Below are 112046 nucleotides of genomic sequence, written 5' to 3'. Positions count from 1 at the left end.
ACGGGCGATGGCGAGCCGGGCGTGAAAACCATCTGGCTGGGCATGCAGCGCATCCTGGACTTCGCCGCTGGCCTCAGGTTCTCACGTGAGCTTCAGGCGGCACGGCGTTGTGTATAACGAAATGAGTTGAGCCTCCTCAAAACCCGGGGCCGTTCAAAATGACTATCTAGTGCATCTTTAGCCTTATTGGGGTATTCCCTATGGAAATATTCTTGTGCTTCGGGTTAACATCTGTATAGGTTCCTAACCACTAATGATGTTAGGTGGATGAGATGAAGATATGCAACTGCGAATGCGGTGATTGCCAAGCATCAGTTGTAGAGATGCTAATTGAAAGGAAATAAGTGAACATGACTAAGAGCAACGCCACAGCAGGTGATATACAGACCCTGGTACCAATTTGCGCGGCAGATTCGTTGGCGCCCGGCCAGATGAGGGCGTGTGACGTTGCCAATCTTCCGCCGCTGGCGATATATAACCTTGACGGCGAATACCTGGCGACCAGCAATATTTGCACGCACGAGGTCGCACTGCTGACCGATGGTTACTTCGAGGGTGAACTTGTTGAGTGCGCGATGCATGGTGGCAGCTTCAATGTGCGCACTGGCGAGGCGAAAAGCCTCCCATGCAAAGAGCGTCTGCAGGTTTTTTCTGTGGTCGTCAAAGATGGCCAGGTGTTTGTCAAAATATGATGCGCCCTCAAGCAAAGACGGCTATGAGTCCACAAAGCTTTCAAGTCAGAATTGGCGCCGGTGACACGCCCGTCTTTCAGTGTTCCACTGATGAAACGCTACTCGCTGCGGCGCTCAAGGCTGGGCTTGGATTTCCCTATGAATGTCAATCCGGATCGTGCAGCAGTTGCCGCTTTCAGTTGCTGGAGGGCGATGTCAAGGATTTGTGGTCGAATGCGCCGGGTTTGAATGCCGAAGCTCGTGAATGCGGCATGCACCTCGGCTGCCAGAGCACACCAGGTAGTGACTGTCGAATCAAGCTGCGCTTGAAGCCGGGCTATGTCCCGCAGGTGATTCCGACGCGTCAGCATGCGGCGTTGGTCGATGTCGTGCCACTGACGCAAGACATGTTCGAGTTCCAGTTTCGTACGGAGGCTCCAGCTGAGTTTTTGCCTGGCCAGTATGCGCTGCTTCGCTTGCCTGGCGTGGTCGGCACAAGGGCGTACTCGATGAGCAACCTGCCCAATGGCATTGGCGAATGGCATTTCATCGTCAAACGCAAACCGGGTGGTTGTGGAACCGCGGTGCTGTTCGATGTGCTGAAGCGAGGTGATGCTATTGAGTTGGAGGGTCCTTACGGGACGGCTTATCTGCGTACCGAAACCGGTAGAGATGTCGTCTGCATTGGTGGCGGCTCCGGACTTTCTCCGATGTTGTCAATCCTGCGCGGCGCAGTGTGCAATCCGGCAATGACCGAACGGCGCCTGCTGATGTTCTATGGTGGCCGAACGCCGCTGGATCATTGCGTTGCAGACGTGTTTGCGGGTGAGCCTGAGTTGAAGCGACGTGTCGAATTATTTAGCGCGATCTCCGATGTAAACGCTGAGAGTGCCAATTGGGATGGTGAGCGCGGATTGATCCATGAGGTGCTAGCGAAGCACATCGGCCCGAACCCAGGGCAATACGACTTTTATTTCTGCGGCCCGCCACCTATGACGGATGCGGTGCACAAGCTGTTGGTTCTAAATTACCGTGTGCCATCTGAACAACTACATTTCGATCGCTTTGTTTGAGTCGTATGTTTTTCGCCGAAATAAATCTAGTAGGTAATCCCCCGGTTTTGCCGGGGAGGCAAACCGCAATTTAATTTTTAACTAAAGGATAAGTGAACATGGCATGGCTTGAAGGACAAAGCGTTTTTTTGACGGGTGGTGTTGCAGGTCTCGGTCGAGCGCTCGTAAAAAGACTTGTAGAAGAAGGTGCCAACGTCACTGTGTTGGATCGAAATGCACGGGGGCTTGATGAGCTCGTTGAAAGTTTTAAGGGACGGGTCGCGGGCTCGCCCGGCGATGTGCGCAACTTGGCCGATAACCGCAAGGCCGTCGAACTGGCTGTGGAGCGTTTCGGCAAGCTGGATACTTTCATCGGCAACGCCGGCATCTGGGATTATTGTGTCCCCCTTGTCGACCTGCCGGACGATGCCATCAGCGAAGCCTTTGATGAGGTCATTGGAATCAATCTAATGGGCTACGTGATGGGCATCAAAGCCGCAGCGCCGGCGTTGGTGCGCTCCCGAGGGTCAGTTATCTTGACCCTGTCAAGCTCCGCTTTCTATGCAGGTGGCGGCGGCGTGCTCTACACCGTAGCCAAGCACGCGGCAGTGGGACTGATTAAGCAGGCGGCGCATGAGTTGGCCCCCTATGTGCGCGTCAACGGTGTGGCACCTGGCGGGATTGCTTCTGATCTGCGTGGACCGAAGTCGCTTGGGATGGGTGAGCAGTCGATAACCTCTGTACCCTTGGCCGACCTCGTCAAAGACATTGCCCCGATCGGCAGGCTGTCTGACACAGAGGAGTACACCGGTAGCTATGTCTACCTGGCTTCTGCCCGCAACTCAGCACCAGCAACCGGCGTGATCATCAACTGCGATGGTGGCATGGGTGTGCGAAGCGTCCTTGGCCCTGCCAGCGGTGGCAAGGGCTTACTAGAAAAATTCGGCGGCTGAGGGACAACTTCTCGGCATGCCAGTGTTAAGTGGTTGACTTATTACAGGAGAAGCAGATGAGTACCAATCGTACCCAGGTCGACGTGGAATCTCTCGTTGACGTTAAAAACGGCATACAAGCCAAGAGAATTTTTTGGGATCAACAGATCTACGATCTTGAAATTGAACAGATTTTTGGAAAGTGCTGGCAATTCCTCACCCATGACAGCTTGATTCCGAACCCTGGCGATTTCACCACTGGCTACATGGCCGAAGATGAAGTGATTGTCATGCGTCAAGACGATGGATCCGTAAAGGCCTTTCTGAATGTTTGCACTCACCGTGGCGCTCGGCTTGTCGCGGCGGAAGTCGGCAATGCGCGTGCGTTCAGTTGCACCTATCACGGCTGGTCTTTCGGCATGGATGGCGCCTTGAAGGTGGTGCCGATGGAAGAAGAGCTCTATCGTGGGTCTTTGGATAAATCGAAATTCGGCCTTCGGGAAATCCGCGTTGAAAGTTACAGAGGTCTTTATTACGGAAACTTCGACGCTGAAGCGCCCAGCTTGAATGACTATCTTGGTGACGTGAAGTTCTACCTGGATATTTGGATGGATATCAATGGCGGCATTGAGTTGGTCGGGCCGCCAAGTCGATCATTATTGAACTGCAACTGGAAGACGCCCGCCGAAAATTTCGTAGGCGATGCCTACCACGTGGGGTGGACTCACCTCGCATCCCTGATGGCTCTTGGCGGCGAACTTGCGGCAATTGGTGGAAATGAGGCCCCGCCCAACGAAGGTCTTGGTATGCAGGTGACATCGCGATTTGGGCATGGCTTTGGCGTCCTTTGGGATACTGCCCCAGCGGTACATGCTATTAATTCCAAGGCGGGCACTCTCTACCGGGAGTGGTTTGCCAGCAGGAAGCCCAAGATGGTGGAGAAGCTTGGAGCGAAAGTCGGTCGCATTTATGGCTCGCATCTCAATGGCACGATTTTCCCGAACAATTCCTACCTTTTAGGTACCAACACGTTCAAGTTGTGGGTGCCACGTGGTCCTCACCAAATTGAGGTCTTCTCGTGGGCGATAGTGGAAAAAGAGATGCCAGCCGAACTGAAAAATGCCGTGGTATCAGGCATGAATTCGACGTTCGGAATTGCTGGCATGCTTGAAGCCGACGACAGTGACAACATGGAAACCATGACGAAAAACAACCGGGGGCGAATGACCCGTGAAGGGAAGTTGAACTCACAACTGGGGCTCGGTTTCGACAAGTTGGATCCTGACTTTCCTGGGGTGATCGGGCAATCTGCCATTGGTGAAACCTCTTACAGAGGGTTTTACCGGGCCTATAAGGAAATTATGGGCGCCGACAACTGGAAGGCGATCTTGAAATTAGATCCGGATGCCTGGAAGCATGAACTCATAGGTCAATAACAGGTAAATCAGCAATCTAGGAGATGAATATGAACGAACTCATACCAGTGCGTGGATCTGAAAGCGAAGAAGTCGTCAGCACGCTGTATCGAGAAGCTCGGCTGCTCGACCATGAAGAATATCGAGAGTGGATGAAAATGGTTCATCCAGATATCCAATACCAAGCGTACTTTCAACAACTTCGGTACCGAAAGGACAAAAGATACAAGCTTCCTGACAAAGTTTATACGATTGATGAGCGCCATGATTTTTTGGATGCGCGCATCAGGCAATTTGAAACGGGCATGCAATGGTCCGTTGACCCACCGGAGCGGATTCGGAGGTCCTTGTCAAACATCGAGGTTTTCAAGGCCTCAAGTACTGGCAACTATCAGGTTTTCCTCAATGTCTTCGTTGTGCGTAACCGCCGTGTTCATGATGAAACCACCTATTCCTATGGTCGTGAGGAAGAATGGGTCAGAGGTGAAGCAGGATTGCAGTTACTCAAGAGAGTCGTGAGTCTCGATGAGCGGTTTCTTCATGGTAAGAATTTGAACTTCTTCTTGTGATCAATTGAAGACACTGAAAGCATGAACAGCTTTTTAACTTCGTAAGAAAAGCGGACGGTCTACCGTCAACCTCCGCTGGTTCCTGGCTGACCTTCATTTACTCAAAATGCATTATTGATCCGGCACGGTTTATTGCAGAGTCCCGATGCCGTTCAACTTGAGCCTGTCGAGGGGCTTCGACACCTCAGCCCGAGCAAGGTTTACGAATAAAGCCTGCCGGATCAATATGGCAGCTTGTGGCATGGCCGTTTTTCTTCCAGGAAATCCTTCTATGCTTTCCTTCTATTTTGACTTTGTGAGTCCGTTCTCCTATCTCGCCAGCATTCGGTTGCCTGAGATTGTGCAACGCTATGGCATTTCGGTTTCTTACAAGCCGATTGATATTGCATGTGCCAAGCGTGCGATTGGCAACGTGGGGCCGTCTAACCGGGATATGCCGGTCAAGCTCACCCACCTTTCCAGGGATCTGCAACGCTGGGCGCAACGATATGGCACACCGCTGAAGTTCCCTCCAAGCTTCGACTCCCGACGTTTGAATACAGGTTTCTTCTATGCTGCAGGGGAAGCTCGCGAGGCCGAGTATGTACGCCGCGCTTTTCACCTGACCTGGGGTATGGGGCAAGCGTTTAGCGGTGAACCGGTATTGCGATCGATTGCCTCAGAGATGGGTTGGAATGTCGATGACTTTATGCAGTTCACAGATTCCGTGGATGGCGCAAATGAATACAAGCAGTCGATCGACGAAGGGATTGCACGCAGCGTCTTCGGCGTCCCAATGGTGGTGATCGGAGACGAAATGTGGTGGGGAAATGACCGCCTCGATTTCGTCGACGAATACTTGCAATCGCGCGCCTCGAATTGAGATGCGTATGACACCCTCGATCCAACTGTGGCGAGAATCTGGCATTCTTTCTACAAGCGATAACGATGCACCAAAATCTATTTCAGGCGATGGCGAGATCATGCGGTGCAATGCGTCAGCGGCAAAGTCGGCTACGGCGAGGATTAATTTTTTTTGCTAACAAGTCAAATATGAAACACATTCAGTGATGAAATCCTCCTGTTTAACGCTTTCCATCCCGATGAAAATGCGCAAGTCTCTCACTCGCAAGGCCTTAGTGGGAGCTGCTATACGGATGATTTCTGATGGCCGCATGGATAGCGCGACGATCGACGACATCGTCGGCGAAGCGGATGTTGCCAAGGGAAGTTTTTACAAGCATTTTCCGAATCGCGATGCACTCAAGGCGCATGCTCATGAAGCCGTTCGGGCCGAATTGTTTGTGATCATCAATGCGATAAGCGCCGAGGTCGAGGATCCCGCAACATATCTCACGCTGGGTTTGCTGGCTGCGTTTCGTTTTGGGCTGGAAAACAAGATCACGGCACGGGTGCTGCTGCACATGCCTGCAGATGTTGTTAATCCGGCGCGGGCAGACAACGCGCCTATCTTGGCCATGTTTCACCGAGGGATTCAACAGGGCATTTTCAAGCTATCCAGCCTGGACGCCGGTCTGGTTTTGCTGATGGGTTTGACTGATCTTGGTCTTGCTCGTTTGCTGGAAGTGCAAAACGAATTCCTACATCTGCGCGAGGTGATGCAAGGCATCTGCATGGCATTGCTGCGTGGTTTGGGGGTGAACAATCGGCGTGCCGAACGAATCGTCAAGGACGCGATGAAAAAGGTGATCGACTCGCAAGCTATCGTCGCAACCATTCAAAATCAGCACCGTAGCGCGCTCTAGGGAAATCCTGCAAAACCTAAATGGCGACCTGATAGGAGCAGCACAGTCATGGCATCCTCCCAAGCTATGAAGCAAAGCAGCCTTGACCTGAACCTGAGCACCAAAAAGACCCGCAAGCAAGAACTGCTGACCCAGATGGATTTGGTGGTTCCCTGGGCTGCTCTGGTCGAACTCATTGCGCCCTATTACCCCGAAGGCAAGAACGGCCGCCCACCCTTTGCCCTGGAGACCATGCTGCGCATCCACTGCATGCAGCAGTGGTTCACCCTGTCAGATCTGGCGATGGAAGAGGCCTTCTTTGACACCCCGATCTACCGGGAGTTTGCAAGTCTTGATGCCCATGGGAGGGTGCCTGACGAGAGCACCATCCTGAGGTTTCGTCATCGGCTGGAGAAACACAAGCTGGCCGAGCAGATTCTGGCCACTGTCAACGAGCTTCTGGCAGCCCAGGGCTTGCTGCTCAAGGCAGGCACTGCGGTCGATGCCACACTGATCGCAGCGCCTAGCTCTACCAAGAACAAGGACAGAAAGCGCGATCCAGAGATGCATTCGAGCCAAAAGGGCAACGAATGGCACTTTGGCATGAAGGCCCATATCGGCGTGGATGCGGACTCGGGACTCGTGCATACCGTCATAGGCACCTCGGGTAACGTGGCCGACGTTGTAGAGGGCAACAGCTTGCTGCACGGGCAGGAGACAGACGGGTTTGGTGATGCGGGCTACCAAGGTATCGACAAGCGCCCGGATGCCAAGGAGGCAGTGCGGTGGCACATCGCGATGCGCCCAGGCAAACGCAGAGCGCTGGACAAAGAGAACAACCCCGTTGACGCGCTGATAGACCAAGTGGAGAAGATCAAGGCGAGCATCCGTGCCAAGGTGGAGCATCCCTTCAGGGTGATCAAACGACAGTTTGGATACACCAAGGTGCGCTACCGGGGATTGAAGAAGAACACGTTGCAGCTCAAGACGCTGTTTGCGCTGTCCAATCTTTGGATGGTGCGCCATCAATTGCTGGAGGCGCAGGGATGAGTGCCCCTGAAATCAGGCAAATGGCCGCAAAGGCGGTGCAGATGGCCCGCAAGGGCGTGGAAAGTGGTGCGAAGACCCAGGCTAAACGCCATCCATCGCACTATCTGAAACCGGTGACCTTGTAGCACTTACGCATTCGAGTTATTCAGGGCATCCCTAGAACCGATTGTCCCATGACCCAATTTTTCAAATCATCTGGTTTTAATAGCAGAGTTATAAATTCACATAGGAGACTCAAATGATTAAGAAACTCTACGGTGCCCCTGGCGCCTGCTCACTGGCCGCACACATCGCGTTGCATGAGGCTGGTTTGACTTTCAATTACGTCCCTGTCGACCTTCGAACCCGCCAGACCTCGGACGGCCGCAGCCTGGCTGACTTGAACAGCAAGGGATACGTGCCAGTGCTTGAGTTGGAGGACGGGCAGATTCTGACTGAAGTGCCGGTTGTTCTGCAGTACATTGCTGACCTCGCGCCGGAAAAGGGACTGGCGCCACCAGCGGGCGCGCTGCCGCGCTATCGACTGCAGGAGTGGCTCTCTTTCATTAACAGTGAACTTCACAAGGCATTCGTTCCGTTGTTCATGCCGGAGGCCAGCGAAGAAGCCAAGGCACAAAGTCGTACGAGAGTGCTACAGCGGCTGACTTGGGTCGATGCGCAACTTGCCGGGCGGACCTATCTTGTTGGCGAGCAGTTCACGGTTGCTGATGTCTATCTGTTCGTCGTTGCAGGCTGGACGAAGTTAACTGGCATTGATGTTCAGGAACTGACGCGACTGGGTTCTTACCTTGGTCGCATCGCACAACGGCCATCCGTTGAAGCAGCCATGCGTGCAGAAGGGCTGGTCAAGTAGCGCAAATTGCCTTGCACTTTGGATGCAACCCACGCATGAAGCATTTTATAACTCAACTAACTCAACTACAGAACCCGATGAAAATTACCCCCTCCGATATCCGCGGTGTCTTCGGCATCATGCCGACGCCCGCTACCGAGGATGCCAGTAATTGGCAAACGCAGCAATCCGTGAACCTGTCGGAAACTGAAAAGATGGTTCGGCTTTTGAACACGGCCAAGATTGACATCTTGGCGACAACCGGTACGTTCGGTGAGGGTGCCACGCTGACTTGGCCTGAAACGAAGCTCTTTGTAGACTGTGTGGTGCAAACCAACAAACGTTCGCGTCCCTTGTTTGCCGGTGTGACGACCCTGAATACGCGCGACACGATTGAGCGTGCTCGTGCGTTGGTGGACATCGGTGTCGATGGTCTGTTCGTTGGCCGCCCGATGTGGTTGGCTATGGATGACAAGTCTATCGTCCGCTATTACCAGGACATTGCTGCTGCGCTACCTGGCGTACCGATGGTGGCCTACGACAACCCGGTGGCGTTCAAAGGCAAGATTTCCACCGAGGCCTACTTGGAACTGGCAAAGATACCAGAGGTGGTTGCTTCCAAGCACACCGGTGGGCCTGCACTGGCCAAAGACATGCATGCTGTCGGTGAGAAGATGCGGATATTGCCCTTGGCTACTGCGTGGCTGGCTGCAGCCCAAGAATTGCCAGAACTTGCCCTCGCTGCTTGGTCTGGCAGCGTGGCATGCGCACCTACTGTGAACATGGCGCTGTCGCAAGCCATACTGGCAGGTGACTGGCAGCGCGCCAAGGAGCTTTCAGAAAAGTGCAACTGGGCGGAGTCGGCCATGTTTGTGGGCGGAGATTTGGCGGCCTTTATGGACTACAGCATCCAGATCGCTCATTTGCGTTTTGCAGCAGCCGGCCTTGTAAATCCGGGTCCTCCGCGACCGCCTTACCTTGAGTTGCCGGACAACTACCGCGACGGTGCCATCGAGTGCGGTCGCCGATGGAAGCAGCTTGAGAGCGAATTCTCGGCCTGATCTCAACCCCCTATCTCTTTCAATCCAACAGAAAGGTTTATGACCATGAGTGACCATTCGAAACCAGTGACAGAAGACGTCGTTCCGCCGGAACTCCGTCAGTCCTACAAAGACAACAGTATTGTTCCCCTTTGGGAGAGTGTTCCGGCGACAAGCTTTGGAAAGCAGATTGAGGAGGCGCAGATCTGGCGCTGGTCTACCATGTTACCGATCATCCAAGAGACCGCCAAGATGCGCGCCACACACGTACTGGATCGACGCGTGTTGCTGATGACGAATCCGAAGCGACTCCATGTTTGGGATGAGGCAGGCACAGGCCCGCTCATGTTCGACTTTCAGTGTGTGATGCCTGGTGAGCGGGCTGGTGCCCATCGTCATCCGATGAACGCCTTGCGCTTTGTCGTGCAATGCACCGGGGGCGTCAAGTCCATCGTGGATGGCAAGGACTGCGTAATGGAGCCCGGTGATCTCATTCTTACACCTGGTTGGTGCTGGCATGAACATGTCAACGAAGGAAAGGATCCCATCATCTGGCTTGATGTTTTGGATGTGATGCTGCATCACTTTCTGGGCACCACGGGCTTCCAGCCTGGCCCTGCACGCGATGTGCGACCCCAGTTGGCGGACTCGGCATTCACGGCAGCAGGCATCGTGCCTAAGCTCGATGGCAGCGACCATGCAAGCCGTAGCTATTCACCCATCTTCCGCTATCCGTGGGTAGATGCGGTGCGTGCGCTCGTTGCCTCACCTGCGGCACCAGATGGTTCCCGGGAGGTGCGCTACGGCAACCCGCTAACTGGCGGTCCCTCCATGGACCTGATCGACAGCACCTTGCTTCAGTTGGAATCCGGGAAATCGACGCGCAAGTACAAGAGCTCCGCAGCGGCAATGTGCTTCGTCGTCGAAGGCCATGGGGTCAGCCAAATCGGTGAAAAAACTATCGAGTGGTCGCCTCATGATGTCTTCACGATGCCGGCCAACCTGTGGGCCAGCCATCAGGCCAAGGGCGGCACAGCACGCATTTTCCAGGTTTCAACCCGCGAGATTTACCGTCGCCTGGGCCTTTTCACAGAAGCGTTTGGGGAGTGAACCGATGCACACTGAACACGCCTACGCGTTGCCGGAGTGCCGCAATCTGTTCTACGGCGGACGCTTTCATGTGCCGCAAGGAGGCTACGGTCGAACTCTGAACCCCGCGACCCAGGAGGATCTGGGGCCCGTCTCCAACGCCAACGCAGCAGATGTGGATGCCGCTGTACAGGCGGCTCATTTGGCATTTCAGTCATGGCGCCATACGAAGCCAGCGGTTCGTGCTGCGGCGCTGCGGGAGTTCGGTAACAGGCTGCGGACCCACGCTGAGGAGCTGGGTTTTCTGGATGCCATCAACTGCGGCAACCCCGTGCGCGAGATGGCAGCGGACGTGCATTTTGCCGCAACGCAGGTCGACTACTTCGCGGGCTTGGTTCATGAAGCCAAAGGCGACACCCTTCCAATGGGGGATGGCGTGCTCAATTACTCGGTGCGCGAGCCCTACGGTGTGGTCGCGCGTATCGTGGCTTACAACCATCCGCTCATGTTTCTCGCGGCCAAGTTGGCACCGGCCGTCGCGGCAGGTAACACCGTCATCCTGAAGGCTGCGACGCAAGCCCCCTTGTCCGCTTACCGCCTGGCTACATTGTTGCAGGATGTCTTTCCTCCCGGCGTAGTCAATGTGCTTAGTGGCGACACACCGTGCGGACAAGCGCTCGTCGACCATCCTTTGGTCAAGAAGGTGTCGTTGATTGGCTCCACCGCCACGGGCAAATCAATTTTGCGCTCAGCAGCCGAGAAGGTGATGCCCGTAAGCCTGGAGCTGGGTGGAAAAAATCCTCTGATCATCTGTCCAGAGGCGGACATGGACAAAGCCATTGAGGGTGCGGTCAAAGGGATGAACTTCACTTGGGCGGGGCAGAGTTGCGGCTCGACATCTCGCTGCTTCGTTCATCGATCAGTATACGACCGAGTCATTAAAGAGATGGTGCAGAAAATTTCACAACTTTATCGTTGTGGACTGCCAACGGATCCCGCGACCACGATGGGCTGCCTGGTGTCCAAGGCGCAGTACGAAAAGGTCATGTCCTTCATTGATTCCGCTCATAAAGAGGGCGCTCGTCTTGTGTGCGGTGGCGTTCGTCCGAGCGACAAAGCGTTAGACAACGGCTGGTTTGTAACGGCTACCGTGTTTGCTGATGTCACCCCTGCCATGCGTTTGTTCCGCGAAGAGGTGTTCGGCCCGGTCTTGGCTGTGATTCCATGGGACGAAGAGGAAGATCTGCTGCGCATGGTCAATGGGCTGGATTTCGGCTTGACCGCTTCAATATGGACAAAGGATCTGGCCCGCGCCCATCGCCTGGCATCTCGCGTTGAGTCCGGCTATGTATGGATCAATCACGTCAGTGCCCACTTTATCGGGGCAGACTTTGGTGGCTACAAGCAATCAGGTCTTGGGCGTGAGGAGGGTGTATCTGAATTGCTTGCATGGACCCAGACCAAGAATGTTCATGTGGTGTTGTGAAGCGACAACTAGCTTGACATTCACCGCGTGTCAGGCTTTGCGCTTTCTGATCGATGAGGCTATTTGTTGCGCTTCTATGCGAGGTCCTCTACCGTCGACGGCAGTCCGTTTGGTTTCCTTGGCCTGCCTTTCTTCCTCCCGAAGATGGAGCCTGATCGGAGATTCTTTGACTGCAGATTGCAACTCAAACTGCGCGATTGCATCGGCGGCGGCGCTGCGCACTGTGCCCAACATAGTCTTCAGCAATATCTCCTGCGCTTGCGTGAGTCCGCCCAGCAGGATCGAGTTGGCCTCGCCTGCGGCACGCAACAGAGGCGTTTTCAACTTGAGTGCTTTATCGGTGAGGTAGATGCGCAGCTTGCGTCGGTCAAGCGTATCCCTCTGGAAGTGGACAAGGCCCTCTTTCTCCATAGAACGCAGCATTTCAAGCGTCGAAGGCTGCGTTGTGCCAAGTCGGTTCGCCAGTTCTCTCTGTGTCACGCCGTCCGCCTCAAAGAGTGCACGCAGCACGTACCAGCTACCACCACGAATACCGAGTTGGGCAATGCCAGGGTAGAGCAGCCGCTTGACGTGGCGAGCCGTGTCAGAGATAAGAAAACCGAGGCTGCTGTCCAAGTTCTTTGGAAAAACTCGTTCTGCGGAGGGGGTGGCAACTTTGAGGGGGACGCGTTTATTTGTCACTTGAGGGGCGTGCTGGTGAAATAAGAAGCAGGATCATATGACGATTCTCTACTCTCTAATCTTTAGGGAAAATACCTATAGGAACCTAACTAATTTTGGGTTCTAATAACAAACATCATAAATGGGTATTCCGTCACGCACGTCCGGGCAATTTGCCGTAAATAATGGAGCTGTACGGTGCTGGGGTATAGCTTGAATCTTTGTAAAGGAGCTTTTAATGGCAAACGTAACTGAACTGGGTTACTTGGGGATTTCCGTGAGCGATGCTGCTGCATGGAAGAACTACGCGACCGAGGTGATGGGTATGCAACTGGTCGACGAAGGTGAGGCTGATCGTTTCTATCTGCGCATGGACCTCTGGCATCACCGCATTGTGGTGCATACCGGTGGTGATGATGACCTTGCCTATGTCGGCTGGCGAGTTGCGGGTGCGCAAGAGCTGGAGCAGATGGCTGCCAAATTGACGGCTGCAGGTATTGAGGTTCGTCGCGGCACCGAGGCAGAAGCTGCAGAGCGCCGTGTTCTGGGTCTGCTGAAGTTGCAGGATCCTGCTGGCAATGCGCACGAAATTTTTTACTCGCCACTGGTGGATGGGCACAAGCCATTCCACCCAGGACGTCCGATGTTTGGGGGCTTCAAGACAGGTGATCAGGGTGTTGGTCACATCATCTTGCGATCCGTTGATCCGGAGGCGACGATGCGCTTCTTTGCAGTGCTTGGGGTTACTGGAGGCTCTGACTACCTTTTGAAGTTGACAGATGGCACCCCGGTTCGGATTCCTTTCTTGAAATGCAATAACCGTGAGCATTCCGTGGCCTTGATGTTCGGTCCGGCGCCCAAGCGGGTGAATCACCTGATGGTTGAGTACCAGGATATACGGGACTTGGGGCAGACATTGGACAAGGTGCGTAAGCATGGTATCGACATTGCTGTGCAGTTGGGTGTGCATAGCAATGACGGAGCGCTGGGTTTCTATGCGGCCAATCCGTCAGGTTGGTTGTGGGAGCCCGGTTGGAATGGGACATGCGCACCGGCTCAGCAGGAGCACTTCCGCAGTGATGTTTTTGGGCACGACCTCGATAAAGCGCAATACATCGGTGGCATTAATTTTCGCAGCGAAGATTGACGCAAATTTACTCACTTCCAGCGGGAGTGAGTTTCAGGGAATAAGGTCATTAAGGATCGAAGTAAGGAGATTGCTATGGGTGAAGAAATGAAGACTGAATCGAAAAAACCGGATTCTGCTCGCAGTGAGCTTGCTATGAAGTACTTCCAGGCGGAGTATGGCCATTTCATCAATGGTGAATGGGTCGGTGGATCCAGCAGCGAAAAAATCGCGATGATTAACCCTGCCAATCTGGAGGTGCTGTCCTATATCCAGTCAGGCAACGCTGAGGATGTAAACCGTGCCGTGGAGGCCGCCACACAGGCTTTCCCGAAATGGTCTCGCAGCACACCCAGTGAGCGTCAGGCTGCGCTCTATGAAATGGCGCGTCGCCTGCGCGCACGGGCCAATGATTACGCCGCGATGTTGTCGCTCGACAATGGCAAGCCTATCATGGAGGCGCTGCATATCGATATCCCAGCCACGATTGGGCAGTTTGAGTTGTTTGCTGGTGCTGCATTTGGTTTGCATGGGCAGACCATAGACGCGACACAAGGTGTGGCGATTATTCACCGCGAGCCGCTTGGTGTCGTGGCACAGATCATTCCCTGGAACGTGCCCCTTGTCATGATGGCGACAAAGATTGCGCCTGCTCTCGCTGCGGGCAATACCATTGTGCTGAAGCCGGCCGAGTCGGTCTGTTTGGCGGTCATGGAGTTCATCCGTGAGATGGCTGACCTGCTGCCGCCAGGCGTGCTGAACGTCATTACCGGCTACGGGCCAAATGTCGGTGAAGCGCTTGTGACCCACCCGAATGTCCGCAAGGTAGCGTTCACCGGCTCACGCCCGACCGCGCAAAAACTGATGCAATATGCCTCCGTCAATGTGATTCCTCAAACGCTGGAGTTGGGTGGAAAATCGGCCAACATTATTTGCGCGGACGCTGACATGGATGCAGCGGCAGAGTCCGCAGCCATGAGCATCGTGGTGAACAAGGGCGAAATTTGCTTTGCCGCGACACGCCACTTCGTCCATGAGTCAGTGATGGATGCATTTGTGGAGAAGGTTCAAAACATTCTTCGCAAGATTCGTGTTGGCGACCCTATGATCCCTTCGACGCAAATGGGGCCTCAGGCCTCCAGGATGCAGTTCGACAAGGTTCTTGGTTACCTCGATATCGGGCGCAATGAGGGTGCGACAACGGCGATGGGGGGTAAGCGCGCAACGGTGAGCGGATTTGAGCAAGGCTACTTTATTGAGCCGACCTTGTTTACTGATGTGCGCAACAAAATGCGCATCGCTCAAGAGGAGATTTTTGGGCCGGTCGGTGTGGTCATTCCATGGAAAGACGAGGCTCAAGTCATACGCGAGGCTAACGACACTGAATTTGGTTTGGCGGCTGGTCTCTGGACCAAAAACATCACGCAAGCCCATCGCATGGCGCGCGAGATCGAAGCGGGAACCGTGTGGGTCAACCGCTACTTCAACATGATCCCCAATGTACCGTTCGGTGGCTACAAGCAAAGTGGTTTCGGTCGCGAATTTTCACTCGACGTTCTGAGCCACTACACCCAACTCAAGAGTGTGATCGTTTCCCTGCAAGAAGGACCCATTGGGCTCTTTGACCATTAAAACCTTGGTCATTTTCATTTAGTAGGAAAAAGAATCGCTGCGTTACCGCTGTTTACAAGCAATGTGGCGATCATTCATAACCAAAGAAAAAGAGACAGCAAGATGAAGTTCCTAAAATCACGGCGAAAGTACTTGATGCCGTCGGCCCACATTCGTGGCATTGCCGCATTGTGTGGTGGACTCTCCATCGGAGCGACACCTGCCTTGGCTGTTGTGCTTGACACAGGAAATCCTGACTTGAATGTCCGCTGGGACAATACCATCAAGTACAGCGCTGCGCGGCGTCTTGACGAGCCATCATCTGTTCTGATCTCGAATCCAAACAACGACGACGGCGACCGAAATTTTGGCAAAGGACTCATTTCCAGTCGCTTTGACTTGCTGTCGGAATTGGACTTCATCTATAAGAAGAACATGGGTTTTCGCATCAGTGCGGCTGCTTGGAACGATTCTGTTTATGGCCGTTCCAACGCCAACCCGGGTTTTCCCGGTGGCGCGTTCCCGAACCAGACCTCGGTTCCCTACAACCAATTCACTGCCGGCACGCGAGATGTTCATGGCAGTGGCAGTGAGGTACTGGATGCTTTCGTCTTTGGTAAATTTGACCTGTTCGAGCGGAGCGCCTCGGTTCGTGCCGGTCGGCACTCGCTGCTTTGGGGCGAAAGCCTGTTTTTTGGTGCCAATGCCATTGCCGGTGCCCAAATGCCGGTGGATGCGGTCAAGCTTGTTTCCGTACCCGGTACGCCTTTTAAGGAAGGGATTCGTCCCGTCCCTATGGTTTCGGGGCAAGTACAGATCACCCCAGATGTCTCGGTTGGGGCCTACATACAGGTAGCTTCATCCAGAAGTCGTCTGCCCGCTGCAGGTAGCTATTTCTCCAACACGGATTACGCTGTCGATGGCGCTGAAAACATCTTTTTTGGGCCTGGTGCACCCAGCCCACGATTTTCCGATATGAAGGCCAAGGATTCTGGACAGGGGGGGGTGCAGCTGAGGGTGAAAGGTGGTGATATCGACTATGGTTTCTATCTGATTCAGTTTCACAACAAAATGCCACAAGTCGTGCCGAAGCTTGGAATGACTCCGGTCGGGCCGGCTCCGGTGGGCCATTACATCGCGTATCAAGAAAAAATTAAGGCTTTTGGTGCCAGTGCCAGCAAGACCTTTGGCGATTACAACGTTGCAGCTGAGCTGTCTTTTCGCGATAACCAAGACTTGGCGAGTACGCAGGGTTTCGACACGAGCGCGCTCGCGCCGGTCGCAAACAATAACTCAAGCAATCCAGCCTATGCAGTCGGCCGCACGGCCCACTTGAATATCTCGGTGTTAGGCTCCGTGCCGCGTACTCCTCTCTGGGGAGAAGCTACGATTGCTGGCGAAATTGCTTGGAACCGTGTGCTGAAAATCACCAAAAACGCGACCGCCGCGGATCCAAATGCAACACGCGATGGTGTCGCGATGCGAGTCGTCTTTGAGCCGAAGTACCGGCAAGTCCTGCCAGGATTGGATCTAGGTGTGCCTATCGGCATCGGCTACGCGCCAAAAGGCTCCCGGCCACTGGCAATGACACCCAACGCCTGGATCCCTGAAGGGGGAGGGGATATCAGCATAGGACTGAATGGGACTTACCTGGATTCTTGGAACTTCGGTTTGAACTACACCCACTATTACGGTACAGCCCGCACGTTTAACACGGGAGCTAACCAAGCGTTCGGCTGGGGTCAAACCCTTCGGGATCGAGATTTCATCTCGTTCACCGCTCGTTACACATTCTGATTGGAAAAAAAATGAAATTTATGATCAAACCCATTTCCACGATCATTGCTTACGCTTTTTTGGCTGGAGCAGCTTTTGCTGCGGTGTCAGCCGATGAAGCCGCTGCGCTGAAATCCACTTTGACACCCATGGGTGCTGAAAAAGCTGGCAATAAAGACGGTTCGATTCCCGCATGGACCGGTGGCTACACCACACCGACGCCCGGCTACAAAAAAGGTGGTCGCCGTCCAGACCCTTTCGCTTCCGACAAGCCTTTGTACAGTATCACTGCAAAGAATATGGCGCAATATGCAGACAAATTGACGGATGGCACAAAGGCGATGCTGCAGAAATACCCGGACACTTTCAGGGTTGATGTATATCCTTCAAGGCGCACTTATGTCGCGCCGCAATGGTTTTATGACAAGACGTTTGAAAACGCCACAAAGGTAAAGCTGTCGGGTCTCGATAATCCCTATGCTGTGGGGGCCTTGGGTGGCATTCCGTTCCCCATTCCGAAGAATGGTGCTGAGGTGATGGTGAACCATCAGCTTTCCTATAAGCTCGAACAAGTTTACGAAAGGGCGAAGAACTTCACTGTGAACAGCAGCGGTCAGGCTGTCTTGGTTTCACATTATGAAAATTACTTTACTTTCCCTTACAACACCAAGGGTGTAAATGTTGAGGATGGTCAGTGGTGGTACAAAGTCCGTTCGACCAATATCGGTCCGCCCATCCGAGTCGGTGAAGCGGTCATGCAGCACTTCAATGTCAATGAAGATAAAACACTGGGGTGGATTTACCTCACAGGGCAACGTCGCGTGCGCAAGCTGCCGAACGTCTGCTGTGATACGCAGCTCTCGTTTTCAGCTGGTATCCTCACTTTTGATGAGCTAACCGTGTTTGAAGGCGACATGAGCCGCTTTGACTGGAACCTGGTCGGCAAGAAAGAAATACTGGTGCCTTACAACAGCAACCGCACAATGGTGCCAAGCAAGACTGCGGATGTGATCACGGGAGCCCACCTCAACCCTGATCATGTGCGTTGGGAATTGCATAGGGTTTGGGTTGTAGACGCCACATTGAAGCCAGGTAAGCGTCATGTGTCACCTAAAAGTCGTTACTACATTGATGAAGACAGTTGGTATGCCTTGCTTGGAGATCGCTGGGATGCGCAAGGAAAATTGGCGCGCACAATGTATCTCTTGCCCATTGTGGCGCCGGATGTACCCGCTTTCATACGCAGCAGTTTCGGTCTCTATGATCTGATAGGTGGCAACTCTTACTTGGGTAGCCTGTACAACGATGAGTCGGTGCAGATTCGCGTTGAGGAGAAACCATTCCCCGCATCAACCTATTCGCCAGATTCGATGGCTAGTGAAGGTATTCGGTAAAGCTAAAAAGCTTAAGGGCGACGTGTTACATCTGGTGGATCGACCTTCGGTTGGTCGCTCCACTGTTGGCAATGGTGAGCCCGTGAGGCTGATGGAATCCGGATTTGGTTGAGTTGTTTATGTGGTGGAATTCTGATGAAAAAATTTAAGAAAGAGCGCTTTGACATCGGGCGACGCCGCGCCCTGTGCTTTGTAGCTACTGTGCCGCTGGTCAGCATGGAGGCGGTCTGGGCTAACCCCGTGCTTGATGCCTTGCGTCGTCCTGCGTTTGTAGCGCCGCACGTGAGGGGGGGCGTCTTGCTTGATGTTGCCAAGTCTGGCAAACGCATTGTCGCGGTCGGGGAGCGCGGTGCTGTTTTGTTCTCGGATGATGTTGGTGCCACATGGCAGCAGGCGAGTGTGCCAGTCAGTGTCACGCTGACCGCCGTCAACTTTGTAGACGAAAAGTATGGTTGGGTCACAGGTCACTCAGGTGTTGTGCTCGCAACCTCAGACGGCGGTGGAACCTGGCGGCTTCAGCTGGAAGGAAAGAGAGCCGCAGATCTATGGCTTGCAGAAGTGTCGGCAGGGTCAAAGAACGACGATGACAGCGACAAGCGTTTGCAGGCGGCTCAACGCTTGGTGTCGGACGGCCCTGATAAGCCCTTCCTGGACATGCACTTTTTCGATCGAAAGCGAGGTTTTGTGATTGGGGCCTATGGGCTTATTTTTGCAACCGCAGACGGTGGTGAAACCTGGTCGCCCTGGATGGATCGCTTGGACAATCCGAAGGCCCTACACCTTAATGCGCTTGCGATTCAGGGACAGCGCATTCTGATAGTCGGCGAGCAAGGGCTGCTGTTGCAATCCGTCGATGGAGGAAAAACCTTCGTCCGACTGAGCTCCCCTTATCCGGGCAGCTGGTTCGCCGTGGCTGCGTTGCCCGACGGCAAGTGGTTGCTGGCTGGTCTGAAGGGCAATATCTATACGTATAGCCCTGCCGGTTTCAGCCAGTGCGAGGTGCCCACTCCTGTCACGATTGGCTGTCTCTCGCTGATGCATGACGGTAGTGTGCTCGCCCTTGACCAGGCCGGGCAGGCATTGATCAGTCGTGATTCAGGGGGAAAATGGACGTCTGTTTCATGGCCACCAGGCCCACCGTTGACTGCCGTTGTCGAACTTGATGGCAGTCGTCTGCTTGCCAGCAGCTTGCGTGGTGTTCGTGAACTTCCTTTTCCTAAGTGACCCTCATGTCAGTCGTTAACCAAGCAGTCTCAAAGGATGAGCGAACACCTTTGACCGACTTCGATCCACGGTCAGGTTCAGTTATTGAACGGGCTCTTTTCAATCACCGCCAGCTGATCCTCCTTTTCTGCGCGGTGCTGACGGTCGTGCTCGGCTGGAGTGCCAGTAATCTGCGTCTCAACGCGAGCTTTGAGAAGATCATCCCCAGGAGCCATCCCTACATCCAAAACTTCTTCGCTCATCGTCAAGAGCTGGGAGGTCTTGGCAACGCTGTGCGCATCGCCGTCGCCACAACAGGTGAGTCCATCTATGACCCAAACTATCTAAAGGTACTTCAGCAGTTAAGCGACGAGGCCTTTTTGCTCCCTGGCGTTGACAGGCGCAATATGAAGTCGCTGTGGACTCCGAATACGCGATGGGTCGGCGTCACCGAGGAGGGCATGGATGGCGGTCCAGTCATCCCGGATGGCTACGACGGGTCGCCTACAAGCCTTGCCACGGTGCGTTTGAACATCGAGCGCAGCAACGAGATCGGTCAACTGGTCGCGTTGGATCAACGTTCTTCAATCGTCTATCTGCCCTTGTTGTCAAAAGACGCGAACGGTGTTCCACTGGATTACGCTGATTTTTCTGATGCGCTGGAGAAGCTCAGGGTCAAATATCAGAGTGATGGGATCAGTATTCACATCACTGGATTCGCGAAGGTCATGGGTGACCTGATCGAGGGTATTTGGCAGATGCTAGGATTCTTCGTCGCAGCCGTGCTCATCACGACGGCCATGCTCTATGCCTACACGCGTTGCGTCCGCAGTGCAGTGCTGGTTGTCAGTTGTTCGCTGGTTGCCGTGCTGTGGCAACTGGGGTTGATGCCCTTGTTGGGCTACGAGTTGGACCCCTACTCCGTGCTGGTTCCGTTCCTTGTCTTTGCGATCGGCATGAGTCATGGTGCTCAGAAAATGAATGGCATCATGCAGGATATTGGGCGTGGTGCGAATAACTTGGTTGCTGCGCGCTACACTTTCAGGCGCCTTTTTCTTGCGGGACTGACTGCGCTGCTGTGCGATGCCGTTGGCTTCGGCGTCTTGATGGTGATCGATATTGAGGCGATCCGAGATATGGCTTTCATTGCCAGCCTTGGCGTTGCAGTATTGGTCTTCACCAACCTGATACTGTTGCCGATACTGCTGAGTTATGTGGGCGTAAGTCCAGTAGCTGCTCAACTCAGCCTGAAGGAAGAGTTGGCGGACCAGCGGGGCGGGGCACGACATCCGTTATGGAGACTGTTGGACTTGTTCACCCAGCGACGCTGGGCGGCAGGTGTCGTTGCGGTCTCACTGCTCCTTGGTACAGGGGGACTCGTGGTTGCGCAGCGCTTGAAGATTGGCGATTTGGAGTCTGGTGCACCTGAGTTGCGTGCCGACAGTCGCTATAACCGTGACAACACTTACATGACCGCACACTATGGAGCCAGCAGCGATGCCTTTGCAGTGATGGTCAAGACGCCAGACGGCGAGTGCAGCCAATATGACACCTTGATGCGGGTTGATGCGCTGGAGTGGAAAATGCGTGCTTTGCCGGGGGTGGAGGACACGAACTCTTTGGCATTACTGAGTCGGCGTGTGTTGGCAGGGTTGAATGAAGGCAGTACCAAGTGGTATGAGTTGATCAACAGCCAGTCGATGCTCAACACGATCACTTCCGGGGCACCCCGCGGCCTTTACAACGATACCTGCAGCTTGTTGACGCTGACGGCCTACCTGAAGGACCATAAAGCCGACACACTAACTTCCCTCGTCAACGAGGTGGAGGGCTTTGCCAAAGAAAACAACACTGAGCAAGTCCAGTTTCTTCTCGCCGCCGGCAATTCCGGCATTGATGCGGCGACGAACATTGTCGTCAGGGATGCGAACCGCGAGATGCTGTTTTGGGTCTACGGCGCGGTGATCGTTCTGTGTGCGATCACCTTCCGCTCTTGGCGTGCGGTGCTGTGTGCTGTGTTGCCGCTGATTCTGACCTCGGTGCTGTGCGAGGCTTTGATGGTAGCGCTGAACATTGGTGTGAAAGTGGCTACATTGCCCGTGATCGCATTGGGGGTGGGCATCGGGGTGGACTATGCGCTCTACGTCATGAGCATTCTTCTGGCGAGATTGAAGGTTGGCGATAGCCTCTCCGAGGCTTACTACCAATCGTTGCTCTTCACGGGAAAGGTTGTACTCCTGACTGGTGTCACGCTTGCCTTGTGCGTTGTCACCTGGGTGGTTAGTCCCATCAAGTTTCAGGCTGATATGGGACTCTTGCTCGCCTTTATGTTTGTGGGCAACATGATCGGAGCACTGGTGTTGCTGCCCGCGCTCGCACATTTTTTATTAAAACCAATGGTTTTGAAGCCCATCAATTGACGTAAGGCGTTGAAGTTTAACGACGCGGGCTTGGAAGTGTCCGCCTCACGTCAAGCCAAATCCCGGATGGTTCATTGAGTTGGGGTAAAACGACCGTCAGTCGGTCGGGCAAGATGAGTATGTGATGATTGATGTCTTTGGGCTTTCGCAAGATGCCTGAGAATATTATTTGTGGCGGTTTTTAGAATTTTCTTAAATACAAAGGATAAGTTATGGGTAAGTCAGGACTGTTGAATGCATCGGATATTCATGGAGTATGGTCAATTCTTCCGACACCATCCAAACCGGATGCGAGTGACTGGCGTGCGACTAACACCGTTGATCTGGATGAGACTGCCCGCGCCGTTGAAGGCCTTATCGCGGCTGGCGCGAACGGGATTCTGAGCATGGGTACTTTGGGTGAGTGTGAATCGCTAACCTGGGAGGAAAAGAAAGTCTTCATGCAAACCATCGTGGAGACCGCGAGAGGAAGGGTTCCAGTGTTCGTTGGCACCACAACGCTTAATACCCGCGACACGATCGAGCAGACAAGGTACGCCCACTCCATTGGGGCCGACGGAACAATGTTGGGAATACCAATGTGGTGCAATCCCTGCGTTGATATGGCTGTTCAGTACTACAAAGATGTCGCCGAAGCTGTTCCAGAGATGAATATCGCTATCTACGCGAATACCGAGGCTTTCAAATTTGATTTTCCCCGCGCGTTCTGGGCTCGGGTTTCAGAGATTCGGCAAGTCGTTGCAGCGAAATATATCGGTATCGAGTTCCTGCTGCAGGATCTACATCTGACCAAGCACCGCATGAAGCTGCTGCCGCTCGACTACCAATACTATGCTGCGGCACGTATGGATGACTTCGTTGATGCCTTCTGGTCCAGCGGTACCGTGTGCGGGCCATTGGTTTCGACGACGCTTCGCGACAAGGTCATCGCAGCTCGGCGAACCAAAGACTGGACCGATGCCCACGCATTTCAGGGTCGACTTGTGAAAACAGCTGCGCCATTTCCCGAAGATAGCTTCAAGACCTTTTCTATTTACAACGTTGCGCTGGAAAAAGGCCGAATCGATGCTGCAGGCTGGATGAACGCCGGCCCCGTTCGCCCACCTTATAACGACATCTGCCCAGCCAGCTATCTTGACTCCTGGAAAGCCTCAGGGCAACGGTGGGCCGAATTGCACAAGCAACTTGAAACGGAATCTTCGGGGAAATAGTCGAATGCTTGAGAGAAAGGGCAAAGACGATCGACTTTCACTTCGATTTCATGAGTCCTTTCAGCCACCAGGCTAACTGTAACGGCGGTTTATGTCTATGTCGGCCATGAATCCTTCAGGTTCGAGTGTCTTCGGTCTTTCCGGCTTCGAACAGCACCCGGGTCACCCCTTTTTAATGGGCTGCAGCGGCGAGTCCTACCAAACACGTCAACCACAAATGAATCTCGAATCTCTGCTAATCCTTGAACTTGCCGCACTGGGCATCGGTACCGGTTTTCTTGCGGGCTTGCTGGGCATTGGTGGCGGTATGACGCTGGTGCCGTTCATCACCATCATCTTGTCAAGCCGCGGTGTGTCGCCCGATTTGGCGGTGAAAATGGCCATCGCAACCTCCATGGCCATCATCATTTTTACATCCCTTTCGAGCGTTCGGGCCCACAATAAACGGGGTGCCGTGCGCTGGGACATCGTCAAACGGCTGGCTCCCGGCATTGTCGTAGGTAGCCTCATTGGCAGCTTGGGGGTGTTCGCGCTGCTCAAAGGCGCTTACCTGGCCATTTTCTTCGGCCTGTTCGTGATTTTTTCGGCAACACAGATGTTGCTTGACAAAAAAACCAAACCCAGACGCCAAATGCCTGGTACGGCGGGTCAGTTGGCGGCGGGCGGAGCTATTGGCTTTATTTCGGGCTTGGTTGGTGTAGGCGGCGGCACTATCAGCGTGCCCTTCATGACTCGGTGCAACGTGGCGATTCACAGCGCCGTGGCCACTTCTGCAGCGCTTGGAATTCCGATTGCCGTTACAAACGTGCTGGGCTACGTGATCGGCGGGCGAAACGTGCAGGACTTGCCGGTGGGCTCGTTCGGCTACATTTGGTTGCCGGCGTTGGGCATAATTGCCGTGTGCAGCTTCCTCGCCGCGCCGCTGGGCGCCCGGGTGGTACACAGCATTCCCGTAGACAAGCTCAAATTGGTGTTTGCCGGCAGTTTTTACTTACTCGCGGCCTATATGCTCTACAAGGGTCTCAGCACCTGAGTGAGGCTGAGCCTCCTAGTACATTGACACGAAAATAACGGCACATGATTACACTACGAATGTCGCCATTCGGCATAACGAGGAGTGGTCATGCGTCAGACGGAGCTGAACTTGAGCGAGGAGGATCGCTCGACGATCGAAGCCATTCGCAGCAAAGAGGTGCATCAGGCGCGCGAGGTCAATCGAGCCCATGTGCTGTCATGCCTGGACCGCGACATTCCCGAATCTGAGATCATGGCAGTGCTTGGCATTGGCCGCACCGCCGTGTGGCGTGCTCGCGCCGCCTACTTGCAAGGCGGGGTGGAGCTGGCGGTGTTCGACGTGTAACGCTCAGGACGCCCGCGCCAATACGACACCAACGCCGAGGCGCGTGTGATCGCCTTGGCCTGCTCAGCCCCGCCCAAGGGACGCCAGCGCTGGACCATGGTCGAGCTCGAACGGCGCCGCCCGCCAGGAGCCTGGCATGCAATCCGTGAGCCGGGAAACCGTTCGACGCATGCTCAAAAAAACTATTTCTCTTGTTCCTGGCACCGGGTAATGTGGTGCATTGGGGCGTTGACCGAGGAGTACCGTGCTCGGATGTATGTCCTGCTCGAACTGTACGCGCGACCAATATCCAAAGCCGAGCCGGTCATTTGCATCGACGAGAAAAGCCTGCAACTTATCGCCCATAGCCGACCTCCATTGGCCATGGCGGCGAGCAGCCCAACCAAGCATGGCTACGAGTACGTACGCAACGGCACCACCAATCTGTTCGTGGCTGTCGAGCCCAAGGCGGGACAGCGAATCGTATCTGTCACCGAGCGACGAGGAAAGGTTGACTTCGTCGCCTTCATCAAAGAATTGCTCACTGGCGTATACGCCAAGGCACGACGAATTCACTTGGTGCTCGATAACCTGAACTCGCACTTTAGAAAGTGCTTTGATGATGTGCTGGGCAGTCGTGCGGCCGCCAAGCTCCTGCATCGGGTGGAGTTTCACTACACCCCAAAGCACGCGAGCTGGCTGAACATGGCAGAAATCGAGATTGGCATTCTCAGTCGCCAATGCCTGGATCGGCGCATTGCCAATCGTGAATTACTCGAATCCGAGGTTGCTGCCTGGCAGCAAGCCCGCAACGAGAAAGAGCGAACTATCGAGTGGCACTTTACTCGACAGGATGCGGACAAAAAGATGGGTCGAAATTATGTTTCTCAACTTTCGTGTTGATGTACTAGAGCGGCTAATATTTCAATGCAAGACCTGACCCCAACACCCGGATAAGTTCTAAATGGACCGCAAAACAGGACCCAAGCATTTCGGCATGAAAGCGCCTATTGGCGTGGATAAGGACTCAGGGCTGGTACACGCTTTGACAACGACGGCGGCCAACGGCAGCGACATCAGCCAGACACCGGAGTTGATGCGCGGACAAGTATGCGCTGTCTGGTCAAATGCGGGCTACGTTAGCCGGAAGGTGCCACTCAGTGCATTCATACGCGAGGCCTGTTCCGACAGCAGACCCGCCGCTGCGGCACTCTGCTCCACCAGCGCGACATTTTGCTGAGTCAGTGTTTCCACCTGTTCGAGTGCCAAACTCACATCGCGGATATCGTCGTTCTGCTGCCGCGTCGCATCGGTGATCTGACTGATCACGACAGCCACACGCTGTACCGAACCGACGATGTCCGCCATCGTCGCGCCAGCGCTATTCACTAATTTGCTGCCAGACTCGACCTTCTCGACACTGGCGCCGATCAGTGCATTGATCTCTTTGGCTGCGACGGCCGAACGGTGCGCCAACGAGCGCACTTCAGCGGCCACTACCGCAAAGCCTCTGCCTTGCTCGCCAGCCCGTGCCGCCTCGACGGCTGCGTTCAATGCCAGCAGGTTGGTCTGGAAGGCGATGCTGTCGATGACGCCAGTAATGTTGGCGATCTTGCGGCTTGAATCGGCGATGGCCTCCATGTTACCGATCACTTGCTGAATGACTGCGCCACCACGCTGCGCAGCCTGCGCTGCGGCGCTCGCAAGGTCGTCTGCGGACAAGGCTGCTTGCTCGCTTTGTAACACTGCGCTTGTCAACTGCTGCATTGAAGCCGTGGCTTGTTGCAGTCGTGTGGCGGTCAGCTCGGCTCGGTGCGATAGGTCGGAATTGCCTCCTGCCATCTCACTACTAGCCAAGTGGATGCTGTCGGCCGTCATCTGGATGTCACTGACGATGCTCCGCAGACCCCGCTGCATGTCAGTCAAGGCATCGAGCAAGGCACCAACCTCGTCGCGCCGGGTGGTCACCATCGATGCCGATAGGTCGCCTTGTGCTACTGCGCGTGCGAGTACTACCGCCTGGGCCAGTGGTTGGGCAATACTGCGTGAAATGAGTCCCGCTGCCAGCAAGCCGACTACCAGCGCGGCCCCTACCGCCACAGCCATGACGGTCCGCACCTGCCGAGCCGTGGTCTTCGATTCGAGGGCCGCTTCATGCATCGTGGAATTTACGCTTTGCTTGAGCTTGTCGAGCGTGAGGAACCACGCGTCCTGTGACGGACGGAGTTGGTTGATCGTGAACTGGGCCAACTGCTCACGACTGATACCGGCCGTGGCTTTCAAGGAGATTTGGTTCATCGCTGTCAGGGCCCCGCTGCTTGTCTCATTCAGCGTCTTGATCTGCGTTGCAAGTCCCATAGTCTGGTCGCCTTCACGGATCGACGCATCGAGTTCCTTGACGCGTTCCTCGTAAATTTTGGATGATTGCTCCAAACGCTTTACTTCGTAGGCAATATCCTCAGGATCGTCGTTCAGCGACATGGAGGTCACTGACAAGGCCATGTCCGATACTGCCTTCTCCATCGTGCTCACGATTTCCGCACGTCGGTAGTCGAGGTCAACGACATTCTGTGTGCGGGCCGCCAGCGCGCCCGTATAGAACCAGCCGAGCATGCCGATGACGGCCAACAGCAACAGCACCAGTGCGAAGCCGATATGGAGGCGCATGGCAATGCTGAGATGGTTCAGGGCCGAAAATTTCGGCCAAACAAGGCGGGGATGTTGCATTGGAATCATTTTTTCTGTTCGGCTGCCGCTGCAGCTGAGTCCATTTGCTGTGCCAGGTCGTCCGGTAGTTTGTTGTTGATGGCAACGGCGTAGAGCAGCACCAAGGCAACCACCAGCACGCCGCCGAAGATCGCCGCTTTGTGATTTTGCAAGTGAGCCTTTAAACCGCGAAAATTGAACCAGATATGAATGGAGGCGGCCACCACCATGACCAGGCCGAACAGCTTATGTACAGGGTGCATCTGGATGGTGAAAGAGGGTTTTTCAATGACAAACATCAATAGCCCGGATGTTGCCATGGCCAGGAAAGATACAGCCAGTGCGATAGCGGATAGTTTTCTTAACATGTGAAAGTCCTCTGGGGTTAACAGTAAACACGAGGGTAACACGGTGGCTACTAGCTGTCGTAGAGGATGCGGTTGGCGTAGACCAGCGTTTCCACCAGGGCCTCAGTCTTCATCCCGCCTGGCTCATCACCGGCTGGGCATGCTGGCGCTCATGCTCCTGCGCCTTGAGCAGGTCCAATGCGACGTCGACGATCATGTCTTCCTGGCCGCCCACCATGCGGCGCCGGCCCAGTTCCACCAAGATGTCGACCGCCTTCAGACCGTACTTCTTCGCTGCCACTTCTGAGTGGCGCAGGAAGCTGCTGTAGACCCCCGCATAACCCAGCGCCAGTGTCTCGCGGTCCACGCGCACAGGGCGGTCCTGCAGCGGTCGCACGGTGTCGTCGGCCGCATCCATCAGTTTGTACAAGTCACAGCCATGGTTCCAACCCAAGCGGGTGGCGGCGGCAATGAACACTTCCAGCGGGGCGTTGCCCGCTCCTGCGCCCATGCCGGCCAAGCTGGCGTCCACGCGGTCACAGCCTTCTTCGACGGCGACGATGGAGTTGGCCACACCCAGGCTCAGGTTGTGGTGGGCGTGCATACCGGTCTGGGTTTCGGGCTTCAAGGTGTCCTTGAAGGCGCGGAAACGGTCGCGCACGTCGTTCATGCTCAGAGCGCCGCCGGAGTCGACAACGTAGCAGACGGTGGCGCCGTAGCTCTCCATCAGCTTGGCCTGTTCGGCCAGGCCCTTGGGGGTCTGCATGTGGCTCATCATCAGGAAGCCAACGGCTTCCATACCCAGGTGGCGGGCATATTCGATGTGCTGTCTGGAGACATCGGCCTCCGTACAGTGGGTTGCCACACGCACGATGCGGGCGCCGGCGTCATAGGCCGCCTTCAGGTCGTGGACGGTGCCGATGCCGGGAAGCAGCAGGGTGGCGATTTTGGCATGCTTGACGACGCTGGCCACGGCTTCGATCCACTCGACGTCGGAGTGGGCACCGAAGCCGTAGTTGAAGCTGCCGCCTTGCAGGCCATCGCCGTGGGCGACTTCAATGGAGTCCACCTTGGCGTCGTCCAGAGCTTTGGCGATTTGCTTGGCTTGCTCGACGCTGTACTGGTGGCGGATGGCGTGGCTGCCGTCGCGCAGGGTGACGTCGGAGATGTAGATTTTTTTGTCCATGTCAGTTTCTCCTTCAGGCGGCGAGCATGCGAAGAGCCATGTGCTCGGCGGTGCGCAGGCCGGCGCTGGTCATGATGTCCAGGTTGCCGGCGTAGGCGGGCAGGTAGTGGGCAGCACCTTCGACTTCCAGGAAGATGGAGGTCTTCAAGCCGCTCATGCGGGGGCCGACACCGGGGATGTTGATGGGGTGGCTGGGCTCGATGCGGTCGAACTGCACCTTTTGTTTCAGGCGGTAGCCGGGCACGTAGGCCTGGACGGCGGCGGCCATGCGCTCGACCGATTCGGCGATAGCGTCTTCTGAAGCGAAGTCACTTAGGGTGTAGACGGTGTCGCGCATGATGAGCGGCGGCTCAGCGGGGTTCAGCACGATGATGGCCTTGCCTTTGGACGCGCCACCCACTACTTCAATCGCCTTGGAGGTGGTTTCGGTGAATTCGTCGATGTTGGCGCGCGTGCCGGGGCCGGCGCTCTTGCTGGAGATGGAGGCGACGATTTCGCCGTAGTGCACTTTGGCAACACGGTTGACAGCTGCCACCATCGGAATGGTGGCCTGGCCGCCGCAGGTGACCATGTTGACGTTCAATGCGTCGAGGTGGTCTTCACCATTGACGATCGGGATGCAATACGGGCCGATGGCTGCGGGCGTCAGGTCGATCATGCGGATGCCGGGCTTGAGGCTGCGCAAGAAAGCGTCGTTCTTGATATGGGCACCGGCGCTGGTGGCGTCGAACACGAAGTCGATGTCGGCAAAGATGGGCAGGCGCGTCAGACCTTCTACGCCATCGTGGGTGGTGGCCACACCCATGCGGGCGGCGCGTGCCAGACCATCGGAGGTCGGGTCAATACCGACCATGGCTCCCATTTCAATGTTAATGCCGTGGCGCAGGATCTTGATCATCAAGTCCGTGCCGATGTTGCCACTGCCGATGATGGCAGCCTTGAGTTTCTTGCTCATATTTTCTACCTTCAAACCATGCGGCACGAAACACTGCCCAGCGCGCCGATCTGCGCCCGGACCACGTCGCCTGCGACCACGGGCACCATGGGGCCCAAAGCGCCAGAGAGAATGACCTGACCGACCTTGAGGCCCTGGCCCCGTTCAGCCATGGTGCAGGCGAGCCAGTAAGCCGCGCGCAGCGGGTGGCCCAGGCAGGCCGCACCGGTACCCACCGACACGGTCTGGCCGTTCTTGGTCATGGTCATGCCCAGCTCGCCCAGCGAGACTTGGCCCATAGAAAGCGGCTGGTCTCCCAGTACGTACAAGCCGCAGGATGCGTTGTCGGCGACGGTGTCAACGAGCGTGATCTTCCAGTCGGCAATTGCGCTGTCGACGATCTCGATGGCGGGCAGCGCGTAGGCCACGGCGGCCAAGAATTCAGCGTAGCTCGGTGCCGGGCCGGTGAGGTCGCGGCCCACGACAAAAGCCACTTCTGCTTCGACCTTGGGTTGCAGCAGGCGCGCCATGGGTACGTCCTGGCCACTCAAGACTTCCATGTCGTCGAACAGCACGCCGAAGTCGGGTTGATCGACGCCCAGCTGCTGCTGCACGGCCTTGGAGGTCAGGCCAACCTTCATGCCGACAATGCGCCGGCCTGCGGCCAGCTGCGCCTGGGTATTGAGTTCGGCCACGGCGTAGGCGACGTCCAGTCCGGCAATGCCGTGGCTGGTGCTGATGGGGGCGATGGGCGTGCGCGTGACTCTGGCCTGCAGCAGTGCTGACGCCGCTGCTGTGATCGCAGGGTTGTTGTGTGTACTCATGTCATCCTTTTTAAACTGTGCGTTGGAATACGTGGCAGTCACTCTGCCCAGGGCTTGACGATGCTCAGCCAGCGCAGTGCATTGTCACGTCGGAGTTGGCGTTGCGTGGCTTCATCCAGCCCCAGCGCGGCAATGCGTGTGGCAGGCTCGCGGTCCATGATGGCAAAGGGGTAGTCCGAACCGGCCATCACCTGCGTGGGGCCGTAGACGTCCAACAGGTAGTCGATGGCCGCGCCGTCGTACACCAGGTCGTCGTAGAACATCTGCCGCGCAAGGTCGCGTGGCGACTGAGCCATGCACTGGTGCACAGGAGCCATGTGCTCCCAGGCGTGTTGCAGGCGGGGCAGAATCATGGGCAAGGCGCCACCGCCATGACTGAAGGCCACGCGCAGGCGGGGATGGCGCAGCAAGGTGCCCGATGTCATCAGCGAGGCCGCGGCCAGGCCCACCTCGCCGGGAAAGGCCAGCACCTGCTCAAGCAGCGGCGGCCCGACCAAACGGTCCATGCCGCAGGGGCGCAGGGCATGCACGAAAATGGCCGCGCCCAGCGATTCGGCAGCCGCAAAGAAAGGTTCGAAATCGGGATGCCCGATCGGTTTGCCATTGATATTGCTGCCCACCTCCACCCCGGCCAAGCCGAGGTCGCACACCAGGCGATCGAGTTCCCGCATGGCCAGATCCACATCCTGCAATGGCACCGCGCCCAACCCGGTGAAGCGTTGCGGCCGCGCCTGCACCAGCAGCGCGAGCTCATCGTTCATGAACCGCGTCAGCGCCAGCGCATCGTCGGCGTGCAGCCAGTACGACAGAAGCTCGGGCATGGGCGAAACCACCTGATGCGCTACGGCGGTGCGGGCCATGTCGGCCTCGCGGCGTTCCGCGTCCCAAGAAGAATCGGGCACGGTTCGATAGACGCGTCCATCGATCATCACATGCCGCTGGCAAGCCGAGTCGGCCGGCGCCATGGAGGGCCAAGGCACGCCCTTTCGTCGACCCAGAAACGCCGGAAAATGATCTGGAACCCAGTGGGTATGGGCGTCGATCAGTCCACAGGCACACGCGCTCACGTGGCGTCGCACGCGGCTGCTTCGGCCGACAGCCAGACTTGGCCGTCGCGCACTTCCACCGGGTAGGTCTTGATTGCATGCACGCAGGGCGCAGAGGTGGCCGCGCCGGTCCTCACATCGAAGGCGCCCAGGTGTAGGCCGCACTCCACCGTATGGCCCTCCAGGCTGCCTTCATCGGCCAGCGAGGCGTCGCCATGGGTGCAGCGGTCATCGGTGGCATAGACATTGCCGTCGACATGATAGATGGCAATGCGGCGACCGTCTTCTAGGAAAGCGCTGCCTATGGTGCCATTGCACAGATCGTTGAGCGGGCAAAGGGCGGTGGCGTGCATGGGGTTTCTCCTTCGGGCCGGCTTCAGGCCGACTGGGCTTGTTGAACGAGTTGCTTGAGGTTGGCATCGGGTGCGGCCAGCACCTCGGGCGCCAGGGGGCTGCCGGCCGCAAGCAGGCGGCGCAGCAGGTTGAAGTCGCGTGCGGCGTTGATGGCACCAACACCGCACAAGTGGCCCGCCTTCCATTGCAGCAGCACGAAGCTGCCGCTGGCGGGGTCGCCACGCAGGGCATGGGTGTCGCCCTCTGTCAGGCCAGCACACTGTAGGCGCAGACTGCCCTGATCGGACCAGTACCAAGGCGTTTCGTCGTAGGGCTTGGCAGTTGCAGGCTCGACCAGCGCAGCGGCCAATGCCGCGGCCTGGCCCTGGGCGTTGGACCAGGTCTCCATGCGCTCCACCCGCCCACTCAGCGGATGGGCCTGACGCGTGACGTCGCCCACGGCAAACACGCCAGCCACATTGGTGCGGCACCAGCCATCGACAAAGATGCCGTCGTCAGCGGCGATGCCAGCAGCCACGGCCAAACCGTCGTTAGCCAACACGCCTATACCTACTACCACGACATCGGCCTGCAGGACTTGGCCATCGTCCAGCAGCGCGAGGCCGTTGTCGTCCACCGATACGACGGTGCGGCCGAGGTGGATGTCAACCCCCTGGCTGCGGTGGTGCTGCAGCAGGTGCTCGGCAATCAGCGCGGGCGCACTGCGCCCCATCAGGCGCGGCCCTGCCTCCACTACGGTGGCGTGACAGCCCAGTTGCTGCGCCGTGGCGGCCAACTCCAACCCTATGGGACCACCGCCCACCACCAGCAGACGTGTGGCGGCGCCCAGGCGCTGGCGCAACGCGCGCGCATCATCCAGGGTCCGCAGGCTCATCACCCGTGGCGAAGTGGCCAACGCGGGCAGCATGCGTGGCCGCGTGCCGGTGGCAAGCACCAGACGGTCCCAGGGCAGACGCCGGCCATCCTGCAGTTGTACCGTGCGCTGCTCTAGGTCCAGCGCCACGGCCGGGCAGCCGCTGAGCAATTGCACCTCTGGCAAGGGCTCGGGCGAGAGGCGCAATGCAGCCTCATCGCCGTCGATCAGGAATTGCTTGGACAGCGGCGGCCGGTCGTAGGGCGCATGGGCCTCTTCGCCAAGCAGCGTGATAGGCCCGACATGGCCGAGCTTGCGCAGGCCACTGGCCACACCGAAGCCGGCCAGCCCTGCGCCCACAATCACCACCCGGTCGTTATGTGTTTCCATGGCACTCATCAGGCAGGCTGGTAAATGGCAAATACCTTGTTGGAGTTGAACACGTGGGTCTCCACGAAGTTGCTCCACGACAAGGATGCGCCAAGTTCGCCCATGGCGCCCAGCAACGGGCACCAGTTGAGTAATTCCTGCTGGCCGGCGTTCTCGAAGTCTTCGGTGGTGTTGCCACGCCAGACGCCGTGGTTCTGCTCCACCAGCGCACGGTAAAGCACGCGGTCGCTGGGCGTGTCGGGACACAGACGTGACGTGCGGTCGCACAAGAAGGCGTGGGACCAGCTCGACGAAGCGATCAATGCCACACGCCAAGGGGAGTCACGCAAGATGCGTGCGGTGGCCGCGCCCATGTCCATGCAGCGCGCGGGCGATGGACCCGGAGGGTCAAGGTCGAGCTTGTCATCGACGTTGGTGAGGAAGCCGCGGGCCGAAATAACCTTGCGACCGTAGCAATTGATGGGCACAGTGAGGGTCGGGTAGTCCCAGCCTTTGCGGTCGTAATCGAGATAGAGGATGGCGTTGGCGAAGGCGTGAGCCAGGCTCTCGTGGTGCAGCGGCTTGTAGGCATAAGCCATGTCGAAGCCGGCGTCAAGCAGGCCGCAGGTCAGGTACTTTCCGATGTCGCGCCGGCCCTTGAGCCGGTAGTGCATGTCTGGCCCTTCACCCCAGGCATTGGGCTTGCCGTTGGCCATCATCGACGAGCCCTGCGCATGGCGCCAGGGGTAGAGATCCATGTCGTCGTACGCACAGACCGTGAACGGCGGAATGATGTCTTCCTTGAAGTTCTCGTACTGGTCGTCGCCCCAGATCAACACCACATCGGGCTTGAAATCGTCGAGCGCTGCACGCACACGTCTGAACTGCTCGACCAACGCCGCACGGTGAACCGCGGCTGCCGCCACGCCCTGATCGTCGCCCCATTCGGCCTGCATCGCCGGTGCCCAGTTCTGGGCCAGCTTGCGCTCGGCCGGTATGCCGGGGTCTTTGAGCGTCATGCGCAGGATGCTGGCCATCTGCGCATCGGGCGTGGAAAAAGGGGGGTAGTGGGACAGCCCCAGCCCTAGGATTTCTGCCATGTGTTGTCTCCAGTCGTTGGTCTTGTGTGATCTACCTGTGAGGTGCCTGCGCGTCCGATACAGCCCGCTCAGGTGATCTTTTGGCTTTCTTGCCTGCGCGTTCGCGAACGCTCGTCGGCTGCTGCGCGGCATCAATGGACAGCACCATCTGCTTGAGCAAGGCCACCAGTTGCAGGCGCTGCTCACGCGACAGGCCACCCATGAGGTGCTCCATGCGACGCCAGTGGGCGGGCAGGTGCTCGGCCAGAAACGCTTCGCCCTCGGGGGTGAGCACCGCTAGCAGCGAGCGCTGGTCCGACACGTTGAGCTCCCTCCGCACCAAGCCGCGCTCGGCCAGCGTGTTGATGTTGCCCGACAGGTTGTTGGGCTTGACCACCAGCATGGACGCCAAAGCCCCCATGGTGGCAGGCTGCTTCACTCGCTGCAGCGTGGTGAGGATGTTGAACTGCAGCGGTGACACGCCCATGGAGTCGAGCTCATCGGACTGATCGCGATCGAGCACCGCAAACGCCCGGTAAACCGCCAGCAAGACCCACAGCGCCGAGCCATCAAGCTGCTTGTCCAGCGCCGCACTAACAGCGACCTGTTCACTGAGGTAAGGCAAGGGAATCCCCTCCTTCTCGGCTTGCCGCGTCAAGCTCTTGGTTGCTGGTTTCATGAATCACCTTCAAAATTTATTTACTTCATTTTGTGAATAGTTCAAATTATGACATAATTTCTTCTAAGTTGACGCAAGCAAGAGCCACTGTCTGCGACCGACCCACTCACACATTCAGGAGACAGCCGAGATGACACAGACCATTCAATTTCACCCCAGCCGCGCCAGCGGCTCCGACGTGGGCGCCCTGGTGCAGGATGGCCGCGTCCATTCGAGCGCCTTCACCGATGCAGAAATTTTTAAGCTTGAACAAGAACGCATCTTCGAGGGCACCTGGGTCTATATAGGCCACACCTCCGAAGTGCCCAAGCACGGTGACTACCGCGCGCGCCGCATGGGTCGCCAACCGGTTTTGATGATCCGCAACGGCGAAGGCGAAGTGCAGGTGTTGATGAACCGTTGCCGCCACCGTGGCGCGATGGTGTGCGAGGGCGAGGCGGGCAACACCAAGCACCTGCGTTGCTGGTTTCACGGTTGGGTCTACGACGCCAGCGGCAACCTGATGCAGGTGCCGGGCCAGGGCGCCTACGGCCCCGAGTTCGACCAGAAGGCCATGGGCCTGAACAAGCCACCGCGCGTGGAAACCTATCGTGGCTTCGTTTTTGCCAGCCTAAACGCGGATGTTCCCAGCTTGAGCGATCACTTGGGTCCAGCCAAGGCCGTGATCGACCTGATGGTGGACGCCTCCCCCGTGGGCGAACTGCGCGTGGACGCCGGCGTGCACAAGACCGTCTACAAGGGCAACTGGAAACTGGTCGGCATGGACGGCTACCACGTGCACTATGTACATGCGTCGGTGATTGCAGCCTGGAACCGCGACCCGGACTCCGGCATTGCTGCCACCCACCGCGGCGACCCCTTCGATGACGAGTCCGCCAGCCGCACGCGCGACTTGGGACATGGCCATGTGATGCTGGACCTGACCCAGCACCGCATGGGCCACTACGACCAATTCACCGCCATGCTGGAAAAACTGCCCGGTGGCACCGACTACATCGAGACCATGAAGGCCAAGCACGGCGAGGAGCGTTCGCGCCTGCTGATCTCGCTCTCAGGCGATCCGCATGTGGGCATCTACCCCAACCTGCAGCTCATCAACAACCAGATCCGCATCCTCAACCCGATTTCGCCGGAGGAATGCGAAGTGATCATGTTCCCCGTGCTGTTCGAGGGCGTGAGCCCCGAGATCAACGCCTTGCGACTGCGCCAGCACGAGTCCTTCTACGGCCCTGCGGGCTCTGGCTCGCCCGACGATGCCGAGATCTTCGAGCGCGTGCAGAAAGGGATGATGGCCCAGGTCAACCCCTGGCTGGAAATCTCGCGCGGCCTGCACCGCGAAGAACACGGGGCCGATGGCGTTATCACCGGACGCATCTCGGACGAAGTCACGCAACGTGGTCAGATGCGCCAATGGCGCGAACTCATGACCGCCCAAACCGCCCAGTAAGGATCCCAGCAATGAACGCCACCACCACGCACTCGCTCGAATTGGTACACGACATCGAGCATTTCCTCTACCAAGAAGCCGCCTTGGCCGATGAGCACGCCTACAACGACTGGCTGGCGCTGTGGACACCCGAGCTGCTGTACTGGGTACCCTGCAACGCCGACAACATTGACCCGACCAAGAAGGTCTCGCTGATCTTTGACGACCGCCCCCGACTCGAAGAACGCCTGTTCCGCTTGGGCACCAAGCACGCGCACTCGCAGAACCCCCGCTCGCGCCTTTCGCGCATCGTCGGCAATGTGCGGCTGCACAACTTCGACCCCGCCACCGGTGGCGAAGTGAGCTCGCGCTTCAACCTTACCGAGGTGCGCACCGACCGCATCACCGTGTGGGCTGGACGCCAGCACCATGTGCTCGAACGCCACAGCGACACCTGGCTAATGCGCGAGAAGCGGGTCTATCTGGTCAACAATGACAGCGTGCTCGGCAACATGACTTTCATTATCTGAACGCGCAACGACACAAGGAACGAGACCTCCATGACACAAAACAATAACCCCGAGATCGGCCACAGCGTTGAAGCGGCTGGCATACGTACCAACTACCTCGAAGCAGGCAGCGGCGCGCCGCTGGTTCTGCTGCATGGTTCAGGGCCAGGGGTCACGGCCTGGGCCAACTGGCGTCTGGCCATTCCCGAATTCGCCAAGACCCACCGTGTGCTGGCACCTGATTTGGCTGGCTTCGGCTACACCGAGCGCAAGGCCGGCGTGGTCTACAACCTCGACTACTGGGTGCGCCACATCATTGGTTTTCTCGATGCACTGAAGATAGAACAAGCCGATTTTGTTGGCAACTCCTTCGGCGGAGCCCTCACGCTTGCCGTGGCTACGCGCCACCCGGACCGCGTGCGCAAGGTCGTGCTCATGGGCTCTGCGGGCACCGAGTTCACGCTCACCCACGAACTTGACGCAGTGTGGGGATATGAGCCCTCGGTCGAGAACATGCGCACAATCGTGCAGATGTTCGCCTACGACAAGTCGCTGCTGACCGAGGCACTGGTGGCTTCGCGCTACGATGCCAGCATCCGCCCTGGCTTTCACGAGTCGTATTCCAGCCTCTTCCCGGCACCGCGTCAGCGCCACATCGCCGCGCTGGCCACGCCCGAGGACAAGTTGCGTGCGCTGGACAAACCAGTGCTGCTGGTGCATGGCCGCGAGGATCGCGTGATCCCGCTGGACAGCAGCCTGCGCCTGCACCAGTTGCTGCAACGCTCCGAACTGCATGTCTTTGGCCAGTGTGGCCACTGGACGCAGATCGAGAAAAAGGACCGCTTCGTGGGAGTGGTTGAGAACTTTCTGGCTGCCGCCTGAGCGCGCCACGCCAACCATGTCAAAGACATCGAACAAGCCCCTGATCGCCGCCATGATCGGCGACCCAGCGGGCATAGGTCCTGAAGTCTGCGCCAAAGCGCTGGCCAGCGCTGAACTTGACGGCCTTTGTGACAACGTGCTGATCGGCGAGATTGGCGCGGTGCAGCGGGCAGTGCAGGTCTGTGGCATCACCCGCGAGGTACGCCACGTGAGCGCGCCCGAAGAAGCGCGCGGCCAGCGTTTCATCGCCGTGCTCGACCCCGGCGATGTAGTCCCCACCGACTACGCAGTGGGTTCGCCTTCGGCGGCAGCCGGCAAGGCGGTGGTGAACTGGATCGGCCTGGGCCAGCAGCTTGGCCAAATCGGACGCATAGACGGTCTGGTGCTGGCCCCGGTGGACAGCGTCTCGCTCAAGCTCGGTGGCCTGGTGAAGGACATTGATGAACTGCAGCCGCCGGACACCCACATGCTTCGTCTGAACGGCTCGTTGCGAGTGGTCCCCATCACCGAGCACATACGCGTGCGCGATATCGCCGCCACCGTGAAGCAGGCCACCGTGCTCGAACTCATCCGCCGGCTCGACCACCATCTCAGGCGCTGGGGCATGACCGCACCACGCATTGCGGTGGCCGGGCTCAACCCGCATGCCATGTTCGAGGAAGACCGCGAAGAGATCGCGCCCGCCGTCGAGCAGGCCCGCGCCGCCGGCATCGACGCCAGCGGCCCGATCTCGCCCGATGCGGTGTTCCGTCTCAACCTCGAGGGCCGCTACGACGCCGTGGTGACCATGTACCACGACCAGGGCCAGATCGCGGTGAAGACCGCCGCCTTCGCGGGCGCCTGCACGATCTACATGGGCCTGCCCTACGTGATGATCAACGTGCCGCACGGCAGCGCGTTTGACATTGCCGGCCAGGGCAAGGCCCAGCACGACAGCTTGCTGGCCGGCCTGCGAACGGCCGCCGCACTGGCCTCGGGAAGCGCATTCCTGACGACCTGATTACCAGCGTTCACTGACCCGCAACAACAACAGGGGACTAGGAGTCTGGGCGGCAGAAACCCGCCTCGGGGGATGAAAGCTGGCACGAAGCCTGCTGTGTTCAAGAATGAGCACCAGCTACGTCGCCTACCACCCCGAACAACAGCAACTGCTGCCGCCAGCCCTGCAAGACTGGCTCCCGCAGGGCCACCTAGCCTATTTCATCAGCGACACCGTAGACAGCCTGGATCTGAGCGCCTTTCACGCACGCTACGCCAGCGGTGGCTCCCGCAACCAGCCCCTGCACCCGGCCATGATGGTCAAAGTTCTGGTCTACGCTTACGCCACAGGGTGCTTTAGCTCACGCAAGATCGCCCGCAGGTTGCATGAAGACATCGCCTTTCGGGTGCTGGCAGCGCACAACTTCCCCGCCCACCGCACAATCCGGGACTTTCGGGCCCAACACCTGGGTGAGTTCACCGAACTCTTCACCCAAGTCGTGCGCCTGGCCCGGGAGATGGGTCTGGTCAAACTAGGCACCATCGCTGTAGACGGCACCAAGATCAAAGCCAACGCCAGCCGCCACAAAGCCATGAGCTACGCGCGCATGCAAACCGCCGAGACTGAACTCAAAGCCCAGATAGCCGCATTGCTGCATAAGGCGGCCCACACCGATGAGGCCGAGAAGAACGAGCCCGAGCTGGACATCCCCGCAGAGCTAGAGCGCAGGCAAGCTCGGCTGGCCGCCATTGAAGCAGCCAAGGCCCGGCTGGAGGCACGCCAAGCCCAAGCCGATACACAGCGCGGCCGCAGCCACGGCGATGGGCGCAATCCCCGCGACAAAGACGGCAAGCCCAAAGCAGGCCGCCCCTACCAACGCGACTTCGGCATCCCCGAGTCCAAAGCCCAGGACAGCTTCACCGACCCCGACAGCCGCATCATGAAGCGCGCAGGTGGCGGCTTTGACTACAGCTACAACGCCCAGACCGCAGTGGACGAGACAGCCCACATCATTGTGGCCGCCGAGGTGGTGAACACCAGCGCAGATGTACAGCAACTGCCCATGGTGCTGGATGCGGTCCAGACCCACACGGGTGTACAGCCAGCACAAGTCCTGGCCGATGCCGGCTACCGCAGTGAAGCCGTAATGGCCAAGCTGGCCCAGGTCTATCCGGATACCGAACTGGTGATTGCATTGGGACGCGAAGGCAAGGCACGGGCTACGCCCAAAGACGCAAACCGCTACCCGTACACGGTGGCCATGGCGGCCAAGTTGCAAACCGAACAAGGCCAGAAGGACTACCGCAAGCGCAAGTGGATCGCCGAGCCGCCCAACGGCTGGATCAAGAACGTGCTGGGGTTCCGCCAGTTCAGCATGCGCGGTTTGGAGAAGGCAAAAGCCGAGTTCAAGCTCGTGTGCATGGCGCTGAACCTGCGCAGAATGGGGGCCATTCAGGTGGGGTGAGGCGGGAAATGCGAGGCAAAGTGCCGGCTGCGACTTCTGAGCGTGGTTGGGCTGCTTCAACCGCGCCATAGAGATCGGCTGCGGTGAGTGCGTTCACCACAGCCTACGTCGCTGCCAGCCGCTGGGAGGCGATTGGAGTTGGCTCAAAATGTTCTGCTGCCCAGACTCCTAGCAATGAAATTATCTCCCACTTTCAAGATCGCCCGCATGCGCCTGGCCATCGCTGCGGCCCTCGGCACCCTGCTGGTGGCACCTACCGCCTGGGCCCAGGCGAACGGCTACCCCAACAAGCCCGTCAAGCTGATCGTGTCGTTTCCGCCCGGTGGCTTTGCCGACCTGGTGGGCCGTTCACTGGCACAGGCACTCAACCAGGCCTGGGGCCAACCAGTGATCATCGACAACCGACCCGGTGGCGCCGGCATCCTGGCCAGCGAACTGGCAGCCAAGGCCGTGCCCGACGGCTACACGCTGTACCTGGCCACTGACGGCCCGTTCGTCATTAACCCCTACCTCTACAAGACCCTGCCCTACCACCCCATCAACGACTTCATGAACGCCGCGCTGGTGGCCTACACGCCGCTGGCCCTGGTGGTCAACCCGCAGAAGGCCGACGTCAAGACCGTGGGCGAGTTCGTGGCACTGGCCAAGACACGCGAGATGGAAAAGCGGCCGATGGAGTACGCCTCGGGCGGTTCTGGCGGCCCGCATCACCTGTCGATGGAAGCGCTGCGCATGCTGGCCGGAGTGGACCTCACACACATCCCTTACAAGGGCGGCTCACCAGCGTTGGTTGATGTGGTGGGCGGCCAGGTGACGACCATGTTCTCGGCGATCTCGACGGCTGTGCCGTTCGCCAAGGCGGGCAAAATACGCATCCTGGCCACGGGTGGCGCCAGGCGCTCGCCGATGGCGCCTGAGGTGCCGACTTTCGCCGAAGCCGGCTTCCCCGGCTTCGAGGTCGGCGCCTGGGCCGGCGTGGTCACCCCCAAGGGCACGCCGCAGGCCATCGTTGACAAGATCGAGGCTGACGTGCTGAAGATCGTGCGCGACCCGCAGTTCCAGCAGAAGTTGCCGGGCGTCGGTGCCGAGCCCTACCCTGGCACAGCAGCCGAGTTCCGCAAACTCATCGTCAAGGATCAGGCACGCTACAGCAAGCTCATCCGCGACCTCAACATCAAGGGCGACTGAGAGCCGCCGCCGAAAGAGGCAGGACCTGTGACTAAGACACAGAACCAGCCCACCTTGCCGTCGCTGATGTGGATGAACGCCGGAATCGAGCCAGGTCCAGCAGCGTATGCGGCTTGATGGCCGGCCTGCGAACGGCCGCCGCACTGGCCTCGGGAAGCGCATTCTTGTTAACCTGATACCTCGCTTTCACTAACCTACAACAATCGGAGACAAGCCATGAAGACATCCCTCAATTTCAAAGCCGCGCGCACGCGCCTGGCCATTGCTGCCGCCATCGGCGGCATGCTGCTCGCGCCTACCGCCTGGGCCCAGGCGAACGGCTACCCCAACAAGCCCGTCAAGCTGATCGTGCCGTTTTCGGCCGGTGGTTCTGTGGATGCGGCGGCCCGAATTGTTGGTCAGGGCCTGGCTCAGCAACTCGGTCAGCCAGTCATCATCGACAACAAGCCTGGAGCTGATGGCGCAATCGCGACGAACGAGGTGATCAAGTCGCGACCCGACGGGCACACGCTGCTATTTGCGACAAACACCGCCATTCTTGCGGTACCCACTTTGCGGCTCAAGCCCCCTTATGACCCGCTGTCAGCGCTAACACCGGTAGGCTTTTGGAGTCGTCAATCAGCGTTCTTTCTTTTCATGCACCCCAGCGTACCAGCGAATAATCTCAAAGAATTAATTGGTTTTGCGAAGGCCAACCCAGGCAAGCTGAATTACGCCACTGGCAACTCAACTGGGGAGTTAGCATTTGTACAAATGAGGCGCCTTGCTGCTATGCAGGTGACCAAGATCCCGTACAAAGGGGAAGCGCCTGCAGTGCCGGATCTGCTTTCTGGTCGCGTCCAGATCATGCTGGCCTCGACCATCAGCCTCCTGACCATGGCGAAGGAAGGCAAATTAAAGGTGCTGGCGGTCATAGGCGACAAGCGCAACGCATTGGCTCCTGAGGTGCCTACGTTTGCCGAGGCTGGCTTTAGCGGGATCACGGTAATTCCGTGGGGCGGAGTCTTTGCACCGACGGGAACTCCGCGCGACGTAATAGACCGCCTTTCAAGAGAGATGAGTGTGATCCTGCGACGTCCAGAGGTTGTTAAGCAACTGGAACAACAGGGAGTGTCTGTGCAAGATTCGTATCCTGACCCTGACGAAATGAAAAGTTTCGTGAGCTCGCAACTTGATATCTGGAGGCGCCTGGTGGCTGACGAAGGTATCGAACGCGAGTAACTCATCCCGAGTAAGAACTCAATCCTAAATCCGTGACCGCCAAACCAAGCACCGAATATTCATTGAATATCTCCTAGCGCAAAGCCGCCAAGGTACTTGCGAGCTTGCAGCACGTACACGATGGCCTCGAAGACCATGGGTGGGGGGCTTGGCCGGTCGTGACCCGCTTCCAAAATTCATCCTTCACCGCCCACGAGTCCCCGTGCCTGTTGGACATCCATCGCTTCTACCGCATCGATCTGACAGAGTCCACGCAATTTCAACGAGTTGCTGGAACTCACCGCTCGACAGGTTTATCCATGAAACGCATCGAAAAATCAACCGCAGTGATGTCTTTAATCAACGCACCAACAGATATGCGATCAACCCCTGTCTCCGCATAAGTTCTGAGATTTTCAAAGGTCACTCCGCCTGAAATCTCCAGACTACAAAGCCCTCGCGCAAGGTCAACCGCTCTTCGGATTTGATCCAGCGGCATATTGTCCAGTAACACCATGGCGACACCAGCTTCAAGAGCTTCCTCCAATTGGCTGAGCGTTTCGACTTCGACCTGTATGAATTTCGACTGAGCCGACATCCGTTGTGCGGCCTTGAAAGCAGCCGTCAAGCCACCGGCGGCAGCAATGTGGTTTTCCTTGATCAGGATGGCGTCGTAGAGGCCCATGCGGTGGTTCTTGCCGCCACCGCAACGCACTGCGTACTTTTCGGCCACCCGCAGTCCGGGAATGGTCTTACGCGTGTCCAGGATGGCGGCTTGCGTGCCTTCCACTGCCTTAACGTACTTAGCCGTCTTCGTGGCCACCGCGCTGAGGGTCTGCATGAAGTTCAGACAGGTGCGCTCGGCGGTCAACAAATCACGTGCGGGGCCGACGATTTCCACAACTTTTTGATTCGACCCACACCACTGACCGTCCTCGATCATCCACGTGGCAAGCGATGTGGGTGCGACTTGCTTGAGCACCTCCGTCACCCAAGGCTGACCACAGATGACCGCAGACTCACGGCACAAAATGGTCGCCTGCGCCATCTGCTCCGGCGGCACCAGCGCAGCGGTGAGGTCTCCGCTGCCTACGTCTTCTTGCAGCGCGCGGCGAACGTCTTCTTCAACTTGAACGTGAAATTTCTCTGAGTTCATTTTCGATTCGACTTCAGAAGTTATTCCGTTTTCAGATGAGATGCAGTCATGAGGCCCAAGTCGCGACGCAACACCACCGGTTTGCCACCCAGGCGCTGCTTGCACATCCAGTGCGCCAGCGCCGAATCGAGGTAATCGGCGTGGCCGGGGAACCAGCGCGCCAACTCGTCGGCCAAGCGCCGGCATTCGGCAATGTTGCCCTGGGCCAGCAGTTGCCGCACCTGCTCCACAGAGGCCATCACGGCGGCGTGCTCTTCGATGTGGCATGCGCGCGCCGGGAAGTCGGTCTCGACCATCCAGAGGTCCTCGGTCTCGAAGTGCGAACGGGCGTGCGCGACGAGCGCCTCTAGGCAGCGTGGTAGATCCGCGTCCTGCGCGGTCTGCAACGCCTGCACGGTGTCGACGAATTCGCGGTGCACCGCGTCCATTGGGCCATAGCCGAGCAGCAGGGCATCGCTCCACTGCAGCGGTGCGACCGTTGAAGAATCCAAGTAAGTTTTCGTTTCCATATGCCTATTTCTTTTCTATTTACACACCAAGAGCAGTGCCAGCAACGTCAGAAAGGCCCGTAACAGAGGGCCAAGCGTGAGCAACCAATCGATTTTCAGATCGGCGGCCTTGCCGGCCTTGGACATCAGCGCGCGCGCGATCACCTTGCCGTATTCGGCCGGGGCCCTCGCCCACCGGATCGATCACGGTAGTGTGGAATGTCTTGATGACTTCGGGCATCTTGACCACTTCGGCGATGGCCGGAATGTCGGGCGCCTGGGTGAAGCGGGTGGGTGCGTTGCTGACCAGCACCTTGAGCTGACCGCTCTTCACGAAACCTGAAATGGATGGCAGCGCCGCGACCGAGAACTCGACCTGACCACCCACCAACGCGGGGGTGGACTGACCGGAACTGCGGAAAGGCATGTGGCGCACATCCAGGCTCAACGCCGACTTCAAGGCCGCCATGGTTAGGTGGTGGGTGCTGCCAATGCCCGACGAGCCGTAAGTGAACTCACCCGGTTTCTTCTTGAGAAGCGACACGAACGCCTGCAGGGTGTTCACGCCGGTCTTGGGGTGGGCCACGATGAAGCGCTGCGCGCGCGCGATCAGCGACACGGGGAGGATGTCTTTGCTCGATCGGTAGTTGGCGCTCGCTTTGAAATAACTTGAGCAATTCAGAGAAAATTTCACAGCGAAATACCTTTGTAAATTGAACAAATTATTTGTTATTGTTAACAATCCTTTGACGGCCTTGTTGATCTGCGGTGTGTGGACAGCATGGAGCCGTCCGAGACGATGAATGCATGCCCATCGGATGGATTGCTCTTCAGCAGTGCCTGGCAGGCAACCACGCCGTTTCCACCGGACTTGTTGTTCACTACCGCGGCCTGTCCCCGCCGATCCGTCAGGCATTGTGCCACCACGGGGGCCACCGTATCGGGAAGGTCGCCAACAGCGTAGGGCGCGATGAACTTGATAGCCTTTTTGGGGTAGGCGCCCTGGGCCATTGCAGCCAAAGGCGCCAATCCGATTACGAGGGCCATGGCGGCTAGGGTTCTGCGTTGCATGTATTGTCTCCATTCACAAAGGATCGAACCCGGTCGGTCGAGGGAAAGCCCATGGTGCGGGTTGCCCGCCACATGCTACAGAAAGCACGGACTGCGACTTACTGCACAACATGATGACTTGATTTTTTCTTAGCCATCTAAGATAATAATTCTCTCAAACCGCTTAATGCTTGTCAAGGTTGAAAACTCTTGGCCCTGATAATTACTTTTCACATCCACCTGGAGGCATCCCCATGTCCACCGATACCGCCATGCTGCGCTTGCAGGTCGTCCGTGCTGAACCCGCCGCGCGCGGCATTCAGTTGTTCGAGTTTCGTCACCCAGCCGGCGAGAAACTGCCGGCCTTCACTGCGGGCGCCCACATCAAGCTCAGGACCCCCAGCGGCGCCACTCGCCAGTATTCCCTGAGTAACGACCCGGCCGAGCGCGACCGCTACGTGATTGCGGTCAAGCGCGAGGGCAACGGCCGTGGCGGCTCGCTGAGCCTGGTCGAGGGCGTGAAGGCGGGCGCAACACTGGAAGTGGGCGCGCCCGAGAACTTGTTCGAGCTCGACACCAAGGCCAGCAGCTTCGTGCTGATTGCGGGTGGTATCGGCATCACGCCCATGATAGCCATGGCGCGTTCGCTCCTGACCGAGGGCACACGCCGCTTCAAACTCTATTACCTGACCCGTGATGCCGAAGGCACGGCCTTCCTGGACGAACTGCGCGCTCCCGAATTTGCGTCGCACGTGGTGCTACACCATGACCAAGGTGACCCGGCGAACTGCTTTGACCTGTGGCCTGTCCTCGAAAAACCTGGCAGCGCCACCGGCCAGCATGTTTACTGCTGCGGCCCCAAACCGCTGATGGATGCAGTGCGCGACATGACCGGCCACTGGCCCAGCAGCGCTGTTCACTTCGAGAGCTTCGGCGGCGACACCGCGCCCCACGCCGACGACCAGCCGTTTGATGTGCGCCTGGCGCACAGCGGCCTGACCCTCACCGTGCCGGTCGGCAAGTCTATTCTTGATATCGTGCGGGAACACGGCGTGAACGTTCCCAGCTCGTGCGAGAGCGGTACCTGCGGTTCGTGCAAGACACGCTTGATCGAGGGAGAGGCCGATCACCGCGACCTGGTGCTTCTGGATGAGGAAAAGACGGACCACATCATGGTCTGTGTCTCGCGCGCCAAGTCGTCCTGTCTGGTGCTCGATCTATGAGTCCCAGCGCCAATCCCGTTCGCCTGGGCGTGCTGGGCCTGGGCCGCGCCTTCACGCTGATGCTGCCCACATTCATGGCCGATTCGCGCGTAAAATTGGTGGCCGCATTCGATCCACGCCCGGACGCGTGCGCCGCATTCGCGCAAACTTTTGGCGGGCGAGTCCACGAATCGGCCGAAGCCATGTGCGCCGACCCCGATGTGGAGTGGGTTTATGTGGCCACGCCGCACCAGATGCATGCCGAGCAGGTGCAACTGGCTGCACGACACGGCAAACACGTTCTGGTGGAAAAACCCATGGCATTGAGCTTGGCCGACTGCGCCAAAATGATCGATGTCTGCGAAGTCGCCGGTACGCAACTGATCGTGGGTCACAGCCACAGCTTCAATGCACCCGTGCTGCTGGCGCGCCAGCTGATAGACAGCGGCGCGTTCGGCCGGGTCTGCATGGTGCACGCCATGCAATACACTGACTTCCTCTACCGCCCGCGCCGACCTGAGGAGTTGGATACTGCGCAAGGGGGCGGCGTGGTCTTCAGCCAGGCCGCGCACCAAGTGGACATCGTGCGCCTGCTGGCCGGCGGCGAGGTGTCCAGCGTGCGCGCACTCACCGGTCGCTGGGACCCGACCCGGCCCACCGAGGGCGCCTACAGCGCGCTGCTCACGTTTGCCAACGGCGCATTCGCCAGCGCCACCTACAACGGCTACGGCTTCTACGACACCGACCTATTGATGGACGGTGTGGGCGAAATGGGTCGACCCAAGAGCCGCGACGCACACTACCAGACGCGCGTACGCATGAAGACTGTGACCGATGAGGCCCAGGAGGCCGCTGCCAAGACCGAACGCAACTTCGGCGGCAGCCTGTTCACGCTCGCTGCAACCGAAGCGCCCGATGCCTGTCAGCATTTCGGCCCGGTGCTGGTGAGCTGCGAGCACGGCGACCTGCGTTTGACGCCGCGTGGCGTGCAGGTGTTCGATGAAAACGGTTCGCGCTTTGTGCCTGCCGTGGTGCCTGCCGTGCCACGCGCCGAGGTGATCGACGAGTTGTGGACGGTGGCGCGTGAAAGCCGTGTGCCGCTGCATGGCGGGCGCTGGTCGCAAGCGACAGTGGAGGTGTGCCTAGCCTTGCTTGAGTCGCAACGTGCGGGGGAGGATATCATGCTCAAGCACCAAGTGGCACTGCCCCGCCACTGAGCGCCAGGCCCCGATGTCACCTACCGAAAAAACCTACCACTACCTGCTGCGCCATTGGCGCGAAGCCGTCCCGGACGATCGTCTCGCCCACCTCATTCGCGATGTGGCGCGCGCACAGATGCGCGCCCTGCAACTGCGACTGGGCGCACACGGGGTGTCATTCGGTCACTGGACCTTTTTGCGCATCCTGTGGATCAAGGACGGGCTGACCCAGCGCGAGCTCAGCGAACTGGCCGGCGTGATGGAGCCCACCACCTTCAGCGCCATGAAGGCTATGGAAAAAATGGGATTCATTGAACGTCGGCAGTTGCCCGGCAACCGCAAGAACATGCACGTATTCCTCACGCCCTCGGGCCGCGCACTTGAGGACGTGCTGGTACCTCTGGCCGAAGAGGTCAACCACATCAGTGTGAGCGGTCTCCACGAGAAAACCGTCGCCACGGTACGCAAGTGCTTGCTGACCATGATAGAGAACCTGGCGGCCGATGAGACGGTCGCAGCTGAGCCAGCGGTTGCTTCAGAGGGTGCGATAGGCCGCAGTATTGACGAGGTAAGAAGCCCGCCTGCTCGAACTGACAGTCCAAGCCAGTGACCCGAAGAATGCAGGCGCTGCCACCTTGCAGGAGGTGGCAGCGTGAAACATGAACTCAGTCAGATCGCGTAAGTTTCGTACGTCGCCGGATGGAATATCTCGTCGACTGACAACCGGCGCGATGACAAGCCCTGTGCATGGTGATGATGCAAGAAAGCCTCCAGCGTGGCGCGGTTTTTTTCGACACCGTAAGACCAGTAATCATGGCCCATGGTCTCTCGCGCAGCTTTCAGTTGCTCTTCCACAAACGGCAGCGTGACTTTGGTGGCCGAGGTATCAGACAAGGCTTCGAGCGCAGCCGCCTTGGACTGGCTGAAGGCCTTGAACACCGCGCCCGGCAACCAGGGGTGCCGTTCTGCCAGCGTTTTGCGCACCCCCAGCACGTGCATGATGGGAAACACGCTGGTGCGGCGGTAGTAGTCCTTGGCCACCGCGGTCGGGTCGTCGAACAGCCACCCCACATTCGGGTTGGTCAGCACGTGGGTGCTGGGCGGGCGGGGCGCCATGAAGCCGTCGATATCGCCCCGGTCGAGCAAATCGGAAATAGTCACCCCCTCGGGTGCGCTTTCCAGCTTCACGCCCGGGGGCAACTGCAGCGCAATCTTCTCGGGGCGACCTGGTGTCTCGATGCCGCCGCGCACCCAGGTCACGTCCTCCGGCGCCACGCCATAGTCGTCCTGCAGGATGGCGCGAGCCCACACGTTGGCACTCAACTGGTACTCGGGCAGGCCGATGCGCTTGCCCTTGAGGTCTTCCGGCTTCTTGATGCGGTCTTTGCGCACGTAGATGGACGTGTGGCGAAATGCACGCGACAGGAATACCGGAACAGCCACGTAGGGGCAATCGCCCTTGGCGGTCTTAACGGCATAGCTCGAAAACGACAGTTCACTGATGTCGAAATCTTGGCTACGCATCGCCCGGAAAAACATTTCCTCCGGGTTGAGGGTCATGTAGACCGGATCGACACCGTCAATCAATACGCGCCCGTCTAGCAGTGCACGAGTACGGTCGTAGTCGCCCATGGCGACGGAGAGTTGGAGCTTGGACATGCGTTTCCTGATGCCTCAGGCTTTGACGTTGTAGGAAGATTCGAACTCGCTGCGATCCATGCCATCTGCCCACACATAGGTGGTTTCGTATTCGCGCCAATCGGTGGTCTTTGGTACCACGCCCTGGAACGAACAGACGTTCTTCGGAATCGCCTGATCTCCGGTGCCGATGGCCGACTTGCCTGCCTGGAAATCGCGCACGGCTTCCACCATCTGCTTGCGGAACTCGACAACAGCCATGTCGCTGGCACCGAGTCGGTCTTTGGTGCGGTCGGCAATCGGGCCCATGGTCAGCCACATCGCCACATCCTGGTTTGGAAATCCGGTGATCCCTGTGAAATTGCCAGCCTTCATGGCCTGGCGGTTTTGCCAAAATTTGTTTTCTTCGTTTCGCAGAGGGCGGTAGTGCTCGTCCAGATCGACTCCCACGGTCTGATGGAGAAATTTGCGCCAGGTTTCAGTCTCGGGTGTCTGCGATGGGTGGCCCCAGCCGATGAAATAAAACGCCGTGTTGGTGTCATCCATGGGGACGTTCACATTGGCAACGTTGTAAAGATTGTTGGGTGGAATCAACACCGTGTAGGGTGCGACAAACACCGTGGATCGGATGTAATCGTGTGTTGCTGCATTGTTGATAGGGCGGCGAATCGCCGCATATCGAAAGCCGTAGCCATCGCGCTGCACTTGCATACGCGGTGCCTTGTCGGTCGATGGACGCAGCCAGATTTGTCCGGTGGCCTCGGCACCGCTGACACGGGCAGGCACCATATCCGACGAGTGCAGGCTAGAGCTATGGGCCGAGTCGATGGCACCTTCCAGAATTTGTGCATAGTTGCAGGGCAGGTGCACCTTGGCGATGGACACGCGGGTGTTTGCGGTGGGGGCCCAAGGCGGCGGCACAAACTCTGGCACCGCATCAGCCGGGCCAAACCAGGCCCACACAAAACCGCCCCATTCCTTCACCGGGTAGGCCTTATGCTTGACCTTCTCGGCAAAGCCACTGGCTGCTGGCTCGGACACCATCTCCAGCACATTGCCGGCGACGTCCATCTTCCAGCCGTGATACAGGCAGCGCAGGCCACCTTCTTCGTTACGGCCGTAAACCAGTGAAGGGCCGCGGTGCGGGCATTTCTCGTCAAGTACGCCTACACGGCCTTCCGTGTCGCGGAACACGACCAGCTCTTCACCGAGCACGCGCGCCTTCACCGGAGTTCCATCGGCCTCAGCGACTTCCTCGATCAAGCACACGGGCGTCCAATGACGTCGCATCAACTGCCCCATGGGGGCATCGCCGACGACTCGGCACAACAGATTGTTCTCTTCACTCGTCATCATAAAAGCACTCCTCAGAAATGGATGTAAAAAATCAATTATTATTAGATACCTAAGCAATTTATATAAGGGTTAACCCTAATGATGGAAGATGAATCCGTGCCGATGCCGGATTCTTAGAGCCACCCATGTCTTTGATCTTTCGCCGCCTTGAGTGTCTGCGTCAATGCCGAATTGACCGTTCAGCATTGCATTTACCAACTTTTTGGTGACCACTTAATCTCCTGGTAGACAGGTTGCTGGCTATTGAGGTTGCCCCTGAAAAGTGGAGTTCTTAACCCTTGTTGAAGATACCGACAAGGAGTTCAGAGATGAGTGACAAGCAGGTGCGTGCGCAGTACACGCGAGAGTTCAAGCAGGAGGCTGTTCGGCAGGTCCGCTCGGGTCAGGCGATTGCGGTGGTGGCCAAGGTACTGGGCATCCCCAAAGCGAGCCTGGGCAACTGGGTGCGGCTGTCAGCCAAGGGAGAATTGGACGGTGCGGGCGGTGGTGACAAGGGCATCCAAGTCTCGCCCGAGCAGATGGAGATAGCCCGGTTGCGTGCAGAGAATGCTCGCCTTCGCATGGAGCGCGACATCGCAAAAAAAGCCGCGGCGTACTTCGCGCAGGACACGCTGCGAGGTACGCCTGGATTCACCAAATGAGAAAGCTGTACCCGGTGAGTGTGTCCTGCGGGGTGCTGGAGGTCAGCGCGAGCGGGTACTTCAACTGGCTGCGCCGGCGTGAGTCTGGCCACGGTGGACCTGCCCGGCGTCACAGCGACGAAGCCCTGCTGGCGTACATGCGCGCCATCCACGCCGAGGTGAAGGGGGAATACGGCTGGCCACGCATGCACAAGGAACTGCTGGCCCGGGGCATCCGAGTGGGCAAAGACCGGGTGCGCAAGCTCATGCAGCAGCACGGCATCAGGGCCAAGACCAAACGCAAGTTCGTGGTGACCACCGATAGCCGCCACAGCCTGCCGGTGGCGCCCGACTTGGTACAGCGGCGCTTCAACCCCGAGGCGCCCAACCAGCTCTGGAGTGGCGACATCACCTACATCCAAACCGACGAGGGCTGGCTGTACCTGGCTGCGGTCATCGACCTGTTCAACCGTCAGGTGGTGGGCTGGAGCCTGCAGCCGCACATGCAGGCCAGCCTGGTCAAGGACGCGCTGGCCATGGCGTGGTGGCGCCGCAGGCCGCCTCCTGGGCTGATATTCCACAGCGACCGGGGCAGCCAGTATTGCAGCCATGAGTTCCAGGATGCCTTGAAGGGCTGGGGCATGCGTTCATCGATGAGCAGAAAGGGTAACTGTTGGGACAACGCACCGACCGAGAGCTTCTGGGGCCGGCTGAAAACAGCCAGCGTACATGGGTGCAAATTTGCTACCCGTGAGCAGGCCAGGCAGGCGGTGATGGACTGGATGGCCTTCTACAATCACCGAAGGCTGCATTCGTCGCTGGGCTACCTCAGCCCGATGCAGTACGAGCAGCGCTGGTACGAGGCACAGCGTAAAAAGGCCGCGTGAACCGTGGGTTAAGAGCTACACGAAACAGGGGCAAGGTCACTGTCGGTCATCGACCGCTTTCTGGACGTCTTCTCGCGCTACATCGATTCGGGCTTCGGACTGCTGCATGGCGAGGTGGCGTTCTTGACGGCCACGCTGGTCGGTATCGACATGACGCTGGCAGGCCTGTTCTGGGCTATGAGCCATGCCAGTGGGGGTGGTGACGACGTGATAGCCAAGCTGGTCAAGAAGGTTCTCTATGTCGGAGCCTTTGCCTTCATCATCGGCAACTTCAATAACCTGGCGGGCATCCTGTTCCGCTCGTTTGCGGGGCTTGGGTTGGTGGCATCTGGTTCCACGATGACCCAGGCGCAGTTGCTGCAGCCGGGACGGCTCGCGCAAGCCGGTGTGGATGCGGGGCGGCCCCTCATGGCGCAGATCAGCGACCTGACCGGTTTCCCCGAGGTGTTCGCCAACCTGGACGTCATCAGCGTGCTGTTCCTGGCTTGGCTGGTGGTGATTGTGAGCTTCTTTGTGCTGGCGGTTCAGCTGTTTGTGACGCTGATCGAGTTCAAGCTGACGACGCTGGCGGGTTTTGTGCTGGTGCCTTTTGCTCTGTGGAACAAGACGGCTTTCCTGGCGGAGCGGGTGCTGGGCAACGTGGTGTCGTCGGGCATCAAGGTGCTGGTGTTGGCCGTGATCGTCGGTATTGGCTCTGGCTTGTTTGCGGAGTTCCAGACGCCACCGGGGACGGAACCATCGATTGACCATGCGCTGGTCATCATGCTGGCTTCGCTCACGCTGCTGGGTTTGGGCATCTTTGGTCCCGGCATCGCGACCGGGCTGGTATCGGGCGCGCCGCAGTTGGGAGCCGGTGCTGCAGCGGGAACCGTGCTGGGTGCTGCGGGTCTGGCTGTGGCCGGTGGCGCGGCGATTGCCACAGGCGGTGCAGCCGTAGCCGCTGGTGCGCGCATGGCACCTGGGGCGGCACGTGCGGTTGTTGGGGGTGGTGCCAGCGCGGCTCGTTTGGCAAGCTCGATGGCTGCTGGCGCGAAGTCGGCCTACCAGGCGGGTGCCTCCGCATCAGGTGGGGGCGGTGTAGGCGCTGCGGGTGCTGGATTTGCCAATGTGGCGAAGAGTGGTGCGAGTGCTGTTGGCCAGCGGGTTGCGGCTGGCGCCAAGGCCGTCAAGGACCGCGTTGCATCGGCTGTATCTGATTCGGCTGCACCGGCTTCAGCCACAATTGCCACAACTGCCACAACTGGCGCCAACGCAACGACCTCCGACACGCCACCGCCTGCACCGGCCTGGGCGAAGCGCCTGCAACGCAATCAGCGTCTCTCACACGGGGTTTCTACCGCTGCGCACACGCTTCGCTCCGGTGACCACGGCGGGGGCGGAGCCAGTCCGAGCCTGCGCGACGACTCCAACCATTAAGGAGATCACTTTATGTTATTCAAACGACCCCAGGTGCGCTACTCGGACACGCCCGAGCCCGTCACCCCCTACCAGGCTGCTGCGCAGGTCTGGGACAACCGCATCGGCAACGCCCGTGTGCAGGCCAAGAACTGGCGGCTGATGGCCTTCGGTTGCCTGTCGCTGGCTTTGCTGATGGCGGGTGGCTTGGTCTGGCGATCCGCACAGTCCATCGTGACACCGTATGTCGTCGAGGTCGACAGCGCGGGGCAGGTGCGGGCCGTCGGTGAAGCGGCCACGCCGTACAAACCGAACGATGCGCAGATCGCCTATCACCTGGCGCGCTTTCTCACCGACGTACGTTCACTGTCAATCGATCCCATCGTGGTGCGGCAGAACTGGCTTGAAGCCTATGAGTACACCACCGACAAAGGTGCGGCCACGCTGAACGACTATGCCCGCGCCAACGACCCGTTTGCCCACATCGGGCAGAACTCTGTTTCGGTGGAAGTCACGAGCGTGGTCCGTGCCAGCGAATCTTCGTTCCAGATGCGCTGGATTGAGCGAAGCTATTCGAATGGTGCGCCCTCGGGCACGGAACGCTGGACGGCAGTGGTGTCGGTGGTGCTGCAACCGCCCCGGACCGAAGAGCGTTTGCGCCGCAATCCACTGGGCATTTATGTCAACGGCCTGTCCTGGAGCCGTGAACTCGAAGCGACACAAGGAGTAAAACCATGAAACCATTGATCCGTATTTACGCTTTGCCGTTGGTGATGGTCGCCACCCTGGCGACCATCACCGGCTGTGCCACACACGGCAAACCGCCGCCCACCATCACACTGGATGAGCCCGTGGCCGCGCACCTGCTGCCTGAGCTGCCCAAACCCATCGAGGTCGTGACGCTGCCTGAACCGCTGCCACTGCCAGCGCAGTTAAAGCCGATATCGGCAGAAGCGGAGACAAAGGGTGTGCCGGAAGCTGCTGACGAGAAGGTTCGCGTCTCACGGGCCAATCTGGAAGCGCGTGTGGCACCGAGCCGCGAGGGCTACGTCAATGCCATCCAGGTCTGGCCCTATGCCGATGGCGCGCTGTACCAGGTCTACACAAGTCCGGGCCGGGTCACGGTCGTCGCGCTGCAGGAGGGCGAGGAGCTGGTGACGGTGTCAGCGGGAGACACGGTGCGTTGGGTTGTTGGCGACACGGCCAGCGGCTCAGGGGCCAGCTTGCGTGTGACGGTACTGGTGAAACCCACCCGTACCGGTCTGAAGACGAACCTGGTCATCACTACGAACCGGCGCATGTACCTGCTGGAGCTGTCTTCGACGCCGCAGGCCTGGATGGCTTCGGTGTCCTGGGATTACCCGAAGGATCGGATGTTGGCCTTGCAGAAGCAGGCGCAGCAGGCTCAGGCAACTGCACCGGTCGATTCTGGTTTGTCGCTGGAGCAGATCAGGTTCCGCTATGCGATCACGGGTGACAGTCCGCCGTGGAAGCCGCTGCGTGCTTTTGACGACGGGCAGCGGGTGTACATCCAGTTTCCTGGGGGTATTGCGCAGGGGGAGTTGCCGCCGCTGTTCGTGATTGGGCCGCAGGGCGATGGACAGTTGGTGAACTATCGCTTCCGTTCACCGTACTACGTGGTAGACCGGTTGTTCGGTGCGGCCGAGCTGCGACTTGGGGCAGACAAGGCCCAGGTGGTGCGCATCGAACGTACTGATGGCGTTGCCAGCGCGGAACGGAGGAATTGAGCATGAGTACGCCCGCCACACCGCAGGCTGACACGCCGGTGCCCCCCAAGGTCGATCCGGACAGCATGACCCTGCGTGCGCCGCCGCGTCCGGTGGTACGGCTGAACCGGCGCATGCTGGCGCTTGGTGCGGGCACGCTGGCCGCTGCCGTGCTCGGAGGCACCTTGTGGTCGCTGCAGACTCACAAGCGTGAGCGTAACCCGGCCACCGAGTTGTACAACGTGGATCGCGTCTCGCGGGCCGAGAGCCTAGACCAGTTGCCCAAAGACTATTCGAAGATTCCGGTGCCGGTTAAACCCACCATACCTGTGTTGGGGGAGCCGCTGCCGGGTGATTTGGGGCCGGCCATCCTCAGTGCCGAGCGCCAGCGCCAAGCGAATGTATCGGCGGCGTATAACGATCCAGCGCATGCGGATCGTTTGACGCGGCTGCGTGATGCGGAGGAGGCAGCGCGCTCTACGGTGTTTTTTAGGAGCAGTGGCAATGGTGCCAAGTCAGCAGCCACTGTGACCACTGCTTCGGCTGGCAGTCCATCCGTATCGGTGTCAGGCAACCAGCCGTTCAATCCAATGACACCGACGTCTGCCACTGCTCAGGCAGTTGACCCGACCGCTGCGCAGAATCGGCAGGAGCAGAAGGCAGCTTTCGTCGCGAATGCGAGCGACACGGCTACGCGCAATCTGGCCAGTCTGCAGATGCCTGCTTCGCCTTACCAGGTGATGGCAGGGACTGTCATTCCGGCTGCGCTGGTGACGGGTATTAATTCTGACTTGCCGGGGCAGGTCATCGCCAATGTGACGGAGGCGGTTTACGACACGGCCACGGGGCGCTATCTGCTGATTCCACAGGGGTCAAGGCTGATTGGGCGCTATGACAGCCAGGTGTCATTTGGGCAGCGGCGGGTGTTGCTGGTGTGGACGCGGTTGATCCTGCCAGATACGTCGTCGATTGCACTGGACCGTTTGCCGGGGATTGACCCTGCGGGTTATGCAGGGCTGGAGGATGGTGTTGATTGGCATTGGGACCGGATTCTTGCGGGTGCGGCGCTGTCCACGCTGCTGGGTGTGGGTGCCGAACTGGCGGCGCCGGATCGCGGTGGTAGCGATGGCAAGGTGATTGTCGCCATACGGCAGGGCGCGCAGGACACGGTGAACCAGGTTGGTCAGGAGATTACCAAGCGGAATATGAGCATTCAACCGACACTGACGATTCGGCCTGGGTTTCCGATGCGTGTGATGGTGAGCAAGGATTTGGTTTTGCGGCCCTATCAGCCTTTGTTCTTTGTGAGAGGGTCTTCGCAATGAGTACGTCTGTCAGCAAGCTGCGGTTGGGGCCGCTGCCCAAGACTGAAACGGTGAAGTTGACCATTGTGCTGACGACGGCATTGAAGGCTGATCTGGAGCGGTACGCCGCGCTGCATGCACAGGCCTATGGTGAGCCGGTCGATGCTGTCACGCTGATTCCGCATATGCTGGAATCGTTCATCATGCGGGATCGAGGATTCAAGAAGCAGCATGCTGCCGGGCCAGACGCCTTGACTCGAAGGCGAGCTGCCAACGGCTCAACTGGCGCAATCAGAGTTGATGCGCTCCCTGAATGAGGTACAAAAAAATAGGCCCTTCCATCGCTGGAAGGGCCTGTGGTGGTGCCCGGGGCCGGAATCGAACCGGCACGCCTTGCGGCGGGGGATTTTCTTACCACTTCGGCTTTCGCCGCCGACGTTCCCAAAGGAACGGCGTTCGTGGTCTGGAGCACGCCTTCACCATAGCGCTTTCGCGCTTTAGGTGCCCGCCGTCTGCTCTCTACACCTTCCGCTTCTTTTTCAAAAAGCGGCTTGGCTCGGTATTAGCTCGGACTTGCGTCCAGGGCCTTCGCCGAGTTTGACGGGCTTCACCTCAAGAATTTCTTCAAGAGGGCTCAAATTTGGTCTGAGTCCCCTGCGTCTACCAATTTCACCACCCGGGCTTTGAATTCTCTGGACTGGGCCAGAATTTTCTGTTCAACCGTGGTTGATCTTCCATCTCGCCGCAGGCTCAATATGTCAGATCAACGTCTCAATTCTACTTGCTGCCTCTTGGCTTTTCGCCGTGGCTCCTATTTGGCTCCTAGGTCTCAACAAGCCCTTTGGGTCTCTATTCGACCAGTCGCCGCAAACCATTATCCCGCCTAGTGTTGCGTGGTGTTCACGAATTTCAAAAAAAGGTACACAAACCTCTTTTTGAGTCCCCTGCGTCTACCAATTTCACCACCCGGGCAGGCGCGAAAGCGAAGTCGCAAATTATGGCACAGTAACGCGGTATGAAGACCTACCCCACCATTGAAGACGCGATCGGACACACGCCGCTGGTCGCACTGCAGCGCATCGGTGCACAGGACAACGCGGCACGCGGCAATGTCATTCTGGGCAAGCTGGAAGGCAATAACCCGGCGGGTTCGGTGAAGGATAGGCCGGCACTGTCGATGATCCGCCGGGCCGAAGAGCGCGGCGAGATCAAACCCGGCGATACGCTGATAGAGGCGACGTCGGGCAACACCGGCATTGCCCTGGCGATGGCTGCGGCCATCAAGGGCTACCGCATGGTGCTGATCATGCCGGAGGATCTGTCCGTGGAGCGCGCGCAGACCATGAAGGCCTTCGGCGCGGAGCTGGTTCTCACGCCCAAGAGCGGGGGGATGGAATACGCGCGGGATCTGGCCGACCAGATGGTGGCGCAGGGCAAGGGCGTGGTGCTGGACCAGTTTGCCAACCCGGACAACCCCCGCATCCACTACGAGACCACCGGCCCCGAACTGTGGGAGCAGACCGAGGGGCGCATTACCCATTTCGTGAGCGCCATGGGCACCACGGGCACCATCACGGGCGTCGCGCGCTTCCTGCGCGAGAAGAACCCCGCGGTGCGCATCGTGGGTGCGCAGCCGCAGGAAGGCTCGCGTATCCCGGGCATTCGCAAGTGGCCCGAGGAATACCTGCCCAAGATCTACGAGCCCCAGTTGGTGGACGAATTGGTGCTGGTGAGCCAGGACGATGCCGAGGACATGGCACGGCGCCTGGCGCGCGAAGAGGGCATCTTTGCCGGCATCTCCGCAGCCGGCGCCTGCTGGGTGGCGCAGCAGATCGCGCAGCGCGAGGAAAACGCCACCATCGTTTTCGTGGTGTGCGACCGGGGCGACCGCTACCTCTCCACCGGCGTCTTCCCGGCGTGAACGTGAAGATCACAGTGGGCATCAATAGGGCCGCTGGCGCCCGGTAGTCAAGCGCGAGCAGCTATCAATTACGGAGCGCTGTGACGGCCATGGCGCATGCTGGAGGAGCATCGCTATGTCGTACGAAACCCGCTATTGCACCCACTGCGCCACGGCGCTGGCGCCCATCGTGGTCATTGAGGACAGCGGCGAGAAGGAACGCCTGCGCTGCCCCGCCTGCGGCTGGACGCACTGGAACAACCCGACGCCCGTGCTGGCGGCCATCGTGGAGGTGGACGGCCGCGTGCTGCTGGCGCGCAATGCGCTCTGGCCACCCAAGATGTTCGCGCTGATCACGGGTTTCATGGAGGCTGGCGAGACGCCCGAGGACGGCATTGCCCGCGAAGTCAAGGAAGAAACCAACCTGGACGCGCGCAGTGTGCAGCTGGTGGGCGTGTATGAGTTCATGCGCATGAACCAGGTCATCATCGCCTACCATGTACGGGCCGAAGGCGAGGTGCGCCTGTCGCCGGAGCTGCTGGAGCACCGCTTTTATGAGCCAGACCAGCTCAAGTGCTGGCCCGCGGGCACAGGCTATGCGCTGGCCGACTGGCTGCGCTCGCGCGGCCACGAGCCGGTGTTCTTCACCGCCGAGGAAAATGCAGAGCGCCGCCGCGGACTGGACGCGCCGAAGGACTGAGAAAAATGGACATCCACAAGGAAATCGACACCCGGGGCCTGAACTGCCCCCTGCCCATCCTCAAGGCCAAGAAGGCCTTGGCCGACATGGCGAGCGGCCAGCTGCTCAAGGTGGTGGCGACCGACAGCGGCTCGCTGCGCGACTTCCAGGCGTTTGCCCGGCAGACCGGCAACGAGCTGGTCGAACAACAGACCGTGGGCGAAGAATTCATCCACGTGCTGCGCCGTCGCTGAGTGATTAATGGCTAAATAGCCGTCCAGCGCTTGTTGGGCAAGCGCTGGTAGCTATCAAAACAGGAATCCCATGCCCGGGCGGCGGGCAGGGGCACCGTCCCGGCGGTGCGTTACAGCGCCAGCGATTGGAGGTATTCGCGGAACTGTGGGCCCACCTGCGGGTGCTGCAGTGCCAGTTCGACCGTGGCCTCCAAAAAACCTTCCTTGCTGCCGCAGTCGTACCGTTTGCCGGCGTACTGGTAGGCATACACCGTCTCGTGCTGCATCAGGCGCGCGATCGCATCGGTGAGCTGGATCTCGCCGCCCACGCCCTGCGGCTGGTTGCGGATCTCTTCGAAGATGCGCGGCGTGAGCACATAGCGGCCGGCCACGCCCATGCGCGACGGTGCCTTTTCGGGTGCGGGCTTCTCCACGATCTCGTCGACGCGGATCAGCGCGCCGCCGGCGCTCTCGCCCTTGACGATGCCGTAGCGCTTGGTGTGCTCCAGCGGGACTTCCTGCACGGCCAGCAGCGAGCGCCCCTGCTTGGCGAAAGCGGCCGTCATCTGCGCCATCACGCCGGGGCCGCCGGGCTCGCCGGTCATCAGGTCGTCGGCCAGGATGACGGCAAAGGGCTCGTTGCCCACCAGGGGCTCGGCGCACAGCACGGCATGGCCCAGGCCCAGCGAGCGTGGCTGGCGCACAAACAGGCAGTTCATGTCGTCGGGCGCGATGCTGCGCACCAGCGCGAGCATCTCGCGCTTGCCGGCGTTCTCCAGCTCGTTCTCCAGCTCGTACGCGGTATCGAAATGGTCCTCGATCGCGCGCTTGCTGCGGCCGGTGACGAACACCATGTCGCGGATGCCGGCCTCGTAGGCCTCCTCGACGGCGTACTGGATCAGGGGCTTGTCCACCACCGGCAGCATCTCCTTGGGCGATGCCTTGGTGGCGGGCAGGAAGCGGGTGCCAAGCCCCGCGACGGGAAAGACGGCCTTGCGGACACGGGTGGGTGCGTTCAAGTCGGGTGCCTCACGAAAAAGGGTGCCGGGTAAAAACAAGGGCGCCTGCAGCGCCCTTGTCCGGTGATCGGGCTGATCTTAGCCCAGGCGCGCGAGCTGCTCCTCGATGCGCGCCAGCGTGGCCCCGAAGTCGGCCACGCGTTTCTTTTCCTGCTCGATCACGGCCGGCGGGGCCTTGGCCACGAAAGCCTCGTTGCCCAGTTTGCCGTTGGCCTTGGCGATTTCGCCGGACAGGCGCGCGGCCTCCTTGGACAGGCGGGCCTTTTCAGCACCGACGTCGATCTCCACGAACAGCGCCAGGCGGGCGTCGCCCACCACGGCCACGGGCGCGCTTTGCGCTTCTTTTTCCCAGGCCGCGGCGTCGTCAAACACCTTGACTTCGCTGAGCTTGGCCAGGTTTTGCAGCACGGCGGCGTTGGCGCGCAAGAAGGCGGCATCGTCGGCGTTGTCGGCCACGGCCAGCAGCGGCAGGCGCTGCGCGGGCGACACGCCCATCTCGCCGCGCAGGGTGCGGCAGGCGTCCACCGTGTTCTTCATGCGCGCCACGTAGGCTTCGGCGGCTTCGTCGATCTTCGCGGGCTCGGCCTGCGGGTAAGCCGCCACGGCAATGGACTCGCCCTTGAGCCCGGCAATCGGTGCCACTACCTGCCACAGCGCTTCGGTGACAAAGGGGATGACGGGGTGCGCCAGGCGCAGGATGGCCTCCAGCACGCGGATCAGCGTGCGGCGCGTGGCGCGCTGCTGCGCCTCGTTGCCAGTCTGGATCTGTACCTTGGCGATTTCCAGGTACCAGTCGCAGAACTCGTTCCAGACGAAGTCGTAGAGGGTGTTGGCCACGTTGTCCAAGCGGAACTCGGCGAAGCCCTTGGCCACTTCGGCCTCGACCTGTTGCAGCTGCGAGACGATCCAGCGGTCGGCCTGGCTGAAGCGCAGGTAGCTTTCAGTGCAGCCCTGCGCGGTGTCCATGCCGCAGTCGTAGCCCTCGCAGTTCATCAGCACGAAGCGGCTGGCGTTCCACAGCTTGTTGCAGAAGTTGCGGTAGCCCTCGCAGCGCTTGCTGTCGAAGTTGATGCTGCGGCCCAGCGACGCCAGCGCGGCGAAGGTGAAGCGCAGCGCGTCGGCGCCATAGGCGGGAATGCCCTCGGGGAATTCCTTTTGTGTGTTCTGGCGCACCTTGGGCGCGGTCTCAGGGCGGCGCAGGCCCTGGGTGCGTTTGTCCAGCAGCGGCTCCAGCGCAATGCCGTCGATCAGGTCCACCGGGTCGAGCACGTTGCCCTCGGACTTGCTCATCTTCTTGCCCTGTGCGTCCAGCACCAGGCCGTGGATGTAGACATGCTTGAACGGCACGCGACCGGTGAAGTGCGTGGTCATCATGATCATCCGGGCGACCCAGAAGAAGATGATGTCGTAGCCCGTGACCAGCACGCTGCTGGGCAGGTACAGGTTGTAGTCGTCGGTGGCAGCGTCGGTCTGGTTTGGCCAGCCCATGGTGCTGAAGGGCACCAGGGCGCTGGAGTACCAGGTGTCGAGCACGTCCGCATCGCGGGTCAGCGTCTTGCCGGGGGCCTGGGCCTGGGCCTCTTGCTCGTTGCGGGCCACGTACACATTGCCGTCCTCGTCGTACCAGGCGGGGATCTGGTGGCCCCACCACAGCTGGCGGCTGATGCACCAGTCCTGGATGTTGTTCATCCACTGGTTGTAGGTGTTGACCCAGTTCTCGGGCACGAACTGCACCTGGCCGCTGGCCACGGCGTCGATGGCCTTTTGCGCGATGCTCTTGCCGGTGGCGTCGCCCGTGCCTTCTTGGGCCACCTTGTTCATGGCCACGAACCACTGGTCGGTCAGCATGGGCTCGATCACCTGGCCGGTGCGGGTGCAAATGGGCACCATCAGCTTGTGCTTCTTGGTCTCGACCAGCAGGCCCTGGGCCTCCAGGTCGGCCACGATGGCCTTGCGCGCCACGAAGCGGTCCATGCCCTGGTACTTGGCGGGGGCGTTCTCGTTCACCGTGGCCTGCAGGGTGAGCACGCAAATCATGGGCAGCTTGTGGCGCTGGCCCACTTGGTAGTCGTTGTTGTCGTGCGCGGGCGTGACCTTGACCACGCCGGTGCCGAACTCCTTGTCCACGTAGGCGTCGGCAATCACCGGGATCTCGCGGTCGCACAGCGGCAGCTTCACCATCTTGCCGATCAGGTGCGCGTAGCGCTCATCCTCGGGGTGGACCATCACGGCCACGTCGCCCAGCATGGTCTCGGGGCGGGTGGTGGCCACCACCAGCTGGCCGCTGCCGTCGGCCAAGGGGTAGGCGATGTGCCACAGCGAGCCGTCTTTTTCCTCGTTCTCCACTTCCAGGTCCGACACGGCGGACTGCAGTTTGGGGTCCCAGTTCACCAAGCGCTTGCCGCGGTAGATCAGGCCCTGCTGGTAGAGCTTCACGAAGGTGTCGGTCACCACCTTGGAGAGCTTGTCGTCCATGGTGAAGTACTCGCGGCTCCAGTCCACGCTGTCGCCCAGGCGGCGCATCTGGGTGGTGATGGTGTTGCCGCTCTTTTCCTTCCACTCCCACACCTTCTTCACGAAGTCGGGGCGGCCCAGGTCATGGCGGCTCACGCCTTGCTCTTGCAGCTGGCGCTCGACGACGATTTGTGTGGCAATGCCCGCGTGGTCGGTGCCCGGCACCCAGACGGTGTTGTGCCCCAACATGCGGTGGTAGCGCGTCAGGCTGTCCATGATGGTCTGGTTGAACGCATGGCCCATGTGCAGCGTGCCCGTCACGTTGGGCGGAGGCAGCTGGATGGCGAATGCCGGCTGCCCGGCCTGCGCCGCGCCCGTGCCGCGGTAGCCTGCCACGCCGTAGCCGCGCTTTTCCCATTCGGGGCCCCAGTGGGCCTCCAGGGCGGCGGGCTCAAAGGACTTGGAGAGGCTGTTCAGGCCGGGTTGTTCGATCGTGTCGCTCATGGCAATGAAAAACGGCATCCCGTGGGATGCCGCCTGGGCAGTGGTTCGGAGGATGGGGGCATTTTATTCGGTTACCGCCATGCTTCCATACTGATAGCTGCTTGCGCTTGCTGGATAAGCGCTGGAGGCGCTTTTTACTCAGACCCTGTGGTGGGCACGAATTCGGGGCGGTCGTTGGTCTGGGGTTTGAGCGGCGCGCTGGCATGGCCGCCGGCGCGTTCCTTGCGCCATTGCTCCTTGCGCGCCGTCCACTCGGCCAGCCGGGCGTGGGCGGTGGTGCTTTCGCGCTGCATCTGCGCGGTGTCGGCCAGTTGGGCCGACAGCTCCAGCCGGATGCCGTTGGGGTCGAAGAAGTAGATGCTCTTGAAGATGTGGTGGTCGGTCACTCCGAGCACCTGCACACCGTGTGCCTGCAGACGGGTTTTGGTGTCCTCCAGCTCTTGCACGGTGTTCACGCGGAAGGCGATGTGGTTGACCCACGGGGGTGTGTTGGGCGAGGGCTCGGGCTTCACGTCGTCGCCCAGGTCGAAGAACGCGATGAACGAGCCGTCCTGCAGCCGGAAGAAGAAGTGGGTGTAGGGGCAGTACTCGCCCGTGCTGGGCACGTAGTCGCTCTGGATGATGTGGTACAGCGGCAGGCCCAGGATGTCCTCGTAGAAATGGCGCGTCTCCTCCGCGTCGCGCGCCTTGTAGGCGTAGTGGTGCAGCTGCTGGATGGCGGCGGGGGGCGGGAGGGTGTCGTGGGGAGCAGTCATGGCGTTGTCTCCGGGATAGGGCGCCAGGGCGCATGCTGGTATGAAGAACTGCCTGAAATTCTACTATTCGTAATTAATTTGCGTTAAGTGAATCTGAAAAACCGCTGTCCAGCAGGCATGGCGCAGCCGCCGCGGCAAAGGCGGCCGGTGGCTTCAAACGGGAAAGGGGGAGTGGTGCTCAGGCGTTCGCCTGGGCGGCTTTCTTCCAGGCATCCGCGGCGGCCTCTGCGTCGCCGCGCTGCTCGGCCAGCTCGGCAAGATGGCGCCAAGCGCTGGCGCGCAGCGACGCATCGGTAAGCTGCTGAGCGGCCTGGGTGAAGAGTTGCTGGGCCTTGCCCCACAGGTTGCGCTGCAGGCAGGCCTTGGCCGACAGGTATTGCAGACGCGCGTTGCGCGGAGCCGCCTGCTGGGCGGACTCGATGCGCGCCAGCCAGTTGGCATCCAGCGCCTGCAGGCTGCCCTCAAGCGCGCGCACCAGTTTGAGCACCTGGGCATCGGGCAGCGGGGGCTGAGCGGGGTCCGTCATGCGTTCCCACACCGGCAGAAGCCATGCGCGCACCTGCATCGCATCGCCGCCCAACTGGCCCAGGCGCTGCGCCGCATGCACGGCAATCTCGGGCATGGCGCGCTCATGGGGCTCCAGCCCCAGCCAGATGCGCTGCAACTGGGCCGGGTCGTAGGCGCCGTTGATCAGTTCCATTGCCAGGCCGCGCACGATGCTCTCGGCGGCGGCCGGCGAAAAAGCGTGGTGCTTGCCCAGCAGACGGGCGGTTTCCAGCGCCTGCTCGGTCTGGTGCGACAGGCGCGATGCCTTGAGTTTGGCGCGCAGTGCCAGCGTGCGGCGCGCCGTGCCGGCCGGCAGGACGGAAAGGCGCTCCAGCGCGGTGGTGGCGTCGCGCTCGTCCAGCGACCAGCGTGCAGCGCGCAGCTGCGCGCCCTCGCGCAATTCCTGCTCGATGGCGACCGCACGATCGGGAATGTTGTCCAGCGCCTGCTGCAAGTGTGCTTCCCGCGTGGCACGGTCCTGCAGCGCATGCGAGCTTTCCGCGGCCACCATGTGGGCCAGCGTGCGCAGCCGACGGCCATGGGGCAGGGCTTCCTTGGCGTCTTCGAGGGCGCGCTCCTGCGCGATCGCGGATTCCGCGGATTTGCGGGCGCGCAGGAAGCGCCCTCCCAGCATCTGCGACAGCGCATCCAGCAGCGCACCGTGCATGGCACGCTCCTTTTGCAGCAGGCGCCAGCGGCGCGCCTGCATGGGTAGCTCCAGCAGCGCCGCCAGGGCGCGCAGCGCCGCGTACAGCAGCGTGAAGCCGCCGAACAGCAGCATCAGCACCATGTTGAGGGACAGGTCGATGCGGTAGGGCGGCCAGAACAGCGTGACCGTGCCCTGGTTGTTGCCCGCAAACAGGGCGACGGCAACGGCCACACCGAACAGGGCCAGGAACCAGAGTGCTGCGCGCATGGGCAGAGTGTCCTAGGGGCGGGTCAACGGCCGGCCGCGGCCGTGGCCAGCGCGGCGAAGGTGTCCTCCAGCGCGGGCATTTCGACGGTCTTCATGTGCGCCTGCAGCTGCTGCAGGGCCTCGATGGCGTTCTGCGTGCGGCGCGAGGCAGGGTCGAAGTACTTGCCCAGCGCGCTGTAGGCGCCGGCCAGGTCGGCGCGCGCCGAATCCATGCGACGCGCCAGCAGGCCCAGCCGTGCATTGAGCAGCTTGAGCTTGAGGTTCTCGCGCAGGAAGAAGGCCTGGTCGGGGGCGAGCAGGATGGCGTCGGGATGGTCGATGCGGCTCACGCGCACCAGGCCGCGCACCTCGTCGCGCACGCCTTCCCAGGTGCGGTGCAGCGTGGCTTGCCAGCGGGGCTGGCTGGCGGTGCTCGCAGCGGGGGCGGGCGCCGTCGCCTCGCCCGCCGGGCGGCGCATGCTGGCTGCCTGGGCCACGCTGCCCAGCAGGGGCAGCTCGTCCACCTGGCGCACCAGGTCGTCCAGGCGGCCGAGCAGACCCGCAGTGTCGATGACGTTGGCGCGCTCCAGGCGCTCCAGGTCATGGCCCATGGCGCGCAGCACGGGCGCCAGGCGCGGCTGCGATGCGCGCTCCACGCGCTGGCTCGCGCTCTTGAGCGCGGCCACCAGGGGCTGCAGGCTGCCCGTGAGCTGGGCCTGCTGCTGCGCCAGGCGGATGGCGGCTTCCACGTCCACCACCAGGTTCTCGTCGCGCGTGCGTGAGAGGCTTTGCATGAGCTCTTCCAGCTGGCTGCGCTGCAGCGCGACTTCGCTCACGCGGGCTTCGGCCACGGCCAGGCGCGTGGAGGTCTCGCGCGCCAGTTCCTGCGCTTGCTGGGCCATGGTGCGCGCCTCGATGGCCTGGGCGCCGGAGTCGGCCGACTGGCGTGCCAACTGCTCCTGGATGGACGACAGCCGCTGCCACAGCATCACCGAACTGGCCAGCGCGGCAATGGCGATGGCGCTCAGCGCGAACAGGGTCGCGCGGCCGCCGTGGGCCGCGGCGGGCCGGGGAGCGGCGGGCGCCGGTGCGGGCAGCCCGGATGAGGACTCATTGCTCATAAAGCGATTCTATCGAGGCTGCCACTTCATCGAACGCCGGACGGCATTCGTGCACGCTGCCAAAGCCGGCCGCACGTGCGGCCTGCGCGATACGCGGGTGGGTGGTCAGGGCGCGGGCCATGCCCCAGTGTTGCGCGGGCAACACAGCATGCAGGTTGGCAATGGCCTCGGAACTGCTCAGCAGCCAGACCGAGCCGTCGCTGGCGGCCGCTTGCGCCAGCACCAGTTGCTGGGCGTCGAGGCGGGGTGCGCCGCGCTCGTACGCGGCGACGAAGTCCACCGCGCCACCCGCAGCGGCAATCTGCCGGGCCAGCCATTCGCGCCCGTTGCCGCCTTCGGCTGTGGGGGCGTTGGCTCCACGCACGATGAGCACGCGGTCGCCCGGGCCGATCTGCGGCGCGACCACCTGCCACAGGGCTTCGGAGTCAAACTGCGCGGCGTCGGCGTCGGCGCCGGGAGCGTCAATGCGCTCGGGCGCAACCCCGGCCTGCACGAGTGCCGCCACGGTACCGGGGCCGGGAGCCCATACTCTCGTTTTGATAGCTGCTAACGCTTGTCCAGAAAGCGCTAGAGGCATATTTGATTCAAAGAAATACTGCGCCGCGTTGCCGCTCACGAACATCACCGCGCAGTAGCGGTCCACGCATGCCCGGGCCTGTTGCAGTTCCTCGCGCAGAGCCGGGTTGGTCACCGGGCCGATGGCGATGAGTGGCAGCGCCAGCGCGGCGATGCCGCGCGCCTGCAGATCGGCGGCCCACTGCGTGGCCTCGCGCGCGGGGCGCGTGACGATGGCCCGGGGCGGCGGCACGGGCAAGGTCAGAGCGCTCCCACCGCGCCCGCAGTGCGCAGCTGTGCGGCGACGGCCAGTCCCAGCGCGTCGGCCTGCTCCAGCGTATGCACGGGGGCCGCGCCCTCGGCGCGCACCAGCGGCACCCGGGCCGCGACGTCGCCCCAGGCGGCGCGCAGCGAGAGCGTGTCGCCGTCCCACTGGCCATGCGCGGCCAGCGGCATGGAGCAGCTCCCCCCCATGGCGCGGCTTACGGCACGCTCGGCCGTCACCGTGAGCCAGGTGCGCTCATGGGCCAGCGGCGCCAGCGCCTCACGCAGGTCGTGGCGGTCGCCGCGGATCTCGATGCCCAACGCGCCCTGGCCGGCGGCGGGCAGCATCTGCTCGGGCGTGAACACGGCGCGGATGCGTTCGTGCAGGCCCAAGCGCTTCAGGCCTGCGGCCGCGAGCACGATGGCCGCGTACTGGCCCTCGTCCAGCTTGCGCAAGCGCGTCTGCACGTTGCCGCGCAGCGGCTCGATCTGCAGGTCGGGGCGCAGCGCTTGCAGCAGCACCTGGCGGCGCAGGCTGGACGTGCCCACCACCGCCCCGTGGGGCAGCTCGTCCAGCGATGCGTAGCCGGGCGACACGAAGGCGTCGCGCGGGTCCTCGCGCTCCATCACACAGGCCAGGGCGAAGCCCTGGGGCAGCTCCATGGGAACGTCCTTGAGCGAATGCACTGCGATGTCGGCGCGGCCTTCCTCCAGCGCCACTTCCAGCTCCTTCACGAACAGGCCCTTGCCGCCCACCTTGGACAGCGTACGGTCCAGGATCTGGTCGCCGCGCGTGGTCATGCCCAGCAGCGCCACGGCGTGGCCGCGCGCGCGCAGCAAGGACTGCACATGCTCGGCCTGCCAGAGCGCGAGTTGGCTTTCGCGCGTGGCGATCACGATGGAAGGAAGCGAGGGGGAGGGAGTGGTCATTGCGGCGTCTGTCTCGGCCCCCGCAGGCACGGCGGCGGGGCAGCGGGGAATGCTAGCATGCTGCGCTGCAACAGCCGCGCCATTCCATCAACCATCCCATCGGCGCGCCAGGAGACCTTTGCGCATGACCGCCCCCGCCCGCAAGACCGACGCCGCCGCGGCGCCGGCGCCCGCCCGCAAGACCGACAAGGACCTGCCGCTGATCCAGGACATCCGCCTGCTGGGGCGCATCCTGGGCGACGTGATCCGCGAGCAGGAGGGCGTGGCGGCCTATGACCTGGTGGAGCAGGTCCGCAAGCTGTCAGTGGCCTTCCGGCGCGACGCGGACCACGAGGCCGACAAGGCGCTGAAGAAGCTGCTCAAGGGCCTGACGGGCGACCAGACGGTGAGCGTGATCCGCGCCTTCACGTACTTCAGCCACCTGGCCAACCTGGCCGAGGACCGCCACCACATCCGCCGCCGCGCCGTGCACGAGCGCGCGGGCAGCGCGCAGGAGGGCAGCATCGAGGTGGCACTGGCGCGCCTGCGCTGGGCCGGCATCGCGCCGCGCACCGTGGCGCAGACGCTGGCCACCAGCTATGTGGCGCCGGTGCTCACGGCCCACCCGACCGAGGTGCAGCGCAAGAGCATCCTGGACGCGGAGCGCGAGATCGCCCTGCTGCTGACCCAGCGCGACGATATCCAGGCGCGCGCCCAGCTCTACAACAGTGCGAAGGACACGCTCACCCCGCGCGAGCTGGCCGCCAACGAGGCGCAGCTGCGCGCGCGCGTGGCCCAGCTGTGGCAGACGCGGCTGCTGCGCTACTCCAAGCTCACCGTGGCCGACGAGATCGAGAACGCCCTTTCGTACTACGAATACACCTTCCTGCACGAGATCCCCAAGATCTATGCCGAGCTGGAGCGCGAGCTGGGCGGCAACCAGCCCGTGGCGAGCTTTCTGCGCATGGGCCAGTGGATCGGTGGCGACCGCGACGGCAACCCCAACGTGAGCGCCGACACGCTGGCCCTGGCCCTGCGCCGCCAGGCCGAGGTGGCGCTGCGCCACTACCTGACCGAGGTGCATCACCTGGGGCGCGAGCTGTCGCTCTCCAGCAACCTGGTGCAGGTCTCGGCCGAGATGCTGCAGCTCGCCGCACGCTCGCCCGACACCAGCGAGCACCGCCGCGACGAGCCCTACCGCCGCGCACTTACGGGCGTGTACGCGCGCCTGGCCGCCACGCTCAGGGATTTGACGGGCGGCGAGGCTGCACGCCATGCCGTAGCCCCACAGAATGCGTACGCCAGCGCGGGCGAGTTTTTGGCCGATCTGCGCGTGATCGAGGCTTCGCTGCGCTCGCACCGCGGTGCGGCCCTGGTGGGCGAACGCCTGCGCCCGCTGATGCGCGCAGTGGAAGTGTTCGGTTTTCACCTGGCCACGGTGGATCTGCGCCAAAGCTCCGACCAGCACGAGCGCGTGGTGGCCGAACTGCTGGCCACCGCCCGTGTGGAGTCCGACTACGAGGCCCTGCCCGAGCCCGCGCGCCGCGCGTTGCTGCTGCGCCTGCTGTGTGACGCACGGCCCCTGCGCGTGGTGGGGGCGCCGTATTCCGAGCACACGACGGGCGAGGTCGCCATCTTCGAGACCGCGCGCCAGATGCGCGAGCGCTATGGCGACGACGCCATCCGCCACTACATCATCAGCCACACCGAGACGGTGAGCGACCTGCTGGAGGTGCTGCTGCTGCAAAAGGAGGTGGGTCTGCTGCAAGGCACGCTGGACACGGGCGCCAGGGCGGACCTGATCGTGGTGCCGCTGTTCGAGACGATCGAGGACCTGCGCAATGCCGCGCCCATCATGCGCGAGTTCTACGCGATCCCTGGCATCGCGCAGTTGGTGCGCGCCAGCGGGGCCGAGCAGGACATCATGCTCGGCTACAGCGACAGCAACAAGGACGGCGGCATTTTCACCAGCAACTGGGAGCTGTACCGCGCCGAGATCGCGCTGGTGGCGCTGTTCGACGAGATGAACGCCGCCCAGGCGGGCGCGCCCATCCAGCTGCGCATGTTCCACGGCCGTGGCGGCACGGTGGGGCGTGGCGGCGGGCCCAGCTACCAGGCCATCCTGGCGCAGCCGCCCGGCACCGTGCGCGGGCAGATCCGCCTGACCGAGCAGGGCGAGGTGATCGCCTCCAAGTACGCCAACCCCGAGATCGGCCGGCGCAATCTGGAGACCCTGGTGGCCGCCACGCTGGAAGCCACGCTGCTGCAACCCACCAAGTCCGCCACCAAGGCGTTCCTGGAAGCGGCCGAGCAGCTCTCTCAGGCCAGCATGGAGGCTTACCGCGCGCTGGTGTACGAGACGCCGGGCTTCACCGATTACTTCTTCAATTCCACGCCGATCCGCGAGATTGCCGAGCTCAACATCGGCTCGCGCCCAGCCAGCCGCAAGGCCAGCCAGCAGATCGAGGATCTGCGCGCCATTCCCTGGGGCTTCAGCTGGGGCCAGTGCCGCCTCACGCTGCCGGGATGGTTTGGCTTCGGCGCGGCGGTGGATGCCTTCACGCATGCACCGGGCAAGGACCCCAAGGCCCAGCTGGCGCTGTTGCAGAAGATGTACCGGCAGTGGCCGTTTTTTCGCACGCTGCTGTCCAACATGGACATGGTGCTGGCCAAGAGCGACCTGGCGCTGGCCTCGCGCTACAGCGAGCTGGTGGCCGATGCGCGCCTGCGCAAAAAGGTGTTCGGTGTGATCGAGGCCGAATGGCAGCGCACGGCCGACGCGCTCACGCGCATCACGGGGGAAAAGCAGCGCCTGGCGGCCAACACGGCGCTGGCGCGCTCCATACGGCACCGCTTCCCCTACATCGACCCCCTGCACCACCTGCAGGTGGAGCTGGTGCGCCGCTGGCGCGCGGGCCAGGGCGACGAGCGCGTGCAGACCGGCATTCACATCTCCATCAACGGCATTGCCGCGGGACTGCGCAATACGGGCTGAGGTACGGGCGTGGTAGACGGCATCACGGCGCAGTGGCTGCAACGCCTGGGCGCGCAGGTCGCCTGGGCTTACGGCCTGCGCGTGCTGCTCGCGCTGGGCGGCGCCATGGCCTGGAGCTGGGGCACGCACCAGGTGGAGCTGGTGGTGCCGCTGTTCCTGGGCGTGCTCGCGTCTGCGCTGGCCGAGACGGATGACAGCTGGCGCGGCCGCCTGAAGGCGCTGCTGGTCACACTGGCGTGCTTCGCGCTGGTGGCCTTCCCGGTGGCGGCGCTCGTGGACCAGCCGCTGTGGTTCCTGGTGGTGCTGCTGGTGTGCAGCTTCGTCTTCACATTGCTGGGCGCGGTCGGCGGGCGCTACCGTGCGATCGCTTCGGCCACGGTGATCCTGGCGCTGTATGCGGCACTCAGCGTGCCCCAGGGTGCGGGCGACACGCAGCCCTGGTGGCGCATGCCTGCGCTGCTGCTGGCCGGCGCGGGGTGGTACGGACTGTTGTCGTTGGCGTGGTGTGTGCTCACGCCGTTGTTGCCCCTGCGGCATGGCATGGCTGCGCTGTACGAGGAGCTGGGCGCCTACCTGCGGCTCAAGGCCAGCGTCTTCGAGCCCGTGCGCGGCGTGGATGTGCAGCAAAGGCGGCTGGCGCTGGCACAGACCAATGCGCGCGTGGTGGCGGCGCTCAACAGCGCCAAGGAAAGCCTGTTCAGCCGCATGGGCGCGCAGCCGCCCCAGGGACGGCTGCTGCAGCTGCTCAACCTGTATTTCATCGCCCAGGATATTCACGAGCGCGCGAGCTCCTCGCACTACCACTACAACGAATGGGCGGACGTGCTCTTTCACAGCGATGTGCTGTACCGCTGCCAGCGCGTCCTCACGCTGCAGGGCATGGCCTGCACGCAGCTGGGTGAAGCACTGCGCCGGCGCCGCCCGCTGGTACGCGATGCGGGGCATGCGCAGGCACTGGCAGACCTGCATGATTCCATCACCTACCTGGAGCGCCAGGGCCAGAGCGCCTGGCAGCGTCCGCTGCGCTCGCTGCGCGCGCTGGCGCGCAACCTCAGCACGCTGGACGCGCAACTCACCACCGCCACGCTGCCCATGCAAAACGCGGTGCTGGGGGACATCGCATTGTTCGACCGCACGCCGCGCTCGCTGGCCGATGCGTGGGGCCGCGTGCGTGCGCAGCTGCATGCGCGCTCGGTGCTGTTTCGGCATGCGGTGCGCCTCACGCTGGCGTTGGCCGCGGGGTATGCCGCCATGCAGCTCACGGACCCGCGGCATGGCTACTGGATCCTGCTGACCACGCTGTTCGTCTGCCAGCCGACCTATGGGGCCACCGTGTCCCGCGTGGCGCGGCGCGTGCTGGGCACCGCGCTGGGGCTGGTGGCGGGCTGGGCGTTGCTGGAGCTGTTCCCCAGCCCGACCCTGCAGGCGCTCTTGGCCGTGGCGGCGGGGGTGCTGTTCTTCCTTACGCGCACCCAGCGCTACCTGCTGGCCACGGCGGCCATCACGCTGATGGTGCTGCTGTGCTTCAACCAGACCACGGGCGAAGGCTACACGCTCATCCTGCCGCGCCTGCTGGACACGGTGATCGGCAGTCTCATCGCAGCGGCCGCCATGTTCCTGGTGCTGCCTGACTGGCAGGGCAAGCGCCTGGGTGCCGTGGCGGCCGAGGCGCTGGAGGCCCATGCGCTGTACCTGCGCGAGATCATGTCGCAGTACGCCACGGGCAAGGACGACGACCTGGACTACCGCCTGGCGCGCCGCGTGGCGCACAACGCCGATGCGGCCCTGTCTGCCGCCCTGTCGCACATGCTGCTGGAGCCGCGCTGGGTGCGCCGCCACGCGCGCGTGGGCCTGCAGTTGCTGGTGCTCTCGCACACGCTGTTGAGCTATCTGTCGGCCCTGGGTGCGCACCGCGGTCTGCCGGCCGACGTGGCGGCCGATTCGTTGGCAGAGCGCGCCGCCCGTGAGGCCGCGGACCAGATCGAGCAGATGGCCCAGGCGCTGCGCGGGCGGCATGCGCTGGCGCAGGAGGATGGCGCTGCCGAGGGGTTGGCGCTGGCGCTGGAGCAGGCGGCCGATGCCTCCGGCGACGGCCTATCGCTCGTGCAGGCCCAGTTGGCGCTGGTGTGCCGGCAGGTGGCGCCGCTGCGGGCCGCGGTGCGCTCGCTTGCCGGGCAGGGCGCGGCGGCCTGAGGCTGATCTAGCCCGCAAAGCCCGTCTTGTTCCACCCTTGGGGCGCAGGCGCACCGGCTAGCATGGCCGGTCGTCACGCAATACATATTCTTCGATCATGAGAAACCGGGTTTTGGCCTTCTGCGTCCTGGCCGGGCTGGCGGCCGGCTGCGCGCCCCTGCCAACGGCGCCGCACGGCGCGACGCCGGAGGGGGCGCACGCGCCCACGGAGCAACAGGCGGTGAACGCAGTCCGCCAATGGGACGTGCTGGCTGCCGACGTGGCGGCGCATGTGGCCGACCGGCTGCGTGCGTGGCCCGCAGGGCAGCACCCGATCCATGTGGAGATGGCCCCCCAGGCCTCCGACTTTCAGCGCGGCTTTCGCGAGTTGCTGGTCACGCATTTGGTGGAGCGGGGCATCGCCGTAACCACCGAACCCGTAGCCCTGCGGTTGCGGGCCAGCACCCAGCTGGTGCAGCACCACGCGGGTGCGGCGTCCGCGGCGCCGTTGCAGCGCCTGGCCGAAGGTGTGTACGTGCGGCGCAATGCAACGCATGCGGACGCGAGTGTGCCGATGCGCACCGAGGTGCTGGTCGTCACGTCGCTGGAAAGCGAGGGCCGGGTGCTGGTGCGCACATCTGACGTGTACACGATCGCGCAGCCGGACGCACCGCTGTACCAGCGCCCCGCTGCGGCGCCGGGGCCCCTCACGACCTGGCGGGTCGTGCCATGAAGGAGGGAGACCGCATGACGCAACGCATTGGAATACAGCGGCGCGTGCTGCTGGCAGCGGTGCTGACCGCCAGCGCATTGGCCCTGCCGGGCTGCGCACGCTACTACTACGGCGCTGCGGCCAGCAGCGACCCCGTGGACCTGATGGCCAGCAACCACGGCGCCGCGGATGCGCTGTTGCTGCAAGTGCCGCTGGATCCCGATACCCCTGTGTTGGTGGCAACGGTGGTGCAGTTGGACCGGTTGGATGAATCTTCGCGCCTGGGGCGCTTGGTGGCCGAGCAACTGGCGGGCCGGCTGGCCCAGCGCGGCTTGCGCGTGACCGAGTTGCGCATGCGCGAGACCCTGGCGATGCGCCCCGGCCAGGGCGAGCTGCTGCTGTCGCGGCACGCACAGGAGGTGGCGCGCGCCCAGGCGGCCCAGGCCGTGCTGGTGGGCACCTACGCGGTGGCGTCGCAGGCGGTTTACGTGAGCCTGAAGCTGGTGGGCGCGGGCAACGCGGTGCTGGCGGCGCACGACTATGCACTGCCCATGGATGCCAACGTGCGCGGTCTGCTGGCGGGCCGGTAGCCCATTGCCGCGCCGTTATGCTATTTATTTAATAGCTGTTAGCGCCTGATGGGTAAGCGCTAGAAGCCATTTTGACTTGAATTAGTGCAGCGTGAGTGCGCCGGCGCTCTTGCTCTTGCCGGCACGTGCGGGCGGGTTGCACAGGCCGCAGGTGTAGTGGCGGTTCTCGTACAGCTCGGTGACGAATTGGCCGCCGCACTGCGAGCACTTGGTGCGCGTGAGCATGCCGGCATCCACGAACTTCACCAGCCGCCAGGCGCGCGTGAAGGACAGCAGCGGGTCGATCTGCGCCGCGGCCACCTGCTCGTTGTAGAGGCGATAGGCCTTGGTGAGCAGCTCCACCGCGTCCAGGCTCACGCCCTTGGACAGGTATTCGTAGATGTTCAGGAACAGCGAGCTGTGGATGTTTTCCTGCCAGGTGAGGAACCAATCCGTGGAGAAGGGCAGCTGTCCCTTGGACGGCGACTTGCCCGCGATCTCCTTGTACAGGCGGATGAGGCGTTCGTACGACAGCGTGGTCTCGGACTCCAGCACCTGCATGCGGGCTCCCATCTCGATCAGCATGGCGGCGCGTTCGATTTGCTTGGATTCGTTGAGAACGCTCTTGGCGGGTGCGGACATGGCGGGCTTTCGGAAGAAGAGGGAACGCTGGCGTGGGACTTCAGAGCACTTCGGAGACGCGGCTGGCCATCAGGATGTTGGCGTGCAGCGTGTTGGTGGCTTCGCTGGCGGCTTTGCGCGGCGTGTTGTGGCTGGTCAGCAGGCTCCACACCAGTTCGTCGTCCACGCGGAAACTGCACAGCAGCGTGTTGCGTGAGGCCAGCTTGAGCACCTGTGCGGCGGACAGCGATGCCAGAATGTCGGCCGCTTCTTCGTTCAGCCCCAGACGGAACACGGCTTCGGCCTTGTCCTGGCGGATCAGGGTCTGCGCCAGCATCAGGTAAGTGAGGTTGGCTTCGCGGATTTCGGCGAGCAGTTGTTCGGAGGTCATGGGGCAATCCTTTCCAAGAGGGGATCACTGCGTTGCATAACGTTGCATGTGTTGCGTGATCCGATGAAATGGATTGTGAAACCGGGGCAAAAAGAAATTAAGTCGGGGTTCGGCGCTGCGTGGCGTCTGGCGGATGAGCAGCCTTTGTAGGAATTTGCCTTACAGCGGCGTCGGCGTGTGGCGCGTGTTTGCGGTGGTGGTTTCGCCGATACAGGCATGAAAAAACGGGCCGCAGCCCGTTGGATGGAGTGCACGCGGTCGTGCGCAGGGTGGAAGGCACCGTGTCAGGCGCCTGGCGCCTGGCTCAGTCGGCGTCGCCCATCTGGGACTGCAGGTAGTTCTGCAGCCCGACCTTGGCGACCAGTTCGATCTGGGTTTCCAGAAAATCGATGTGCTCTTCGGTGTCTTCGAGGATGTCTTCCAGCAGTTCGCGCGAGACGTAGTCGCGTACGGACTCGCAGTAGGCAATACCTTCCTTGATGGTGGCCTGCGCTCCGCGCTCGGCGCGCAAATCGCATTCCAGGATCTCGGGTACGTCTTCGCCCACCTGCAGCTTGGCCAGGTCCTGCAGGTTGGGCAGGCCGTCCAGCATGAAGATGCGGTCCATCAGCCGGTCGGCGTGCTTCATCTCGCCGATGGACTCGTCGTATTCCTTCTTGGCCAGCTTGTCGAAGCCCCAGTGCTTGAGCATGCGGTAGTGCAGGAAGTACTGGTTGATGGCCGTGAGCTCATTCTTCAGCTGGGCCTGCAGGTGTGCGATGACTTGCGCGTCGCCTTTCATGGGGCTTCTCCTTTCAGTCAGAAAGGGGCATTGTCATGACCCTGGCACCAGGGGGCAAGACAATGCCCCTGCATGCAGGCTTTGCCTGCGTGTGATGCTGAGTCGTGTTCTCGAATGGAATGAGACGATAGTCAATATCAATTCAATTGATGTGTTCAATTTATTGGATTTATCATTCGATCCGGCCTAAACTTCAGTCTTGTTCTAGCCCATCAACCTAAGTAAGAGGAAACAGCAATGTCCGTGCTTAACACCACTATCAAGCCTTTCAAGGCGCAAGCCTTCAAGAACGGCAAGTTTATCGAAGTGACCGAGAAGGACGTCCTGGGCAAGTGGGCCGTGTTCTTCTTCTACCCGGCCGACTTCACCTTCGTGTGTCCCACCGAGCTGGGCGACGTGGCCGACCACTACGACGAGCTGCAGAAGCTGGGTGTTGAGGTGTACTCCGTGTCCACCGACACGCACTTCGTGCACAAGGCATGGCATGACGCCTCCGACACGATCCGCAAGATCAAGTACACGATGCTGGGCGACCCCACCTGGCAAATCAGCCAGAACTTCGACTGCCTGCGCGAAGGCCAGGGCCTGGCAGACCGCGCCACGTTCATCGTGGACCCCCAGGGCGTGATCCAAGCGATGGAAATCACCGCCGAAGGCATCGGCCGCAACGCCGCCGATCTGCTGCGCAAGGTCAAGGCTGCCCAATACGTGGCCAGCCACCCCGGTGAAGTGTGCCCCGCCAAGTGGGAAGAGGGCGCCAAGACGCTGGCTCCTTCGCTGGACCTGGTCGGCAAGATCTAAGCTGGCACCAGCCACGTTCAGCCGCCGCGGCGGCTGACCAAGACGCCCGGGTGCCAGGCGCCCGGGTTTTTTTTGCCCATAACTAGATTGATTAGGAGTAACCCTATGCTCGACGCCAACCTCCAAGCCCAATTGAAAGCCTATCTGGAGCGCCTGCAGCGCCCGGTGGAGCTGGTCGCCACGCTGGACGATGGCGCCACTTCCCAAGAGCTGCGGGAACTGCTCCAGGAGATCCGCTCTCTCTCCGACAAGATCACCGTGGTCGAGAAGAACGACGCGCCCGTGCGCAAGCCGTCCTTCCTGATCACCAACCCCGGCGTGGACACCGGCGTGCGTTTCGCGGGCGTCCCCCTGGGCCATGAGTTCACCTCGCTGGTGCTGGCGCTGCTGCAGGTGGGCGGCCATCCCTCCAAGGAATCGGCGGACCTGCTGGAGCAGGTGAAGAACCTGGACGGCGATTTCCATTTCGAGACCTACTACTCCCTGTCCTGCCACAACTGCCCGGACGTGGTGCAGGCCCTGAACCTGATGAGCGTGCTCAACCCGCGCATCACGCACACGGCCATCGACGGCGCCGTGTTCCAGGACGAGATCAAGGAACGCCAGATCATGGGCGTGCCCACGGTGTTCCTGAACGGCAAGAATTTCGGCCAGGGCCGCATGGAGCTGGCCGAGATCGTGGCCAAGATCGACAGCGGCGCGCATGCCCGCGTGGCAGCCAAGCTCAACGCCATGGAGCCGTTTGACGTGCTGGTGGTCGGCGGTGGCCCCGCCGGCGCTGCGGCCGCCGTGTATGCGGCGCGCAAGGGCATTCGTACCGGCGTGGTGGCCGAGCGCTTCGGCGGCCAGGTGCTGGATACCGTGGACATCGAGAATTACATCTCGGTGAGCAAGACCGAAGGCCCCAAGTTCGCCATCGCGCTGGAGCAGCACGTCAATGACTACGACGTCGAGGTGATGAACCTGCAGCGCGCCAAGGCCCTCAAGCCCGCCGCAACCGAAGGCGGCCTGGTGGAAATCGAACTCGAAAACGGCGCAACGCTCAAGAGCAAGACCGTGATCCTGTCGACCGGCGCGCGCTGGCGCAACATGAACGTGCCGGGCGAGGAGCAGTACCGCACCAAGGGCGTGACGTACTGCCCGCACTGCGACGGCCCGCTGTTCAAGGGCAAGGACGTGGCGGTCATCGGCGGCGGCAACTCGGGCGTGGAGGCCGCGATCGACCTGGCCGGCATCGTCAAGAGCGTGACGGTGCTGGAGTTCGCCAGCGAGTTGAAGGCCGATGGCGTGCTGCAGAAAAAGCTGCGCAGCCTGCCCAACGTGACGGTCATCCTGAACGCCCAGACCACGGAAGTGAATGGCGACGGCAGCAAGGTCACCGGCCTGACCTACAAGGACCGCACGACGGACGAGGCCAAGACCGTGGCGGTCGAGGGCATCTTCGTGCAGATCGGTCTGTTGCCCAACACCGACTGGCTCAAGGGCACGGTGGACCTGACGCGCTTTGGCGAGATCATCATCGACGCCCGGGGCCACACCAACGTGCCGGGCGTGTTCGCCGCGGGAGACTGCACCAACGTGCCGTACAAGCAGATCATCATCGCCGCAGGGGCGGGCGCGACGGCGGCCTTGTCGGCCTTCGACCACCTGATTCGCCACTGATATCTAAGCCAAATTGGCCTCTAGCGCTTACCAGTCAAGCGCTGATAGCTATCAAAAACAAAGCGCCTTTCGGGGCGCTTTTGTTTTGATGCAGGGGCGGTCAGTACTGCAGCCGTTCCGGCCGCACCTCCTGCAGGATGGTGGTCGCGATCTCCTCGATGCTCTTGGTGGTGGTGGACAGCCAGCGAATGCCCGAGCGGCGCATCATCGCCTCGGCCTCGGCCACCTCGTTGCGGCAGTTCACCAGATCGGCGTACCGGGAGCCGGGGCGCCGCTCATTGCGGATCTGCGACAGCCGTTGCGGGTCGATCGTCAGGCCGAAGATCTTCTTGCGGTGCGGCACCAGCGCGGGCGGCAGTTGGCGGCGCTCGAAGTCCTCGGGGATCAGTGGATAGTTGGCCACTTTCAGGCCGCACTGCATGGCCAGGTACAGGCTCGTGGGCGTCTTGCCGCTGCGCGACACGCCGATCAGGATCACGTCCGCACCCGACAGGTCGCGGTGGCTCTGGCCGTCGTCGTGGTCCAGGCTGAAGTTGATGGCTTCGATGCGGTCGCTGTATTCCTTGGACACGCTGATGTCCGAGAAACGCCCCACGCGGTGGTGTGACTTCACGCCCAGCTCGGACTCCAGCGGGCGGATGAAGGTGCCGAACATGTCCAGCAGCATGCCCCTGCAGCCGTCCTCGATGATCTTGAGCACGCTCATGTTCACCAGCGTGGTGAACACGATGGGCTTCTTGCCCTCCAGCTCGGCCGTGTGGTTGATCTGGCGCACCACCTGGTGCGCCTTGTCCTCGGTATCGATGAAGGGCAGGCGCACGTGGCGCGGGCGGATGTCGAACTGCGCCAGGATGGCATTGCCGAAGGTCTCGGCCGTGATGCCGGTGCCGTCGGAGATATAGAACACGGTGCGCGTGTGCGTGGCAAGCATGGGAAAGGAAGAGCGGGAAGGAGAGCGTGGTGATGCGATGGCGCGTGCGCTGCGGTGGGCAGCCCGCCTACAATGGCGCCCATTATTCCCAATTTCTCCCCATGCACCGCGCCGGCCCACAACCACAACAGCAAAGCCGTGGCCGCTGCATGAGCGACGACTGCCCGCCTTCCCTTGACGCGACGGTGGGCGCAGACCGGTTTTTAAACTCTGGAGCTTTCCCATGTCTGCACGTTTCGAGGCGACCGCCCTGGTCGTACCGTTTGAGAACCTGAGAATGAGCGACGTCGAGGTCGTTGGCGGCAAGAACGCCTCCCTCGGCGAGATGATCTCCCAACTGCCCCAGGGGGTGCGCGTGCCCACGGGCTTCGCCACCACCGCGCATGCGTTCCGCGAGTTCCTCAAGTACGAAGGCCTGCACGACCGCATCAGCCAGCGCCTGGCCGCGCTGGACGTGGACGACGTGCGCGCGCTGGCCGAGGCCGGCGCCGAGATTCGCGGCTGGGTGGAAAGCCAGCCGTTCCCCGCCGACCTGGAAAAGGCCGTGCGCGAGGCATTTGCCGCGCTGTCGGCGGGTAACGACCAGGCCAGCTTCGCCGTGCGCTCCTCCGCCACGGCCGAGGACTTGCCCGATGCCTCCTTTGCCGGTCAGCAGGAGACCTTCCTGAACGTGGTGGGCATCGAAGCCGTGCTGCACAAGATGAAGGAAGTGTTCGCGTCGCTGTACAACGACCGCGCCATCTCCTACCGCGTGCACAAGGGTTTTGCCCATGACGTGGTGGCCCTGTCGGCGGGCGTGCAGCGCATGGTGCGCTCCGACCTGGGCGCGGCCGGGGTGATGTTCACCATCGACACGGAAAGCGGCTTCGAGGACGTGGTGTTCATTACCTCCAGCTACGGCCTGGGCGAAACCGTGGTGCAGGGCGCCGTGAACCCCGACGAGTTCTACGTGCACAAGCCCATGCTCCAGGCCGGCAAGCAGGCCGTGATCCGCCGCAACCTGGGCTCCAAGCTGATCCAGATGGTGTTCTCCACGGCGCAGGAAAAGGCCGCCAGCGGCAAGCTGGTGAAGACCACCGAGGTGGCAACCGAGCTGCGCAATCGCTACTCGCTGACCGACGACGAGATCGAGCAACTGGCCCACTACGCGCTGGTGATCGAGCAGCACTACGGCCGCCCCATGGACATCGAGTGGGGCAAGGACGGCACTGATGGCCAGCTCTACATCCTCCAGGCGCGCCCTGAGACGGTGAAGAGCCAGGCCAAGGGCCAGGCCGAGCAGCGCTTCAAGCTCAAGGGCCACGGCCCGGTGCTGGCCGAAGGCCGCGCCATCGGCCAGAAGATCGGCACCGGCCCGGTGCGACTGGTCAACGACATCGCCGAGATGGACAAGGTGCAGCCCGGCGACGTGCTGGTCACCGACATGACCGACCCCAACTGGGAGCCGGTGATGAAGCGCGCCAGCGCCATCGTGACCAACCGGGGCGGGCGCACCTGCCACGCGGCCATCATTGCGCGCGAGCTGGGCATTCCGGCCGTGGTGGGCTGCGGCCACGCCACCGACGTGCTCAAGGACGGCACGCTGGTCACCGTGAGCTGCGCTGAGGGCGACACCGGCCGTATCTACGACGGCCTGCTCGAGACCGAGGTGACCGAGGTGCAGCGCGGCGAGATGCCGCCCATCTCCACCAAGATCATGATGAACGTGGGCAATCCGCAGCTGGCCTTCGACTTCGCCCAATTGCCCAACGAAGGCGTGGGCTTGGCGCGCCTGGAGTTCATCATCAACAACAACATTGGCGTGCACCCGAAGGCCATCCTGGACTACCCCGCCGTGGATGCCGACCTGAAGAAGGCCGTGGAGAGCGTGGCGCGCGGCCATGCCAGCCCGCGCGCGTTCTACGTGGACAAGGTGGCCGAGGGCGTGGCGACCATCGCCGCCGCGTTCTGGCCCAAGCCCGTCATCGTGCGCCTGTCGGATTTCAAGTCCAACGAGTACCGCAAGCTCATCGGCGGCAGCCGCTACGAACCCGAGGAAGAGAACCCCATGCTGGGCTTCCGTGGCGCAGCGCGCTACGTGAGCCAGGACTTCGGCGAGGCCTTCGCCATGGAGTGCGAGGCCATCAAGCGCGTGCGCAACGACATGGGCCTGACCAACGTGCAGGTCATGGTGCCCTTCGTGCGTACGCTGGGCCAGGCCGAGCGCGTCACCAAGCTGTTGGCACAGCACGGCCTGCAGCGCGGCGAGAACGAGCTCAAGCTCATCATGATGTGCGAGATCCCGAGCAACGCGATATTGGCCGAGCGCTTCCTGGAGTACTTCGACGGCTTCTCCATCGGCTCCAACGACCTGACCCAGCTCACCCTGGGCCTGGACCGCGACTCGGGCCTGGAACTGCTGGCCGCCGACTTTGACGAGCGCGACCCGGCCGTGGAGGCGCTGATCCACCTGGCCATCAAGGCGTGCCGCGCGCAGGGCAAGTACATCGGTATCTGCGGGCAGGGCCCCAGCGACCATCCCGACTTTGCCCAGTGGCTGGCGCGTGAGGGCATCACGTCGATCTCGCTGAATCCTGACAGCGTGATCGATACCTGGCAGCAACTGGCGCGCTGACCGCGCCGCAGCCGCAGGCCATGCCCCACCGCCGGTCGCTCACGCAGGAAGAGATCGAGGGGGCGCCTTTTGCCCCCGACCTGCACGATGCACGCCACCTGTGGCTGAAGGCGGGCCTGCTGCTCGTGTGGGTGCTGGTGTCGTTCGGCACCGGCTACTTCGCGCGCGACCTGCAATTCCTGGTGGGTCCATGGCCGTTGAGCTACTGGATTGCCTCCCAGGGGGCAGTCCTGATGTTCATTGGCATCGTCTGCGTTTACTGTGCCGCCATGAGCTACTTCGAACGGCAGGACATGGCGGCGCAGCGCGACGCTGCCACAGCCACATCCCATGATTGAACGCGGCGGCGAGGGGCGCAGCTACATGGCGCGCCTGAACCGCATCGTGGCGCTGTACATCGCGGGGCTGCTGGGGTTCGTGGCCCTGATGGCCTGGGCCGAGCAGCGCGGGTTGTCGCGCCAGTGGATCGGCCCCATCTTCCTGTTTCTCACCGTGATGGCCTACGCCGCCATCGGCGTGTACGGCCGCACCACGGATGCGGACGAATACTACGTGGCGGGCCGCCGCATTCCGCCGTTCTACAACGGCATGGCCGCCGCCGCGGACTGGATGAGCGCGGCCTCGTTCATCAGCCTGTCGGGCGCGCTGTATCTGCAGGGCTTTTCGGGCACGCCGGAGCAGCCGGGCGGGCTGGCCTATCTGTTGGGCTGGACGGGCGGCTTCGTGCTCGTGGCCATGCTCATCGCGCCGCACCTGCGGGCGATGAACCTCTACACCGTTCCGGACTTCTTCCAGGTGCGTTTTGGCGGGCGCTGGCCACGCATCATCGCGGCCCTGTCGGCCGTGCTGTGCTCTTTCACCTACGTGGTGGCGCAGATCTACGGCGTGGGGCTGATCGCCTCGCGCCTGACCGGGGTGCAGTTCGAGATCGGCATCATGCTCGGCCTGGGCGGCGTGCTGCTGTGCTCGTTCCTGGGAGGGATGCGCGCCATCACCTGGACGCAGGTGGCGCAGTACATCGTCATCCTGCTGGCGTTCCTGATCCCGGTGTCGTGGCTGGCGTACAAGCAGCTCGGCAACCCCGTTGCACCGGTGGTGGCGGGAGCACAGATCGGCAAGATCGCCACGCTGGAGGGCGGGCTGCTGGCTTCCGAGGTCGAGCAAGACGTGGTCGCGGCCTACCTGCAGCGCGCCGAGGATTACAAGGCGCGGCTGGCCGACGTGCCCGCCGCACTCGCGCGCGAGCGCGAAGCGGCGCGCGAGCGCATCCAGCGCCTGCGCGCCCAGAACGCCGACGTGGGGCTGATCGTGGCCGCCAGCCGGGATTTGGCCTCCATGCCGCGCGACGAGGCTGCCGCGCGCGATCGCTGGACGCGCGAGATGCGCGACAACTATGAGCGTGCCCGCGCCATGGGCGGCCTGCCGCGCCACAGCCAGGCGTTTGCGGGCGATCCGCAGGGCACCCCGCAGGAGCGCCAGACCTTCGACGATGCGCGCCGCAACTTCCTGGCGCTGATGTTCTGCCTGATGGTGGGAACGGCCGGCCTGCCGCACCTGCTGACGCGCTACTACACGGTGCCCTCGGTGGCGGGCGCGCGCGCGTCGGTCGCGTGGTCGCTGTTCTTCATCGCACTGCTGTACCTGAGTGCGCCGGCGCTCGCCGTGCTGGTGAAGTTCGAGGTCATGAACAACCTTGTGGGCAGCAGCTTCGACCAACTGCCCAACTGGATGGCGCAATGGGCGCGTGTGGACGCCTCGCTGCTGTCCGTGGAGGACGTGAACGGCGACGGCATCGTGCAGTTCGGCGAAATCCGCTTCGGGGCCGACCTCATCATGCTGGCCACGCCCGAGATCGGCGGGCTCCCCTACGTGATCTCCGGCCTGGTGGCCGCGGGCGGGCTGGCCGCTGCGCTGTCCACTGCCGATGGCCTGCTGCTCACCATCAGCAACGCGCTGGTGCGCGACCTGTACCACCAGGAAACGCGCCGCAAGGCGTCGCCCGAGCAGCGGGTGATCCTGACCAAGTTCACGCTGCTCTCCGTGGCGCTGTCCGCGGCGTTCGTGGCGGCGCTCAAGCCGTCGGAAATCCTGCCCATGGTGTCGGCGTCGTTTTCCATCGCCGCATCGGCCTTCGTGCCCGCGATGGTGCTGGGCATCTTCTGGCGCGGTACTACGCGCCAGGGCGCGGTAGCCGGCATGCTCGCCGGCCTGTCCGTCACCGTGTATTACCTGTTGGCGCAGGTGGACAGCGTGCGCGAATGGGTGCCTTCCGCGCTGCTCGTCGATGGCTTGTGGTTCGGCATCCATCCGATTTCGGCCGGGGTCTTCGGCGTGCCGGTAGGCCTGGCTGTGGCGTGGAGCGTCAGCCTGACCACGCGACCCGTCCGCGTGCGGCCGGCTCCCGCGGACGGGCTTTAGCGCGCCGCGCCCCGCGGTTGCGCCCACGGGCGACCTGCGGTTTGACCTCATTCACAAATGGTCACATTCGTGCGACGCTGATCCCGTGCGGCGTTCCATGCCGCTTTTCCATCACGTACCAAGCGAAGAGGCGGGCATGATTCTCGTGAAAACACCGGCTGGGCAACAGGCGCTGAAGGATCGCCAGGGTGCGCTTTCGCCGCGCCAGCGCTCAGCCTTCATCCTGTTCGACGGCAAGCGCACCCTGGACCAGGTGCTGACGGCCACGGCGGCCATGGGCATCTCGCGCGAGGACGTGCAGCTCATGATCGACCAGGGGTTGCTGGAGAGCGGACCGGGAGCGCCGGCACCCGCGGCCGCAGCGCCGGCGGACGGCGCCGAGGTGCAGGTCGATGGCACGGGGCGCACGCAGCGCGAGCGCTATCAAGCCGCCTACCCGATCGCCACCGAACTTACCGCCAGCCTTGGGCTGAAGGGCTTCCGCCTGAATCTGGCGGTCGAGGGGGCTGCGGGGTATGAGGATCTGGCGGCGCTGGCTCCCAAGATCCGCGAGGCCGTGGGAGACGCCAAGTACACCAGGCTGGAGAGGGCGTTGTTCGCGTGAATGCGGCGCTGGGCGTGGCCCCCTGCAGGACCCACCCAGTCCTCAATAAAAAAAGGGAGCGTGCATGACACGCTCCCCTTGCATGAACAGCGTCCGCAGCCGGACGCAAGGTGTTCTTAGACGCGCTTGCGGTACTCGCCCGTGCGCGTGTCGATCTCGATCTTGTCGCCCTGGTCCACGAACAGCGGCACGGCCACTTCGAAGCCGGTGGCGATCTTCGCGGGCTTGAGCACCTTGCCGGACGTATCGCCCTTCACGGCGGGTTCGGTCCAGGTGATCTCGCGCTCCACGCTGGTGGGCAGTTCCACGGAGATGGCCTTGCCGTCGTAGAACACCACTTCGGCCGCCATGCCGTCTTCGAGGTAGCTGATGGCATCGCCCATGTTGGAGGCTTCCACTTCGTACTGGTTGTACTCGGCGTCCATCCATACGTACATCGGGTCGGCGAAGTAGGAGTAGGTGCACTCCTTCTTGTCCAGGATCACGTTGTCGATCTTGTCGTCGGCCTTGAAGACGACTTCGGTGCCCATGTTGGACAGGAGCGCCTTCAGCTTCATGCGCACGGTAGCGGCGCCGCGGCCGCCGCGGGCGTATTCGGTCTTCAGCACGATCATGGGGTCTTTGCCCTGCATGATCACGTTGCCGGCGCGGATTTCTTGAGCGATTTTCATGGCTTGCTTGGGAAGGAAAGGTTGACCGCTCCACAAGTCGGGGCGGGCGGGCGTGGCCCAGGCGTTTGCGTGAACTGGGCCGCCTTCCACCCCGGCGCATGTTCCGCGGCGGGGGCGCCGGCTGGGCACGCGAGTGCCGCCTTCGAATGGCGCAAAACTGGGGATTCTAGCTTTTCTCCGTCACAAACCCTAGTAGTAAGGTCAATAAATCCTGCTGTGCCACCAGCCGCGCACGCGCGGACTGTATACATGCGCGCCATTCGCCCAGGGTCGCCGCGTCCAGCGGCGGCAACTCGCCGCGGGTCTCCAGACCGTTCCAGAGGGCCGACCAGCGCCGCAGCGACGCTGGTGCGTGCAGCCAGTCCAGGAAGGCCAGTAGCTTGGCGTGGTGCGCATCGTCGTGCTGCGGATAGATCTGCCACACGAACGGCTGGCCCGCCCACAGGGCGCGCACCAGTGAGTCCTCGCCGCGCACGAAGTTCAGGTCGCAGGCCCAGAGCATTTCGTCAAAGGCCGGCTGAGGGCAGGGTGGCAGATATGAAATTGATAGCTGCTCGCGCTTGCTGTATGAGCCTTTGAGGCTTTTTTGACTCTCAAACCGCTGCTGCCATTGGCGCACGGCCGCCGTGGCACGTCCGGGCGTGACCAGCAGCCGCACGTCGCTGCGCGGCCGCCATTGCGCCAGCAGCTGGGGCAGGGCGGGTGGTTCGTAGCAGAACAGCGAGATGGCGACTTCATCTGCCCCGATGCCGTGGCCGGCGCGCCAGGCGGCGCGGTCGAATGCGGCCTGGCGCGCCAGCAGGTCTGGCTCACGCAGCAGGCCGCCCGTGCGCTCGGTGAAGCCGGGGTAGTAGAACCAGCGCGTCAGGCCCGCCCCCGGGCCGCTCATGAGCGGAGACGGCAGCCGGTGGCAGCGTTCCACATAGGTCTCGGCCGACAGGTACTCCAGGTTGATCCATAAGGGTTTTGGGCCTGTAGCGTTTGTGTGGTGAGCGATGGCAGCTATGAATTGCGGAGCAATCTCGCAGCCGAAGGCCTCCACCACCACGTCGCCAGGCCCGTCTGCGGGCGCCTGCGTGGGCCAGGGCAGCACCTGTACGCCAGGTGCGCCCTGCGGCGCCATCCAGGCCAGAGCGCTGGCGTCATCCACCCACAGGCGAACGCGGTGGCCGCGGCTGCCCAGATCGGCCGCCAGGCGCCAGCACACGCCGATGTCGCCAAAGTTGTCGATCACCTGGCAAAAGATGTCCCAGCGCAGGTGGGCCGTGGCCTTCGTCATGGCGCCTCCTGGGCGCCGGCGCGCAGGTGGTCCACCAGCAAGCGTGCGACGCTGGACAGCGACTCCTCCGAGCGCACGCACAGCGACAGGCGCCGCCGTGCCCAGGGCTCATCCAGCGTGATGGCGCGCAGGGCCAGCGTGCCGCGGTAGATCTGGGCGCTGCCGCGCGGCAGCACGGCCACGCCCAGGCCGGCGGACACCATCAGGCACAGGGCGTCATAGCTCGTGACCTGGATGCGCAGCTTGAGCGGCATCTCCTGCTCGGCCGCGGCGCGTGTGAGCAGGTTGTTGATGGCGCTGCCCGGATGCATGCCCACGAAGTCGCAGGCCAGGGCGTCTGCCAGGCGCACGCTGCGGCGGCGCGCCAGCGCATGGCCTGCGGGGACGATGAGGACCAGCTCGTCCTCGCGGTAGGGCAGCAGGCTCACGCGCTCGCCATAACTGCCGTGGTTGAGGATGCCCACGTCGGCTGCGTTCTCGGCCACCGATTGCGCCACGGCGGTGCTGATCTGCTCCTGCAGCCGCACATCGACCTGCGGGTGCGCGGCCATGAAGCGCTGCAGTTCGCCCGGGAGGAACTGCGTGATGGCCGAGATGTTGGCCACCACGCGCACGTGGCCGCGCACGCCGGCGCGGAAGTCCTGCATCTGCGTGGCGATGCCGTCCAGGTCGTTGAGCACGCCGCGCGCCAGGTGCAGCAGGGCGTAGGCCGCAGCCGTGGGCTCGGTGCCGCGGTTGCTGCGCGTGAACAGCTCCACGCGCAGCGCGTCCTCCAGCTCGGCCAGGCGGCGGCTGGCGGCGGAGGGCGCGATGTGTTCGCGCGCGGCGGCGCGGGCGATGGCGTTTTCCTCCATCACCGCGACGAACAGGCGCAGGGAGACCGGGTCGAGCTTCATGGGCGGCGATGGTACTGCGGCGGCGGCGGGCCATGCCGGTTTGCGATGGCAGCTTCGCGCTTGAGCGTTTTGCGGCCCGGCCGGGGCGCCGCATCATGCCGCCTGGATTGCAGGAGACATATGACCCCCAAGTACAACACCGCTGCCCCCACGCCCGCGGCACTGGCCGGCGTGCGCGTGATCGAAATGGGCCAGCTCATCGCCGGGCCGTTCTGCGGCAAGACATTGGGCGAGTTCGGCGCCGATGTGGTGAAGATCGAGGCCGTGGGCGCGGGCGACCCCCTGCGCAACTGGCGCCTCATCAAGGAGGGCACCTCCGTGTGGTGGCAGGTGCAGTCGCGCAACAAGAAGTCGGTGGCGCTGGACCTGCGCCAGGCCGAAGCGCAGGACATAGCGCGCCGCCTGATCGCCGAAGCCGATGTGCTCATCGAGAACTTCCGTCCCGGCACCCTGGAGGGCTGGGGTCTGTCGCCCGAGGCGCTGCACGCCCTCAACCCCGGCCTGGTCATCCTGCGCATCTCGGGCTACGGGCAGACCGGGCCGTACCGCGACCTGCCGGGCTTCGGCGTGATCGGCGAGGCCATGGGCGGCCTGCGCCACCTCACGGCCGAGCCCGGCCGCGTGCCGGTGCGCGTGGGCGTGTCGATCGGCGACACGCTGGCCGCGCTGCACGGCGCCATCGGCGTGATGATGGCGCTGTACCACCGCAAGGTGAACGGCGGCGCGGGCCAGGTGATCGACGTGGCCCTGCACGAGGCGGTGTTCAACTGCATGGAAAGCCTGATCCCCGAGTACAGCGCCTTTGGCGCCGTGCGCGAGGCCGCGGGCAGCGCGCTGCCGGGCATTGCGCCGAGCAACGCCTACCCCTGCCAGGACGGCTGGGTGCTGGTGGCCGGCAATGGCGACAGCATCTTCAAGCGCTTGATGGCCACCATCGGCCGTCAGGATCTGGCCGATGACCCGCAACTGGCCGACAACGCCGGCCGCGTGGCGCGCGTGGCCGAGATCGACGCCGCCATTGGCCGCTGGACCGCCGAGCGCACCGTGGCGCAAGTCATGGAGTTGCTGGCCGCCGCACGCGTGCCCGCGGGCAAGGTCTATACCGCCAAGGACATCGCCGAGGACCCGCACTACCAGGCGCGAGACATGCTGCTCACGCAGCGCACGCGCGACGGCTACGAGCTGCAGGTGCCGGGCATCGTGCCCAAGCTCTCGGCCACGCCGGGCACCATCCGCACCAGCGCGCCGCGCCTGGGGGACGACACCGATGCCGTGCTGGCCGAGGCGGGGCTGACGGCCGAGCAGATCGCGCTGCTGCGCAGCAAGGGAGTGATCCAATGACGACCAGCGTGTGGAACGGCGCCGGGCGGCGCATCGAGCTGTGCGACGTGGGCCTGCGCGACGGCCTGCAGATGGAGGCGCAGTTCGTGCCGACCGAGGACAAGATCGCGCTCGTGAATGCACTGTCCCACGCGGGCCTGTCCAAGATCGAGGTGACCTCGTTCACCTCGCCCACGGCCATCCCCGCGCTGCGCGACGCCGAGGTGGTGATGCGCGAGATCGAGCGCCGCCCCGGCGTGACCTACACCGCGCTCGTGCCCAACGCGCGCGGCGCGGAGCGCGCCATCGAGTCGCGCACCGACGAGCTGAACCTGGTCATGTCCGTCAGCGAGACGCACAACCTCGCCAACCTGCGCATGACGCGCGCGCAGTCGTTCGCGGCACTGGCACAGGTGATCACCATGGCGCAGGCGGCGCAGGTGCCGGTGAACGTGTCGCTGTCGTGCGTGTTCGGTTGCCCCATGGAGGGCGACGTGGCGCTGGACGCCGTGTGGGAGCATGTGCAGCGCTTCGCCGACCTGGGCGTTGCGGGCATCACGCTGTGCGACACCACGGGCATGGCCTTTCCCACGCAGGTGGGGCAGGTGGTGGCCGCTGCGCGCGCGCGCTGGCCGGGCATGGCCTTCACGCTGCACTTTCACAACACGCGCGGCATGGGCCTGGCCAATGTGCTGGCGGCCATCGATGCGGGGGCGCAGCGCTTTGACGCATCGCTGGGCGGCCTGGGCGGCTGTCCCTATGCGCCGGGTGCCACGGGCAATGTGTGCACCGAAGAAGTGGTGCATGCGCTGCAGCTCATGGGTTACGACACGGGCATTGATCTGCCGGCGCTGATTGCCACTGCGGCCCGCCTGCCCGCGCTGATCGGCCACGAGGTGCCCAGCCAGATCGTGAAGGCGGGGTGCCGGCTGGACCTGCATCCGGTGCCTGCGGGCTTCGACGCAATCCGCGAGCGCGCGCTGGCGCGGTAGCTTTCACCGCACATCCATAACGACAGGAGACAACCCATGCCTTTGACCACTGCATTCCACGGCCGCAGGGCCGCGCTGGCTTTTGGGGCCGCTGTGGGCGCACTGCTGTGCACCGCGCCCCTGGGCGCCGCCGCGCAGGACAAGTACCCCTCCAAACCCATCACCCTGGTGGTGCCGCAGGCCGCGGGCGGCGCCAACGACGCGATTGCGCGCGTGCTGGCGCAGCGCCTGAGCGAGCAGATGGGCCAGAGCGTGGTGGTGGACAACCGCCCCGGCGCGGGCGGCACGCTGGCCACGGCGGCCCTGGCGCGTGCCAAGCACGATGGCTACACGCTGCTGGTCACGGCCGACAGCGCGCACGTGATCGGCCCGGCGCTCTACAAGAACCCGGGGTTCGACGCCGTCAAGGATTTCGAGCCCGTGGCGCCCGTCGCCACCGCCGGCTATGTGCTGGTGGCGCATCCTTCGTTTCCGGGCAACAACGTGGCGGACCTGATCCGGCTGGCCAAGGCCAGCCCCGGCAAGTACGCCATCGCCTCGGCTGGCAACGGCACGCTCAACCACCTGATCGGTGAGCTGCTGCAAAAGGCCGCTGGCATCCAGTTGCAGCACATTCCCTACAAGGGCTCGGCAGCGGCCGCCACCGACGTGGCGGGCGGGCAGGTGCCGCTGTCCGTGCAGAGCCTGCCCTCGTCGATCGCCTTCATCAAGGCGGGCAAGCTCAAGGTGCTGGGCGTGGTGAACGAAAAGCGCGTCGCCGCGCTGCCCGACGTGCCCACCATCGGCGAGACGCTCAAGGGCTTCGCCCAGGCACCGTGGTACGCCATGTTCGCCCCGGCGGGCACGCCCGCGCCCATCGTCGAGCGGCTGCAGGCCGAAGTGGCACGCGCGCTGGACCACAAGGATGTGGTGGACAAGCTCTCCGTCGTGGGCTGCGAGCCGTTCAAGGGCACGTCTGCCCAGCTGGGTGCGCTGGTGCAGTCCGACCTGCCCAAGTGGGCGCGCGTGGTCAAGGACACCGGCGCCACCGTGGACTGATTCTTCCATCCCGATTTCGCACAACTTTCAACAAGGAGACACAACCCATGATGACCACGCGCATCACACGCAAACATTTCGGCGCACTGGCGCTGGCGGCTTTGGCGCCCCTGGCGCTGTCCACGGCTTGGGCGCAGGGCGGCTACCCGTCGCGCACGGTGACCTTCGTCGTGCCGGCCGCCGCCGGCGGCACCACCGACATCTCGGCCCGCATGGCCGCGCAGGCGCTGGCGCCGGTGCTGGGCCAGTCGGTGGTGGTGGACAACAAGGGTGGCGGCAACGGCGCCATCGCGGCCAACATCGTCAAGCGCGCCGAGCCCGATGGCTACACGCTGCTCATGCAGTACTCGGGCTACCACGTGATCTCGCCCCATCTCACCAAGGCACCGCAGTGGGATCAGAAGGACTTCCAGCCCATCGCCAACGTGATCTCGGCGCCGCAGATCATCGTGGTGCGCGACGGCCTGCCGGTGAAGACCCTGGCCGAGCTGGTGGCCTACGCCAAGGCCAACCCCGGCAAGCTCAACTACGCCTCGTCGGGCAACGGCTCGCTGCAGCACGTGACCGGCGCCATGCTGGAGCAGCAGGGCGGCATCAAGATGGTGCACGTTCCCTACAAGGGCACGGGCCCCGCGCTGCAGGACCTGCTGGGCGGCCAGGTGGACCTGACCTTCGGCACCGCGCCGCCGTTCATGCCCCACATCCAGTCCGGCAAGCTGCGCGTGCTGGCCGTCACGGGTAAGGAGCGCCTGGCCAGCCTGCCCGACGCGCCCACCACGGCCGAGGCCGGCTACCCGGGCGTGAACGCCACCTCGTGGTTCGCGCTGTTTGCGCCCGCAGGGGTGCCCAAGCCGGTCATCGACAAGCTGGCCGCCGACATGAAGAAGGTGGTGGAAGACCCGGCCTTCCGCAAGAAGGCGCAGGAACAGGGTGCCGCGGCCGACTACCAGGGCCCGCAGCAACTGGGCGAGCGCGTGAAGAGCGACTTCGCCGACTGGGCGGGCGTGATCAAGAGCTCCAAGATCGAGGCGGAATAAATCCGCCCTACACTGGGCGCCCTTTGGAATGCGGCGGCACGCCTGGTGCCGCTGCCCGGCGCCCTGATGACGACAGCCCCTCTCGATCTGCCCTACCTGCGGGCCTACGCGCCCGCGCTGCAGGCCCAGGCCCATGCGCTGCTGGCGCAGGGCCAACTGGGCGCGCTGCTGCAGCGCAAGTACCCCGAGGGGCATGCGGTGCGCAGCGACAAGGCGCTGTACGACTACGCCCAGGAATTCAAGGCGCGCCACCTGCGCAACGCGGGCACGGTGAACAAGGTGCTGTTCGACAGCAAGATCCACGTGGTGCGCCATGCGCTGGGGCTGCACACCCACCGCACGCGGGTGCAGGGCGGGCGGCTGGCGGCGCGGCATGAGATCCGCGTGGCCGCGCTGTTCAAGCAGACGCCCGACGAGTTCTTGCGCATGATCGTCGTGCACGAGCTGGCCCACCTGCGCGAGAAGGACCATGGCAAGGCCTTCTACCAGCTGTGCACCCACATGGAGCCGCAGTACCACCAGTTCGAGTTCGACCTGCGCCTGTACCTCACGCACCTGGACGCGGGCGGTGAGCTGCTGTGGTGAAACGCTATTGAAAAAATAGCTGCCAGCGCTTGATAGATAAGCGCTACGGCCCGTTTTGGCTTAAATCTCAGTCGATCTGCAGCGCCGCGCAGTACAGCGCGGGCAACTGTAGCCAGCGCTCGGCTGCCGACTGCAGCGCGGCCAACTGGCCGGTGGTGTAGAGCTGGATATGCCCCGGCGCTGCCGGCGTGCCATCCGCCGCGTGCTCGGGTGCGAGGGCGTGGGCTTGGTCGAGGATGCGCCGGGTCTGGCGCGCCACGGGCGCACCTGTGTCGATGATCTGCACATCCGGCCCCACCAGGGCGCGCAGCATGTCCTTGGCGAACACGTAGTGGGTGCAGCCCAGCACCAGCGTGTCGATCTCGCCCGTTTTCAAGCCAAAAGTGCCCAGCGCGCCCGTGTACTGGACGCAAAGCGCTTCTATTTTTGCCATGGATGCGGCGGCGGGCAGCGGCTCCTCGGTGCTTTGCTCGATGGCGCGCGCCAGGCCGTCGCAAGGCTGCACCGAAAAGCGCGTGCCGGCCGAATGCCCATCGCGCAGGCGCTGAAAGCGCGCGCTGCCCACCGTGCCGCGCGTGGCCAGCACGCCCACGTGGTGCGTCTGGCTGCTGGCGGCGGCGGGCTTGATCGCCGGCTCCACCCCGATGGCGGGCAGGTCGGGCAAGGCGGCGCGCAGTTGTTCCACCGCGGCGGCGGTGGCCGTGTTGCAGGCGACCACCAGCGCCTTGATGCCGTGGTGTTCGCGCAGCCAGCGGGCGATGGCCAGCGTGCGCTGCTGCACGAAGGCGTCGCCCTTGGCGTCCCCATAGGGAGCGTTGCCGCTGTCGGCCAGGTAGACGAAATGCTCGTGCGGCAGTTCGTGGCGCAGCGCCTGCAGCACGCTCAGGCCGCCAATGCCGCTGTCGAACACACCAATGGGACGGGCGGCAAGGGGCGATGTCATGGAAGGCGTGGCAAGAAATCGGGGGAAGGGCACCGCCAGGAGGGGCCGGCGCCGCACGGGCCTCCAGTATGCCCGTGCGGCGGCCGGGCTGCAGGGGTGCGCTCTAGGGCCTGTTCACACTATTTTTGCCAGTGCGAATGGCGTGAAAACCGCGCCAACCTAGGCGCGTGACGACGCCAAGGCCGGGGCCTTGGCTAGGAGGGCAACGACGCGTGGCGCGGTTCTCACTCCGTTCCCTCCGGGTTGCGATCAAAAAGGGCCATTCGCGGCGTTGCCAAGCCTCGCTGGGGTAGCACCCCAGCTTCGTTTGGCGCCTTGCGCCTGGCCCTTTTTGATCGCAACGCATCTGGCAAAAATAGTGTGAACAGGCCCTAGGCCGCGCCGGGCAGTACGTACCCCTGCGGGTGCTGGGGTAGATCGTCCTGGAGGGGCCACCAGCTGCAGCGCGAGGCCACATGCATGTGGAATGCCGGCGCCGTGGCCACGGGCTCGTCCAGCAGGCCTGCGCGGATGCGCACCACGCCGGGCAGGCTGTCGCGCTCGCTGAATACTGGCGAACCGCAGATGCCGCAGAACACGCGCCGCTTGCCGGGGGAGGACTCGAAGCGCCGCAGCAGATCCTGGCCGGCCTGGAACTGCAGCCGATCCACGTCCACCGGCAGATTGGCAGCAAACGCGCTGCCCTGCGCGCGGCGGCACTGCGCGCAGTGGCAGATCTGGATCGGGGCCAGCGGCCCGCGGATCGTGAAGCGCACGCCCTGGCAGAGGCAGGCGCCGTGGTGCAGTGGCTCGGATGGGTTCATGGCAGACGGCGAGGGGGTGTCGGCGTCACTCTACGGCAGGCTCCGCCGGGGCGGCGGTGCGGTGGAACACCAGCAGCCGGTTGTTCGCAGGCATGGCGTGGTCGTGCGCGAGCGCGAGGCCGTGCTGTGCCGCCAGCGCCACGATGTCCTCGAAGTGGCGGATGCCGCTGTGCGGGTCGCGCTGGCGCAGCCAGGCATCAAAGGCGCGGTTGCTGTCACTGGTGTAGGTTCCGCCGTAGTTGAAGGGGCCGTACAGCGCCAGCACGCCGCCGCCAGGCAGGTGGGCACCGGCCAGCGCGAACAGCCGCTGCACCAGCGGCCAGGCCATGATGTGCGCGGTGTTGCTGCTGAATACCGCGTCGAACGGCCCGCTGCCAGGGACGCCCTGTGGCCAATCGCTGTGCGCCAGGTCCAGCAGCAGCGGCGGGCGCAGGTTGGGCGCCGGGTGCTGCCCATGCCAGGCGCGTATGCCTGCGTGGTTGTCCGCCAGGTCGCTGGTCTGCCACACCAAGTGGGGCAGGCGCGGCGCGAAATACACGCTGTGCTGGCCCGTGCCCGAGCCCACCTCCAGCACATGCCGCCGGTCGGCGAAGGCCTGCTGCAGCACGGCGAAGATGGGCGCCTGGTTGTTTTCGCAGGCCTGGGAAAACGGCAAGGGAGGGTGATTCATGGCATGTGTGCTTAAAGCGCCTGTACTTCCACGGTGACGTGCGATAGCTCGTGCACCGGCAGCAGCAGGGCCTTGTAGTGCTGTGCGGGCTGCGGCGTGGCCGAGGCGACGGAAACGATGGCAGCAAAATGGCCCGGGCCGATTTGCCAGACGTGCAGGTCTTTCAGCGTGTCGCCCGTGGCGGCGAGGATGTCCTCGATCTCCTGGCGGACCTGCGGTCCTTCGGCCGGCGCATCCAGCAGCACGCCGCCGGCGTCACGGATCAAACCCCAGGACCAGCGGGCGATCACCAGGGCGCCCACCACGCCCATGGCCGGGTCGGCCCAGAGCCAGCCGTAGCTGCGCCCCACGAGCAGCGCCGCGATGGCCAGCACGGAGGTCAGCGCGTCGGCCAGCACATGCAGGTACGCCGCGCGCAGGTTGTTGTCGTGGCCATGGCGGCCGTGGTCGTGGTCGTGGTCGTGGTCGTGGTCGGCGTGGTGATGGTCGTGCCCGTGATCGTGGCCATGGTGGTGGTGCCCCTGTCCGCCATGCAGCAGGCGGGCGGACACCAGGTTCACCACCAGGCCGATCACCGCCACGGCGATCGCCTGCTCGAAGCGGATGGGCACGGGGTTGGTCAGCCGCAGGAAGCTCTCCCACGCGATGAGCAGCGCCACGATGGCCAGCACCACGGCGCTGGCGAAGCCAGCCAGGTCGCCCATCTTGCCGGTGCCGAACGAGAAGCGTGGGTTGGCCGCATGGCGGCGTGCATACCCATAGGCCAGCGCCGTGATCAGCATGGCACCGGCGTGCGTGGACATGTGCCAGCCGTCGGCCACCAGGGCCATCGAACCGTACAGCTTGCCCGCCAGGATCTCGGCGACCATCATGCCGGCCGTCAGCGCGATCACGAGCCACACGCGCCGCTCGTTGCGCTGGTGCTCCGCGCCCAGGAAGACGTGGTGATGGTCGGCGGGGAAGGGTGCGGGCGCCGCGCCCGCGGTGTGCAGGGTGGAGGAAGTCATTTCAGGTACGAGCGCAGGATGTCCATCATTTCTTCGCCGCCGGTGCGGCGCTCGGCATCGGTGCCGGCGTCCACCACATGAGCCTGCAGGTGGCCCAGCATGACTTCGGTGGTCAGACCATTCATGGCGCCGCGTGCCGAAGCGAGCTGCCGCAGCACTTCCGCGCACGCGGCGTCACCCTCCAGGGCGCGCTCGATGCCCTCCATCTGGCCCTTGATGCGCCGCACGCGTGCGATCAGCTTGTCTTTTTGCCCGTGGGTGTGGGACATGGAATGACTCGAAAATATAGTGTGGGGGGCTATGCTAACCCGGCCGCACGGACCGCGGCGGGAACGCGGCCATTGCGCGCAGCGGGCGCTTGCGCAATATGTTGCTGAAATGGGCTGTAGCGCTTGATGGACAAGCGCTGCATGCTATTTAATCAATAGCGTAAGTCCGTTGACGGAAACATGCCGCGCCCTGCGGGCGGGGGTTACCCGTGCGCGATGCGCGCGGCGATGGCCTCGCCCACCTGCGTGGTGCTTGCCACACCGCCCAGGTCTGGCGTGCGCGGGCCGCTTTTGATGATCTCTTCGATGGCCGCAATGATGGCATCGTGGGCCTGCCGCCCCGCGCCTTGGCCGTGGGTCAGGAAGTCCAGCATCAACGCGCCGGACCAGATCATCGCGATGGGATTGGCGATGTTCTGGCCATAGATGTCGGGCGCCGAGCCGTGCACGGGCTCGAACAGGCTGGGGAAGGTGCGCTCGGGGTTCAGGTTGGCCGACGGTGCCAGGCCGATGGTGCCGGTGGTGGCGGGCCCCAGGTCGGAGAGGATGTCGCCGAACAGGTTGGTGGCGGCCACCACGTCGAAGCGGCCGGGCTGCAGCACGAAGCGCGCGGTGAGGATGTCGATGTGCTGCTTGTCCAGCGTGACTTCGGGGTAGCCCTTGGCGACATCGTCGGCGCGCTGGTCCCACCAGGGCATGCTGATGGCGATGCCGTTGCTTTTGGTGGCCAGCGTCACGTGTTTGCGCGGGCGGCTTTGCGCCAGGTCGAAGGCGAACTTCAGCAGGCGGTTGGCGCCGTGGCGCGAGTAGACCGACTCTTGGATCACGATCTCGCGGTCCGTGCCCTCGTACATGACGCCGCCCAGCGACGTGTATTCACCCTCGGTGTTCTCGCGCACCACGAGGTAGTCGATATCGCCGGGCTTGCGGCCGGCCAGCGGGCAGGGCACGCCCTCGAACAGACGCACGGGGCGCAGGTTGATGTACTGGTCGAACTCGCGGCGCATTTTTAGCAGCGAACCCCACAGCGAGATGTGATCGGGTACGGTCGCCGGCCAGCCCACGGCGCCGAAGAAGATCGCATCCATGCCCGACAGCTGCGCCTTCCAGTCGTCGGGCATCATCTGGCCGTGCCGGGCGTAATAGTCGCAATGCGCCCAGTCGAAGGTGTGCAGTTCCAGGTTCAGACCGAAGCGCCGGGCGGCGGCCTGCACGGCGCGCAGGCCTTCGGGCATGACTTCCTTGCCGATGCCGTCTCCGGCGATCACGGCGATCTTGTGGGTGCGTTGCTGCTGCATGGATGGCTTTTCAAACGATGTAAGCCCGCCATTGTTCACCGAGGAGAGCGTCCGTTCAATGTGCGCGCCCGTGTCTGCGTCTTTCGTGACGTTGGCAGGACGTTCGCCGCTGCACACGGAATGGCGGGGGGACGCCCAGTACGGGGGCCGCGCCCCGCGCAGCCCAGCGGTCTGTCAGCAGTCGGGTCTGTGGGTGTCCAAGCGGCTGTTGAGCGGGGCGTGTGCGGCGCAGCAAAAACGATAGCTACCAGCGCTTGCCAGCGAATGAACTCAATGCCAAATGGGTCTGTGATCGAGACAGATCAAGCGCAAGCAGCTATGAATAGCATAGTGGCAATTAACTGCTCAGCGCGGCCTTCACGGCGGCCGACACCTGGCCCATGTCGGCCTTGCCGGCCAGGCGGGTCTTGACCACCCCCATCACCTTGCCCATGTCGCCGGGGCCCACCGTCTTGCCCAGTTCTGCGCCGACTTCGGCCACGATGGCCTTCACTGCGCCAGCCACTTCGTCGGCCGACATGCGTTCGGGCAGGTAGGCCTGCAGCACGGCCATTTCGGCCTTTTCCTTGTCGGCCAGGTCCTGGCGGCCCGCGCCCTCGAAGGCGGTGATGCTGTCCTTGCGCTGCTTGATCAGCTTGTCCACGATGGCCACGATGGCCGCGTCATCCAGCGTGATGCGCTCGTCCACTTCCTTTTGCTTCATGGCGGCCTGCAGCAGGCGGATGGTGCCCAGGCGCTCGCTGTCCTTGGCGCGCATGGCGGTTTTCATGTCTTCGGTGATCTGGTCCTTGAGGCTCATTGTGTTTCTCCAGTCAAACGGTGTAGAAAACAAAAAACCCGCGCTTGGCGTCCCTAGCGCGGGTTTTGTGGCGTCTGGTGTCAACGCCGGGCTGTGCTTAGTACAGCTTCTTGGGCAGCTGCATGCTGCGCACGCGCTTGTAGTGGCGCTTCACGGCGGCAGCCTTCTTGCGCTTGCGCTCGGCGGTGGGCTTTTCGTAGAACTCACGGGCGCGCAGGTCGGTCAGCAGGCCCAGCTTTTCGATGGTGCGCTTGAAGCGGCGCAGGGCCACGTCAAAGGGTTCGTTTTCTTTTACACGAATGGTCGTCATTAGCTAATGTTTTCCAATAGGTGCCGCTAGCGGGTTTTCGGGAAGATCGGGCCCAAAAGCCATATACGGCGGTTTTCCCCGTCTGTAACTAGTATCCGGCCGACGGGGTCATGCCAGCAGAGCCGAGCATTATAACGGCTCTGCGCTGCCGGGCAAGCGGCTGCCCGGCGCGGGGTTGGGCACAGGCCGCGGCGCATGGCAGGCGCGCGAGTCGGCGGGTGTCTCTCCTCGCGCATGTAGGCCGTAGTCGCGCTGCACGGTGGCCACGCGCAGCCGGTAGTCGGCAAACACGCCTGCGCGGCCCGTCGCCTGGGCCTGGCGGTGCTGCGGCAACGCGCGCCAGCGGGCTACGGCCTCTTCGCCGCGCCAGAAGCTTAGCGACAGCAGCTTGCCGGGCGTGGACAGGCTCTCGAAGCGCTCCACGGAAATGAAGCCGTCAATAGCCTGCAGCGCGGCGCGCAGGTCCGCCGCCAGGTCCAGGTAGGCCTGGCGGCCGTTGCTGCTCGGCTGCACTTCAAAGATGACGGCGATCATGGCTGGGCCTGCGTGGTGGTGGGCAATGCGGGGCGCGCGAGGGTGCCCGCCACCGCCTCGGTGAAGCTGCGTTCCTCGCGCAGGATGAAGCGCTGGCGCTGCGCCATCTCGAAGTTGGCGCGGCCCTCTGGGTCGGCCTTGAGTCGGGCGCGGTAGGCCTCGTAGTCGGCCAGGCTGGCGAAGGCGATCAGGCCCCACGCCTCGTAATTGGTGCCCTCGCTGGGCAGAAAGTAGCCCAGCAGGTGGCCGCCGCAGCGCGGGATGATGCGCCCCCAGGCTTCGGCATAGGCGCGGAAGGCCTCGCGCTGGAAAGGGTCGATCTCGTAGCGGATGAAACAGGTGATGGGCATGGCGTGCTCCTGTGGTGGGTGGATGCCTCCATGGTGCCGGCCGTCGCACGGCCGATGTTTCGTCCCGGAACGAAGCGTGCGCCGGGCTGGCTGCGGCACACTGCGCGCATGAATACCAACCAGATTGCGCATGTCGCGGCCCTGGTGGGCGAGCCGGCGCGCACCGCCATGCTGGTCGCGCTGATGGACGGTCGCGCCCTCACGGCACGTGAATTGGCCGAGGCCGGGCGCGTGTCTGCCGCCACGGCCAGCCGCCACCTGAGCCTGTTGGTGGAGGCCGGGCTGCTGGTGCTGGAACGCCAGGGGCGCCATCGGTACCACCGCCTGGCTTCGCCCGAGGTGGCGCATTTGCTGGAAGGGCTGATGCAGCTGGCCGTGCGGCAGGCGACGGCGCCGCGGCCCGTGGTCGTGGGCCCGCGCGACGCGGCGCTGCGCCAGGCGCGTACCTGCTATGACCATATTGCCGGCCGCCTGGGCGTGGCCATCGCCGCGCACCTGTTGGAGGAGGGCGCCATCGTCTTCGATGACGATGCGGGTGGGCGGGTGACCGGCCGGGCGCAGGCTGTGCTGGCACCGCTGGGGCTGGCCGCGCAGGACGCACTGGCCGCAGGCGCCGCGCGGCGCCCGCCATGCCGGCCCTGTCTGGACTGGAGCGAGCGCCGCCCCCACATGGCCGGGCGCCTGGGGGCGCTGCTGTGCGTGCATTGCCTGGAGCGCGGCTGGCTGCGGCGCGCGCAGGCATCGCGCGCGCTGGAGATCACGCCGCCCGGCGTGGTGGCGCTGCGCAACTGGCTGGGCGTGGTGCGCTGGGGCGAGGTGACCGGCTGACTGGGGTGATGCGCTGGCCTGACGGCAAGCCGCTGGCCCAAGAAGCGGCGAGCCGGTAAACCCCTGATGCGGGTGCAGGGACCGCATGCGGGTTTGGCGGATTTTCAAAAGATTCATAACATATGAATATTAAAAACTCCGCCCCACGGTCATGTCCTCACAACCCGCCATCCTCGACGCGCCCGTCGCCGGTCGCGATGCGCCGCAGGCGCCCGCACTGGAGCAGGCGCTGCAGCGCCCGTACCAGCATGGTTTCGTCACCGACGTCGAGTCCGATTCCCTGCCGCCGGGCCTGGACGAGGACACCATCCGCGCCATCTCGCGCAAGAAGCGCGAGCCGCAGTTTTTGCTGGACTGGCGGCTGGCGGCCTTCGAGCGCTGGCGTGCGATGGAGCTGCCCGACTGGGCGCACCTGAAGATCGAGCCCATCGATTTCCAGGCGCTGAGCTACTACTCGGCACCCAAGTCGCTCAAGAACGCACCCAAGAGCCTGGACGAGGTGGACCCGAAACTGCTGGAGACCTACGAGAAGCTCAACGTGCCGCTGCACGAGCGCGCCCGCCTGGCCGGCGTGGCGGTGGATGCGGTGTTCGACTCGGTCTCGGTGGGCACCACCTTCCGCGAGCAGTTGGCCGAAGTGGGTGTGATCTTCTGCTCGTTCTCGCATGCGGTGCAGAACCATCCGGATCTGGTCGAGAAATACTTGGGGACCGTGGTGCCGCAGGGCGACAACTTCTACGCCGCGCTGAACTCGGCGGTGTTTTCCGATGGCTCCTTTGTTTACATTCCCAAGGGCGTGAAGTGCCCCATGGAGCTGTCGTCCTACTTCCGCATCAACGCGCAGAACACGGGGCAGTTCGAGCGCACGCTGATCATTGCCGAGGAGGGCAGTTCGGTCAGCTATCTGGAGGGCTGCACCGCTCCGCAGCGCGATGAGAACCAGTTGCACGCCGCAGTGGTGGAACTCATCGCGCACGACGACGCGTTCATCAAGTACTCCACTGTGCAGAACTGGTACCCCGGCGACGAGAACGGCGTGGGCGGCATCTACAACTTCGTGACCAAGCGCGGCCTGGCGGCCGGCAAGCGCTCGCGCATCGCCTGGACGCAGATCGAGACCGGCTCGGCCATCACCTGGAAGTACCCCAGCGTGGTGCTGCGCGGCGACGAATCGAACGGCGAGTTCCACTCCATCGCCGTGTCCAACCACTTCCAGCAGGCGGACACCGGCACCAAGATGATCCACCTGGGCAAGAACACCACCAGCCGCATCGTCTCCAAGGGCATCAGCGCGGGCCACGCGCACAACAGCTACCGCGGCCTGGTGCGCGTGAACCCCGGCGCCGCCGGCGCGCGCAACCACACGCAGTGCGACTCGCTGCTCATCGGGCCCGACTGCGGCGCCCACACCTTCCCCTACGTGGACACCGCGCGCAGCGATGCCGTGGTGGAGCACGAGGCCACCACCACGCGCATCTCGGAGGAGCGCCTGTTCTATTGCCAGCAGCGTGGCATCGACCCGCAGGAGGCCACGGCCCTCATCGTCGGCGGCTTTTGCCAGGCGGTGCTGGAAGAGTTGCCCATGGAATTCGCGCTGGAAGCCAAGGCGCTGCTTGCCGTGTCGCTGGAAGGCGCGGTGGGCTGAGATCACAAGATTTGAATAAAAACGGCATCCAGCCCTTATCCATCCAGCGCGAACAGCTATCAAATTAATAGGAATCCACATGACATCCACCACTCCTTTGCTGCAAGTGCGCGACCTGCGTGTGCGCGTTGGCGAGCGCACCGTGCTGCAATCGGTCTCGCTGGACGTGCCCGCCGGCGCGCTCGTCGTGCTGATGGGCGCCAACGGCAGCGGCAAGAGCACGCTGGGCATGGCGCTGGCCGGCCACCCGAGTTACCAGGTGCAGGACGGCCAGGCGCTGCTGGACGGGCAGGACCTGCTGCAGCTGCCGGCGCATGAGCGCGCCCGCGCGGGGCTGTTCGTGTCCTTCCAGTCGCCGCCCGATGTGCCCGGCGTGAAGAACAACCTGTTCATCCGCACAGCGCTGAATGCCGTGCATGAGGCGCGCGGCCAGCAGCCGCTGGACGCGTTCGACTTCCTGGCCAGCGCCAAGCAGACCGCCCAGGAACTGGGGTTGCCACAGGCCATGCTGGGCCGCCCGGTGAACGAAGGTTTTTCCGGCGGCGAGCGCAAGCGCAACGAACTGCTGCAACTGGCGCTGCTGCAACCGCGCCTGGCGCTGCTGGACGAAATCGACTCGGGCATGGACGTGGACGGCGTGCGCGCCGTGGTCACGTTGGTGCAGAAACTGCGCGAACAGGGCACGGCCTTCATCGTCGTATCGCACTACCTGCACCTGATCGAGCAGCTGCAGCCCAACACCGTGCTGCGCTTGGACCAGGGCCGTATCGCCGAGACGGGCGACGTGGAGCTGGCGCGGCGCATCGCCCGCACGGGCTTTGCGCGCCAACCTGCCACGGCGGAGGCATGACACCATGAACAACGCACAAGCCGAGATCCGCGCCGCGCGCGAGCGCCTGCAGACGCAGGGCTGGATTGCCCGGCGCAGCGAAGCCTTTCACCACCTGCCCCCGCCCGCGCTGCAGGACTGGCTGGGAACGCAGGCCGGGGTCGTCGATGAGGCCTCGTTGCCCGCGGGTGCGGGCTGGACGCTGCGCCTGCCCCACGCACAGGCGGCCACCAGCGTCCAGGCGCGTTGGCTGGATGCCCTGGATCCGGCGCAGCGCGCCGAGTTGATGGCAGGGCTGCCGTCGCCAGAGTCCGGCAGTGGGGATGGGGCTGCTGCCCCCTTCACCTGGGCGCACCGCGCCCTGTGCCGCCGGGGCCTGCGCCTGCGCGTGGCCGCCACGCCGGGCCGTGAGCGCGAGCCCGTGCGCCTGGAGCTGCACCACCAGCCCGGCGCCGCGGCCGAGGCGCCCTTGCTGGTGCTGGACGTGGAAGCCGGCGTGCAGTGCGTTCTGATCGAAACCCATGAGCGGCCTGCCGCAGACGGTCTGTCGGCCGTGGCGCAAAACCTGCACGCCCACATCCGTCTGGCGCAGGGGGCACAGCTGCAGCACCTGCGCGTCGCTGCGCCGTTGGCCGACGACCGCGTGGCGCACCACCTGCAGGTCCATGTGGCGTCAGGTGCCGCTTATGCCCAGGCGCTGGTTGCCACGGGCGCCAGCTACCACCTGCAACGCAGCCACATCACGCTGCAGGGCGCGGGCGCCAGCGCGCGGCAGGCCGCGTTGCTGCTGTTGGCGGACGGCAAGCTGGACCAGCAGACGTACACCGACTTGCAAGCTGCACAGGCCGTGAGCCAGGTCGAGACCCTGGCCCTGGCCCAGGGCCGCGCCCACGCGGTGGCGAATGCCTATACGCGCATCGCGCCCGGCAGCGACGGGGCCGATGTGCGCCAGCGCCTGGCCGGCGTACCGCTGGCGGGCCAGCCGCGTTTGATCCTGCGCCCGCACCTGGAGATCCTGCACGACAACGTGCAGGCCGCGCACGGCGCTACCTGGGGCGCGTTGCCCGAGGATGCGCTGTTCTACGCCCGCCAGCGCGGGTTGGATGACGCGGCTGCGCGCGCGCTCATCATCGAAGGCATGGCCCAAGCGTTGCTTGATCGATGCCTGGGGGCCGAGGGGGACGGCATGCTGGCGCAGTGGCTGCAGAGCGGCTGGCTGGCCGGTGCGATCGCCCGCCTGAAGCCCACAGCCGAGGAGGCACACCATGGGTAAACCACATCCTTTGTTGCACACCGGCGGCCTGCCGGTGCAGGCACTGCGCGCGCAGTTTCCGGTGCTGGCGCAGCGCATCCACGGCCAGCCCCTGGCCTATCTGGACAACGCCGCCACCACGCAGATGCCGCTGGCGGTGCAGGAAGCCATGCAGCGCTTCGAACGCCATGACCGCGCCAACATTCACCGCGGCGTGCACACGCTGAGCCAGCGCGCCACCGACGCCTTTGAAGAGGCGCGCGCCACGCTCAAGCGCTTCATCGGCGCGGGCATGCAGCATGAACTGGTCTTCACCAGCGGCACGACCGAGGCGCTCAACCTCGTCGCCCAAGGGTTGTGGGCCGCGGGGCCGGGCAAGGCCTGGCTGCGCCCCGGCGACCGCATCATCGTGAGCGGGCTGGAGCACCATGCCAACCTGGTGCCCTGGCAGCAGGCTGCACGCATGAGCGGGGCGGAACTGGTCGTCCTCCAGCCCGACGCGCAGGGACGCGTGCATGAGGCCGATCTGGCGCCATTGCTCACACCCAACACCCGTGTGCTGGCACTCACGGCCTGCGCCAATGCCACGGGCGAGCGTCCTCCGTATGAGGCGCTGCTGGCCATGGCACGCGCGGCTGGCGCCCTCACGGTGCTGGATGCCGCGCAGGCGGTGGGCCATGCCATGCCCGCTCTGGCGGAGCTGGAGGCGGACTTCATGGCCTTCTCCGGCCACAAGATGTACGGGCCCATGGGCACCGGCGCACTGGCCGGCCGGCGCGAGGCGCTGGAGCGGTTGTACCCGCTGCGCCTGGGGGGCGACATGGTGGAGTGGGTGAGCTACACCGCTGCGGGCTATGCGGCGCTGCCTGCGCGGCTGGAAGGCGGCACGCCCAACGTGGCCGGGGCCGTGGGCCTGGCGGCGGCGGCGCGCTTCATCGATGGTATTGGCCGAGAGGCCATTGACCTGCACGTGCAGACCCTGCGCGCGCAGGCGCTGGCGGGCTTGTCGGCGTTGGAGGGTGTGACGGTGCTTGCCCCGCATGCCACGCAGGCGTCGCTGGTGTCGTTTGTGGCACGCGACGTGCACCCGCACGACATCGGCACGCTGCTGGACGAGCGCGGCATCGCCGTGCGCACGGGCCACCACTGCGCACAGCCGCTGCAGGAGCACCTGGGGCTGGGGCCGACCACGCGCGCATCGTTCGCGCTGTACAACAGCCATGAGGAGGTCGAGCGCTTGATCGCCGGCGTGGCCCAGGCCCTGGAGGTCATGCGATGACTGGATTCACCGGCAACGCCGAGAACGAGCTGTACCAGGAAGTGGTGCTGGAGCACAAGCGCGCACCGCGCAACTTCGGCCATTTGCCGCAGCCCACGCACCAGGCGCAGGGCACCAACCCGTCGTGTGGCGACCGCATTGCCGTGGAACTGCAGCTGCAGGAAGGGCGCGTGCAGGACATCCGCTTCACCGGCCAGGGCTGCGCGATCTGCATGGCCTCTACCTCGATGATGACCGAGGCCGTGAAGGGCAAGGAGGTTGCCGCCGCGCAGGCGCTGCAGCAGCACTTTCGTGCGGTGCTGACGGGAGAGGAGGCGCCTGAGGACGCCCCGCTGGGCAAGCTGGTCAGCCTGGCCGGCGTGCGCCAGTACCCCAGCCGCATCAAGTGCGCCCTGCTGGGCTGGCATGCGCTGATGCATGCGATTGCCGACAACGGCAACGGCCAGAGCGTAAGTACTGAGGAGGAGCCCGCATGACCTACCGCCGCCATCGCGAGGATGTGCTGGTGCGCCGCAACGTGATCGTGGAGGCGATTCCCAGCGGCGAGCCGATCGAACTGGAGGCCGGGCAACTGGCGCAGATCACGCAGGCGCTGGGTTCTTCCTTCACGCTGCTGGTCGAAGGCCAGCTCATGCGGCTGAAGGGTGTGGATGCCGACGCTATCGGCAAGACGCCGCCCGAGACTATCACTGCGCCCGCGGACCTGCCCATCGAGGAACTGGAGCCGCTGGTGTGGGAGACGCTGCGCACCTGCTACGACCCGGAGATCCCGGTGAACATCGTGGACCTGGGCCTGGTGTACCGGCTGGCTTTCGAGCCCTTGCCCGACGATGCCCACAAGGTGCGCGCGCTGGTGGACATGACGCTCACCGCCCCCGGCTGCGGCATGGGCGAAGCGATTGCCGACGAGGTGTGCGACAAGCTGCTGGCCCTGCCGCGCGTGGGCGAGATCACGGTGAATCTGGTGTTTGACCCGCCCTGGGACCGCTCCATGATGAGCGAGGAGGCGCAGCTGGCGCTGGGGCTGTGAAGCAGGGACGATCAAAAAGGGGCAGGTGATACCTGCCCCTTTTGCTTTGGTTGAGTGGCTTTGCCGATCAGCCGCAGCAAGCACCGCCCGAGCAGCAGGAGTCTTCAGCCTCTGCGGCGGCCTGGGTCTTGGATGCCAGTTTGGTGATTTCGATCTGCCACTGTCGGGGGCCTGCCTCCAGGTACGCCCACTGGAACTGGCCGGGTGCACGGCCTTCCAGTTGCATGCGCAGCGGCACGGGGTCGTGGTCGTTCACGATCTGCAGCGACTCGCCCGCGCCCAGCGCGTCCAGGCGGCCAAAGATTTGCGCATGGCGCTCATAAGGAGCGATGGTGCGTACGTCGATCACGGAAACGGTGTTGCTCATGGTTCAACCTTTCGGGTGTGTGTAAAAAAAGGGGGGAGGGAGCTTGCAGTTGTGAGGCATGGGCCGGCATCAGCCGTCCTTGCCGTCCAGACGGGTGCGCATCAGCCAGGGGGTGTAGATCACGAGGTAGATCGCGAAGGCGATGGTCCACAAGCAGGCGGCGCCTTCCAGCGCATAGGCGTACCACGCGGGTTGCACGGCGGGCACCAGCACGCGCAGCACGGCGGCCAGCATCACCAGGGCATAGGCCACCACTTCGCCGCGCGAGGGCTGCAGTGGCCGGCCCGTATGGCCGCGCGCGGTGCGCGTGACCATGCCGATGATCAGCCCGCCGATCACGCCCACGGCAAAGGCATGCACGGCCAGCGACGGCACGACCCAGCCCAGTTGCGCCAGCGCCAGCAGCACGAAGCCCAGGGGCAGCCATGCGTACGAAGCGTGCAGGATCCAGAGGATGGGGCGCTTGAACGTGACCTGCGGATGCCACTTCCACAGCCGCACCGCATGCATCACACCCGCCGCGAGGCTGGCCACCAGCACCACCGGCGCGGGCGCTGCGAACACCCACAGCGCCAGCGCCACGGCCGTGACGGCCAGCAGCGACAGCTCGAACTTGCGCGGCATGTTGATGACCAGGCCGGGCGTCACGTTGCGCGTGAACATGGGCACCACGCGGCCGGTGATCACGCTCACCACCATGAGGATCAGCGCCAGCTCGGCATACAGCGCGCTCACGGCCGGCACCGCCACGATGCCCAGCACCGAAAGATGGAACACCAGGTTGGCCGCAGCCATCAGCAGCAACAGGCAGATCAGCGGAATGTTGCGCTTGTTGCCGGCCTTGATCAGCACGCGCAGCAGCACGGCGGCCACGGCCGGCAGCAGCAGCATGTCCAGCGTGGCATAGACGGCGTAGGGCGCCACCAGCGAAGCCAGCCGCGCGGCCAGCCACAGCAGGGCCAGCGCGCCCAGCAGCGGACCACGGGCCGTCTCCAGGCCGGTCCAGGCCTTGACGGCGGTGAGCAGAAAGCCCACCACCACGCCCGCGGCGAAGCCGAACAGCATCTCGTGCGCATGCCACAGCAAAGGTGACATCGGCAACGGCACCTGGATGCGGCCCAGAAAGATCGCTATCCACAGCGGCACCGCCAGACAGGCCAGCAGGGCCGTGCCCAGGTAGAAGGGCCGAAACCCCAGTCGCAGCAATGGCCAGCCGTGCAGCGGAGCGGCTGGCTGGGCCGGGCGGGAGGCGGAGACGAGCGGGGGCAGGGACATGGCGGGCCTTTGGCAGGGCTTTGGCAGGGCGGTTTTCTTAAGATTCATTTTACATGAATATTAAAAATCGGCCAGAAATTCGCGCGCAGACGGCCCCTAGAGACGGAGGGCGTTCAGTGGAGCGGCAGAGCCTGGGCGCAGGCGTGGGCGCTGGCCCAGGCCCATTGGAAGTTGTAGCCGCCCAGCCAGCCGGTGATGTCTACCACCTCGCCGATAAAGTACAGGCCCGGCTGGGCCTTGCATTCCATGGTCTGTTGCGACAGGGCGCGCGTGTCCACGCCGCCCAGCGTCACCTCGGCCTTCTTGTAGCCTTCGGTGCCCGTGGGGGTGAGCTCCCAGCGCGCCAGCCGCTCGGCCAACCGCGCCAGGGCCTTGTCCGCGGCTTCGTTGATGGGGCGCTGCCAGTCCGCGCTCTGGCTGGCCCAGGCGTCGGCCAGACGGCTGGGCACGAGCGCGGCCAGTTCGTTGGCGATCAGCTTGCGCGAGCGCACCTTGGCTTGGGCCAGTGCGGCCGGCAGGTCCACGCCCGGTGCGAGGTTGATGGCCAGCGGCGTGCCCGGCTGCCAATAGCTGGAGATCTGCAGCACGGCCGGGCCCGACAGCCCACGGTGCGTGAACAGCAGGTCTTCCACGAAGGCCATGCGTTCCTTCTTGGCGCCGGTGCTGATCTCCACCGGCAGCGCCAGCCCGGCAAGCTGCGCGTAGGGCGCCCAGGCCTGGCCGTCGAAGGTCAGCGGCACCAGGCCGGGGCGCTGCGCCACCAGCGGCAGTCCGAACTGCTGCGCCAGCCGGTAGCCGAAGTCCGTGGCACCGATCTTGGGGATGGACAGCCCGCCCGTCGCCACCACCAGGCTGCGCGCTTGCACCGGGCCGCGATCAGTATCGATTTGATAGCTGCCAGCGCTTGTACCGCCTGCCTCATCGGCCAAAAAGACTACATTCTTGACGCCGCAGGGCTGCCAGCGCTCCACGCGCCCCTGGGCGCATTCGGCCAGCAGCATGGCGATGATGTCCTCGGCCGAGCGGTCGGCAAACAGCTGGCCCTTGTGCTTCTCGTGGTAGGCGATGCCGTGGCGCTCCACCAGCGCGATGAAGTCCGCCGGCGTGTAGCGCGACAGCGCGGAGCGGCAGAACTGCGCGTTCTGCCCCACGAAGTGCTTGTGCGGCGCGCGCACGTCCAGGTCGCGGTTGGTGAAGTTGCAGCGCCCACCGCCCGAGATGCGGATCTTTTCGGCCACCTTGTCGGCATGGTCGACGAGCAGCACCTTGAGCCCGCGCTGGCCCGCCTGGGCGGCGCAGAACAGACCGGCGGCGCCGGCGCCGATGATGACGGCATCAAAGAAGGGTGTGGACACGGGCAGCAACCTGGCGGGCAAAGCCGCCGATTGTCGCGTACGGGCTCCGAGGCCGTGCAGTGCAGGCGGTTCAGTGCATGTAGTTGCCGTCGGGCCCAATCACGGCGATGTCCACGTAGCTGGAGCCATTGCGGTTCTGCGCACTGTACTGGTAGGTGTAGCCGCCCAGGTCCACCTTGTGCAGCCCTTCCAGGGTCGCCGCCAGCGATGCGCCCGTCACCGAAGGCCCCGATGCGCGCAGGCTTTCAATGAGGATGCGCGCGTCCAGGTAGCCCCTGAAGCGGTCATAGTCCACGGGGTGGCCGTGGCGCTTCATGGACGCCTGGAACTCGCGCCACGGCGGTGGTCAGCCGCGTGGGCGGCGGCGTGGTGCGCGCCACGGCCAGCCCGCGTGCGTCACTGCCCAGCGCGCGGATGATCTGCGCACCCGCGCCCAGCGACAGCGTGTACACCGGCACGCCCAGGTGCGCCTTATTGGCGCGCACGTAGGCCACCACGGGCGGGCCCGCGGCAATCATCACCACGGCTTGCGGCCGCAGGGCCGCCAGGGCCTTGGCGGCGGCCTCGGCGTCCTGGCCGCTGCTGTGCATGGCATGGGCGCCCACGAAGGTGCCGCCCTCGGCCGTGATGGCCTTCTCGACCAGGGGCAGGGCGAGCTTGCCGAAGTCGTTGTTCTCGTAGGCGACGCCGATGCGCGTGGTCTGAATGGCCACGAGGTTGCGCACGATCTTCACCAGCTCGTCCGCGTAGCTGGCGCTGGTGGTGAACAGGTAGGGGCTGCGCGCGCCGTGCACCGCGGGGCTGCCGGTGTAGACGGCCACCAGCGGCGTGCGCGCCTGCGCCAGGTAGGGCAGCAGCGCCAGCACCTGCGAGGTGCCGGCCTGGCCGAACAGCGCGACCACGCCGCTGTCCTGCACGAGTCTGCGGGCGTTGTCCAGGGCGAGCGCGGCGTCGAACTTGTCGTCCAGGGACACGAGCTGCACCTTGCGCCCTGCGACGCCGCCGGCCTCGTTGAAGTCCGCCAGGGCGGCCTCCTGCCCCTCGTGCACCGGCGTGAGGAACGGCGCCATGGGCCCCGACAGTGCCGAGGAGCGCCCGATGAGGATGGCTGCCTTGGCGTCTGCCGAGCGCTGCTGGGCCGGCGCCGGCCACGCGAGCGCACAGGCACTCGCGCACAGCGACTGCAGCAGCCGCCTGCGCGGCGCACAAGGGTGGACGATGAACGGCGTGGTCATGGGAGCTCCCTGCTTTTTGTATTGGGCTGGCGCTGCACCGCCATGGGCAGCGCAGGGACCATGCTAGGAACGCCGGCGCACGCGCCCACTGGGGGAAACCAAGAAACCGTGACGCGGGTGTGACACGGGGCGTGGCGGGTGAAGGCACGTGCTCCGGCCTCGCACGGTCGGCTTAAACACGCTCTAATACCGCCATGCACCTTCCCGCGCACCAACTCAGCATGACCGTGCTCATGTCGCCCGACATGGCCAACTTCTCCGGCAACGTCCACGGCGGCGCCATCCTCAAGCTGCTGGACCAGGTGGCCTATGCCTGCGCCAGCCGCTATTCGGGCAGCTACGTGGTCACGCTGAGCGTGGACCAGGTGATGTTCCTGCAGCCCATCCACGTGGGCGA

At 62.9% G+C, this 112046-nt stretch carries 112 protein-coding genes and 1 pseudogene (2 of these 113 only partly in view); 67 read left to right on the top strand and 46 right to left on the bottom strand.

The window, feature by feature from the left end; genetic code table 11:
* The 14 genes and pseudogenes from K2L43_RS12710 to K2L43_RS12650 form a co-directional block, all read left to right on the top strand.
* Window positions 1–117: pseudogene (locus K2L43_RS12710) on the top strand (IS4 family transposase); its annotated part reaches 9 nt to the left of the window's first position; the annotation flags it as partial.
* A gap of 233 nt (window positions 118–350) precedes the next feature.
* Window positions 351–692, top strand: a complete 342-nt coding sequence (locus K2L43_RS12705) for a non-heme iron oxygenase ferredoxin subunit (protein ID WP_086926838.1) — start codon at window positions 351–353, stop codon at window positions 690–692.
* Between the two features lie 23 nt (window positions 693–715).
* Complete coding sequence (locus tag K2L43_RS12700) at window positions 716–1744, top strand: 2Fe-2S iron-sulfur cluster-binding protein (protein ID WP_236748517.1); 1029 nt, start codon at window positions 716–718, stop codon at window positions 1742–1744.
* A 98-nt stretch (window positions 1745–1842) separates the two neighbouring features.
* Window positions 1843–2676: a 3-(cis-5,6-dihydroxycyclohexa-1,3-dien-1-yl)propanoate dehydrogenase gene (hcaB, locus tag K2L43_RS12695; RefSeq protein WP_086926839.1), complete on the top strand. Its 834-nt coding sequence runs from the start codon at window positions 1843–1845 to the stop codon at window positions 2674–2676.
* Between the two features lie 56 nt (window positions 2677–2732).
* Window positions 2733–4091: an aromatic ring-hydroxylating dioxygenase subunit alpha gene (locus K2L43_RS12690; protein WP_220637698.1), complete on the top strand. Its 1359-nt coding sequence runs from the start codon at window positions 2733–2735 to the stop codon at window positions 4089–4091.
* A 29-nt stretch (window positions 4092–4120) separates the two neighbouring features.
* Window positions 4121–4639: an aromatic-ring-hydroxylating dioxygenase subunit beta gene (locus K2L43_RS12685; RefSeq protein ID WP_220637697.1), complete on the top strand. Its 519-nt coding sequence runs from the start codon at window positions 4121–4123 to the stop codon at window positions 4637–4639.
* A 145-nt stretch (window positions 4640–4784) separates the two neighbouring features.
* Window positions 4785–5501 carry a 2-hydroxychromene-2-carboxylate isomerase gene (locus K2L43_RS12680; RefSeq protein WP_255580447.1) on the top strand — a complete coding sequence of 239 codons (717 nt, stop codon included), beginning with the start codon at window positions 4785–4787 and terminating at the stop codon, window positions 5499–5501.
* 187 nt (window positions 5502–5688) lie between these two features.
* A complete protein-coding gene (locus tag K2L43_RS12675; RefSeq protein ID WP_220639004.1) occupies window positions 5689–6384 on the top strand; it encodes a TetR/AcrR family transcriptional regulator in 696 nt (231 codons plus the stop codon).
* Between the two features lie 66 nt (window positions 6385–6450).
* Window positions 6451–7413: an IS5 family transposase gene (locus K2L43_RS12670; protein WP_220638989.1), complete on the top strand. Its 963-nt coding sequence runs from the start codon at window positions 6451–6453 to the stop codon at window positions 7411–7413.
* Window positions 7410–7538 carry a hypothetical protein gene (locus K2L43_RS19100; RefSeq protein WP_255352815.1) on the top strand — a complete coding sequence of 43 codons (129 nt, stop codon included), beginning with the start codon at window positions 7410–7412 and terminating at the stop codon, window positions 7536–7538. Before K2L43_RS12670 ends, K2L43_RS19100 begins: the two co-directional genes overlap by 4 nt.
* Before the next feature lie 113 nt (window positions 7539–7651).
* A complete protein-coding gene (gene gstA / locus K2L43_RS12665; protein ID WP_220637696.1) occupies window positions 7652–8266 on the top strand; it encodes a glutathione transferase GstA in 615 nt (204 codons plus the stop codon).
* A gap of 77 nt (window positions 8267–8343) precedes the next feature.
* Window positions 8344–9306: a dihydrodipicolinate synthase family protein gene (locus K2L43_RS12660; RefSeq protein ID WP_255580446.1), complete on the top strand. Its 963-nt coding sequence runs from the start codon at window positions 8344–8346 to the stop codon at window positions 9304–9306.
* Between the two features lie 45 nt (window positions 9307–9351).
* Entirely contained in the window at window positions 9352–10395 is a 1044-nt protein-coding gene (locus tag K2L43_RS12655) for a cupin domain-containing protein (protein ID WP_013801312.1), read from the top strand.
* 4 nt (window positions 10396–10399) lie between these two features.
* The gene (locus tag K2L43_RS12650; RefSeq protein ID WP_220637694.1) at window positions 10400–11860 is read left to right on the top strand and encodes an aldehyde dehydrogenase family protein; all 1461 of its coding nucleotides are present in this window, start codon (window positions 10400–10402) and stop codon (window positions 11858–11860) included.
* A 30-nt stretch (window positions 11861–11890) separates the two neighbouring features.
* On the opposite strand, the gene K2L43_RS12645 is transcribed toward K2L43_RS12650, so the two are convergent.
* Window positions 11891–12475, bottom strand: coding sequence for a MarR family winged helix-turn-helix transcriptional regulator (locus K2L43_RS12645; protein WP_220637693.1), 585 nt, complete (start codon window positions 12473–12475; stop codon window positions 11891–11893).
* A gap of 283 nt (window positions 12476–12758) precedes the next feature.
* Here K2L43_RS12645 and K2L43_RS12640 point away from each other — a divergent pair, with 283 nt between their 5' ends.
* From K2L43_RS12640 to K2L43_RS19235, 11 genes are all read left to right on the top strand, one after another.
* Window positions 12759–13667: a VOC family protein gene (locus K2L43_RS12640; protein ID WP_220637692.1), complete on the top strand. Its 909-nt coding sequence runs from the start codon at window positions 12759–12761 to the stop codon at window positions 13665–13667.
* A gap of 75 nt (window positions 13668–13742) precedes the next feature.
* Window positions 13743–15278 carry an aldehyde dehydrogenase gene (locus K2L43_RS12635; protein WP_013801316.1) on the top strand — a complete coding sequence of 512 codons (1536 nt, stop codon included), beginning with the start codon at window positions 13743–13745 and terminating at the stop codon, window positions 15276–15278.
* Between the two features lie 102 nt (window positions 15279–15380).
* Window positions 15381–17054 (top strand): DUF1302 domain-containing protein, encoded by a 1674-nt coding sequence (locus K2L43_RS12630; protein WP_220637691.1) that lies wholly within the window; start codon window positions 15381–15383, stop codon window positions 17052–17054.
* Window positions 17055–17065: 11 nt separating this feature from the next.
* Window positions 17066–18427 carry a DUF1329 domain-containing protein gene (locus tag K2L43_RS12625; protein WP_220637690.1) on the top strand — a complete coding sequence of 454 codons (1362 nt, stop codon included), beginning with the start codon at window positions 17066–17068 and terminating at the stop codon, window positions 18425–18427.
* Window positions 18428–18562: 135 nt separating this feature from the next.
* Window positions 18563–19651 (top strand): YCF48-related protein, encoded by a 1089-nt coding sequence (locus K2L43_RS12620; RefSeq protein WP_220637689.1) that lies wholly within the window; start codon window positions 18563–18565, stop codon window positions 19649–19651.
* 5 nt (window positions 19652–19656) lie between these two features.
* Complete coding sequence (locus tag K2L43_RS12615; protein WP_220637688.1) at window positions 19657–22050, top strand: RND family transporter; 2394 nt, start codon at window positions 19657–19659, stop codon at window positions 22048–22050.
* Between the two features lie 212 nt (window positions 22051–22262).
* The gene (locus K2L43_RS12610; RefSeq protein ID WP_013801321.1) at window positions 22263–23261 is read left to right on the top strand and encodes a dihydrodipicolinate synthase family protein; all 999 of its coding nucleotides are present in this window, start codon (window positions 22263–22265) and stop codon (window positions 23259–23261) included.
* 217 nt (window positions 23262–23478) lie between these two features.
* Entirely contained in the window at window positions 23479–24294 is an 816-nt protein-coding gene (locus K2L43_RS12605; protein ID WP_086913979.1) for a sulfite exporter TauE/SafE family protein, read from the top strand.
* 90 nt (window positions 24295–24384) lie between these two features.
* Window positions 24385–24621, top strand: a complete 237-nt coding sequence (locus K2L43_RS12600; RefSeq protein WP_220637687.1) for a helix-turn-helix domain-containing protein — start codon at window positions 24385–24387, stop codon at window positions 24619–24621.
* Window positions 24622–24666: 45 nt separating this feature from the next.
* Window positions 24667–25503: an IS630 family transposase gene (locus K2L43_RS12595; protein ID WP_220639003.1), complete on the top strand. Its 837-nt coding sequence runs from the start codon at window positions 24667–24669 to the stop codon at window positions 25501–25503.
* A 61-nt stretch (window positions 25504–25564) separates the two neighbouring features.
* On the top strand, window positions 25565–25840 hold the full coding sequence (locus K2L43_RS19235) for a transposase (RefSeq protein ID WP_370632954.1): 276 nt from the start codon (window positions 25565–25567) through the stop codon (window positions 25838–25840).
* Here K2L43_RS19235 and K2L43_RS12585 read toward each other — a convergent pair.
* The 10 genes from K2L43_RS12585 to K2L43_RS12540 all read right to left on the bottom strand — a co-directional run bounded on the left by K2L43_RS12585 (window position 25735) and on the right by K2L43_RS12540 (window position 34977).
* Window positions 25735–27327, bottom strand: a complete 1593-nt coding sequence (locus tag K2L43_RS12585; RefSeq protein ID WP_220637686.1) for a methyl-accepting chemotaxis protein — start codon at window positions 27325–27327, stop codon at window positions 25735–25737. The two genes, K2L43_RS19235 and K2L43_RS12585, sit on opposite strands and share 106 nt — an antisense overlap.
* Window positions 27328–27332: 5 nt before the next feature.
* Complete coding sequence (locus K2L43_RS12580) at window positions 27333–27674, bottom strand: DUF4405 domain-containing protein (protein WP_086911721.1); 342 nt, start codon at window positions 27672–27674, stop codon at window positions 27333–27335.
* 109 nt (window positions 27675–27783) lie between these two features.
* On the bottom strand, window positions 27784–28839 hold the full coding sequence (gene dmpG / locus K2L43_RS12575; RefSeq protein ID WP_086911722.1) for a 4-hydroxy-2-oxovalerate aldolase: 1056 nt from the start codon (window positions 28837–28839) through the stop codon (window positions 27784–27786).
* A gap of 13 nt (window positions 28840–28852) precedes the next feature.
* On the bottom strand, window positions 28853–29794 hold the full coding sequence (locus K2L43_RS12570; RefSeq protein WP_220637685.1) for an acetaldehyde dehydrogenase (acetylating): 942 nt from the start codon (window positions 29792–29794) through the stop codon (window positions 28853–28855).
* Between the two features lie 11 nt (window positions 29795–29805).
* Entirely contained in the window at window positions 29806–30597 is a 792-nt protein-coding gene (locus K2L43_RS12565; RefSeq protein WP_220637684.1) for a 2-keto-4-pentenoate hydratase, read from the bottom strand.
* 38 nt (window positions 30598–30635) lie between these two features.
* Window positions 30636–31664, bottom strand: a complete 1029-nt coding sequence (locus K2L43_RS12560) for an amidohydrolase family protein (RefSeq protein WP_255580599.1) — start codon at window positions 31662–31664, stop codon at window positions 30636–30638.
* Entirely contained in the window at window positions 31661–31996 is a 336-nt protein-coding gene (locus tag K2L43_RS12555) for a non-heme iron oxygenase ferredoxin subunit (RefSeq protein ID WP_220637682.1), read from the bottom strand. Before K2L43_RS12555 ends, K2L43_RS12560 begins: the two co-directional genes overlap by 4 nt.
* Before the next feature lie 23 nt (window positions 31997–32019).
* A complete protein-coding gene (locus K2L43_RS12550) occupies window positions 32020–33240 on the bottom strand; it encodes an NAD(P)/FAD-dependent oxidoreductase (protein ID WP_220637681.1) in 1221 nt (406 codons plus the stop codon).
* Window positions 33241–33248: 8 nt separating this feature from the next.
* Window positions 33249–34319, bottom strand: coding sequence for a hypothetical protein (locus tag K2L43_RS12545; protein ID WP_220637680.1), 1071 nt, complete (start codon window positions 34317–34319; stop codon window positions 33249–33251).
* 31 nt (window positions 34320–34350) lie between these two features.
* Window positions 34351–34977 (bottom strand): MarR family winged helix-turn-helix transcriptional regulator, encoded by a 627-nt coding sequence (locus K2L43_RS12540; RefSeq protein WP_220637679.1) that lies wholly within the window; start codon window positions 34975–34977, stop codon window positions 34351–34353.
* A 130-nt stretch (window positions 34978–35107) separates the two neighbouring features.
* Here K2L43_RS12540 and K2L43_RS12535 point away from each other — a divergent pair, with 130 nt between their 5' ends.
* The 7 genes from K2L43_RS12535 (at window position 35108) to K2L43_RS12505 (ending at window position 42647) form a co-directional block, all read left to right on the top strand.
* Window positions 35108–36424: an aromatic ring-hydroxylating dioxygenase subunit alpha gene (locus K2L43_RS12535; protein ID WP_210570454.1), complete on the top strand. Its 1317-nt coding sequence runs from the start codon at window positions 35108–35110 to the stop codon at window positions 36422–36424.
* Window positions 36425–36435: 11 nt separating this feature from the next.
* Window positions 36436–36933, top strand: coding sequence for an aromatic-ring-hydroxylating dioxygenase subunit beta (locus tag K2L43_RS12530; RefSeq protein WP_157896433.1), 498 nt, complete (start codon window positions 36436–36438; stop codon window positions 36931–36933).
* 30 nt (window positions 36934–36963) lie between these two features.
* Entirely contained in the window at window positions 36964–37794 is an 831-nt protein-coding gene (locus K2L43_RS12525; protein WP_086911732.1) for an alpha/beta fold hydrolase, read from the top strand.
* A 16-nt stretch (window positions 37795–37810) separates the two neighbouring features.
* Window positions 37811–38794, top strand: coding sequence for a PdxA family protein (locus K2L43_RS12520; RefSeq protein WP_157896434.1), 984 nt, complete (start codon window positions 37811–37813; stop codon window positions 38792–38794).
* Between the two features lie 106 nt (window positions 38795–38900).
* Window positions 38901–40238: an IS1182 family transposase gene (locus K2L43_RS12515; protein ID WP_086910894.1), complete on the top strand. Its 1338-nt coding sequence runs from the start codon at window positions 38901–38903 to the stop codon at window positions 40236–40238.
* Between the two features lie 174 nt (window positions 40239–40412).
* Entirely contained in the window at window positions 40413–41426 is a 1014-nt protein-coding gene (locus K2L43_RS12510; protein WP_086911734.1) for a tripartite tricarboxylate transporter substrate binding protein, read from the top strand.
* Between the two features lie 216 nt (window positions 41427–41642).
* Complete coding sequence (locus K2L43_RS12505; RefSeq protein WP_086926855.1) at window positions 41643–42647, top strand: tripartite tricarboxylate transporter substrate binding protein; 1005 nt, start codon at window positions 41643–41645, stop codon at window positions 42645–42647.
* 277 nt (window positions 42648–42924) lie between these two features.
* Here the strand turns inward: K2L43_RS12505 and nadC are convergent, their stop codons facing one another.
* Genes nadC through K2L43_RS12485 form a run of 4 tightly spaced genes read right to left on the bottom strand, consistent with a single transcriptional unit; the run spans window position 42925 to window position 45341 of the window.
* Entirely contained in the window at window positions 42925–43782 is an 858-nt protein-coding gene (gene nadC, locus K2L43_RS12500) for a carboxylating nicotinate-nucleotide diphosphorylase (RefSeq protein ID WP_220637678.1), read from the bottom strand.
* Between the two features lie 20 nt (window positions 43783–43802).
* Window positions 43803–44291 (bottom strand): bacteriohemerythrin, encoded by a 489-nt coding sequence (locus K2L43_RS12495; protein WP_220637677.1) that lies wholly within the window; start codon window positions 44289–44291, stop codon window positions 43803–43805.
* A 19-nt stretch (window positions 44292–44310) separates the two neighbouring features.
* A complete protein-coding gene (locus K2L43_RS12490) occupies window positions 44311–44964 on the bottom strand; it encodes a tripartite tricarboxylate transporter substrate binding protein (protein ID WP_220637676.1) in 654 nt (217 codons plus the stop codon).
* Window positions 44965–45005: 41 nt separating this feature from the next.
* Window positions 45006–45341 (bottom strand): tripartite tricarboxylate transporter substrate-binding protein, encoded by a 336-nt coding sequence (locus K2L43_RS12485; protein ID WP_220637675.1) that lies wholly within the window; start codon window positions 45339–45341, stop codon window positions 45006–45008.
* A 233-nt stretch (window positions 45342–45574) separates the two neighbouring features.
* On the opposite strand from K2L43_RS12485, the gene K2L43_RS12480 reads away from it, so the two are divergent.
* From K2L43_RS12480 to K2L43_RS12470, 3 genes are read left to right on the top strand one after another with little or no spacing between them, the layout of a single operon-like run.
* Window positions 45575–46543 (top strand): PDR/VanB family oxidoreductase, encoded by a 969-nt coding sequence (locus K2L43_RS12480; RefSeq protein ID WP_220637674.1) that lies wholly within the window; start codon window positions 45575–45577, stop codon window positions 46541–46543.
* The gene (locus tag K2L43_RS12475) at window positions 46540–47739 is read left to right on the top strand and encodes a Gfo/Idh/MocA family protein (RefSeq protein WP_220637673.1); all 1200 of its coding nucleotides are present in this window, start codon (window positions 46540–46542) and stop codon (window positions 47737–47739) included. The genes K2L43_RS12480 and K2L43_RS12475 overlap by 4 nt, the downstream gene beginning before the upstream one ends.
* 13 nt (window positions 47740–47752) lie before the next feature.
* Window positions 47753–48331, top strand: a complete 579-nt coding sequence (locus tag K2L43_RS12470) for a MarR family winged helix-turn-helix transcriptional regulator (RefSeq protein WP_220637672.1) — start codon at window positions 47753–47755, stop codon at window positions 48329–48331.
* 59 nt (window positions 48332–48390) lie between these two features.
* Here the strand turns inward: K2L43_RS12470 and K2L43_RS12465 are convergent, their stop codons facing one another.
* Window positions 48391–49380: a PhnD/SsuA/transferrin family substrate-binding protein gene (locus K2L43_RS12465; protein WP_086911742.1), complete on the bottom strand. Its 990-nt coding sequence runs from the start codon at window positions 49378–49380 to the stop codon at window positions 48391–48393.
* Between the two features lie 15 nt (window positions 49381–49395).
* The gene (locus K2L43_RS12460) at window positions 49396–50715 is read right to left on the bottom strand and encodes a Rieske 2Fe-2S domain-containing protein (RefSeq protein WP_220637671.1); all 1320 of its coding nucleotides are present in this window, start codon (window positions 50713–50715) and stop codon (window positions 49396–49398) included.
* 308 nt (window positions 50716–51023) lie between these two features.
* Between K2L43_RS12460 and K2L43_RS12455 the strand changes: the two genes are divergently transcribed.
* The 9 genes from K2L43_RS12455 to K2L43_RS12415 all read left to right on the top strand — a co-directional run bounded on the left by K2L43_RS12455 (window position 51024) and on the right by K2L43_RS12415 (window position 59481).
* Window positions 51024–52222 (top strand): IS3 family transposase gene (locus K2L43_RS12455; RefSeq protein ID WP_103738857.1). Its coding sequence is split into 2 segments (ribosomal slippage): window positions 51024–51291 and window positions 51291–52222, totalling 1200 coding nucleotides; the frame shifts between segments, so codons are not numbered across the junction.
* Window positions 52223–52261: 39 nt separating this feature from the next.
* Window positions 52262–53638: a P-type conjugative transfer protein TrbL gene (gene trbL, locus K2L43_RS12450; protein ID WP_220639002.1), complete on the top strand. Its 1377-nt coding sequence runs from the start codon at window positions 52262–52264 to the stop codon at window positions 53636–53638.
* Window positions 53639–53650: 12 nt separating this feature from the next.
* A complete protein-coding gene (gene trbF / locus K2L43_RS12445; RefSeq protein ID WP_086911752.1) occupies window positions 53651–54355 on the top strand; it encodes a conjugal transfer protein TrbF in 705 nt (234 codons plus the stop codon).
* Entirely contained in the window at window positions 54352–55365 is a 1014-nt protein-coding gene (gene trbG, locus K2L43_RS12440; RefSeq protein WP_086911753.1) for a P-type conjugative transfer protein TrbG, read from the top strand. The genes trbF and trbG overlap by 4 nt, the downstream gene beginning before the upstream one ends.
* A 2-nt stretch (window positions 55366–55367) precedes the next feature.
* The gene (locus K2L43_RS12435) at window positions 55368–56669 is read left to right on the top strand and encodes a TrbI/VirB10 family protein (protein WP_086911754.1); all 1302 of its coding nucleotides are present in this window, start codon (window positions 55368–55370) and stop codon (window positions 56667–56669) included.
* Entirely contained in the window at window positions 56666–56965 is a 300-nt protein-coding gene (locus K2L43_RS12430) for a DUF2274 domain-containing protein (RefSeq protein WP_086911755.1), read from the top strand. The genes K2L43_RS12435 and K2L43_RS12430 overlap by 4 nt, the downstream gene beginning before the upstream one ends.
* Window positions 56966–57663: 698 nt before the next feature.
* A complete protein-coding gene (gene cysM, locus K2L43_RS12425; protein ID WP_047350540.1) occupies window positions 57664–58569 on the top strand; it encodes a cysteine synthase CysM in 906 nt (301 codons plus the stop codon).
* Between the two features lie 115 nt (window positions 58570–58684).
* On the top strand, window positions 58685–59248 hold the full coding sequence (locus K2L43_RS12420) for an NUDIX domain-containing protein (RefSeq protein WP_011806051.1): 564 nt from the start codon (window positions 58685–58687) through the stop codon (window positions 59246–59248).
* Window positions 59249–59253: 5 nt separating this feature from the next.
* A complete protein-coding gene (locus K2L43_RS12415) occupies window positions 59254–59481 on the top strand; it encodes a sulfurtransferase TusA family protein (protein ID WP_011806050.1) in 228 nt (75 codons plus the stop codon).
* A 110-nt stretch (window positions 59482–59591) separates the two neighbouring features.
* Here the strand turns inward: K2L43_RS12415 and galU are convergent, their stop codons facing one another.
* From galU to hemC, 7 genes are all read right to left on the bottom strand, one after another.
* The gene (gene galU / locus K2L43_RS12410) at window positions 59592–60479 is read right to left on the bottom strand and encodes a UTP--glucose-1-phosphate uridylyltransferase GalU (protein ID WP_011806049.1); all 888 of its coding nucleotides are present in this window, start codon (window positions 60477–60479) and stop codon (window positions 59592–59594) included.
* Window positions 60480–60557: 78 nt separating this feature from the next.
* Window positions 60558–63437: a valine--tRNA ligase gene (locus K2L43_RS12405; protein ID WP_220637670.1), complete on the bottom strand. Its 2880-nt coding sequence runs from the start codon at window positions 63435–63437 to the stop codon at window positions 60558–60560.
* 134 nt (window positions 63438–63571) lie between these two features.
* On the bottom strand, window positions 63572–64192 hold the full coding sequence (locus K2L43_RS12400; RefSeq protein WP_011806047.1) for a VOC family protein: 621 nt from the start codon (window positions 64190–64192) through the stop codon (window positions 63572–63574).
* Window positions 64193–64370: 178 nt separating this feature from the next.
* Window positions 64371–65654, bottom strand: coding sequence for a heme biosynthesis HemY N-terminal domain-containing protein (locus tag K2L43_RS12395; RefSeq protein WP_103738049.1), 1284 nt, complete (start codon window positions 65652–65654; stop codon window positions 64371–64373).
* A gap of 23 nt (window positions 65655–65677) precedes the next feature.
* A complete protein-coding gene (locus K2L43_RS12390; RefSeq protein ID WP_011806045.1) occupies window positions 65678–66754 on the bottom strand; it encodes a uroporphyrinogen-III C-methyltransferase in 1077 nt (358 codons plus the stop codon).
* Complete coding sequence (locus K2L43_RS12385; RefSeq protein ID WP_220637669.1) at window positions 66744–67568, bottom strand: uroporphyrinogen-III synthase; 825 nt, start codon at window positions 67566–67568, stop codon at window positions 66744–66746. Before K2L43_RS12385 ends, K2L43_RS12390 begins: the two co-directional genes overlap by 11 nt.
* Before the next feature lie 2 nt (window positions 67569–67570).
* Window positions 67571–68503: a hydroxymethylbilane synthase gene (gene hemC, locus K2L43_RS12380; protein WP_015913774.1), complete on the bottom strand. Its 933-nt coding sequence runs from the start codon at window positions 68501–68503 to the stop codon at window positions 67571–67573.
* Window positions 68504–68627: 124 nt separating this feature from the next.
* Between hemC and ppc the strand changes: the two genes are divergently transcribed.
* The 4 genes from ppc (at window position 68628) to K2L43_RS12360 (ending at window position 74951) form a co-directional block, all read left to right on the top strand.
* Window positions 68628–71477: a phosphoenolpyruvate carboxylase gene (gene ppc, locus K2L43_RS12375; RefSeq protein WP_220637668.1), complete on the top strand. Its 2850-nt coding sequence runs from the start codon at window positions 68628–68630 to the stop codon at window positions 71475–71477.
* Window positions 71478–71486: 9 nt separating this feature from the next.
* Window positions 71487–73670: a YccS family putative transporter gene (yccS, locus tag K2L43_RS12370; RefSeq protein ID WP_220637667.1), complete on the top strand. Its 2184-nt coding sequence runs from the start codon at window positions 71487–71489 to the stop codon at window positions 73668–73670.
* A gap of 97 nt (window positions 73671–73767) precedes the next feature.
* Window positions 73768–74382: a hypothetical protein gene (locus K2L43_RS12365; RefSeq protein ID WP_011806040.1), complete on the top strand. Its 615-nt coding sequence runs from the start codon at window positions 73768–73770 to the stop codon at window positions 74380–74382.
* Window positions 74383–74396: 14 nt separating this feature from the next.
* Window positions 74397–74951, top strand: a complete 555-nt coding sequence (locus K2L43_RS12360; protein WP_255580445.1) for a FlgO family outer membrane protein — start codon at window positions 74397–74399, stop codon at window positions 74949–74951.
* Window positions 74952–75032: 81 nt separating this feature from the next.
* On the opposite strand, the gene flhC is transcribed toward K2L43_RS12360, so the two are convergent.
* The 3 genes from flhC to bfr all read right to left on the bottom strand — a co-directional run bounded on the left by flhC (window position 75033) and on the right by bfr (window position 76723).
* The gene (flhC, locus tag K2L43_RS12355; RefSeq protein ID WP_011806038.1) at window positions 75033–75572 is read right to left on the bottom strand and encodes a flagellar transcriptional regulator FlhC; all 540 of its coding nucleotides are present in this window, start codon (window positions 75570–75572) and stop codon (window positions 75033–75035) included.
* A 40-nt stretch (window positions 75573–75612) separates the two neighbouring features.
* A complete protein-coding gene (gene flhD / locus K2L43_RS12350) occupies window positions 75613–75942 on the bottom strand; it encodes a flagellar transcriptional regulator FlhD (RefSeq protein ID WP_011806037.1) in 330 nt (109 codons plus the stop codon).
* 304 nt (window positions 75943–76246) lie between these two features.
* A complete protein-coding gene (gene bfr / locus K2L43_RS12345; RefSeq protein ID WP_011806036.1) occupies window positions 76247–76723 on the bottom strand; it encodes a bacterioferritin in 477 nt (158 codons plus the stop codon).
* Between the two features lie 237 nt (window positions 76724–76960).
* On the opposite strand from bfr, the gene ahpC reads away from it, so the two are divergent.
* Both ahpC and ahpF read left to right on the top strand, forming a co-directional pair.
* On the top strand, window positions 76961–77524 hold the full coding sequence (gene ahpC, locus K2L43_RS12340; protein ID WP_047350525.1) for an alkyl hydroperoxide reductase subunit C: 564 nt from the start codon (window positions 76961–76963) through the stop codon (window positions 77522–77524).
* Window positions 77525–77629: 105 nt separating this feature from the next.
* Window positions 77630–79186 carry an alkyl hydroperoxide reductase subunit F gene (gene ahpF, locus K2L43_RS12335; protein WP_047350524.1) on the top strand — a complete coding sequence of 519 codons (1557 nt, stop codon included), beginning with the start codon at window positions 77630–77632 and terminating at the stop codon, window positions 79184–79186.
* A 100-nt stretch (window positions 79187–79286) separates the two neighbouring features.
* Here ahpF and K2L43_RS12330 read toward each other — a convergent pair whose 3' ends face one another.
* Window positions 79287–80117, bottom strand: coding sequence for a pyruvate, water dikinase regulatory protein (locus K2L43_RS12330; RefSeq protein WP_011806033.1), 831 nt, complete (start codon window positions 80115–80117; stop codon window positions 79287–79289).
* A 223-nt stretch (window positions 80118–80340) separates the two neighbouring features.
* On the opposite strand from K2L43_RS12330, the gene ppsA reads away from it, so the two are divergent.
* From ppsA to K2L43_RS12310, 4 genes are all read left to right on the top strand, one after another.
* The gene (gene ppsA / locus K2L43_RS12325) at window positions 80341–82731 is read left to right on the top strand and encodes a phosphoenolpyruvate synthase (RefSeq protein ID WP_172207431.1); all 2391 of its coding nucleotides are present in this window, start codon (window positions 80341–80343) and stop codon (window positions 82729–82731) included.
* Between the two features lie 20 nt (window positions 82732–82751).
* Window positions 82752–83069 carry a DUF4212 domain-containing protein gene (locus tag K2L43_RS12320; RefSeq protein WP_220637665.1) on the top strand — a complete coding sequence of 106 codons (318 nt, stop codon included), beginning with the start codon at window positions 82752–82754 and terminating at the stop codon, window positions 83067–83069.
* Entirely contained in the window at window positions 83062–85149 is a 2088-nt protein-coding gene (locus K2L43_RS12315) for a VC_2705 family sodium/solute symporter (RefSeq protein WP_220637664.1), read from the top strand. Before K2L43_RS12320 ends, K2L43_RS12315 begins: the two co-directional genes overlap by 8 nt.
* Before the next feature lie 136 nt (window positions 85150–85285).
* The gene (locus K2L43_RS12310; RefSeq protein ID WP_103738039.1) at window positions 85286–85753 is read left to right on the top strand and encodes a hypothetical protein; all 468 of its coding nucleotides are present in this window, start codon (window positions 85286–85288) and stop codon (window positions 85751–85753) included.
* A 116-nt stretch (window positions 85754–85869) separates the two neighbouring features.
* Here K2L43_RS12310 and efp read toward each other — a convergent pair whose 3' ends face one another.
* From efp to K2L43_RS12295, 3 genes are all read right to left on the bottom strand, one after another.
* Window positions 85870–86424: an elongation factor P gene (gene efp, locus K2L43_RS12305; RefSeq protein ID WP_011806028.1), complete on the bottom strand. Its 555-nt coding sequence runs from the start codon at window positions 86422–86424 to the stop codon at window positions 85870–85872.
* A 166-nt stretch (window positions 86425–86590) separates the two neighbouring features.
* On the bottom strand, window positions 86591–87703 hold the full coding sequence (gene earP, locus K2L43_RS12300) for an elongation factor P maturation arginine rhamnosyltransferase EarP (RefSeq protein WP_220637663.1): 1113 nt from the start codon (window positions 87701–87703) through the stop codon (window positions 86591–86593).
* Entirely contained in the window at window positions 87700–88599 is a 900-nt protein-coding gene (locus K2L43_RS12295) for a LysR family transcriptional regulator (protein WP_220637662.1), read from the bottom strand. The genes earP and K2L43_RS12295 overlap by 4 nt, the downstream gene beginning before the upstream one ends.
* A 120-nt stretch (window positions 88600–88719) precedes the next feature.
* On the opposite strand from K2L43_RS12295, the gene K2L43_RS12290 reads away from it, so the two are divergent.
* From K2L43_RS12290 to K2L43_RS12270, 5 genes are all read left to right on the top strand, one after another.
* Window positions 88720–89940, top strand: a complete 1221-nt coding sequence (locus K2L43_RS12290; RefSeq protein ID WP_088886385.1) for a CaiB/BaiF CoA-transferase family protein — start codon at window positions 88720–88722, stop codon at window positions 89938–89940.
* On the top strand, window positions 89937–90911 hold the full coding sequence (locus K2L43_RS12285; RefSeq protein WP_088886386.1) for a hydroxymethylglutaryl-CoA lyase: 975 nt from the start codon (window positions 89937–89939) through the stop codon (window positions 90909–90911). Before K2L43_RS12290 ends, K2L43_RS12285 begins: the two co-directional genes overlap by 4 nt.
* A 36-nt stretch (window positions 90912–90947) precedes the next feature.
* Complete coding sequence (locus K2L43_RS12280; protein WP_220637661.1) at window positions 90948–91949, top strand: tripartite tricarboxylate transporter substrate binding protein; 1002 nt, start codon at window positions 90948–90950, stop codon at window positions 91947–91949.
* Between the two features lie 50 nt (window positions 91950–91999).
* Entirely contained in the window at window positions 92000–92986 is a 987-nt protein-coding gene (locus K2L43_RS12275; protein WP_220639001.1) for a tripartite tricarboxylate transporter substrate binding protein, read from the top strand.
* A gap of 66 nt (window positions 92987–93052) precedes the next feature.
* Entirely contained in the window at window positions 93053–93571 is a 519-nt protein-coding gene (locus K2L43_RS12270; protein ID WP_015913756.1) for a M48 family metallopeptidase, read from the top strand.
* A gap of 67 nt (window positions 93572–93638) precedes the next feature.
* Here the strand turns inward: K2L43_RS12270 and murI are convergent, their stop codons facing one another.
* From murI to K2L43_RS12220, 10 genes are all read right to left on the bottom strand, one after another.
* Window positions 93639–94514: a glutamate racemase gene (gene murI / locus K2L43_RS12265; RefSeq protein ID WP_220637660.1), complete on the bottom strand. Its 876-nt coding sequence runs from the start codon at window positions 94512–94514 to the stop codon at window positions 93639–93641.
* Window positions 94515–94885: 371 nt separating this feature from the next.
* On the bottom strand, window positions 94886–95317 hold the full coding sequence (locus K2L43_RS12260) for a GFA family protein (protein WP_220637659.1): 432 nt from the start codon (window positions 95315–95317) through the stop codon (window positions 94886–94888).
* 25 nt (window positions 95318–95342) lie between these two features.
* Complete coding sequence (locus K2L43_RS12255) at window positions 95343–95987, bottom strand: DUF938 domain-containing protein (RefSeq protein ID WP_220637658.1); 645 nt, start codon at window positions 95985–95987, stop codon at window positions 95343–95345.
* 11 nt (window positions 95988–95998) lie between these two features.
* Window positions 95999–96994: a CDF family Co(II)/Ni(II) efflux transporter DmeF gene (dmeF, locus tag K2L43_RS12250; protein ID WP_220637657.1), complete on the bottom strand. Its 996-nt coding sequence runs from the start codon at window positions 96992–96994 to the stop codon at window positions 95999–96001.
* The gene (locus tag K2L43_RS12245; RefSeq protein ID WP_015913751.1) at window positions 96991–97263 is read right to left on the bottom strand and encodes a metal/formaldehyde-sensitive transcriptional repressor; all 273 of its coding nucleotides are present in this window, start codon (window positions 97261–97263) and stop codon (window positions 96991–96993) included. The genes dmeF and K2L43_RS12245 overlap by 4 nt, the downstream gene beginning before the upstream one ends.
* Window positions 97264–97466: 203 nt before the next feature.
* Complete coding sequence (locus K2L43_RS12240) at window positions 97467–98561, bottom strand: tartrate dehydrogenase (RefSeq protein WP_220637656.1); 1095 nt, start codon at window positions 98559–98561, stop codon at window positions 97467–97469.
* A gap of 337 nt (window positions 98562–98898) precedes the next feature.
* Window positions 98899–99360 (bottom strand): GatB/YqeY domain-containing protein, encoded by a 462-nt coding sequence (locus K2L43_RS12235; RefSeq protein ID WP_220637655.1) that lies wholly within the window; start codon window positions 99358–99360, stop codon window positions 98899–98901.
* A gap of 97 nt (window positions 99361–99457) precedes the next feature.
* Window positions 99458–99670: a 30S ribosomal protein S21 gene (gene rpsU, locus K2L43_RS12230; RefSeq protein WP_007833691.1), complete on the bottom strand. Its 213-nt coding sequence runs from the start codon at window positions 99668–99670 to the stop codon at window positions 99458–99460.
* Between the two features lie 129 nt (window positions 99671–99799).
* Window positions 99800–100204 carry an antibiotic biosynthesis monooxygenase gene (locus tag K2L43_RS12225; protein WP_220637654.1) on the bottom strand — a complete coding sequence of 135 codons (405 nt, stop codon included), beginning with the start codon at window positions 100202–100204 and terminating at the stop codon, window positions 99800–99802.
* Entirely contained in the window at window positions 100201–100554 is a 354-nt protein-coding gene (locus tag K2L43_RS12220) for an NIPSNAP family protein (RefSeq protein WP_196995305.1), read from the bottom strand. The genes K2L43_RS12225 and K2L43_RS12220 overlap by 4 nt, the downstream gene beginning before the upstream one ends.
* A 108-nt stretch (window positions 100555–100662) precedes the next feature.
* On the opposite strand from K2L43_RS12220, the gene K2L43_RS12215 reads away from it, so the two are divergent.
* The 7 genes from K2L43_RS12215 to sufT all read left to right on the top strand — a co-directional run bounded on the left by K2L43_RS12215 (window position 100663) and on the right by sufT (window position 107417).
* Entirely contained in the window at window positions 100663–101382 is a 720-nt protein-coding gene (locus K2L43_RS12215; protein ID WP_220637653.1) for a helix-turn-helix transcriptional regulator, read from the top strand.
* Between the two features lie 151 nt (window positions 101383–101533).
* Window positions 101534–103027 carry a Fe-S cluster assembly protein SufB gene (sufB, locus tag K2L43_RS12210; RefSeq protein ID WP_255580444.1) on the top strand — a complete coding sequence of 498 codons (1494 nt, stop codon included), beginning with the start codon at window positions 101534–101536 and terminating at the stop codon, window positions 103025–103027.
* A gap of 79 nt (window positions 103028–103106) precedes the next feature.
* On the top strand, window positions 103107–103877 hold the full coding sequence (gene sufC / locus K2L43_RS12205) for a Fe-S cluster assembly ATPase SufC (RefSeq protein WP_220637652.1): 771 nt from the start codon (window positions 103107–103109) through the stop codon (window positions 103875–103877).
* Between the two features lie 4 nt (window positions 103878–103881).
* Window positions 103882–105129: a SufD family Fe-S cluster assembly protein gene (locus K2L43_RS12200; protein ID WP_220637651.1), complete on the top strand. Its 1248-nt coding sequence runs from the start codon at window positions 103882–103884 to the stop codon at window positions 105127–105129.
* Entirely contained in the window at window positions 105122–106387 is a 1266-nt protein-coding gene (locus tag K2L43_RS12195; protein ID WP_220637650.1) for an aminotransferase class V-fold PLP-dependent enzyme, read from the top strand. The genes K2L43_RS12200 and K2L43_RS12195 overlap by 8 nt, the downstream gene beginning before the upstream one ends.
* Window positions 106384–106863 carry a Fe-S cluster assembly sulfur transfer protein SufU gene (gene sufU / locus K2L43_RS12190; RefSeq protein WP_220637649.1) on the top strand — a complete coding sequence of 160 codons (480 nt, stop codon included), beginning with the start codon at window positions 106384–106386 and terminating at the stop codon, window positions 106861–106863. The genes K2L43_RS12195 and sufU overlap by 4 nt, the downstream gene beginning before the upstream one ends.
* Window positions 106860–107417, top strand: coding sequence for a putative Fe-S cluster assembly protein SufT (gene sufT / locus K2L43_RS12185; RefSeq protein ID WP_103738024.1), 558 nt, complete (start codon window positions 106860–106862; stop codon window positions 107415–107417). The genes sufU and sufT overlap by 4 nt, the downstream gene beginning before the upstream one ends.
* A 67-nt stretch (window positions 107418–107484) precedes the next feature.
* Here the strand turns inward: sufT and K2L43_RS12180 are convergent, their stop codons facing one another.
* The 5 genes from K2L43_RS12180 to K2L43_RS12165 all read right to left on the bottom strand — a co-directional run bounded on the left by K2L43_RS12180 (window position 107485) and on the right by K2L43_RS12165 (window position 111649).
* Window positions 107485–107784, bottom strand: coding sequence for a DUF2249 domain-containing protein (locus K2L43_RS12180; RefSeq protein ID WP_011806004.1), 300 nt, complete (start codon window positions 107782–107784; stop codon window positions 107485–107487).
* A gap of 69 nt (window positions 107785–107853) precedes the next feature.
* Window positions 107854–109059 carry an NnrS family protein gene (locus K2L43_RS12175; RefSeq protein WP_220637648.1) on the bottom strand — a complete coding sequence of 402 codons (1206 nt, stop codon included), beginning with the start codon at window positions 109057–109059 and terminating at the stop codon, window positions 107854–107856.
* Window positions 109060–109172: 113 nt separating this feature from the next.
* Entirely contained in the window at window positions 109173–110414 is a 1242-nt protein-coding gene (locus K2L43_RS12170) for an NAD(P)/FAD-dependent oxidoreductase (RefSeq protein WP_220637647.1), read from the bottom strand.
* Window positions 110415–110484: 70 nt separating this feature from the next.
* Window positions 110485–110730: a hypothetical protein gene (locus K2L43_RS19095; RefSeq protein ID WP_255580443.1), complete on the bottom strand. Its 246-nt coding sequence runs from the start codon at window positions 110728–110730 to the stop codon at window positions 110485–110487.
* Window positions 110699–111649, bottom strand: a complete 951-nt coding sequence (locus tag K2L43_RS12165; protein WP_255580442.1) for an ABC transporter substrate-binding protein — start codon at window positions 111647–111649, stop codon at window positions 110699–110701. Before K2L43_RS12165 ends, K2L43_RS19095 begins: the two co-directional genes overlap by 32 nt.
* Before the next feature lie 194 nt (window positions 111650–111843).
* Between K2L43_RS12165 and K2L43_RS12160 the strand changes: the two genes are divergently transcribed.
* Window positions 111844–112046: the 5' end (the start) of an acyl-CoA thioesterase gene (locus K2L43_RS12160; RefSeq protein ID WP_047350503.1), read on the top strand. 298 nt of this gene lie beyond the right edge of the window; 203 of the gene's 501 nt are visible here — the first part of the coding sequence; its start codon is at window positions 111844–111846; its stop codon lies off the right edge, out of view.

The sequence above is a fragment of the Diaphorobacter sp. MNS-0 genome, assembly GCF_019602835.1.
GTDB classification, from domain to species: domain Bacteria; phylum Pseudomonadota; class Gammaproteobacteria; order Burkholderiales; family Burkholderiaceae_C; genus Diaphorobacter; species Diaphorobacter nitroreducens.
Note: the sequence above shows the minus strand (reverse complement) of the source record. Positions and strands in the feature narration are given on the sequence as shown.

Coding starts and splice junctions, on each gene's coding strand:
- K2L43_RS12705 (WP_086926838.1), top strand. CDS start 351: ATGACTAAGAGCAACGCCACAGCAGGTGATATACAGACCCTGGTACCA.
- K2L43_RS12700 (WP_236748517.1), top strand. CDS start 716: ATGAGTCCACAAAGCTTTCAAGTCAGAATTGGCGCCGGTGACACGCCC.
- hcaB (WP_086926839.1), top strand. CDS start 1,843: ATGGCATGGCTTGAAGGACAAAGCGTTTTTTTGACGGGTGGTGTTGCA.
- K2L43_RS12690 (WP_220637698.1), top strand. CDS start 2,733: ATGAGTACCAATCGTACCCAGGTCGACGTGGAATCTCTCGTTGACGTT.
- K2L43_RS12685 (WP_220637697.1), top strand. CDS start 4,121: ATGAACGAACTCATACCAGTGCGTGGATCTGAAAGCGAAGAAGTCGTC.
- K2L43_RS12680 (WP_255580447.1), top strand. CDS start 4,785: ATGCCGTTCAACTTGAGCCTGTCGAGGGGCTTCGACACCTCAGCCCGA.
- K2L43_RS12675 (WP_220639004.1), top strand. CDS start 5,689: ATGAAATCCTCCTGTTTAACGCTTTCCATCCCGATGAAAATGCGCAAG.
- K2L43_RS12670 (WP_220638989.1), top strand. CDS start 6,451: ATGAAGCAAAGCAGCCTTGACCTGAACCTGAGCACCAAAAAGACCCGC.
- K2L43_RS19100 (WP_255352815.1), top strand. CDS start 7,410: ATGAGTGCCCCTGAAATCAGGCAAATGGCCGCAAAGGCGGTGCAGATG.
- gstA (WP_220637696.1), top strand. CDS start 7,652: ATGATTAAGAAACTCTACGGTGCCCCTGGCGCCTGCTCACTGGCCGCA.
- K2L43_RS12660 (WP_255580446.1), top strand. CDS start 8,344: ATGAAAATTACCCCCTCCGATATCCGCGGTGTCTTCGGCATCATGCCG.
- K2L43_RS12655 (WP_013801312.1), top strand. CDS start 9,352: ATGAGTGACCATTCGAAACCAGTGACAGAAGACGTCGTTCCGCCGGAA.
- K2L43_RS12650 (WP_220637694.1), top strand. CDS start 10,400: ATGCACACTGAACACGCCTACGCGTTGCCGGAGTGCCGCAATCTGTTC.
- K2L43_RS12640 (WP_220637692.1), top strand. CDS start 12,759: ATGGCAAACGTAACTGAACTGGGTTACTTGGGGATTTCCGTGAGCGAT.
- K2L43_RS12635 (WP_013801316.1), top strand. CDS start 13,743: ATGGGTGAAGAAATGAAGACTGAATCGAAAAAACCGGATTCTGCTCGC.
- K2L43_RS12630 (WP_220637691.1), top strand. CDS start 15,381: ATGAAGTTCCTAAAATCACGGCGAAAGTACTTGATGCCGTCGGCCCAC.
- K2L43_RS12625 (WP_220637690.1), top strand. CDS start 17,066: ATGAAATTTATGATCAAACCCATTTCCACGATCATTGCTTACGCTTTT.
- K2L43_RS12620 (WP_220637689.1), top strand. CDS start 18,563: ATGAAAAAATTTAAGAAAGAGCGCTTTGACATCGGGCGACGCCGCGCC.
- K2L43_RS12615 (WP_220637688.1), top strand. CDS start 19,657: ATGTCAGTCGTTAACCAAGCAGTCTCAAAGGATGAGCGAACACCTTTG.
- K2L43_RS12610 (WP_013801321.1), top strand. CDS start 22,263: ATGGGTAAGTCAGGACTGTTGAATGCATCGGATATTCATGGAGTATGG.
- K2L43_RS12605 (WP_086913979.1), top strand. CDS start 23,479: ATGAATCTCGAATCTCTGCTAATCCTTGAACTTGCCGCACTGGGCATC.
- K2L43_RS12600 (WP_220637687.1), top strand. CDS start 24,385: ATGCGTCAGACGGAGCTGAACTTGAGCGAGGAGGATCGCTCGACGATC.
- K2L43_RS19235 (WP_370632954.1), top strand. CDS start 25,565: ATGGACCGCAAAACAGGACCCAAGCATTTCGGCATGAAAGCGCCTATT.
- K2L43_RS12585 (WP_220637686.1), bottom strand. CDS start 27,327: ATGCAACATCCCCGCCTTGTTTGGCCGAAATTTTCGGCCCTGAACCAT.
- K2L43_RS12580 (WP_086911721.1), bottom strand. CDS start 27,674: ATGTTAAGAAAACTATCCGCTATCGCACTGGCTGTATCTTTCCTGGCC.
- dmpG (WP_086911722.1), bottom strand. CDS start 28,839: ATGGACAAAAAAATCTACATCTCCGACGTCACCCTGCGCGACGGCAGC.
- K2L43_RS12570 (WP_220637685.1), bottom strand. CDS start 29,794: ATGAGCAAGAAACTCAAGGCTGCCATCATCGGCAGTGGCAACATCGGC.
- K2L43_RS12565 (WP_220637684.1), bottom strand. CDS start 30,597: ATGAGTACACACAACAACCCTGCGATCACAGCAGCGGCGTCAGCACTG.
- K2L43_RS12555 (WP_220637682.1), bottom strand. CDS start 31,996: ATGCACGCCACCGCCCTTTGCCCGCTCAACGATCTGTGCAATGGCACC.
- K2L43_RS12550 (WP_220637681.1), bottom strand. CDS start 33,240: ATGGAAACACATAACGACCGGGTGGTGATTGTGGGCGCAGGGCTGGCC.
- K2L43_RS12545 (WP_220637680.1), bottom strand. CDS start 34,319: ATGGCAGAAATCCTAGGGCTGGGGCTGTCCCACTACCCCCCTTTTTCC.
- K2L43_RS12540 (WP_220637679.1), bottom strand. CDS start 34,977: ATGAAACCAGCAACCAAGAGCTTGACGCGGCAAGCCGAGAAGGAGGGG.
- K2L43_RS12535 (WP_210570454.1), top strand. CDS start 35,108: ATGACACAGACCATTCAATTTCACCCCAGCCGCGCCAGCGGCTCCGAC.
- K2L43_RS12530 (WP_157896433.1), top strand. CDS start 36,436: ATGAACGCCACCACCACGCACTCGCTCGAATTGGTACACGACATCGAG.
- K2L43_RS12525 (WP_086911732.1), top strand. CDS start 36,964: ATGACACAAAACAATAACCCCGAGATCGGCCACAGCGTTGAAGCGGCT.
- K2L43_RS12520 (WP_157896434.1), top strand. CDS start 37,811: ATGTCAAAGACATCGAACAAGCCCCTGATCGCCGCCATGATCGGCGAC.
- K2L43_RS12515 (WP_086910894.1), top strand. CDS start 38,901: ATGAGCACCAGCTACGTCGCCTACCACCCCGAACAACAGCAACTGCTG.
- K2L43_RS12510 (WP_086911734.1), top strand. CDS start 40,413: ATGAAATTATCTCCCACTTTCAAGATCGCCCGCATGCGCCTGGCCATC.
- K2L43_RS12505 (WP_086926855.1), top strand. CDS start 41,643: ATGAAGACATCCCTCAATTTCAAAGCCGCGCGCACGCGCCTGGCCATT.
- nadC (WP_220637678.1), bottom strand. CDS start 43,782: ATGAACTCAGAGAAATTTCACGTTCAAGTTGAAGAAGACGTTCGCCGC.
- K2L43_RS12495 (WP_220637677.1), bottom strand. CDS start 44,291: ATGGAAACGAAAACTTACTTGGATTCTTCAACGGTCGCACCGCTGCAG.
- K2L43_RS12485 (WP_220637675.1), bottom strand. CDS start 45,341: ATGCAACGCAGAACCCTAGCCGCCATGGCCCTCGTAATCGGATTGGCG.
- K2L43_RS12480 (WP_220637674.1), top strand. CDS start 45,575: ATGTCCACCGATACCGCCATGCTGCGCTTGCAGGTCGTCCGTGCTGAA.
- K2L43_RS12475 (WP_220637673.1), top strand. CDS start 46,540: ATGAGTCCCAGCGCCAATCCCGTTCGCCTGGGCGTGCTGGGCCTGGGC.
- K2L43_RS12470 (WP_220637672.1), top strand. CDS start 47,753: ATGTCACCTACCGAAAAAACCTACCACTACCTGCTGCGCCATTGGCGC.
- K2L43_RS12465 (WP_086911742.1), bottom strand. CDS start 49,380: ATGTCCAAGCTCCAACTCTCCGTCGCCATGGGCGACTACGACCGTACT.
- K2L43_RS12460 (WP_220637671.1), bottom strand. CDS start 50,715: ATGATGACGAGTGAAGAGAACAATCTGTTGTGCCGAGTCGTCGGCGAT.
- trbF (WP_086911752.1), top strand. CDS start 53,651: ATGTTATTCAAACGACCCCAGGTGCGCTACTCGGACACGCCCGAGCCC.
- trbG (WP_086911753.1), top strand. CDS start 54,352: ATGAAACCATTGATCCGTATTTACGCTTTGCCGTTGGTGATGGTCGCC.
- K2L43_RS12435 (WP_086911754.1), top strand. CDS start 55,368: ATGAGTACGCCCGCCACACCGCAGGCTGACACGCCGGTGCCCCCCAAG.
- K2L43_RS12430 (WP_086911755.1), top strand. CDS start 56,666: ATGAGTACGTCTGTCAGCAAGCTGCGGTTGGGGCCGCTGCCCAAGACT.
- cysM (WP_047350540.1), top strand. CDS start 57,664: ATGAAGACCTACCCCACCATTGAAGACGCGATCGGACACACGCCGCTG.
- K2L43_RS12420 (WP_011806051.1), top strand. CDS start 58,685: ATGTCGTACGAAACCCGCTATTGCACCCACTGCGCCACGGCGCTGGCG.
- K2L43_RS12415 (WP_011806050.1), top strand. CDS start 59,254: ATGGACATCCACAAGGAAATCGACACCCGGGGCCTGAACTGCCCCCTG.
- K2L43_RS12405 (WP_220637670.1), bottom strand. CDS start 63,437: ATGAGCGACACGATCGAACAACCCGGCCTGAACAGCCTCTCCAAGTCC.
- K2L43_RS12400 (WP_011806047.1), bottom strand. CDS start 64,192: ATGACTGCTCCCCACGACACCCTCCCGCCCCCCGCCGCCATCCAGCAG.
- K2L43_RS12395 (WP_103738049.1), bottom strand. CDS start 65,654: ATGCGCGCAGCACTCTGGTTCCTGGCCCTGTTCGGTGTGGCCGTTGCC.
- K2L43_RS12390 (WP_011806045.1), bottom strand. CDS start 66,754: ATGAGCAATGAGTCCTCATCCGGGCTGCCCGCACCGGCGCCCGCCGCT.
- hemC (WP_015913774.1), bottom strand. CDS start 68,503: ATGACCACTCCCTCCCCCTCGCTTCCTTCCATCGTGATCGCCACGCGC.
- ppc (WP_220637668.1), top strand. CDS start 68,628: ATGACCGCCCCCGCCCGCAAGACCGACGCCGCCGCGGCGCCGGCGCCC.
- K2L43_RS12365 (WP_011806040.1), top strand. CDS start 73,768: ATGAGAAACCGGGTTTTGGCCTTCTGCGTCCTGGCCGGGCTGGCGGCC.
- K2L43_RS12360 (WP_255580445.1), top strand. CDS start 74,397: ATGACGCAACGCATTGGAATACAGCGGCGCGTGCTGCTGGCAGCGGTG.
- flhC (WP_011806038.1), bottom strand. CDS start 75,572: ATGTCCGCACCCGCCAAGAGCGTTCTCAACGAATCCAAGCAAATCGAA.
- flhD (WP_011806037.1), bottom strand. CDS start 75,942: ATGACCTCCGAACAACTGCTCGCCGAAATCCGCGAAGCCAACCTCACT.
- bfr (WP_011806036.1), bottom strand. CDS start 76,723: ATGAAAGGCGACGCGCAAGTCATCGCACACCTGCAGGCCCAGCTGAAG.
- ahpC (WP_047350525.1), top strand. CDS start 76,961: ATGTCCGTGCTTAACACCACTATCAAGCCTTTCAAGGCGCAAGCCTTC.
- ahpF (WP_047350524.1), top strand. CDS start 77,630: ATGCTCGACGCCAACCTCCAAGCCCAATTGAAAGCCTATCTGGAGCGC.
- K2L43_RS12330 (WP_011806033.1), bottom strand. CDS start 80,117: ATGCTTGCCACGCACACGCGCACCGTGTTCTATATCTCCGACGGCACC.
- ppsA (WP_172207431.1), top strand. CDS start 80,341: ATGTCTGCACGTTTCGAGGCGACCGCCCTGGTCGTACCGTTTGAGAAC.
- K2L43_RS12320 (WP_220637665.1), top strand. CDS start 82,752: ATGCCCCACCGCCGGTCGCTCACGCAGGAAGAGATCGAGGGGGCGCCT.
- K2L43_RS12315 (WP_220637664.1), top strand. CDS start 83,062: ATGATTGAACGCGGCGGCGAGGGGCGCAGCTACATGGCGCGCCTGAAC.
- K2L43_RS12310 (WP_103738039.1), top strand. CDS start 85,286: ATGATTCTCGTGAAAACACCGGCTGGGCAACAGGCGCTGAAGGATCGC.
- efp (WP_011806028.1), bottom strand. CDS start 86,424: ATGAAAATCGCTCAAGAAATCCGCGCCGGCAACGTGATCATGCAGGGC.
- earP (WP_220637663.1), bottom strand. CDS start 87,703: ATGACGAAGGCCACGGCCCACCTGCGCTGGGACATCTTTTGCCAGGTG.
- K2L43_RS12295 (WP_220637662.1), bottom strand. CDS start 88,599: ATGAAGCTCGACCCGGTCTCCCTGCGCCTGTTCGTCGCGGTGATGGAG.
- K2L43_RS12290 (WP_088886385.1), top strand. CDS start 88,720: ATGACCCCCAAGTACAACACCGCTGCCCCCACGCCCGCGGCACTGGCC.
- K2L43_RS12285 (WP_088886386.1), top strand. CDS start 89,937: ATGACGACCAGCGTGTGGAACGGCGCCGGGCGGCGCATCGAGCTGTGC.
- K2L43_RS12280 (WP_220637661.1), top strand. CDS start 90,948: ATGCCTTTGACCACTGCATTCCACGGCCGCAGGGCCGCGCTGGCTTTT.
- K2L43_RS12275 (WP_220639001.1), top strand. CDS start 92,000: ATGACCACGCGCATCACACGCAAACATTTCGGCGCACTGGCGCTGGCG.
- K2L43_RS12270 (WP_015913756.1), top strand. CDS start 93,053: ATGACGACAGCCCCTCTCGATCTGCCCTACCTGCGGGCCTACGCGCCC.
- murI (WP_220637660.1), bottom strand. CDS start 94,514: ATGACATCGCCCCTTGCCGCCCGTCCCATTGGTGTGTTCGACAGCGGC.
- K2L43_RS12260 (WP_220637659.1), bottom strand. CDS start 95,317: ATGAACCCATCCGAGCCACTGCACCACGGCGCCTGCCTCTGCCAGGGC.
- K2L43_RS12255 (WP_220637658.1), bottom strand. CDS start 95,987: ATGAATCACCCTCCCTTGCCGTTTTCCCAGGCCTGCGAAAACAACCAG.
- dmeF (WP_220637657.1), bottom strand. CDS start 96,994: ATGACTTCCTCCACCCTGCACACCGCGGGCGCGGCGCCCGCACCCTTC.
- K2L43_RS12245 (WP_015913751.1), bottom strand. CDS start 97,263: ATGTCCCACACCCACGGGCAAAAAGACAAGCTGATCGCACGCGTGCGG.
- K2L43_RS12240 (WP_220637656.1), bottom strand. CDS start 98,561: ATGCAGCAGCAACGCACCCACAAGATCGCCGTGATCGCCGGAGACGGC.
- K2L43_RS12235 (WP_220637655.1), bottom strand. CDS start 99,360: ATGAGCCTCAAGGACCAGATCACCGAAGACATGAAAACCGCCATGCGC.
- rpsU (WP_007833691.1), bottom strand. CDS start 99,670: ATGACGACCATTCGTGTAAAAGAAAACGAACCCTTTGACGTGGCCCTG.
- K2L43_RS12225 (WP_220637654.1), bottom strand. CDS start 100,204: ATGATCGCCGTCATCTTTGAAGTGCAGCCGAGCAGCAACGGCCGCCAG.
- K2L43_RS12220 (WP_196995305.1), bottom strand. CDS start 100,554: ATGCCCATCACCTGTTTCATCCGCTACGAGATCGACCCTTTCCAGCGC.
- K2L43_RS12215 (WP_220637653.1), top strand. CDS start 100,663: ATGAATACCAACCAGATTGCGCATGTCGCGGCCCTGGTGGGCGAGCCG.
- sufB (WP_255580444.1), top strand. CDS start 101,534: ATGTCCTCACAACCCGCCATCCTCGACGCGCCCGTCGCCGGTCGCGAT.
- sufC (WP_220637652.1), top strand. CDS start 103,107: ATGACATCCACCACTCCTTTGCTGCAAGTGCGCGACCTGCGTGTGCGC.
- K2L43_RS12200 (WP_220637651.1), top strand. CDS start 103,882: ATGAACAACGCACAAGCCGAGATCCGCGCCGCGCGCGAGCGCCTGCAG.
- K2L43_RS12195 (WP_220637650.1), top strand. CDS start 105,122: ATGGGTAAACCACATCCTTTGTTGCACACCGGCGGCCTGCCGGTGCAG.
- sufU (WP_220637649.1), top strand. CDS start 106,384: ATGACTGGATTCACCGGCAACGCCGAGAACGAGCTGTACCAGGAAGTG.
- sufT (WP_103738024.1), top strand. CDS start 106,860: ATGACCTACCGCCGCCATCGCGAGGATGTGCTGGTGCGCCGCAACGTG.
- K2L43_RS12180 (WP_011806004.1), bottom strand. CDS start 107,784: ATGAGCAACACCGTTTCCGTGATCGACGTACGCACCATCGCTCCTTAT.
- K2L43_RS12175 (WP_220637648.1), bottom strand. CDS start 109,059: ATGTCCCTGCCCCCGCTCGTCTCCGCCTCCCGCCCGGCCCAGCCAGCC.
- K2L43_RS19095 (WP_255580443.1), bottom strand. CDS start 110,730: ATGAAGCGCCACGGCCACCCCGTGGACTATGACCGCTTCAGGGGCTAC.
- K2L43_RS12165 (WP_255580442.1), bottom strand. CDS start 111,649: ATGACCACGCCGTTCATCGTCCACCCTTGTGCGCCGCGCAGGCGGCTG.